The sequence below is a fragment of the Gilliamella sp. B14384G10 genome (assembly GCF_016101685.1).
Lineage (GTDB): Bacteria > Pseudomonadota > Gammaproteobacteria > Enterobacterales > Orbaceae > Gilliamella > Gilliamella apis_A.
In genome coordinates this window covers 600,073-715,415 of the sequence record NZ_JACFQA010000001.1, presented here as the reverse complement: position 1 = coordinate 715,415, position 115,343 = coordinate 600,073, and the positions used below count along the sequence as shown (strand labels likewise).

The window sequence follows — 115,343 nt, the reverse complement described above, 5'->3', positions numbered from 1 at the left end:
ATCGGATAAATGGGGAAGAAAAAGAGTCTATATACTTGGCGCTCTTCTGCAAGTAATTTTTATAGTTCCATTTTTCTTAATGGTCAATACACAAAATTATATATTAATTCAATTAGCAATGATAATTGTTTTACCTATAGGTCATGCTATGTGTTATGCACCACAAGCATCATTCTTCCCAGAATTATTTCCGACAGCAATTCGTTGTAGTGGTATAGCGTTGATATGGCAGGTTGGTTCATTAATTGGAAGTGGTATTTTAGGGCTTTGTGCAGTTAAGATTTTACAAATGTGTAGTGGACATTATTCTGGATTAGCCTTATATGTTGGTACATTAGGTATTTTATCTGTTATTGGTATTGCGTTATTGCCTGAAACAGCACCTAATAAAATTAAAAAAGAATATCAGCAATGGGTAGGAAAATAAAACTACAAAATAAATGATTATTGTTTAATTAATTATTAATTAGAGACTTTTATGAGATTATCAAATCAAACTTTATCACAACTACCTAAGGGGGTAGTTGTTCCAACTTATGATAGAAGCAAAATTAAAACCAAAATTGTTCATCTCGGTTTTGGCGCTTTTCATCGTGCTCATCAAGCTGTTTATACGGATATACTAGCTACACAGCATGATAGCGATTGGGGATACTGTGAAGTTAACTTGATTGGTGGTGAAGCTCAAATTCAAGATTTAAAACAACAAGATTGCTTATTTAGTGTTTGTGAAATGTCTTATGATAATTGGAATACCCGCGTTGTTGGTATTGCAAAAGAAGCATTACATGCAGATATTGATGGAATACAAAAAGTCTTAGCGGTGATGACTCGTCCTGAAATTGCGATTGTATCGATAACCGTAACTGAGAAAGGCTATTGCTATCTACCTTCGACAGCATCCATAGATACTAATAATCCATTAATTAGTCATGATATTTCTTATCCTTATGCACCCAAATCTGTTCCGGGCGTCATTGTTGAGGCATTACGTTTACGTAAAGAACAAGGATTAAAACCATTTACGGTGATGTCTTGTGATAATATGCCTGAAAATGGGCATGTTACACGTAATGTTGTTTTAGCATTGGCTAAACAGCGAGATCCTGATTTAGCCCAATGGATCAATGATAATGTTACATTTCCATCTACAATGGTTGACCGAATCGTACCAGCTGCAACGCCAGAAACTATGGTAAAAATAAACAAACAACTAGGTGGTATTGATGACCCTGCTGGTATTGCTGGTGAACCATTTAGGCAATGGGTTATTGAAGATAATTTTGTGGCAGGGCGCCCCCAATGGCAAAAAGCAGGTGCAGAATTAGTTAATGATGTATTGCCATATGAAGAAATGAAGTTACGCATGTTAAATGGTAGCCATTCTTTTTTTGCATATTTAGGCTATCTAGCCGGTTATTTACATATAGATGAATGTATGCAGGATAATAATTATGTTACAGCTGCTAGACATTTAATGCTAAATGAACAAGCAACAACGTTGCGAGTTAAAGATGTTGATCTTTCTGCTTATGCTGATTCATTACTTGATCGTTATCGAAATACCGGTTTAAAACATCGTACATGGCAAATTGCAATGGATGGAACATTGAAGCTACCTCAACGAATGCTTGATTCAATTCGTTATCATGTAGCTAATAATAATACTGCATTTGATTGTCTTGCTTTAGGTGTTGCTGCTTGGATGCGCTACGTTAGTGGGGTTGATGATGCGGGTAAATCTATTGAGGTAAGTGATCCTTCAATTATGCAAATAAACGAGCTTGTCGCAAATAGTGCCGATGATGAAAATAGAGTAAAAGCGTTATTGTCTTTAACTCATGTGTTTGGTAGTGACTTACCGCATAATCAACTTTTTGTCGATAAGGTAACAAATGCTTACCTAGCATTGCGAGATTTAGGTGCTAAACAGACAGTTAAAAATTTAACTGAACTTTTTAGTACTATAAATGCAACTAACAATAATTGATAATAACTAAGGTGTAATAGCTTATTTTAGTCATTACACCTTCTATAATCATATTTCTAGTTATTTAAAATATATAGTATTTTTTAAAAAAACTTTTCTTATATTTAAAAATCACCTACTATTTATTGTAATTTAATTTTATTACATAAAAATGGTATATGTTTAAACTTATTGAATTAAATATTTCTGAGCCGGTTAATCAGCAAGTTTATCGTGCATTAAGAAGAGCGATTATTACTTGTCAGGTGTTACCGGGAGTTTTACTTTCTGAAAAAGAGATTTCAAGTCAATTCAATGTATCACGTCAGCCAGTTCGTGAAGCATTTATCAAGTTAGCCGAAGCCGGGTTAGTTAAAATTTTGCCACAGCGAGGCACATTTGTAACTAAAATCTCCATTAAAAAAGTGATTGATGGGCAATTTATCCGTGAAGCCGTTGAGTGTGCAATTATTAAACGAGTAGCACAAGAAATTACCGAATCCGATCTGGTATTATTGGATAAAAATCTTGCCGAACAAATAGATGCCAATAAGCGAAAAGATATTCGTTCTTTTTTGGAAAAAGATGACGAATTTCACCAAATTATAATGAATGTTATCGATTGTCCAATGGCTTGGGAAACGGTCGAAAATATCAAAGCAATGATGGACAGAGTTCGCTATCTCACCTTAGAAGATATTTCTCCACCAGAAGACTTAGTAAAGCAACACAAAAAAATCGTTATGGCACTAAAAAAACATGATCCGGAAATGGCGGCATTGGCGCTGCATGAACATTTATCTACTATTCTACAAACCATAAATATAGTCTCACAACAACGTAATGATTGGTTTGTTGATTAGCTTAGGTAAATAATAAGGTTAAGTTAAGAAAAAATATTTATAATGAGATTAATTATTATAAATAATAATTGAGACTTTCTATTATGATACGACAAGTTAAAATTCGAGTGTGTGGTCATGTACAGGGTGTTGGTTTTCGCTTCTTTACTTATCAACAAGCTACCAAACTGGGTTTAGTTGGTTATGTTAAAAATTTAGATAATGGTGATGTAGAAATACTAATACAAGGGGATAGCATATCAATTGCTAAATTAATACAATGGCTTAAACAGGGCGGACCAGTTTCAGCCCGTATAACGGCGATAAATGTTACAGAATTAATTCCTGAAAACCAATTAAATGCTTTTAATATCAAATATTAATTTTATACCTAATAAGGTATTTTATAATAATAGCCTATTGTTAAACAAAGTTAACATTGAAAGGTTTATTATTTATAAACCATTATTTAATTAATTGTTTAACGTTTACGCAAATATCCGAAAACACGATAACCTTCTATTTTCCATAATCCATCTTTATAAATTAACGGAAAAGTCACCCGACTGCTTGCGTTAGGTCCTGGATTTTGCTGAACAATTTCGATTTCGTTGTCGCTAACTTTACTGATAATAGCAACATGGCCGTATTGAGACCAGCCTAAAACAATAATATCTTCTACTTTAGGTTTGGTGGTTGATCCATTATGGAACTGAAGTAGATTACGTCTGGTATTCATTTTGCCATCAGGAATAGAATCATCGAAAAAATCTTTTGCATGGCCATAACTATCCGGCATTTTATGATTGAAACGTTCATAATAGTAACGTTTAATAAATTCAACACATTGATATTTAAGACCTAAATTATAACCATCTTTAGCTACATTGCGACTACTGACATGATTTATATTGCCATTATAGTAAACTTTAACTCCATTGAATTCGTCGACAACTGTGCCAATTTTACTCTCATTAACATTTAAATCAGCATAAGCATAATGATAAAAACTAGCTAACTCCAGCATTAATAAAACAGTTAATAAATAGAGACTGTTTTTTAATCTAAATAACATATTGATTTCCTATTAATATTTTTAATCATTATTAATTGATTATAGCTAATTTTCAGACTTAAAAATTAAGCATAATAGCTCTATATTACTAAAAATTTTATATATTAAATGATATATTATAGTAAATAATTGATCAATCAATGAAGAGCATTATATTTTCTTTAAATTCAAATACATTAAAATATATTTATTGGTATATTTTGAGGTATTTATGGTATTAATATTAATGTATCTGAATTATTATCAGAATGTCATTTAACTTCTTGCAATGTCAGATATTAATTTAATAAAAAATAAAGTAAAATAAATTAATATTTAGATGATTTGTCATAATGATATGCCTGCGTTATTGATTAATCTTATTCAGGTAATTAACGTAAACTATGAATAAAAAAAATTTAATCTGTTTCTTGCTTCTTATTTTAATAGTTGGTGTTTATTATAGTTATCAAAATGATGATGACGTGTTGAGTACGCCATCAAATGCAAATCAGCCTGAAATGCCAATTTATCAAAGTGAAGATATGGTTACCAATGTCTATGATTTATCCGGTAATATAGTATATAAAATTGAATCGGGTAAAGTAGAGCATTTTGATAATAATGAAAATACTGATTTTGATTTACCTAAAGTTACACTTTATGATCAGGATCATACCGCAACATGGCATATTCAAGCAAAACGAGCGACTTTGACAAAAGATAAACTAATTTACCTTTATCAAGATGTAACATTAACTAATTTAATAGCCGATTCTCAATTACAGCAAGTATTAACTGATGATGCAGTGGTTGATTTAACAACGCAACTAGTCACCTCTAAAGATCCAGTAAAAATCAAGGGAACTGGCTTTTTCTCAACAGGTGTGGGATTGGTTGGTAATTTGCGCGAAAAAACAGCAAATATACTTGAAAATGTAAAAACTTTTTATAATAGTGAGGCTCAATAAAAAATGAGATCAAAAAAACAGACATTTTTTCCATTATTTTTTATGCTATGTGCATCATTTACTTGTTTTGCTGATGAGACTAACGTAGATACTTCATCCGCCTCAAAAGATCAAAAGATGTTTGTTGATAATAAGCCAATTACCGTTGATGCAGATAACCAACAAATTGATATTGATAAAAATATTATTACTTTTAGTGGTAATGTTCAGATTATTCAAGATGGTTTGACGATATGGGCAGATAAAGTGGTGATTACAGATATGCAAGATACAAGTAAACAAAAAATAACTGCATATGGTAAACCGGTAAAATATAAACAAATTCTTCCACAAAATAAAAAAATTGTGACCGGTCATTCACAACAGGTTATCTATAATGTTAAAGAAAATAATATAGTATTACAAGGTAATGCAGAGTTATTTCAACAAGATAACCATATCAGTAGCTCAATTATTACTTATGATGTGAAAAAACAGCAAATAGTTGCACAACCAGGTAAAAAAGGCCGAGTGAAAAGTACTATCATTCCAAGTCAAGTAAAAGAGATGAATAAATAAATGGCAATTTTAAAAGCGGAAAATCTTGCTAAAGTTTATAAAAAACGACGAGTTGTTGAAGATGTTAGTTTAACTGTAAACTCTGGTGAAATAGTTGGTTTACTTGGTCCTAACGGTGCTGGTAAAACAACTACTTTTTATATGGTGGTTGGTATTGTGACTTTAAATGCCGGAAAAATTTACCTTGATGATCATGATATCAGTATTTTGCCATTACATGAGAGAGCGCAAAAAGGAATAGGTTATTTGCCTCAAGAAGCGTCAATATTTAGAAAGCTTTCCGTTATTGATAATATTATGGCTATTTTAGAAACTCGCAATGATATTGATAAAAATGAAAAGATTAATCGCGCAGAAGAGTTACTTGAAGAGTTTCATATTACCCATATCCGAGACAATATTGGTCAATCATTATCCGGCGGAGAACGACGACGAGTTGAGATAGCTAGAGCATTAGCGGCAAATCCTAAATTCATTTTACTTGATGAACCATTTGCGGGTGTAGATCCCATTTCGGTAATTGATATTAAAAATATTATTAAACACCTACGTGATCGTGGTTTAGGCGTACTGATTACCGATCATAATGTTCGTGAAACACTTGATGTTTGTGAACGAGCCTATATAGTGAATAAGGGACATTTAATTGCTGAAGGTACACCAGATAGTATATTAAATAATGACTATGTTAAACGTGTTTATTTAGGACATGAATTTAGATTATAGATTATGATGAAACAAGGCTTACAACTGAAGGTTTCGCAACAGTTGTCAATGACGCCACAATTACAATTAGCTATTCGATTGTTGCAATTGTCGACTTTAGAATTACGTCAAGAAATTCAAACTGTACTCGAAAACAATCCATTATTAGAGATTGCCGATCAGTATGATGAAATTAATGTTGAACAAGATGAACTAAACGAAAATATTGATACTCGTGAAGCATTAGATAGCCAAGAAATCCCCGAGGATATTCCATTAGATGCCTCATTAGATGATATTTACACAGCTGGTACTCCCTCAGGAACTCACTCAGATTATCGTAATGATGAGTTACCAATCTATCAAGGTGAAACACATGAAACATTGCATGATTACTTAAAATGGCAATTAGATTTAACACCATTTAGTGACATTGATCGTGCAATTGCTGTTTCGATTATTGAAGCTATTGATGACAGAGGTTATCTAACCGTTTCAACTGAAGAAATTCTAGAGGAACAAGGCAATAGTCAAATTGAACTTGATGAGGTTGAGGCAGTTTTAAAGCGAATTTGGCATTTTGATCCAATCGGGGTTGGAGCGAGATCTTTACAAGAATGTTTGTCTATTCAAACTCAGCATTTAACTTCGCCTGTATTAGTTAAACAGATTATTGATAACTATTTAGATTTATTAGCAAATCATGATTATCGAACATTAAAAAAACGCTTAAATGCGACGGATGAACAGTTAAAAGAAGCCATTAATTTTATTCAGCATTTACAACCTTATCCTGGTGATTCGGTCAATACCTTACCTCCGGATTATGTTATTCCTGATCTTGTGGTAAAAAAGATGGATGGGAAATGGATAGCTGAATTAAACAGCGATACCGTTCCGACACTGCGCATTAATCAACAATATGCGGCAATGGAAAAAATTAGTAATGAAAGTGATAGCCAATACATTCGCGCACATTTGCAAGATGCAAATTGGTTTATTAAAAGTGTCGAAAATCGTAATGAGACACTATTAAAAGTGAGTCAATTTATTGTTGAGCACCAACAAGAATTTTTTGAAAATGGTGCTGAATATATGAAACCAATGATTTTGTCAGATGTTGCTATGGCGATTGATATGCATGAATCAACAATTTCACGCGTTACAACGCAAAAATATTTACAATGCCCTAATGGTATATTTGAGTTGAAATTCTTTTTCTCTAGCCATGTTAATACTGAATCTGGTGGTGAAGCATCATCGACAGCAATTCGGGCTTTAATTAAAAAATATATTTCTGAAGAAGATGCTAAAAAACCTTTAAGTGATAGTAAACTAGTTTCAATTTTAGAAAATCAAGGGATTATTATTGCCCGTCGAACGGTTGCTAAATATCGTGAATCTTTATCGATACCACCGTCAAATCAACGAAAACAGCTTTGATAATAATTGGCTGTTTTCGATTCTTTTACTATTAATTTTTAAATCACTTTTTGTGTTTCGATAGTCATCATATCAGAGGTAAAAGATCCATCTGATTGTAATTCGAAGTAAGATTTTGTATCTTGAGATGCACTTATTTGATAAGTTCTTATCGCATCCACTAAATTATTCGGTGTACGCATACGTTTTATCCAACTATCAAAAATCAAGGGTAAACGATGGCGTTGAATCTTATCAATAGTAAATCCAGCTTCGCTTAAAAATGTCAACCATTCGCCAGGCGTATAGTCGCGTACGTGGGATGTATCACGTAGTGCTTCAACTGTTTGTAACCAAATATCTAAAATAGGTTGACCAGGAGAAACGACATCCATAATAATTAATTTACCATTTGGTTTGGTGATCCGATGTAATTCACGCAAACTTTTACCCACATCCTGCCAATGATGGGCAGAATAACGGCTGACGACAATATCAAAATAGTTATCGTCAAATGGTTGATGTTCAGCATAACCTTGTACGGTGGTAATATTTTTTAAGTTACGTTCATTCGCAGTTTGTTCAACCACCGCTAACATTTGCTCCGATAGATCGTAAGCTGTTACGTGTTTAACCTGTTTTGCTGCAATAAAACTGACATGGCCTGCTCCACATCCCATATCTAAAAATTCAGCATTAGGATAATTAGTTAAAAAACTGGCTAGATATTCAAGATCAGCACCTTGAGCATGAACTTTACTGGTTAAGTAGGCGTTAGCTTGCTGGCCGAACTGTTGATTTACTTTATCATGATGGGTTGTCATTAATTATTCCTATACAAGGCGCTTGCGCGCCTAAATAAATTAATTTAAGAATGTAGGAATTTTATGCTCAAAAGAGCTGATAGCATCTTCATGTTGCAGGGTTAAGCCAATGTTGTCTAAACCATTTAATAAACAGTGGCGTTTGAAGGCATCAATTTTAAATGAATATTGTTTATCACCCGCGATCACGACTTCATTTATTAAGTCGATAGTGAATTCGATTCCATCATTGGCTTCAACCAATTTAAACAACTCATCTACTTCTTCTTCAGACAAGTTAACTAATAATAGTTGATTATTGAATGAGTTATTATAAAAGATATCAGCAAAGCTCGAGCCAATAATAGTTTTAAATCCATAGTCAGTTAATGCCCATGGTGCATGTTCTCGAGATGAGCCACAACCAAAGTTTTCACGAGCTAATAAAATACTCGCGCCTGCATATCGTGGTTTATTTAGTATAAATTCAGGATTAGGTTTTTTACCGGCATCATCTAAAAATCGCCATTCATGAAACGCATGTTGTCCAAATCCAGTACGAGTAACTTTTTGTAAAAATTGTTTAGGAATAATTGCATCGGTATCAACGTTCGCTGCATCTAAAGGAACGACTAATCCTGTATGTGTTGTAAATTTTGCCATGACAGCCTCCTTAAAATGGTTTGCGAATATCAGTAAAATGACCAGTAATGGCTGCTGCGGCTGCCATTGCAGGGCTGACTAGATGTGTTCTTGCATCACGGCCTTGTCGACCTTCAAAATTACGATTACTGGTAGATGCACAGCGATCACCTGGTGCTAATTTATCATCATTCATCGCTAAACACATTGAACATCCTGGTAAACGCCACTCAAATCCAGCATCGATAAAAATTTTATCTAATCCTTCCGCTTCAGCTTGTTCTCGTACTGGACCTGAACCTGGTACGACAAGGGCCTGAACTCCATCGGCAACTTTACGACCTTTGGCAACTTCAGCTGCAGCGCGAAGATCTTCAATACGGGAATTAGTACATGATCCAATAAATACTTTATTGATCTTAATATCAGACATTTTAGTTCCAGCGGTTAACCCCATATAGGCTAATGCACGTTCTGCTGAATGTTTTTCAATTGGATCAGAAAAATCTTGAGGATTTGGTACTTGAGAATCAATAGCGGTTACTTGACCAGGATTAGTTCCCCAAGTTACTTGTGGCGCAATATCTTTACCTTCCAAAGTAACAATGGTATCAAAGTGTGCACCTTCATCGGTTTTTAAGGTTTTCCAATAAGCGACAGCTTGCTCAAAGTCATCGCCTTTAGGAGAGAATTGTCGTCCTTTTAAATATTCAAAAGTGGTTTCATCTGGTGCAACTAATCCAGCTTTAGCCCCCATTTCAATTGCCATATTACATAATGTCATTCGGCCTTCCATTGATAAAGAAGTTATTGCTTCTCCACAAAACTCAACTACATGACCAGTACCACCAGCACTGGTTGTTTTACCAATGATCGCTAAGATAATATCTTTTGCAGTAATACCATCAGCTACTTTACCTTTGACTTCAATTTTCATTGTTTTAGCTCGACCTTGTTTCAACGTTTGAGTGGCTAAAACATGTTCAACTTCCGATGTCCCAATACCAAAAGCTAATGCGCCAAAAGCACCATGTGTTGCTGTATGAGAATCTCCGCAAACAATGGTCATACCAGGTAATGTCATCCCTTGTTCTGGACCAACAACATGCACAATACCGCGTAATGGACTTTGTAACCCATATAAAGATACACCAAATTCTTCTGCATTCTTGGCTAATTCAGTTAATTGGATTCGCGCCATTTCACTACAAGCACTTAAATCATTGCTTTTCGTTGAAGTATTGTGATCCATGGTAGCAAATGTTTTGTGCGGTTGACGAACTTTACGATTCATTGCTCGTAAGCCATCAAATGCTTGTGGAGAAGTAACTTCATGGACTAAATGGCGATCAATATACAAAATAGGCGTTTCATTAGGTGCTTCATAGACAACATGTGCATCGTATAATTTTTGATACAATGTTTTTGGTTTTGTAGACATTGCTGATATTCCTTTAATATTCTTACAAAAGGGTTAATAAGATATATTAACCCTTACTTTAAAAATTAAATTAAACGACAAATGGTATCGCCCATTTCATCGGTAGAAACATAACTACCACCACGAGCAAGATCAATAGTGCGAGTTCCTTGTTCTAAAGCTTTATTCACTGCATTTTCAATGGCTTTAGCAATATCATCACGTTTTAAACTATAACGGACTAATAGTGCTAATGATAAAATTTGTGCAGCAGGATTAGCAATATTTTTACCTGCAATATCTGGTGCACTACCACCGGCGGGTTCATATAAACCAAAGCCATCTTCATTTAAACTAGCAGAAGGTAACATTCCCATTGAGCCAGTAATCATGGCGCATTCATCTGATAGGATATCACCAAATAAGTTAGAACAAAGTAATACATCAAATTGTGCAGGATCTTTCACTAATTGCATAGTGGCATTATCAATATACATATGCTCTAATGTGACATCAGGGTATTGTTTAGCTACTTCACTGACAACTTCACGCCATAAAATGGAAGTTTGTAGAACATTTGCTTTATCTACAGACGTTACTTTTTTACGACGGATTTTGGCTGCTTCAAATCCCATACGGGCAATTCGTTCAATTTCAAAGCGGTGATAAACTTCAGTATCAAAAGCACGCTCTTGTGGACCTGTTCCTTCACGACCTTTTGGCAAACCGAAATAGATACCACCAGTTAACTCGCGCATACATAAAATATCAAAGCCACGCTTAGCAATATCTTCACGTAACGGACATAATTCTTCTAAACCTTGATATAAACTAGCAGGGCGCATATTGGCGAATAATTTAAAATGTTTGCGTAATGGTAATAGAGCACCGCGTTCAGGTTGTTGGTCTGGTGGTAAATTTGTCCATTTTGGACCGCCAACTGAACCAAATAAGATAGCATCAGCTTTTTCACATCCTTCTAATGTCTCTTTTGGTAGTGGGCAACCGTGAATATCAATTGCAGCACCTCCCACATCATATTCACTAGTTGTAATGGCTAGGTTATATTTTTGACGAATAACATCCAACACTTTATAGGCTTGTTTCATCACTTCTGGGCCTATACCGTCACCAGGTAATACTGCAATATGGTAATTTTGTGACATATCTATTCCTTAACAATCTAATTATATTTTAAGTATTTCGTTATTAAGTAACGAAACAATGTTTACTTTTTAGTCTTGCTGCAATTTCTGTTTTTGTTCTGCAACCTGATTTGCTCTATAAACATTATTTAACACATTAATTAATGCTAATGCTGATGAATGAACAATGTCGGTAGCAAGCCCAACTCCATGGAATTTACGTCCTTTATATTCGGCAACGATATCGACTTGACCCAAGGCATTTTCACCCTGTCCTTTAGATGCTAATTGGTATTTCACAATTGAAATAGGTTCGCCAGTAATACGATTTATCGCTTGATAAACAGCATCAACAGGGCCATTACCTGTTGCTGCATCTGAATATTTTTGATCGCCGATGATCAAACTAACTGAAGCTGTTGAAACGACAGTAGAGCCAGATTGTACATTAAAATAATCCAATACATAATGCTCTTCATCATCTTTTAGTTGATTAATGAAAATCAATGCTTCTAAATCATAATCAAAAACTTGGCCTTTTTTATCGGCAAGTTCTAAAAAAGCTTGGTAAACTTGATCTAAATTATAATCATTATCTTGATAACCTAATTCCGCTAAGCGATGTTTTACCGCTGCTCGGCCTGAGCGTGAGGTTAAATTTAGTTGAATTTGATTTAAGCCAATTGATTCAGGGGTCATTATTTCGTAGGTTTCACGATTTTTTAGCACACCATCTTGATGAATTCCTGATGAATGAGCAAAGGCATTACTACCGATTACCGCCTTATTCGAGGGTATTGGTGTGTTAGTAATTTGGCTGACGATTTGACTGGTACGATAGATCTCTTGATGATTAATATTTGTGTGAACGTTTAAGATATTTTGGCGGACTTTAATCGCCATAATAACCTCTTCTAAAGCAGTATTACCAGCTCGTTCACCTAAACCATTCATCGCCCCTTCAATCTGCCTAGCACCTTCTTGAATCGCGCTAATCGAGTTAGCCACCGACATGCCCAAGTCATCATGGCAATGAACAGAGATAATCGCTTTATCAATGTTCGGGACACGTTCAAATAAGGTATGAATAATGCCACCAAATTGATAAGGGACAGTATAACCGACAGTATCCGGTATATTGATCGTGGTTGCCCCTGCTTGAATTGCTGCTTCAACAATCCGACATAAGTTATCAATTGGGGTACGGCCTGCATCTTCACAAGAAAACTCCACATCATCTGTATAATTACGTGCACGTTTAACACAGTGCACTGCCTGTTCAACGACATCATCAAATGTCATTTTTAATTTGTCTTTAACATGTAACGTTGATGTTGCCATAAAAGTATGAATACGAAATTGATCGGCTACTTTTAAGGCTTCAGCTGCTACATCAATGTCTTTATCAATACAACGAGATAATGCACAAACACGGCTATTTTTAATGGTTTTAGCAATAGTTTGTACTGATTCAAAATCACCTGGAGATGAGATAGGAAAACCGACTTCCATGACATCTACCTGCATTCTTTCTAATGCTAAAGCTATTTGAAGTTTTTCTTTAACACTTAAACTTGCTTGTAACGCCTGTTCACCATCACGTAATGTTGTGTCAAAAATAATAATTTGATCGCTCATTGTTATTTCCTTTATATTTTAGCGCTATCCCGGTATTTCAAGTTAAGAAAACAAAAAAACCCGCACTTTAGCGCGGGTTCTTGTGAATTTGTTGAGTTAATTATTAAATTACTTTTACTCCACACACAAGCTATCCGCGCACACTAATGCGAGGAGGAGGCTGAGTAGGAGGTTAGTACATTTAATCATTAACTTCTCAATTATTGTGTTATGTATAAATATTGATACTATTTCTATCAAAAAAAAAACTTAATGTCAATAATAAATATTGATTAAATCAAATAGTAATCTGAAAGTAATATAGCTATATTGTTGAAAAGCTTTTAAGTAAAATGAATTACAAATATTAATCAGATATACAAATTACTCTTAAACCTTCGGTTTCTTTTGGCATCTTTTTAAGACTACCATCATTGAGATCAAATGCGTAAAAATGTGTATAGTAGGAGTCGTAATCTCTTGGTTCCTCCTTGCATTCATCATCATCATCCCAATCATCGTCGTCATCGTCATCGTCATCGTCATCGTCACCAGTGATACGTAATTTTGGTTTAACTTTATGACTTTTTCTAATTAAATTGTAGTAATCATCATAAACTCTACTCGATGTCCAGACCATATTTGACATCACATTACCTAAATCATCACTAGGGTAAACTTCATTAATTGTATTACCCCATTCACCTAAGAGAGTTTCGGTTGTACGGATATAATGATTTCTTTTATTATTTTCGTCAATTTCGGTATGATATAGAGCATTGGTTGCCTCATATCTTTCTACAGGATATAAAGCTGTTCCCCCTTTACACTGACAATATTGATTAGCATATTTCAAGCCTTTGACGGTATCAGTAGAGATTAAAAACCAATATTCTAAATCAAATCTATAAATAACCCTATTACCTACTTTTAATGAAAAACCCAGATCCCATAATTCATCAAGAATGGCATCGTCGGGTTTTTCACTAAAAGTTGGACCACTAAACTCAACCCTTAATATATTATTTTTACCGCTTAATTTTAATCCAACAGCCTGACTTTCTCGACTTTTTGTATAACTCACATCCTGCCATTTTGCACCTGATAACACAACATTAAAATATAATTTATCTGCAGCGGTAGTTGGAAAATTTCCCCAAGTGCGTTCTAAGTGTTTGACGGCCGGCTTAAACCCTTTTGTTGGCGACCAAACTGCTGTTAGGTCTTTATAAGTTGGCCATTCATTGAAATAATCATCATATTCTTGCTGTGTATAGGCATAGGGAGGATAACCTTTTTCTAATGAAGGTTGTAACCAACAAACGTGGGGCAAGCCACCACTTAATGATCTAACATAGTAAGTTTTGCTAGCACTAGGATAGTTTTTATTATTAGGTAAACCATAAGTGGTTGAAAGTTCTGAATCTGAGGTAGTTAAAGTTACAGCATAAAAGCCAACGCAATCATCTAATTTATCACTTAATTTAACAGCCTTATTGTCACTATCTTTAATCTCAATTTTGAACGTTCCTGTTGCTTTAAATCCATCATCACCATCATTATCTTCAAAATATTGTTTGTCAGTTAAAATTGTTTCGAGCTCTTCTTGTTCCTTTTTATAATCTGATACCAACGTGATAATTTTATCAAATGTGTCAATAGAACTAGGTAAGTCGATCAATTCATCAGGGGAAGAATTAAAATCAGGGCGATAATAGATTAAATTTGGATCTTCATTGGGTCCTTGTTCATTATTGGATGGTGCTATTTGCGTTTGGTTATCGTCTTTTTTTACCGCTATCCAGAGTAAATCGATGATATCGGAAGGAGATCTATCTTGATTTATTGTAATATATGGCGAAGTACCATTTATGGCAGAAGCAGTTACTTCATTTAATGCAAGAACTGGGATGCTATACAATAGACATAGTAAAACAACAAGTGTATATAATTTTATTGCTACAGCTTTACTCGTAAAAATAACGTATTTTCTATCCATGATAACGTCTTCTAATTAGCGCATTTTCCATTGCTTTGCTTTTAAACGAATATGCTTATTAAGCACTTATTTAATAATATTATTATTTTTTGTTAATGTAAATGATTTCATCGTTTATTCTGTTTAAATTATATTCTTAAAAAAACTAAAATGGCTCGTATTTTTTAGCAACGATGAATTGTTTAAGTAAACAATATTTCTATATAATAATATTCAATTATGATAACTAAGTTGCTACTAATTAAATTTGATTGGTGCTATATTCCTATGAGCAGTTATATCGTAATTTTGACTAAGATATCTGATTAATCAAATTTAAAATTCAGACTAACTATTATTTACTCACAATTAATAAGATGGGGTCAAAAGATGAACATTGTCGAAATTTCTCAAAAACGTTATACCACCAAACATTATGATAAAAGTAAAAAAATTCCTAAAGAAAAAATAGAACAATTACTTACTGTTTTAAGAAACAGTCCATCTTCAGTTAATTCACAACCTTGGCATTTTTATATTATTGATAATGATGCAGCAAAAAATAAAATTTTACCTGCTATAGCTGAATTTAATCAGCCACGAGTAACCGATTCCTCTCATACTATTTTATTTTGTATTAAATCACCCTTAGAAGATGCTCATTTAGTTAATTTGCTTAACCAAGAAGAGAAAGATGGCCGATTACCATCATCCGAACTTAAACAAACTCAGGATGAGTCAAGACGTTTCTTTGTCACTAAAAACAGTAAGACAATTGAGTCACAACAGAGTTGGGAAGGAAAACAAACTTATTTAGCATTAGGACAATTGCTTTTTGCCGCTGCTGCTATTGGTGTTGATTCTACCGCCGTTGAAGGCTTTGATTGTGAAAAAATGGATGAAATTTTAGACTTAAAACAAAAGGGGCTAAAGAGCCTAGTTATTGCAACATTAGGTTATCGTTCTGAAAATGATGGTAATGCCCATCGTCCAAAATCACGTTTACCAGAAGAACAAATTTTCACTTTTTTATAACAAAATACCGCTATAACTTATCCCACCAGATGAACAGTGGGGTAAGTTTACGAGTGTTATTTTAAATAAAAATTATTATATCGCATTAGGTTATCTTCAAGAACTTGTCGTTGTTGGGGTGTAAAATCAGCATTATAAAAGAGATAACCACTATTACAATTTATAATAAACAGATAACCTTTTTTTATCTTTCTTATTTTGTGTAATTGATCATACTTTATAACAGTAGTACTTAATTGGGTTTTAGCTGTCATTGTAAATCTATCTTCATAAAAAATGACCTTTGTACAAATAAAAATTTTATTACTTGTTTTACACCAATTTTCAGCTGAAAATTTCAAACCAGGTTTGATACTGAAGTAGATTGCAATTGAATATATAATTGTAATACAAACGAAAAATAATGCATGGCTAGAATCTTTTATTAAAAGATAGCATGGTAAAAACATTACAAGTATATAAATAGGGGCCATTATAGATTTTTTAAATAGTAAATAATAAAAACAATAATAGATTCTATTAATATCCATTTTATAGGTGTCTATCTCTGCTATTTGCGTTTCTAAATTTTTTCCTAAATAATCACATAAAAAATCATAAATGATTTCTAGTTCGTCGGATTTTAAAGATTGTTGACTAACAAAATAAAAATCTTGATTATTGATAAAAAATAAATAGCCATTTTCAGTTTTTTTAATGCAAAAAAAATCCTTATAATAGAAAGTATTAATTTCATTTTTATCTTTATTAAGAATGACTAATTTTTCATTATTAAATGACATAGTAAAGTGTCGCATATTATCTGGTGTTGAATCATTCAATTTTTGCGCGAAATCATGATCTAATACGCCATATTTTGCATAATAAGCATCTAACCAATACTGGGTATTAACATAATATTCAATAACTACAGTTTGTTTTTCCATTTTATTCCTTATAAATTATTTAGTATGCTTATACAGATTATTCAGTAAACAATCATAAATTAATTGAATATTGAATTATATGTTAGTTGATAGTTTTTCTACATTTATAACATAATTCATAAATAACCCTAGACCATACAGCTAGAATCATTACAATATAGGCCATCAATCACATAGCATTACTTTTTGCTAGTTTTAATTAATTAAACGGATAATGTTTTATGGCGCAATATGTCTATACCATGAACCGCGTGGGGAAGATTGTTCCTCCTAAACGCTATATTTTAAAAGATATTTCTTTAAGTTTTTTTCCGGGAGCTAAAATTGGTGTTCTTGGTTTAAATGGAGCAGGGAAGTCTACATTACTACGAATTATGGCTGGAGTAGATACCGAGATTGAAGGTGAAGCTCGTCCTCAACCAGGCATTAAAATCGGTTATTTACCTCAAGAACCTAAACTTGACCCTAAACAAACTGTACGTGAAGCAATTGAACAGGCTGTTGGTGATGCTAAAAACGCATTAGCTCGCTTAGATGAAGTCTATGCCGCTTATGCCGATCCTGATGCCGATTTTGATAAATTAGCGAAAGAACAAGCCGAGCTTGAAGCAATAATTCAATCGCAAGATGCCCACAATCTTGATAACCAATTAGAGCGTGCAGCTGATGCCTTACGCCTACCAGATTGGGATGCTAAGATTGAGAACTTATCCGGTGGAGAACGACGTCGTGTTGCAATTTGTCAATTATTACTTGAGAAACCTGACATGTTATTAATTGATGAACCAACCAACCATTTGGATGCTGAATCTGTTGCTTGGTTAGAACGCTTTTTACATGATTATGAAGGAACTGTAGTTGCAGTTACCCATGACCGTTATTTCTTAGACAATGTTGCCGGTTGGATTTTAGAGTTAGACCGTGGTGAAGGCATTCCATGGGAAGGTAACTACTCATCTTGGCTTGAACAAAAAGATCAGCGATTAGCTCAAGAAGCGGCAACGGAATCGGCTCGTCGTAAATCAATTGAAAAAGAATTGGAGTGGGTACGCCAAAATCCAAAAGGTCGTCAAGCAAAAAGTAAAGCACGTTTGGCACGTTTTGAAGAATTAAATAACAATGATTACCAAAAACGTAATGAAACTAATGAACTCTTTATCCCACCTGGGCAACGTTTAGGTGACAAAGTCATTGAAGTGGCTAATTTAACCAAATCATATGGCGATCGCGTATTAATTGATAATCTTTCTTTTAGCATTCCGAAAGGAGCCATTGTGGGTATTATTGGGCCTAATGGTGCTGGTAAATCGACGCTATTTAGAATGTTATCAGGTAAAGAACAACCGGACTCAGGTACGATCACTTTAGGTGAAACAGTACAACTTGCCTCAGTTGATCAGTTCCGTGACAGTATGGATGATAAAAAGACCGTTTGGGATGAAATTTCTAATGGCCAAGATATTATGCGTATTGGAAATTTTGAGATCCCAAGTCGTGCCTATGTTGGACGCTTTAATTTCAAAGGCGTTGATCAGCAAAAACGTGTTGGTGAGCTATCTGGTGGTGAACGAGGGCGTGTACATTTAGCTAAATTATTACAAGTTGGTGGTAATGTACTATTACTTGATGAACCGACCAATGATCTTGATGTCGAAACTTTACGCGCGCTTGAAAATGCGTTATTAGAGTTTCCAGGCTGTGCGTTAGTCATCTCACATGACCGCTGGTTCCTTGACCGTATTGCTACTCATATTTTAGATTATCAAGATGAAGGGCATGTTGAGTTCTTTGAAGGTAACTTTACTGAATATGAAGAGTGGAAAAAACGTACCTTAGGAGCAGAAGCGCTTGAACCTAAACGAGCTAAATATAAACGAATTAGCAAATAGTTTTTAAGCTCCATTCTATCTACCGCCGATGGTTATCGGCGGATTGTTTTATCATAACCATATAATCAACTTTTAAAGTAGTGATTTTGATGTTTTAACTAACTTAGCGAAGGTATCGGTTAATAATCTAGGAATGGCTGTAATACCACGAGTTTTTGCATCATCACAAACGGCAATGGCTAAATCTGGTTTAGAACTTTTGTGGATCGCTTTTTGAATAATTTTGGGTACCGACATATCAATATGGGCAACGGTATTATAAGCAGCTAACTTATATACGTGACTAAAACCATGTTTAAATAGAAAATTTTCAATGTCACGGGCTGGCAATACGGTGATATAATCATTTAAATTTTCGCCGGGTGCACATTGTGATTGTACCGTCTCAGCATATTTTTTTCCTGCCATATCACCATCAGTAATGACATACCAGCGGATCCCCATTTTATTAGCATAGTGAATTAATGGTTTTAAACCACATTGTGCAAATTCTAATAATTGGATCCCCTCTGAACTTAGATGATAGCCACTTTGTTCGGCAAGCTCTCTGAGTAGCCATACTTCAGTTTCGCCTTCAACCAGTAACCAGCAACGGGCAAATAGTGCAGTAGGGCGTCGATAAAGGACATGGAACAAAATGCGTCGACTATCGCCAACACTTAAGCCATGAGGAGCAATATACTTACTCACAATTTGATCAGGTTGGCGGATCAATCGGTAAATACTCTCTAATGGAAACAGAGAAACTAAATCGCTTGAGTTAGAGGTAATAATTTTTTGGGTAGGTAAATTTTTTAACAGTCGGAAGCCAACCGATAAAATAATTGGATGTAACTGACTTTCTGGTTCTTCTAAAACTAAAATTGGCACTGAACTATGAGAGAGAGGATTATCTCCTTTAGCATTAACAATCGAACCAAATATACCTAAAAGTGCAGTACGAAGATAATCATTATCTAAATCATCTAATACATTATTGATTCGTTCGAGTGAATTCCAATCTTCGGTTTTGGGATTACTTTTTTGTGCTAATTTTTTATAGTTAGATCGTTGTTGAGAATCAACAAAATAGTATTCTAATAATGAACGAGCAGCTTGTAAGCCACGATTAAGCTCATCTTGACTTAATTGTGCCGAGTGTGCTTTTAATTGATCAGATAGTTGTTCAATAAAGTATTGTGATAAAGGTTCATTTGTAACAGGTAAATCCTTAGCATTCACTGAATTTTTAAGCGGCATGACTGGATTTAAGTTAATCAGAATAGCGATTAATAATTTTGGATTATCTAGATTTAACCTTTCGCCATGTTCATTCAACAAATTATGTTCAGTGATAATATTATCATCATTTTTTTGGGCATTAATCTGGTAAGTAATTCGATATAGATTGTCTACTGGTGAGCGATAACTAACTGCTGTTAGAGGCTGATAAGCTTGTTCAGTTAATTGAGTTGCATAAGATTCACAATAAACAACATTTATTGAGATGTGATTACCATCATCCTTATCATAATAGAAATCTGAATTAACAAATTGATAAAATTTATTATCTAGGGTTAGCAATTTTAATGCACTGATTAAACTCGACTTACCCCATTGGTTTTCACCAATAAGTACACTAGATTTAGCATTAAGCTTTAATGAAAGTTGCTTAATCCCCCTAAACCCTTTGATATCAATTTGTTCAATAAACATGTCATTTCCTTATGATTAAAGATGATACTTTTCAGTTCTTCTCGCGATGCGCTCAGCTCTTCGCTTAGCACTATCAATTAATTTATGTTCATCGCGCAAAATGGTTTTAATTGGTTTATTAAAATAGTTTCTTAAAAAACGCCAAATATCACGTTGGTTAAGTCCAATATTGGTTGATGAAAAATAGAGCCCAATTAAATCTTTATCACGCCAACGGATTGGAACTTTTTTACGTGTTTGTGCACGATGAAGATCAATCACAGAAAGTTTTATTTGCTGATTCTTTTCAAACAAAGGTAAATCCAATAAAAAATGACATAAATAACAATCACGATGATTTACGCCAGCACCATGCATTTTAGCGGTCATATTTGCTAAATAAATAGTTAATGAGCGTTTTAAATGATAACCAGGTGGGTTGGTTAGCCATGGTTTAGTAAAATCTTCTAAACTAATAGTTGGATTAAGGTCTTTGGTAATAATGAATGAATGCCGAGTAAGCGGATTTAATCCTTTACGCCCAAAAGCTCGTCCATCCATAGTATTGACACCAACTTGTTCTAAACGATGAATTGCATCCCACTCTTGTTTAGCATCTAAAACCGGTAAACGTAGCGAAATGAGGTTTTTTACAATCTCTTTTACCGTTGTACCACGGTGAATTTTAATGAAATATGATTGATCTTCTAATTGAAAATTAAGAGTTTTACGTTGTTTGACTGCGCGGTAAACTTTACCTGAAATTAATTCCACTTCATTAAATGGATCTTTACCTTGCCATAATTGTTGAAAGGGGGTTTTAAGTTTAATCTCATTCATAATGACATCCTAAAATAATGTCTGCTGCTCGTAGGGCTAAATGATATAAATCTTCACTACTACTATAAGCAATGGCATTGTTATGCCAATTAAGCCATTGCCCTTTATCTCTAATTGATTGTTCTAACGCGTGATCTAAAATGTTTTGCTTATAAGGTTCTGATAATACAATACCGGCATTAGCTTGGCTAATGTGATAAGCATATCCGGAGATACCTGATACGATCACTGGAACCCCTGCCGCTAATGCTTCAATCAAAACCATACCGGCTGCTTCTTGCCTTGCAGGATGTAGTAATAAATCAGCTGAAAATAAGAAATCAGGGATATCATTGCGACCAGAGAAGAATCTCACCTGTTTAGCAATACCTAATTCATCTGCTAACTTTTGATATACCTCTGATTTATCTTGTCCAACCACCAAATAAGTAACTTTTTGTTTTAGTTCATTAGGTAAGGTTGCGATCGCTTTCAAAGAGCGATCAACGCCTTTACGTTTAAAATCAGAGCCAATTTGCACAATCACAAAACTATCTTGGTCAATTTGATTCGATTGTCGGAATTGTTCACGTTTTTGAGGGGCATCAACGTTATATTTACGATCTAAAGCAATGCCGGGTGGTAATAAAAAGAATCGTTCATCTTGAGTATGATAGTGGTTTTTAAAATCTTGAATTTGTTGTTTGGTTAACACCATAATCTTAGTTTGTGAGCTAGGGGAAAATACCGCCTGCTCAAAAGCTAAATAATGTTTGCAACGTTTCGACAATTTATAGAAAAAGCCTTTGTGTGCCGCTTTTTCAGCAAAACATGTATCGCCAGCAAAATAGACATCCAATCCAGGCATTTTGTTAAAGCCTACCACACAATCTACAGGATTGCTTTGTAAGTGAGCCTTTACCCAATGGTAATAAGCTTGATTACGGCTATGGTTAGATAATCCTTTTTTAGGAACGATGATGATATCAAAACCAGCTGGTTTAGCGCCTTGCCAATCCAATACATACACACGGATTTGATGACCTCGAGCTTGGCAAGCAGTAGCAATTTGCAAAAAATCGCGTTGCAAACCGCCAAAAGGGAAAAATTTATAAATACAAAAAGCTAGTTGCATGCAGATTATCTCAAATGATAAAACATCATTATATACTTGTTGTTAACAAAGGTACAAAAATACGCGCATGTTAATAATTATTTCAAACATATTTCTATGTAGCAATATACAATAAACCTATTGTTTGAACAGCAACGAAACGAAAAAACACTAGATTAAATAGCCGATTATTCCTAATATATAGTTATATTTTAAATTATTATTTTTGATTAGAAACAAAGCCAATTTAAGTGGCAATCAAATCTAGAAATAGCTTTGATTAGCATCTTTGCTATCTAATAGTAATCGATAAAAATTAAAGCTTTTATTTTGAACGGATGTTATTAGTAGTAGGTAGGTTAAAGTTAGCCATAATAGTAAAAGTAAATTGACTATAGTATTTTGCTGATTTTATTTTCAAAACGTATTCTGATGAATTTATAAGTTCAATATTTAACGAGTAAATATGTCGGCTAAAAAATTTGAGGAAAGGGGTTTTTGAAGCGGAAATTTATATAATTTAGTTAACAAATGTAATTGTTATCGCAATTATAAGGACTAAAAATAGGCTTTCCTCAAAATTTTTGCTGTTGATGGTATTTTATTGTTTGAAAGAGTAAATATCACCAATAGCACTACCTTGTGCACCAAACTGTCGTAAATTATGATCAACTGCATTCATTGATTGCCAATGGTTTTCACACCAATCAGGAGCCAGTAAGGTTGGTTTTCTGGCATTGGCTGAAATCCGATGATATAAAATATTGGCTGGTGTTTGTCGAATAATATCACCGGCAATATCAACATAATCTTCAAGAGATAACACATTGATCCGCCCAGCTCGCCATGCTTTGGCCATAATACTGCCTTCAACAATATGTAAAGGATGAATTTTTAAACCATCCACTCCACTGTCTAATACTTTGTTTAAAGTGATGAGATTGTCTGGTTTCTTCTCTTTGGGTAAACCAATAATAAGGTGAGTACACACTTTTATGCCTAATTGTCGTGCTTTTTGTACCGTTTGGTGATAATCCGCAAAGGTATGACCACGATTAATATGATGTAATGTATTGTCATGTGCGGTCTGTAATCCGAGTTCTAACCAAACTTCATAGCCGCTGGATTGGTAATGTGCCAGCAAATCAAGAGCTTCATCGGGAACGCAATCAGGACGAGTGCCGACGCAAAGCCCGACAATATCAGCACTATTCAGCGCTTCTTCATACATATTCTTAAGTATTTCAACTTCAGCATAGGTACTAGTATAAGCCTGAAAATAAGCAAGGTATCGTTTCGATTTTTTCATCTGTTGCGCTTGCGACATAAGCTGCTGTGAAATTGATTTCACCTGTATAGACTCATCAATGATTGACGCTACATTGCAAAAGGTACACCCACCTTGCCCAATGGTACCATCACGATTGGGACAGCTAAAACCACCGTGTAAAGTGAGCTTATAGATTTTTTCACCATAGCGACGTTGTAAATCGGAACCAAATGTATTAACGACTAAATGAAGTTGCATGCTATACCAAATAAAATTTTTGCTTATTCTACCAAGATATTCCAGATACTCAATTGCAATTGAGCTAGAGATAATGATTAATAAGATTATTATTCTCTAATAGATTGTTTGCATTATCAAACTAGATAATTTATCAATGATAATGGTTTTAAAAATTTTGAGGAAAGGGGTTTTTAGTAGGCTAAATGATATTGTGCTGTAAAGCATTTTAATTATTATTCTAACTATCTATAAATATTATTTATAACTTCAAAAAAAGATTGAAATTAAAGGTCGATTAAGTAAGGATAGTAACCCATGATGTTTTTTTGTGCTAATTAAATACAGTAACAAATCGTTACGTTGATGTAATTGCCTACAAGGAGCCAATATGTTTACTAAACAAATGACAATTGCCGATTATGATCAAGAGCTATGGGATGCCATTAAAGGCGAAGAACAACGCCAAGAAGATCACTTAGAACTTATTGCATCGGAAAACTATACAAGTCCAAGAGTGATGCAGGCACAAGGTACTCAACTAACCAATAAATATGCTGAAGGCTATCCTGGTAGGCGCTACTATGGCGGTTGTGAATATGTTGATATTGTTGAGCAGTTAGCTATTGATCGTGCTAAAGAACTATTTGGTGCTGATTATGCTAACGTTCAACCGCATTCTGGCTCACAAGCCAATTTTGCTGTTTATATGGCATTGTTAAAACCGGGTGATACGGTACTAGGCATGAACTTGTCACAAGGGGGGCATTTAACGCATGGTTCTCCGGTCAGTTTTTCAGGTAAGTTGTATAACGTGGTTGCTTATGGCGTCGACGAAACGGGACATATTGATTATGAGCAATTAGCGAAAATTGCTTTAGAGTCAAAACCAAAAATGATTATAGGTGGTTTTTCTGCTTATTCTGGTGTAGTTGATTGGCAGCGCATGCGTGAGATTGCTGATAGTGTAGGAGCCTTCTTATTTGTTGATATGGCTCATGTGGCTGGTTTGGTGGCGGCTGGTGTTTATCCAAATCCAGTGCCTTTTGCTCATGTTGTGACGACAACGACGCATAAAACACTAGGCGGACCACGTGGTGGACTTATTTTAGCCAAAGGTGGTAGTGAAGAACTTTACAAAAAATTGAATTCTGCTGTATTCCCAGGTGCACAAGGTGGTCCATTAATGCATGTGATAGCGGCAAAAGCAGTTGCTTTAAAAGAGGCGATGGAGCCAGCTTATAAAGAATATCAACAACAAGTTGTGAAAAATGCCCAAGCGATGGTTGATGTGATCATCAAACGTGGTTATAAAGTCGTATCTGGTGAAACAAAAAATCACTTATTTTTAATAGATTTAGTTGATAAAAATATCACCGGTAAAGAAGCTGATGCTGCTTTAGGTAGTGCTAATATTACCGTGAATAAAAATAGTGTGCCAAATGATCCGCAAAGTCCATTTGTAACATCTGGTGTGCGGATTGGTACACCTGCCGTGACTCGTCGTGGTTTCAACGAAGAAGAGTCTCGTGAATTAGCTAATTGGATTTGTGACGTATTAGATAACATTGATGACGAACAAGCTATTCAAGCGGTTAAACAAAAAGTGTTGGCGGTTTGCCGACGATTACCTGTTTATCAACATTAATCATAAAATATTCGCCGACGTTATGTCGGCGAAAAATTATTAAGCATAATTCAACACTTGTTATTGCTTTTCAGTAGTATTATTTTGTTGCTGACTTAACAATTGTTGTTGCTGTTTAAAATAATTGGCAATATCATTTTTAAACCAAAAAGCCGTACCGACGATTACTACACCTAATAAAATTGCTGACCAAAATAGTATTCGCGCTTTTTTATTACGTTTTTTTAAAGGGTCAGTTAAATTACGTCTTGCGTTGGTAGGTAATTCGGCTTTACTGGTCAGCAGACCACCAAGCAGTAAATTGATTTTAACTTGTCCATTTATCGCCCAACCAGAAGCTTCAAGTAATGGCCCAAGTGTTCTTCTTCTTAATTTTAACCAAGCCAATATTACTGATGGTCCAGATATAATCAAGAACAAGCCTAAAATCACTAATGGGAATTGCCACCATGTAAGTGAAAAGATAGCTTGAAAAATAGTCGCTAAAGCGGTACCAATGGCGCCAACAGCTAAACCAATAGCCGCAAAGATACCAACACTTTTACCAATATCAAATTTGCTTTCTGGATTTTGTACCGCTTGTGTACTGGTTTTCTCAATGTCAGCATCTTTATTGCTTGCCCATTTATTAATTTGTTCAGTAATTAAACGGCCAATACGTTGATAAGGTGCCCAAATAGCTTGTTGGATACTAATTGGTTTAGTAATCATCTTAACAACACTTGCATCCCAATCATTGCCTTCATTATCAATAAAAACGCCATTGCGGCCTTCCATTAATAAATCACCTTGTCCAGCGGTAATTGCCGCAGCAATTGTCTGTTTTGTACCATGCCTTGTACATTCACAATATAATAAACATAGTTCAGAATAATTAGCCATAGTCGAATGTTTAGCTATATTATCTACAGCAACACAGAGGGTAGCACAACGACCGTCAATATAAAGTTTACCTAATTGAAAAGCCGCATAGTGGTCAAGTGAAAAGAATTCAGCAAACGAAGCAAAATTAATCAATAAACGATAGAGATGTTTTTGAAATAACACTAGTTTTTCTAATATAAAAACATCTGAAGCTGAAATAGGTGTTTGGTTATCCTGTTCAACCATGCTTTCAAATTCGTTTAGTAAATTATCATCAACTAAATTAGCAATTTGATTGCCAGTAAGATCCTCAATGCTAGCGGTTGGTTTAGTTGTTACACTTAATTGTTGCATCTCAGGTTTAGAACTGATTAGTGTTGTGTAAGCATTAAGATCTGCCTGAATATCTTGCCATTCTTGTGCAGTTAGTTGTTTGGGATCGGCTAAGTGTGAAGCGATTAAATCTCTAAATCGAATGATTTTAGTTTTCCACAGTGGATTAAGGCCATTAACCAGATCTAATGTGTTATTGGTATCTATTTTAGATAGAGGTAGCTCAGATAAAGCTTCATCAGAAAGTAATCCGTTTTGGGATGGGACAATATATTTCTCGTCAACATTTAACGCCGTTTGTGCTTGAGGTGCATATTGTGCTAATTCAACACGCAAAAAGTAGTCATCAATTTTCGGCTTTAATTCTTGAACTAATTTCCATATTTCTGAGCGGTTTTCGCCAAAAGGTGTTTGGGTATTACTGATATCGTTTTGCCATTTTTGCCAACTTTTTAAGTTTTTAACAAAAGTTTGCGCAATCTCTAGATTAATTCCATCCTGACCACTCATATCTTTTTCCGCACCAGTTGTTTTTATTGCTGCTTGAATAAAATTTTGCAGCTCTGGCGATAATTCGGCTGAAGGAGGAAAAATTAAATCACCATTGTAGAGTTTGCTGGCATTAATTTTAAGTGATTGTTGCACATCATCTTGCGTTAAATAATCAGCTTGGTTTTTATTTAAGTTCGCTAAAATGCTATGGGCGGTAATTAATAATTTTTTACCTTGTTCGTTTGAATCATCAATTTGCGATAATGATAAAGTTTGTGATGATTGAACAATATTATCAAAAGAAACTATTTTATCTTTAAGCCAATTAATTGCCTCTAAAATATCGGGAATACGAATGCGACCATCGTTATCTGAATCTAATAATTGTAATGTTCTTTGATCAAAATCTAGCCCTGTGGTTGGGCAACTGAGTGCAACCCATAATTTAGGATCTAAATTGGGTAAATTGATAATGTCATCGGCATTTTTTAATACGATTTGATCTAATCCACCAACACGTTGAAATGTCCAAGTATGACTCATAATCACCTCCATACCGAAATATTATTAATATATTCAATTATTAATAATTATAACAGTATTCATTTTTTTAGAAGAGAATTGGAATGCTCACGTTTTAAGAGCTGTTAATTGTATCTTTGATAATTGATTTTGGTTGCCTACCGCAACTTTATGATAGAATACCGCCTTATTATTTAATATCCAAATAAAAACCACAAATATGTCATTAATTAATCTTACCAATGCCTATTTATCATTTAGTGATGCTCCACTTCTTGATCATATTGATATGTCGATAGAAACTAACGAGCGCGTCTGTCTTGTTGGTCGTAACGGTGCCGGTAAATCAACTTTGCTAAAAGTGCTGAATAAAGAAGTACCGCTCGATGAAGGACAAATTGTTTATGAAAACAACGTTATTGTCTCTCGATTGCAGCAAGATCCCCCTCGAGATATTCAAGGAAATGTTTTTGATTTTGTTGCGGAAGGTTTAAAAGAACAAGCGCAATTATTAAAAGATTACTATGCATTGTCACACTTAGTTGAAACTGATCCAAGTGAGGGTAATCTATCTAAATTAGCTAAAATGCAAGAACAGCTAGATCATCAAAATGGTTGGCAATTGGATAATCGTATTCGTAATGTCATTTCCTCATTATCGTTAGATGGTGAGGCATTATTGTCTTCGTTATCGGGTGGTTGGTTGCGTAAAGCGGCATTAGCAAAGGCACTAGTTTGCCAACCATCAGTATTATTATTGGATGAACCAACTAACCATTTAGATATCGATACCATTAGATGGCTGGAAGAGTTTTTAAAAAGCTTTAATGGCAGTATTGTTTTTATATCGCATGACCGATCCTTTATTCGGCAAATGGCGACTCGGATTATTGATTTAGACCGTGGTAAGGTTGCTTCTTGGGGCGGTGATTATGACAGTTATTTGCTAGGTAAAGAAGAAGCGCTGCGTGTTGAAGAGTTACAAAATGCCGAATTTGATAAGAAGTTAGCACAAGAAGAAGTCTGGATCCGTCAAGGTATTAAAGCTCGTCGAACTCGTAATGAGGGTAGAGTGAGAGCATTAAAAGCGATGAGACAAGAATATTCACAGCGTCGTCAAGTCATGGGCAATGCGAAAATGCAGATCGAGGAAGCACTGCGTTCAGGTAAAATTGTCTTTGAGCTAGATAATGTCAGTTATCAAATCGATGATAAAGTGTTAGTTAAGGACTTCACGGTACAAGTGTTACGTGGTGATAAAATTGCTCTAATAGGCCCCAATGGTATTGGTAAAACCACATTATTAAAACTGATGCTAGGTAGTTTAGCACCGACCTCAGGAAGTGTTCATTGCGGAACCAAACTTGAAGTGGCTTATTTTGATCAGTATCGATTAGAGCTTGATCCAGAAAAAACCGTTATGGATAACCTTGCAGAAGGTAAGCAAGAGGTGATGGTAAATGGTCGCTCAAGACATGTGCTTGGCTATTTACAAGATTTCCTATTTCCACCAAAACGAGCTCGAACACCGGTTAGAGCACTCTCGGGTGGTGAACGAAATCGTTTACTATTAGCAAAATTATTTTTAAAACCAAGTAATTTATTGGTGCTTGATGAACCAACTAATGACCTTGATATTGAAACTTTAGAGCTATTAGAAGAACTTGTGAATGATTATCAAGGAACAGTTTTATTAGTTAGCCATGATAGACAATTTGTCGATAACGTGGTTACTCAGTGTTGGTTTTTTGAAGAACAAGGACGAATTGGTATTTATGCTGGTGGTTATACAGATGCATTACAGCAACAACAGCAAGCTAAACCAGTGAGTGCTCAAGTCACCAGTAGTAAGAGCAATGAATCAGCTAAAAGTGACACCAACAAAACCAATAGCTCAGACCTAACGCCAGAGCAAGCGACTAAAAAGAAGGTTAAATTAAGCTATAACGAACAACGAGAACTCGCCCAGTTACCTAATAAAATCGAGGAATTAGAAACAGCTATTGCGGATCTTCAAGCACAAATTGGTCATAGTGACTTTTTCAATCAACCTCATGAAGTAACGAGCCCAATATTGCAATCTTTAGCCGATAAAGAAGCCGAGCTTGAAGTGGTATTTGAACGTTGGGAACAGTTAGAAGCATTAACTCAATAAGCGCTCAATGTGAGCGCTTATTCATGACTACCAAGTTTTTCTTGATAAAAAGTAAAAAAGTATTAAGGCAATAATCACAAAAATAGCGCCAACAAAGCCAATATAATGGGTGGATAAGTAAACTAGCACTTGGCTACCGACAAAGGCGCCACCACCTATACCGATATTATAAATACCCGAATAAACCGAGGTCGCAATATCGGCAGCATCAGGTGCAGCATCAATAACTTTACTCTGCATCACCATACCAATAATAGTAATCGCAAGCCCCCAAACCATACCTTGTAGTATTGCGGTTATGAGACTAAAAGAACAAACATAAAGCGATAATAAACAGATAATTAATAATATCACCGGCATGACTAAGATGGCGGTTGGGTGCGGTTCAGCATATTTAGCAAAAATTAAACTACCTATCATGCCTGAAAAACCGACTGCTAATAATAAGCTCACGACAATTTGTTCGCTAAAGCCACCAACATTAAGCATAAATGGGGTTATATAAGTATAAGCGGTAAAATGGCCGGTAATAATAATAGCAGTTAACAAATAAATGTTTAGTAATACAGGTCGTTTAAGTACTTTAGGAATGGCTTTTAGTGAAATTGTGTTCATACTAGGAACAGCTGGTAATAAACAAAGTAATGAAGCCATTACACAAAATGCGATAAACCCGATACATAAAAATGTGACTCGCCAGCCAACTAATTGGCCGATCATTGTTCCAATAGGAATCCCTAATACTGTTGCCATTGAGGTGCCAACTACAATAAAGCCCATCGCTTTAGCTTTTTTACCATTGGGTGCTAATCGAACCGCTAAAGGCGTGGTAATTGCCCAAAATACAGCATGGGCGCAAGCAATGCCGATTCTAGCAACCATTAAACTATAAAAACTCCAAGCAAAGCCAGCCAAGATGTGACTACCAATAAATAAACAAAATAGAAATATAAGTAGTTTACGGCGTTCCATTTTTGCGGTTAATACCGTTAAAGGTAAAGATAATAACGATACAGCCCAAGCATAAATAGTTAATAATAGCCCGGCATGCGCAACATCCATCGAAAAACTTTCAGCAATATTCGGCAGTAATCCAACTGGTACAAACTCTGTGGTATTGAATATAAACGTAGCAAGGGCAAGGCAGAGAATCGACGACCAGATTCGAGACCGTTTATTAGCATTATTCATGATTAATGTTATAGAAGGGATTGAGATTCAATAAGCTGATTATAGCTGAATATTAATGACTATTAAACAACGATGGCAAATAAATCATCAGATTAAATTAGTTATTTTTTTGTTTAATCAGTGAACTAATTTGCGACATTAAAACCTATAAAGGTATGTAATATCGCCACCTACAATGAATCGTTCGATTAAATATCAAGAATCAACTTTTGAACACAGTTTGTCTACTAATCTATAATGATATTTTTATGACTTTTGCTTGGTACGGTCATTTACGGTTTTTGCATAATCAAGTTTGGATTGTCGCCGTATTTATCAGTTGGGGTTTTGCACTGTTTGAATATTTACTACAAGTCCCTGCAAATCGGATTGGCTTTCAAGTCGCCAGTGCCGGGCAATTAAAGATACTTCAAGAAGTGATTAGTTTGTCTGTATTTATTCCCTTTTCAGTTTACATTCTAAAAGAATCATTTAAAACCGATTATATTTGGGCGGGTTTATGTTTGCTCGGAGCAGTATTTTTTATGTTCAAGGATAAAATTATCTCTTAATAGCGATATTCATAGTCGGGATATTATACAATATGTTTATCCATCGCTATAAATTATTCGGTTATCAAAAATCTTAAGCAATAAATAGTAATGTGTTTTTCTTCATAAAAAGATTTTGCTAACTAATGTTTACTGTTTTATTATTAAACAGTGCTCTATTTATAATAATTATTACTAATCCCATTATATATAAAACTTGTTGTTTCTTTATTTGTTCTATTAAGTTGCGTTGTCATCACTAATTAAAATAGTACTTAGGAGATATCTATGCGTAAAAATTTTTTATATTTATTAGTAGTATCTATTTTATTTTGTTTTAGTGTCCATGCCATTGACGTTAAAGATGTAACCACGAATTCGAATGATTTTTATCTTACCCAAGAACAAGCACCAGATAGTTTACATTTATTACCGCCACCACCAGCATTTAATAGCATTGATTTTTTAAGAGATAAAGCAATGTATGATTGGGGAAAATCCATGCGAAATACTGAGCGAGGTAAACAAGCTTATCTTGATGCTGATTCGAGTAAAAATAATGTTACTAAACAGTTTTCAGCCGCTTTTGGATATGATATTTCAATTGATACCTCGCCTGAGATTTATAAACTTATTACCACAATGAAAGAAGATGCTGGTGATCTTGCTACTCGATCGGCTAAACAGTATTACAACCGCATTAGACCATTCTCATTCTTTAATGAAACCACTTGTCGACCAGAAGACGAAAAAACATTATCGACTAATGGCTCATATCCTTCCGGACATACCACAATGGGATTTGCTATAGCCTTAGTTTTAGCTGAAATACATCCAGAACGGCAAAATGAAATTTTAAAACGAGGTTACGAAGTTGGTGAAAGCCGAGTTATTTGTGGTTATCATTGGCAAAGTGACGTTGATGCTGCAAGAGTCATGGCGGCGGCAGTAGTTGCACAATTACATACTAATTCGGCATTTATTGAGCAACTAGCTAAAGCAAAAGCTGAACTAAATCAATTTCTATAACTATAGGGTGTTAATAGACAACTAAATGATTTATTTATATTGGTTGTTATCCTTTAACAACCAATATAAATTTCTGTTATAACGCCTTAAATGATATATCTGGCAAAATTGTTTCTCCTTGCCAATACAGTTGACTAGCAACTTGTGCGGCAATATTACAATATAGTTGTGTAAATTCACTATCAGGATGGCTGACTACCGTTGGTTGTCCAGAATCGAGATCTTGGCGTAATAAACGATGAAGCGGCATTTGACCAAGTAATTTTGTTTGGTATTTTTCAGCTAATCGCTTAGCACCATCCTCACCAAAAATCGCTTCATGGTGACCACAATTTTCACAGATGTGATAACTCATATTTTCAATAATACCAATGGTTGGAATATTCACTTTATTAAACATCGTGATGCCTTTTTGCGCATCAATTAATGCAATATCTTGTGGTGTGGTAACAATAACTGCTGCTGTAACAGGAATGTTTTGTGCCAATGTTAATTGGATATCACCAGTACCTGGTGGCATATCAATAACCAAATAATCAAGTTCAGGCCAGAGTGTATCTTGTAAAATTTGCAAAAGCGCTTTACTTGCCATTGGTCCTCGCCAAACCATCGCACCATCGGCATCAACTAAATAGCCAATAGAATTACTAGCAAGGCCATAAGCCATAATCGCTGACATATGTTTATTGTCAGGCGTTAATGGTTGTTCTTTTTCAGTGCCAAGCATTGTTGGGATTGACGGGCCGTAAATATCAGCATCTAAAATACCTACTTTAGCCCCTTGTTTTTGTAACGCTAAAGCTAAATTAACTGCAGTTGAGGATTTACCAACTCCCCCTTTACCGGAACTTATCGCAATAATATTTTTGATATTCTTAATAGCATGATGACTATTGGCTCGCTTCAATGTGGCAATATTATAGTTAATATTCCAATTCACATTTTCAACATCATCTAATTCAAATAATAATGGCGTAACTGTTGTTTTCAGATCTTCAAAACCAGTTTGCCAAGCAAAAGGCATGGTCAAGCTAATCATTAGTTCTTGATTAACCCGTTCACATTGGGAAATAGCCCCAAGTTCAATCAAATTTTTCTGTAAAGTAGGGTGACGAAAATTCTCAAGAATTTTTTTTGCTTCCATGTTAATAAACCTTGTATCTAGCTCGTTGGTATATATTTAGTTATTTTACTTCAATTTGTTATAGATATTATCAATAACTTTAATGGACAATAAATTACAAAATTATCTTTTTTACATTCCAATAAAAATACAACCAGTTCAAAATTGATTGGTTTTATAAAGAAATTTAGGCAAATTATGGCATAAATCTAGCGATAATCACACGATTGTTGTACTATTTCTGCCATTATGAAATTAAAGGTAATAATTTAACATGACAACTCAACGCAAAATATTGGTGACTTGTGCGCTTCCATACGCAAACGGTTCAATTCACTTAGGTCATATGCTTGAACATATTCAAGCTGATGTATGGGTTCGCTACCAGCGCATGCGTGGTAATGAAATCTATTTTATTTGTGCCGATGATGCGCATGGAACGCCGATTATGCTAAAAGCTCAGCAATTAGGCATTACTCCTGAGCAGATGATCGCGGAAGTAAAAGTCGAACACCAACGTGATTTTGCCGGATTTAACATTAGTTTTGATAATTATCATTCAACCCATAGCCCTGAAAATCGTGAAATATCAGAACAAATATATAAACGTTTAAAAGAGAATGGTTATATTAAAACGAAGGTTATTTCACAACTGTTCGACCCTGAAAAACAGATGTTTTTACCTGATCGTTTTGTAAAAGGTACATGTCCTCGTTGTAAAGCCGCAGACCAATATGGTGACAATTGTGAGGTTTGTAGTGCTACTTATAATCCTACTGATTTAATTGATCCTAAATCGGTTGTTTCTGGTGCGACGCCAATTTTGAAACAATCTGAGCATTTCTTCTTTGATTTACCTGAGTTTGCCACAATGTTACAAACTTGGATACGTTCAGGAACTTTACAAGAACAAGTTGCTAATAAAATGCAAGAATGGTTTGAAGCTGGTTTACAACCTTGGGATATCAGTCGTGATGCACCATATTTTGGTTTTGAAATTCCTGATGCGCCAGGTAAATATTTTTATGTTTGGTTAGATGCGCCAATTGGCTATATGGGCTCTTTCCTTAACTATTGTAATAAAAATAATAAAGCGATTTTTGATGAATTCTGGAATAAAGATTCAACGACAGAGCTTTATCATTTTATTGGTAAAGATATTGTTTATTTCCATAGTTTGTTTTGGCCAGCAATGTTAGATGGTAGTGAACATCGCAAACCATCAAATATTTTTGTACACGGTTATGTAACCGTTGATGGCGCTAAAATGTCAAAATCACGTGGTACTTTTATTCAAGCAAGTACCTATCTAAAACATTTGGATCCAGATTGTTTACGTTACTATTATGCCGCTAAATTGTCGCCACATATTGATGATATTGATCTTAATCTTGAAGATTTTGTTCAACGAGTTAATAGTGATTTGGTAAATAAAGTAGTTAACATCGCATCTCGATCGGCTGGATTTATTAGTAAAAGATTCGACGGCAAATTATCTGATAATATTGCTGCACCAGAACTTTACGCCTTATTTGTGGAAAAATCGCAAGTTATTGCTGATGCTTTTGAAAAACGAGAATCAGGTAAAGCGGTACGTGAAATTATGGCTTTAGCTGACGAAGCTAACCGCTACATTGATGAAAAAGCACCGTGGGTGGTTGCTAAGCAACAGGATCAAGATCAGCAATTACAAGATATTTGTTCTATGGGGATCCATTTATTCCGTATTTTAATGACCTATTTAAAACCTATCGTACCTTCATTAGCTGAACGTAGTGAAGCATTTTTAAATAGTCAATTACAATGGCATACAATTGATAAAGCCTTAACCGGTCATAAAATTAACAGTTTTAAAGCGTTATTCAACCGAATTGATATGGATAAAATTACTACCATGATTGAAGAAACTAAACAGCAAGCGGCAGCAACTACACCAGCAAAAGAAAAGGTAGCCGAACCAATTGCGGAAACTATAAATTTTGACGATTTTGCTAAAGTAGATATGCGCGTTGCCTTAATCAAAAACGCCAGTTTTGTGGAAGGCTCAGATAAATTATTGCAATTAACGCTAGATATTGGCGATGAAACCCGAAACGTCTTTTCCGGAATCAAACAATACTACCCAGATCCGCAAGTATTAATCGGCCGTTTAACCATTATGATTGCTAACTTGGCACCTCGTAAAATGCGTTTTGGTGTTTCAGAGGGTATGGTGCTTTGTGCTAGTGGTAAAGATGACAATGAAGGTGTTTATCTATTATCACCAGATAGTGGTGCTAAACCGGGGATGCGAATCTCGTAAAGATATGTAATCAATTCTTTAATCTGTATCTTAACAAGCTATTAGGCTTGTTAAGATGCTTAAATAAAATAATATTACAAGTATAAGTTTGTTCTGTTACTCAATTGATTGTTTGTTAAAACAATAATTTGCAACCATTTTAGTTTTGCCTTCAAAGCGAATAAAATCCCATTTAATTGCTATAGTTAATCAGAATCCCGATAATATTCAAGAACCAATAACCAACTAGTCACTATAGTTTTCATCATATATCGTTAAAATATTTCAGAATTTAAATAAAAAATTTTGAGGAACGGGTTTTTTTAAGTCAAAATCTAGCCAATGAATTGCTAAAGTGGTTATAGAATTTGTTAGTGCCAATAATAAAAGTTTATTTTTATAAATCAGTTTGGTGTAATTATTTTAGCAACATCAGCAACATGCTGACAACAGAGAGATGTTAGCATGACAAACAGGAAAGTTTGGCCAGGTTATTGGTTTATCAGGAACAAAGCACAGAAGGTGGAAGGCAGTTACATTGTGACCATTTGCGTAGTCGCCGCGGGAGTTGGTAAAGAGAGTTGCTCAAATGTGCTTTACTCGGACGTAATCACCATACAGAACTTGCCACAAAACAGTAAAACGTCCGAAACTCAACGAACAAAAAAATAGATTTTAAGACGTAATATTGCATTAAACTTTACAAAAGTTAACAATTAAACGGTTAAAATAGGTTGCATGGTTTTTTTCAATCACTATACTTTTATAAAATATTTATATGAATGGATGAGTTTTTATGCAAAAGGATTTAAAATTTCAAATAAATCATTAGGTTAATAACGGCTTCGGGTATGTATTATAATTTACAACACCAAACCTGTCCAATCTCTAAATTAACGTTAGTAAAGTTAAGCTCGCATCGTCTAGTACTTCACTATAGTTTATTTTTCCAGCAACTTCGGCAAAATTTTTCAAAATTTATTGGTTTAGCTTTTTTATCTCGGCAAGTTTTTTTTGTGTTAACTATGGTTGTTTTATTACCTATCTCTTTTTCTAATCACGCATTAACCTCTGAAACTGCTAATATCATACATGGCTCAGCCCCATATTTAACGTTTGATGGAGGGCGTACACGAATGACTGATACTGACGGTCTGCTTGGAATATTTTTATCTAATGGCGAACAATATACACCATCGGATACTAATTCCAGTATAACAAAACCAATTGAATTGCCTATTGCGGGTCAAACTTTTGCGGATATTGGTATGTTAGTGCCAACAAATACTAATTCTATTGCATTAAGTTCACTTATTGGTACGCCTTATAATTATTGGGGTGATGATGATGATGATGGTCAGGGGATTAATGATATAACCGCGACAGGTAGTTTAAGCTTAACCATTGTTGATAAATATAATCAGGCCGTCGCCCGTAATGAAGTGCTGACTATTTGTAAGTCGCCGTATAAATTAACCTTATCTAATACTAGTGGTACATTAAAAACACGTTATGGTATACCTAATGAAAGTCGTTTTAGTGCCAGTAATGCCACTTATTATATTAATCCTAAGGCAACACCAGTGATTTGTTTTGTCAAGCCTAACTTGGTTAATGGTTCTTCATATTACACTGGTCCTGCTAACATTTGGAACCCTAATAAAGGATTTCTTACTCAGTCAGTTACGCCATCGTCTTATGGTTTAAACTTTCCGACTACTGGCGCTCATAATTTGTTTTTTGATTTGGATATTGCAGGTAATAATCAGGCCTTATATTGGAAGGCGGTTTCTCCTAATGGTGATATTAAGGCTAAGATGACCAAATCAACAAAAAATAGCGTTCGTGTCACCCTAACTGGTCCTGCCGTTACAGACTCTTCGCAACAGCGTTCAGATAATCCACGTCGTATCAAAAGGCCATCTTTGCCTCAGACTTTCGAGTTAGTTGGTCGTGATAGAAAAGGTAAAGCGGTCGTCAAGTATGGTTTTGTATTAAAGCAGTGGTTTGTCAATCGTGGTAAGGTTTATTACACTTATTCGAGTACATCGTCGTGGTGTACAAAAATTGGTGATTATCGGTTGCCTAAGGTTAAGGATTTAACTAATACGGTTTGTCAGGATTCAAATTCTTGGGGGTGTCAAGATGCTGTCGGTGTTAAATCATCATCACCTAATAATATATACCAGCGTCATATTGAAGCAGGGTTCTTCTCGGAATGGGGGAGCATGTACACTTACACAGGTGCTGGCTTTGGTAGTAATTCTTATTGGACGAGTGATGCAAATAGTAATAACCCGTTTGTCGTTTTTCTCGCACACGGGTTATGTGTATCACTTTAGTTCGAGCTACTACGGGCATTGCCTTTGCTAGGCAATTATTTTTTAATGTCCTAACGCTATTTTTCATATCTTCAACTCAACAGCTCAATGACTAAGGACTAAAAAATAAGGATAGGAGCAATGGTGCTGACAACAGAGAGATTAGTATGGCAAACAGGGATGTTTGACAAGGCTGTTGTTTGTCAGGAACAAATCACAGTCAGTGCGTTAACAGCGAACGAAGGCGGAAGGTAGTTACATTGTGACCATTTGCTTAGTCGCCGCGAGAATTGATAAAGAGAGTTCGCTCAAATGCTCTTTACTCGGACGTAATCACCATATAAAACCAACCACTAAACAACAAAACGTCCGAAACTAAAATAACAAAAAATTGAGGAACGGGGTTTTTGAAACCCCAAAATCCTTTATATAAATAACTTTAATTGTTATTAATTATTTATTTCTGATTTTCTGCTGGATTACCCGAATAAGGTAATATATTATTTTTTAAACTGAATGAGAAATCCTTCGTGCTGATCTCGCCAATGATTTTGTCGCTATCATAAAGGGCTAATAAAAACTCAGCCATTTGATCAGCAGAATGATATTTAGCAAAACTTTTATCATAATCATATTTATCAACATTATTGGCTTTTTTGCCAAATTCCGTTTGTGTTGCGGCCGGAGCAAGTACTTTTGCTCTTAATTGAGCTTTAGCTTGTATTAGTTCGTGGGCAAGCCCTTCAGTGAAGGCATTAACATAAAATTTCGTGGCACAATAGGTAACAGCATTTGGCACAATGGTATAGCCGCCTCGAGATGATATATTAATCAACTGAGTATTTGCTTGATCTTTATATTTACGTACATAAAGAGTTGATAGAATGGTTAATGCTTCAATATTTAAATGCAGCATTGATTCAATCTTTGTTAAATCTTGATCGTTTACACTACCATAATGACCAAAACCGGCATTATTAACCCAAGTTTCGATAAAATAATTATCTAATTCATTAAATAAATTATAATTAGACTGAATATTGGTTAAATCACAAACTTTTATAACAACTTCAATTTTTGGATTTATCTCTGCTATTTGTTGCTGTAATGATTCTAAATTTTCTTTTCTTCGAGCAATTATGATCAGATTTTTGTTTCTTTTGGCAAATGCGATTGCTGTTGCATAACCTATTCCTGAACTAGCGCCAGTGATAAGAGTATATTTTTTATTTTCCATTTTTAATCCTTTTGTTACTTAGATTGGTAGCTATATTTTAATGAGTTGACATCACTAGATAATTAGCTGACATAAAAATAGTTATGCAAATTTAATCAGCAAAACTTTGTTTAATGATGATTATATGCTCACTAAATTTCCGTATTTAATTGAAGATCTATATTATATTCATTGATAAAATGACAATAAATAATATAAAAATTGATTTATTAACAACTGAGGGTTACTAATATGGATTTAGTTAAATGTATGGAAGCATTTGTTATAACAGTAAAAACAGGCTCTTTTGCTGCAACGTCAATTTCATTAAATACCTCCCCACAAATGATTGCTAAATATATTCTTTTTTTAGAAAATTATTTGGGTCTGAAATTGCTTAATCGAACGACAAGATCGCAACATTTAACTGAATTTGGCAAACAGTATTATGAACGATGTTTGTTTATTCTAGGTGAAATCAAAAGCACAAAATCATTAGCCCAACAATTTAGCCAAGAGCCTAAAGGAAGGTTAAGGATTAGTGCCCCGATTAGTTATGGTCAATTTAATTTGATACCAGTAATAAGTCGCTTTATGAAATGTTATCCGAAAGTGAATATTGATATGCAATTAAGCGATCGTTATGTTGACTTAGTTAAAGATGATTTTGATGTGGTGTTTCGAATTGGCTCGTTAAATGATTCAAGTTTAATTGCTCGTAAACTAAGTGACTTACAGCTGATTTTTGCTGCTTCACCAAGCTATTTAGCTCAGAATGGCATACCATCAATACCTGATGATTTGAAGAAACATCAATGCTTAATTTATCAATATGTCACTCCGACCAAAAAAGATAATTTTTGGCCATTTACTATCAATGGTAAGTTAACTAATATCGCTATTTCTGGCGCATTTCAAAGTAATAATACCACTGCATTGGCTACAGCGGCTATTGAGGGATTAGGTATCACGATGTTACCTGAGTCGGTACTAAATGAGTCTATAAAACAAAGTAAGTTGATTCCTATTTTGCAAGATTTTTTACCTCCGCCCAGAGAAGCTCATCTTTTATATACAGCAGATAAGCAAAGGTTACCTAAACTTAATATTTTTATTGAGTTTATGGTTAATGCTCTGTCTTGATAAATATTGCGATACACTTATTAATTGAATTAAATTAGATAAATTAATCACCCAAAATAGAAAAAGCGATCTTATGATCGCTTTTTTATGTCTAATTTAACTTTATAGTTGATTATTTTATTGTTGCAATTGTACTAACTTCTTTACCTAACATGTTGTTTAAGTAAACTAAATCATTTGCAGTTAAAGTACCAACAGAATATTTCAGCTGTAATAAACTCGTTAAATAGTTGTATTTAGCATCAGATAGATTTCGTTTTGAGCTATAAAGTTGTGTGGTGGCATTAAGTACATCAACAATAGTACGCGTACCCACTTGATAACCAGAAGATGTAGCTTCTAATGAACTTTGTGCAGAAACAACCGCTTGTTGATATGCTCTAATCGCACTAATAGATGATGAAATATTGTTATAAGATGAACGAACTTGGTTAATCACACTACGATTAGTACTTTCAAGTTTTTCACTAAAACTGACAAAATTATGCTGTGCTTGTTGAACTTGTGAAACGGTCGCACCACCAGAGAAAAGCGGTAAACTTACGCTTACACCAACTCTATTCTCTCCAGAATATTTTTTACCAGCGGTATGTCGTTGATAATTTGCATTACCATAACTATCAGATTTATTTAAGTTAGTTGATGCATCAAGACTTGCTGTAGGCATAAAACCTGATTGTGCCATTTTTATTTGATCACGAGCAATCTCTTGATTTAACTTCATAGTTAATAAGTTAAGATTGGCTGTTTCAGATTGTTTTAGCAATGTATTAATTTGTGTTGGCGCTTGAGTTTTAAAGGTTTTGGTATCAACACTTGCTAGCTTAGAGTAAAAGCGACCACTAACTTGACGCAATGCTTCAATAGCGTTATTTAAGTCATTTAATGCATTAACTTGTTGTGCTACCGTTAAATCGTAATTTGCTTGTGCATTTTGTACATCTGTAATGGCAACTAAACCAACTTTATGTTGTTGGCGAGTTTGCTCTAATTGACGACCAATTGCTTTTTTCTGTGCATCGATAAAGCTTAATGCATCAAGACATTTAAGTACATTAAAGTAAGCTACAGAAGTGTTTAAAATTAATGTTTGTCCTTGATATTGATAAGAAATATCCGCAATAGTTGCTTGTTTTTTCGTGATATCTAGAGCTTTCCAATTAGAAAAATTAAAGATACTTTGCGATACGGCGACTTGATATAAGCTACCACTTTTAGTTTTAATACCGCTGTTGTCTCGACGCCCATGCGCTACCCCATAAGAAGCACTTAGACCCACTTGCGGGAGTAAACTTGCACGAGAACCTGAAATTGCTGAATAAGCTTTATCTTTTTCAGCCAATGAACTGCGTAAATCTGGATTGGTTTCTTTTGCTTGTTCATAAACTTGAACTAAGTTTTCAGCAAACACAGTTTGACTTAATGCTAAGCCAATTAAAAAGGTTAAAGTTTTTTTCATCAATCTTTCTCTTTAAAAGCAATAAAATAGAATAATATTTTTCAATTGCGTAATTTTAACAGATAATTAGCATATAGAAAGTGCCCATATTGGTTATTCGCACTTTTTATTAAAATTTAGCTTAAAATCGAGAACTTAATATGAAATATAAATCTACCCCAGTAATTTTTAACAAAAAAGATGTGTTTAATTTAACTAAACGAATTTTATATAAAGGTTATTTCTCGTTGTTTGAATATCGTTTTCAATATCGTAAGTTTGATGGTTCTGTAAGCGAAATGGTTTCGCGTGAAATTCTAGAACGCGGTCATGCTGTGGTGCTTTTAGCTTATGATGATAAACGAGATGAAGTTGTCCTTATAGAACAAATTCGTATCGCAGCTATTGATACTCAAACTAGCCCATGGATATTAGAATTAATTGCCGGCATGATGGATCATGATAATGAGTCGACTGAAGAAGTAGCAAGACGAGAAGCGATGGAAGAGGCAGGTATTGTTATTGGACAATGTAAGCCGATCATTAGTTATTTAGCTTCACCAGGCGGCTTAACTGAGCAGTTGCATATTTTGGTTGGTCAAGTTGATTCTTCGACCGCAAAAGGTGTACATGGTTTGGCCGAAGAAAACGAAGATATTAAGGTTCATGTAGTAAGTCGTGAACAAGCGTATAAATGGGTTGAAGAAGGAGTAATTAATAATGCCGCTTCAATTATTGCACTACAGTGGTTACAACTTAATCATCTAACACTAAAGAATGAGTGGAAATAAGCAGTTTTTTGTTAAACTAAGCAATTATTACTTTCCTAAAAATAGAATTTATTTTACAATTTAGTATAACATCATGATTTAAAATAAAAATTGTGATGTTGATCACAATATCAATTCTATTACTGGCATGATTTCATATAATAAATGATAGAGGTAGATTTTGGAGTCACTTTTGAAGCTTCAAATACGTAATAAGCATTATGCAAAAATACTGCATATTACTGATACACATCTGTTTGCTGATGATAATGGCGCACTACTAGGTGTTAAGTCAAATGCCAGTTTTTTATCAGTTATTTCTGAAATTGAGCGCAGCAATAAGAAGTTTGATTTGATTGTTGCAACGGGTGATTTTGTCCAAGATGGTGCTAAAAAATCATATGCACGCTTTGCTGAGCAAATTCAAAAATTTGCTACACCATGTGTTTGGTTAGCCGGTAATCATGATAACTATAGTTATATGCAAGAGGTATTTTCGAATTATCAACTTGCTGAAAATAAAAGTATATTACTCGGCGATAACTGGTTAATTGTGTTATTAAATAGTCAAGTTGTAGGGCGGGCTTATGGAATGTTGCCTGAATCTGAATTGCAGTTTTTACAAAATACCTTAACTGCACATGCCGATAAAAATGCACTAGTATTTTTGCATCATCATCCGATCTCCTCGGGTTGTGATTGGTTGGATGAGCATATTTTAAAAAATAGTTACAAACTAGAAGAAATCATCAAGCATAATCCTATTATAAAAGGAGTAGGTTGGGGACATATTCATCAACAACAAGATCATATTTGGCATAATTGTCATGCATTTTCGACGCCTTCTACATGTTTTCAATTTAAACCTAATTGTTATGATTTTCAGTTATCTAATGAAGATGCACCTGGGTGGCGAGAAATTGTTCTTAATCAAGATGGGGTGATTGAATCTAAAGTTTTTCGTATCGCGGATAATCAATTTCTACCTGATATATCACAAAAAGGCTATTAAGGGCTCTTTTGCCTGTTAATTATCTAAAATTACCTAGAGTAAAGGGGCAAAAAAGTAGAATAATCTTTCAATCACACGTTGCCAGATTGGTCGTTTATTCCATTTTTGGATATTAATTTCTTCTGACTGTGATAAATATTGTTTTAGTAGCTGTGATAGTGATTTGGCAAATTGAGCGTCATCAATTACAGTAGTGATTTCAAAATTTAACCATAAACTGCGCATATCTAAATTAACGGTTCCAACTAGGCTAAGTTGATTATCAACTAGAACACTTTTTGTATGTAATAAATTATCATTAAATTGATAAAGTTTAACGCCACTATTTAATAATTCTGAAAAGAAAGCGCGACTAGCCCATTTAACCATTAATGAGTCGTTCTTTTTCGGCGTAATGATAATAACTTCAACTCCACGTTGGGCGGCAGTGCAGATTGCATGTAAAATATCATCACTAGGTACTAAATAAGGTGTAGTAAAAATAATTTTTTCTTGAGCAGAATAAATTGCTGTCAATAACACTTGATGGATCATGTTTTCGGTATAACCAGGACCAGAAGGAATAAGCTGCATAATATGTTTCTTTTCTTCTGGTGGTTCAGCAAAATCCGTAATTTGCGGTAGAGCTAAATGTTTCCCTGTTTCAAGTTCCCAATCACTCGCGTATATAGCCCCCATTAAGGTGGTAACCGGTCCATTCATTCTAATCATGATATCAACCCATTCTCCAACATGCTTGTTTTGTTTAAAGAATCTAGGGTCAACAATATTCATACTTCCGGTATAGGATATATAATTATCTATAATGGCTACCTTACGGTGTTGACGCAAATCAAGTCGTCTAAACATAAATCTTAATAGATTAACTTGTAATGCCTCTATAATGATAATACCTGCATCACGCATTCTTTGACAGGCTTTCGATCTAATAAAATGTCTACTTCCTGCTGAATCAATCATTAATCGACAGGTAACGCCTCTTTGTGTAGCTTGTATTAGTGCTTGTTCAACATCATCCGCTTTACCGCCTTCATTCCAGATATAAAATACCATTTCTATATTGGAGTTTGCATTATTGATATCTTCAATAAGACGATTGAAAATGGTGTCGGTATCACTTAATAATTCAATATGATTGCCTTTTATACCGTCAAGTCCTGTTTGATGTTTACAAAGTTGAAAAATAGGCTTACTAACTTGACTGACTTTAGAGGTAAAAATATCAGGAAAAGCGCATAATTGCTTAATAAATTTGGTGATCGTTGGGCGCATTTTTTGCGCACGCTTAGCTCGCTGTTGCCCTAAGTGGGTCTCGCCTAATGCGAAGTAGAGAATAATGCCAATAATAGGTAATATATAAATGACCAACATCCATGCAATCACGTAAGTAGTTGGTCTTCTTTTGAAGACAATACGTAGCGTGGTCGACACAATAAGCAACCAGTAAACGAGAAAAATTAATGTACTTATTAATGCATGGAATGATGTAAATTGCATATTTATCAACTATAAGTTAAGTTTAATTTGCTAATAGGATCTTTGGTACAATCATAATTTTGAAATATTTCTGGCAAAGGTTTTGGATTATTGTGTTTATCTACAGAAACATAGGTAAAAGTAGCATCAGTGATACGAAAACGCTGTGTAGCAATTTCTGAATCGGTTACTTTTTTAATCCAAACTTCAATCTCGATGGTAATCGAGGTAGTGCCAGTTTTTATACAATGAGCATAACAGCATACTACATCGCCAACCATTGCCGGTTTGTGAAAAGTAATACTACTTGCATTAACTGTCACTACTCTTCTTTTGGCAATTTCTTTAGCTAAAATACCTCCAGCTAAGTCCATTTGCGACATGATCCATCCGCCAAAAATATGGCCATGTGGATTAGTGTCTGCCGGCATAGCTAAGGTTCGTAATACTAATTGTCCCTTAGGGATGTTGTCATTTTGTGTCATGTTGATAATACTCCTACCTATATAATTTTATCCGTTGTCAGTGGCCTTACTCATATTTCGGTAAATATAAATACCCGAGATCAAAGACATTATTAAAGATACAGCCGGTAAAATAAATACTTTAAAAATCCAGAAGAAGTCATCTGTTGCATAATATGTTGCAATTAAACTGAAAGTTCCACAGGCAATAAAAAATACAATCCATATTAGATTCAACTTATTCCAGACTGTTATATCAAGCTGTATCTCTTTACCTAACATTTTTTGTATAAGATTTTTCTTGAAAATAAACTGACTAACAGATAAAGCAGTAGCAAATAAAAAGTTAATAATGGTTACTTTCCATTTGATAATATTAGGTTCGCGAGTTAACAATGTCACGCCACCAAAAATCATTACCATCAGATAAGATATCAGCTCAACTTTGTCAATTTTTTTATACATAACAAGAATAATTAAAAAGGATATTGTTGAGGCAATCATTAATGCTTGGACGCCGACAAAAATATCGTAAATTGTTAAAAATATAAAAAATACGATAAGTGGGATAAAATTTAAAAGCTGCTTCATGTGATTATTAACCTGACAGATAAAAGTATGTATTATTCTCAATAAGTAAAAAAGCCTATAAAATAGGCTTATTTTTTAGTATGAAGTTCGGGATGAGCTTTACAGTTACCAGCTTTACAATGTCCGTAAAGATATAAGCTATGAAAAGTGAGGGTAACGCCATATTGTTCTGCAATTTCTTTTTGACGTTGATTAATTGTTTCATCTCGAAATTCAAACACTTCGCCACAATCTAAACAAATTAAATGATCGTGGTGTTTTTGTGAAGCAAGTTCGAAAACAGCTCTGCCACCTTCAAAATTGTGTCGAGTCACAATTCCGGCATCGTCAAATTGATTCAATACTCGATAAACCGTTGCAAGGCCAATTTCTTCACCCATATCAAGTAGTTTTTTATAAAGATCTTCTACAGTAATGTGTTGGCATGAAGGGTCTCGTAATAATTCTAAAATTTTTAATCGTGGTAAGGTAACCTTTAAGCCGGCACTTTTCAGTGCTGCATTATTATCTTTATCATGATTCGTCATATTACATTCCAGTTGAGTTGTTTAATAAAACATATTATAAAAATATGTACGGAAAATAAAATAAATCACTTTGATAGATCAAATATTCATTTCGGTTTTTACTTGTTTCACCCAATTATTAATGCGTTCTTCGGTTAATTCTGGTTGACGATCTTCATCAATGGCTAAACCAACAAAATGATTATCATCAACTAAACTTTTCGATGCTTCAAAGCTGTATCCTTCTGTTGACCAATGACCAACAATTTTTGCTCCTTTAGGTTCGATAATATCGCGAATCGTTCCCATCGCATCACAAAAATATTCAGCGTAATCTTCTTGATCGCCACAGCCAAAAATTGCTACAGTTTTACCATTAAAATCAATTTGTTCCAAATTAGGGAAAAAATCGTCCCAATCAGCTTGAGATTCGCCATAATACCAAGTTGGGATACCAAAAAATAAGCAGTCATATTTTTCGATATGTTCTTTTGTAGTTTTTGCAATATCGAAAAGATCTGCTTTATCTGTACCTAAAATATGTTGGATTTGTTTAGCTACATTCTCTGTATTACCGGTGTCACTACCAAAAAAGATTCCAACTTGTGTCATATTTTTACCTTTACTGTTTTTACAATATCAATATATTTTTGAGTATATCATTGTCGGTAGTTATCAGCAATAATTCTCAATTACTATAAACATAAGTAATTATTTACTACACAATCTTTACATCTTGAATTAAAATTAGCCACTATTTTTGGCAATCAAAGCTTTGGGATTTATTTATGAACTTGCATGAGTATCAATCAAAACACCTATTTAAACAGTATAATTTGCCAGTGCCCGAAGGTTATGTATGTAACTCTATTGATGAAATACAAGAAACCTTGGCTGAACTTTCCTCGCAAACAACGACCAGCGTTTGGGTTGCAAAATGTCAAGTACATGCTGGGGGACGAGGTAAATCTGGTGGGGTCATTTGTACTAAGGATTTTAATGAAATAAAGCTTTTTGCTGAAAAATGGCTAGGCCAGTATTTAGTCACTTATCAAACAACATCTAAAGGTCAACCCGTTAATCAGATTTTAATTGAGAAGGCCTCCAATATAGCTAAAGAGCTTTATTTGGGTGCAGTAATTGATCGTAGTAGCAAACGCATTGTGGTGATGGCATCGACCGAAGGTGGCGTTGATATTGAAAAAGTTGCTGAAACTTCGCCGCATTTAATTCACAAGATATCGCTTGACCCATTAACAGGACCATGCGGTTATCAAGGTCGTGAACTCGCATTCAAGCTCGGTCTTAGCGGTAAACTAGTCAATCAATTTGCCAAATTATTTGTCAATTTTGCTAATCTTTTTATCAATAATGATGTTTCATTAGCTGAGGTAAATCCTTTAGTTATTACTGATTCACAAGAATTAATTTGTTTAGATGCTAAAGTTGTGTTAGATGATAATGCTATGTTCAGACATCCTGAATTAGCAATATTAAGAGATACTACCCAAGAAGATGAACGTGAATCAATTGCAGCTAAACAAGGTATTAGCTATGTTTCACTGGAAGGTAATATCGGTTGTATGGTTAATGGTGCCGGCCTGGCGATGGCAACAATGGATATGATCAAACTTTATGGTGGTGAGCCAGCGAACTTTTTAGATGTAGGCGGCGGCACAACGAAAGAGCGCGTAGCGGAAGCGTTCAAATTAATTTTATCAGATAAAAATGTCAAAGCTATTTTAGTCAATATTTTTGGTGGTATTGTTCGTTGTGATCTTATTGCTAATGGCATTATTGATGCAATTAAAGAGATAGGTTTGACCGTGCCTGTTGTTGTTCGTCTTGAAGGTAATAATGCTGAGCTAGCAAGAGAGATTTTGGCTAAAAGCGAATTGAATGTTATCACAGCAAAAGGTTTAGTCGATGCAGCCCAACAAATTGTTGCTGTTGCACAATAATAGGATGGGTGGAGAATAATTATTATGTCAATTTTGATTAATCAAGAAACAAAAGTGATTTGTCAGGGATTCACAGGCAGTCAAGGTACTTTCCATTGTGAGCAAGCAATTGCTTATGGAACAAAAATCGTTGGTGGCGTAACGCCAGGTAAAGGCGGTACCATGCATTTAGGCTTACCTGTGTTTAATACGGTTAAAGAAGCTGTTGCCGCAACAGGTGCAACAGCAACGGTGATTTATGTCCCTGCTGCATTTGGAAAAGATTCGATTTTAGAAGCAATTGATGCAGGTATCAAACTAATAGTATGTATTACAGAAGGTATTCCTACTTTAGATATGCTTATCGTGAAACAAAAATTAGTCGAAAATGATGTTGTTATGATAGGGCCTAACTGTCCTGGAATTATTGTTCCTGATGAGTGTAAAATCGGTATTATGCCTGGACATATTCATTTGGCAGGAAAAGTAGGTATTGTTTCTCGTTCAGGGACTTTGACTTATGAAGCGGTAAAACAGACTACCGATATCGGATTAGGCCAATCAGTTTGTGTTGGAATTGGCGGTGATGCTATCCCAGGTAGTGATTTTATCTCCATTCTAAAATTACTTCAGCAAGATCCTAAGACAGAGGCTATTGTTATGATAGGTGAAATTGGCGGTAGTGCTGAAGAAGAAGCCGCTAATTATATCAAACAAAATGTCACTAAGCCTGTTATCGCTTATATTGCTGGTGTTTCGGCACCTGCAGGTAAACGTATGGGCCATGCGGGAGCAATCATTTCAGGAAATAAAGGGACGGCTGCCGATAAAACTAAAGCATTACAAGCCGCAGGAATCATTGTCGTAAATAGTTTGGCGGAAATCGGTGAAACGGTAAAAAAACTTCTTTAGTTTCATTTTTTTGACATTCATCAAGTTTTATTTTTACAATAATATTGTAAAATACAATAAATAACGACAGAAAATTTGTGGGTATTTAAGGATAAAAGGGAGCACGTTATGTTTGATATTGTAGAATTATCAAGACTTCAGTTTGCACTCACCGCAATGTATCATTTTATTTTTGTTCCATTAACGCTAGGTATGGCGTTTATGCTTGCAATTATGGAAACAGTATATGTGGTTAGTGGCAAGCAAGTTTGGAAAGATATGACTAAATTCTGGGGTAAACTATTCGGTATTAATTTTGCCGTTGGTGTTGCTACCGGTTTAACCATGGAGTTCCAATTTGGAACTAACTGGTCTTATTACTCGCATTATGTTGGTGATATATTTGGTGCACCGCTTGCGATTGAAGGATTAATGGCATTTTTCTTAGAATCAACGATGGTTGGTTTATTCTTTTTTGGCTGGGATAGATTAAGTCGTGGTAAACATTTAATGGTTACCTGGTGTGTGGCTTTTGGTTCTAATTTCTCAGCACTTTGGATTTTAGTTGCCAATGGTTGGATGCAATTTCCAATCGGTTCAGACTTTAACCCAATCACCTCTCGTATGGAAATGGCCAGTTTCTTTGAATTAATTACTAATACTGTCGCACAATACAAGTTTGTTCACACTGTTGCGGCTGGGTATTTAACCGGTGCAATCTTTGTTTTAAGTATTAGTTCATATTATCTATTGAAAAAACGAGATTTGCCTTTTGCAAAACGTTCTTTTGCTGTAGCAGCTGTGTTTGGTTTTATTATGTCAATTGTTGTTGCAATCATGGGGGATGAGGCAGGTCATGAGTTGACAACTGTACAACCAGCAAAACTTGCGGCAATTGAAGGTGAATGGGAAACTCAACCTGCACCAGCATCATTTAATGTTATCGCATTCCCGTCACAAGAGAAGAAAGAAAATTTATTTGCCCTTGAAATTCCTTATATAATGGGAATCATGACAACTCGTTCATTCGATACCCAAGTTACTGGTTTAAGAGATATCTTAACTAATAATGAAACTCGAATTCGTAATGGTATTCTCGCTTATACGAATTTGGAAAAAATTCAGAAAGGTGATCAGGATCCTACTGTCTTAAAAGCCTTTGAAGATAATAAAGTTGATTTAGGTTATGGTTATTTAGTTAAACGTTATACTGATCGTGATAATTTAACCATTCCGGAAGCGACTGAACAACATATTAAAGCTGCGACCGAAGATTCAATCCCTACCGTATGGCCACTTTTCTGGGCATTTAGAGGTATGGTTGGTTTGGGCTTATTAATGATTTTAGGTACCGGACTTGCTGTATGGACAACCTATAAAGGTCGAATTGGTGAAAAACGTTGGTTATATCGTTTACTTCTATTATCTTTACCATTCCCTTGGTTAGCATGTGAATGTGGTTGGTTTGTTGCTGAATATGGTCGTCAACCATGGGCAATTCAAGATATTTTACCAACAGGTGTCGCTAATTCCTCGCTAACAGCAGGTGAGGTATTATTTACTATGGTGCTAATTTGTGGACTTTATACTCTGTTCTTGGTTGCTGAACTGTTCTTGATGTTTAAGTTTGCACGATTAGGGCCTAGTTCATTAGGTACTGGTAGCTACCATTATGAAAAAACACAATCAATATCGGAATAAGGCATAGGGAGTATATACAATGATTGATTACGAAATTGTACGCGTCATCTGGTGGGTGTTGATTAGTGTTGTTTTAATCGCTTTCGTTATCACTGATGGCTTCGATATGGGGGTAGGAATTTTATTACCTTTTATTGGCAAAACCGATACTGAACGCCGAATCATGATAAATGCAATCGCACCACACTGGGATGGAAACCAAGTTTGGTTAATCACCGGTGGTGCAGGTATTTTTGCAGCATGGCCTACGGCTTATGCGGTATCTTTTTCAGGTTTTTATATTGCGATGGTTTTAGTGCTCTGTTCGCTATTCTTTAGACCAATTGGTTTTGATTACCGTAGTAAACTGGAAAATTCTAAATGGCGTAATATGTGGGACATAGCAATCTTTTTCGGTAGTTTTGTGCCAGCACTTGTTTTCGGCGTCGCATTTGGAAATTTATTAGAAGGTGTACCATTTAGATTTGATATTAGTAAACGTGCTTTTTATGATGGTTCATTCTTTGAATTATTGAATCCATTTGCAATATTAGCTGGTATTGTGAGTTTGATGTTAATCGTTGCTCATGGCGGTGCTTGGTTGCAAATGAAAACTTCAGGCGAACTTTACTTAAGAGCAAGAAAAGCAACGCAAATAGCAAGTTTGGTTATGCTAATTGCCTTTGTATTGGCTGGTGTTTGGGTTGCATTCGGTATTCATGGCTATGAAATTACAAGTGCTATAGATCATAATGGAGTATCAAATCCATTAGCTAAAACTGTATCAACAGATTCTTCATGGTTAAATAATTACATGAATTATCCTATTTTATGGGCGGTTCCAGCATTAGGCGTATTATTACCATTATTAACTATTTTCTTTTCTAGTGTGAATAAAAATGGATTAGTGTTTTTATCTTCTTCACTAACTATTGCTTGTGTATTACTTACCTATGGAATTGCAACATTCCCATTCATTATGCCATCAAGCATTATGCCAAACGCTAGTTTGACTATTTGGGATGCAACTTCTAGTCAATTAACACTTAATATTATGTTTGGTGTTGTGGTAATCTTTTTACCAATTGTTCTTTTCTACACTATCTGGTCTTACATTAAAATGTTTGGGCGTTTAGATAAAAACCATATAGAAAATAATAAACATTCACTTTATTAAGGATTAATTATGTATTACGTTTTATGGTTCATTGGAATAATTGCAGCTTGTATGTTAGCTGTTGTTACTGGACTTTTGGTTGAAAATTCTAGTAATGAAAAAGAAACTAACAATAAATAATATAATAAAATAAAAAATATAAAGGTGGCAAATTGTCACCTTTTTACTTATAAGTCTGAACGATATATAAATAATTCACAAATGATAATTGTTTTCATTTAACTATTTTTATATCATAGTGCAGCGAATTTCATATTCAGATATAATATGGTTAATTTTTTAGCCTAAATTAAATCGAATAATATGAAACAATTCAATTGGAATGCAAGAGTCTATTATGAAGACACAGATGCTGGTGGGGTAGTTTATCATGCTCGGTATCTTGCTTTTTTTGAGCGAGCTAGAACAGAAATGCTTAGGCAACTGGATATTAGTCAACAAAAGTTGCTGCAAGAAGGTATTGCTTTTGTTGTTAAAAAGATGGATATTAGCTACGACTTTCCAGCACGTTTAGATGATATGTTATCTATCAGCACTAAGATTGAACAAATTCGTAAGGCGTCTATTATTTTTAAACAGACAATTTTAAACCAGAATAAGCAAATTATCAGCAGTGCTGATGTGGTGATTGCTTGTGTCAATATGACTAAAATGAAGCCTTGTGCGCTTCCAAAGTCATTATTTTTGGAGTTAATTTAAGTGAATATTATTGATCTATTTTTACAGGCAGGATTTTTAGTACAAGGCGTTATGCTATTGTTACTCATGTTTTCTGTTATGTCTTGGGCTTTTATTTTTCAACGTAGTAGCGTTTTAAGCAAGGCTAAAAAACAAGTTGAGCAATTTGACAATAGTTTTTGGGCTGCTGATGACTTAAATGTGCTCTTTGATAAAGCAAAATTCAATAAAGAAGAGATCTGTGGTACAGAACATATTTTCTATTCGGGATTTAAAGAGTTTTCTCGTTTATATCAAATTAATCCAAATATGCCAGAAGCAGCGTTAGATGGCGCATCTCGTTCAATGCGTTTAGCGATGAATCGTGAATTAGATAATTTAGAATTGCATATACCTTTTTTAGGTACTGTAGGGTCAATTAGCCCATATATTGGTTTATTTGGTACTGTTTGGGGAATTATGCATGCTTTTATTTCACTTGGCGAGGTCAAGCAAGCAACATTGCAAATGGTTGCTCCCGGTATTGCTGAAGCGTTAATTGCGACCGCTATTGGTTTATTTGCCGCGATTCCTGCTGTTTTAGCTTATAACCGATTATCATTGCGTGTAAGTCGAATGGAACAAAGTTATTTGAATTTTATTGATGAGTTTTCATCAATTTTACAACGTCAAGCAGTAGCTGTTAGGAAATAATTATGAGCAGACGTTCACGTTATTCAACCAAATCAGAGATCAATATTGTACCTTTGTTAGATGTATTATTAGTATTGGTGTTGATTTTTATGGCTACAGCCCCAATAATAAGCCAAAGTGTTGAAGTTGATCTTCCAGAAGCAACAGAATCAAAAACTGTTTCGCCTTCTGATAATAAACCTATAATTATCGAAGTATCTGGGGTAGGGGTGTATGCAATTATTATAGATCAGAATCGACAATCGAATATTCCTCAAGAGCAAATTGTTGCGGAAGTTAAGCAGCAAATGTCGCTTAATGATAAAGCTGTTTTTTTAGTTGGTGGTGCGAAACAAGTTCCTTATGAAGAGATTATAAAGGCTTTAAATTTGCTTCAATCAGCAGGTGTCAAATCTGTTGGTTTGATGACTCAACCAATTTAACTTAATAATTATTAAATATAAAAATGTCAGCAATGTCTAGTAAGTTAAACTCAAAATTAAGTTTACCGGTTATCATTTCCATTCTTTTACATGGCATATTAATTATTGCCTTGGGATATAAGTTTGTAAGTGATACTGGTGAAAACTATGGTACTATCAATGGTAATTCGATTGATGCTATCATGATTGATCCATCGGTTATGACCGAACAATATCAAAGACAATTGCAGACTAAAACTAATCAACAAAAAGCAGATCAAAAGAGTCAAGAACTTTTAGATAAACAAATAAAAGAACTCACTGAAAAAGCGGAAGCAGAAAAAGCCGCAGTAGAAAAGGCAGCAGCAGAAAAGGCTGCCGCTGAAAAAGCAGCAACTGAAAAAGCCGCTGCAGAAAAGGCAGCAGCAGAAAAGGCTGCCGCTGAGAAAGCTGCCGCTGAAAAGGCTGCCGCTGAAAAAGCCGCTGCAGAAAAGGCAGCAGCAGAAAAGGCTGCCGCTGAAAAAGCCGCTGCAGAAAAGGCAGCAGCAGAGAAAGCCGCCGCTGAAAAGGCAGCAGCAGAAAAAGTCGCTGCTGAAAAAGCAGCTGCAGAAAAAGTCGCTGCTGAGAAAGCTGCCGCTGAAAAGGCAGCAGCAGAAAAAGCTGCCGCTGAAAAAGTAGCAGCAGAAAAAGCTGCCGCTGAAAAAGTAGCAGCAGAAAAAGTCGCTGCTGAAAAGGCAGCAGCTGAAAAAGCTGCCGCTGAAAAAAAAGCTAAACAGAAGGCTGAGCAAGCTAAAAAAGATAAAGCTCTCAATGATCTTTTAGGTGGGCTTACCTCAGGAACACCAAGTTCTGGAGGAGCAGCTAGTCGTAAAGGTGTATCCGATGGTGAGCTAGATAAATATAAATCGTTAGTACAAAATGCAATAAGTAATAAATTTATTAACCCACCAAATGTTTATCGTGGCAAAACTTGTGAATTACAAATTCAGATAGCACCTGATGGACTATTGCTTAATGTCACTTCAAAAGGTGGTGATGCTGATCTATGTAGAGAAGCGCTTGCTGCAACTAAATTAGCGGTTATACCAAAACCAGCAAGTAGTTTTTATAGTGAAGTAAAAACCATGAATATCGAATTTCAACCAAAGTAAATAATTTGATAGTTATCTGATTTTTAAAATTTATTTATGTTATGTCATTTATTGATGAATAAATATTCCGCATCTTGATAATCTGATATTGAAAATTTACTAATCACCCCAATATATTCTCTATTCATTTCCGAATTAAGTTTTTATGTAAAAGAAGGAGCAGAATATGACAACAATTGTCAGTGTTCGTCGTGAAGGTCAAGTCGTTATTGGTGGCGATGGACAAGTTACATTAGGTGAGCGCATTATTATGAAAGGTAATGCTCGTAAAGTTCGCCGATTGTACAACAACAAAGTGATTGCAGGATTTGCTGGAGGTACTGCTGATGCTTTTACGCTATTTGAATTATTTGAGAGAAAGCTAGAAATGCATCAAGGTCATTTAACTAAGGCTGCTGTAGAGCTAGCTAAAGATTGGCGGACAGATAGAATGCTTCGTAAATTAGAAGCACTACTTGCCGTTGCAGATGAAAGCGCATCGTTGATTATCACCGGTACTGGAGATGTAATTCAACCAGAAGATGATTTGATAGCGATTGGATCTGGTGGACCTTATGCTCAAGCAGCTGCAAGAGCCTTATTAGATAATACCTCATTATCTGCACATGATATTGTGCAAAAATCTCTATCAATAGCGGGTGATATTTGTGTTTACACAAATAACTTCCAAACTATTGAAGAGCTTAATTACTAATTAATCTGATTTAAGAGAAATACTACTATGTCTGAAATGACTCCTCGCGAAATTGTAAGCGAACTAAACCAACATATTATTGGACAAGATAAAGCAAAACGTTCTGTTGCCATTGCTTTACGTAATCGCTGGCGTCGTATGCAACTTGATGAAGCATTACGTCATGAAGTTACGCCAAAAAATATTCTTATGATCGGTCCTACAGGGGTAGGTAAAACTGAAATTGCTAGGCGATTAGCTAAATTAGCTCATGCACCTTTTATTAAAGTAGAGGCTACCAAATTTACTGAAGTTGGTTATGTCGGTAAAGAAGTTGACTCGATTATTCGAGATCTTACTGACTCTGCTGTGAAAATGATTCGCCAAGAAGCTATCGAAAAAAATCGTAATCGAGCTGAAGAACTAGCTGAAGAGCGTATTTTAGATGTGCTTGTTCCTCCAGCTAAAGATGGCTGGGGGCAAGTTGAAAATAATAATGATTCAACAGCTAGACAAGCATTTAGAAAAAAATTACGTGAAGGTGCACTTGACGATAAAGAAATTGAAATTGAAGTAGCTGGCGTCAATATTGGTGTTGAAATTATGGCTCCTCCAGGTATGGAAGAGATGACTAATCAACTACAGTCTATGTTCCAAAATTTAGGTGGTCAAAAAACTAAAGCGCGTAAAATGAAGATCAAAGATGCCTTCAAACAGCTAATAGAAGAAGAGGCCGCGAAGTTGGTTAATCCTGATGATCTTAAACACGAAGCCATTGAAGCTGTTGAGCAAAATGGAATTGTATTTATCGATGAGATCGATAAAGTATGTAAACGAGGTAATTCATCTGGACCGGATGTTTCTCGCGAAGGTGTGCAACGCGATTTACTACCACTTGTTGAAGGTTGTACCGTTTCAACTAAACATGGTTCAGTAAAAACTGATCATATTTTGTTTATTGCATCGGGCGCGTTCCAAACTGCTAATCCGTCAGATTTAATTCCTGAGTTGCAAGGACGTTTACCAATTCGAGTTGAATTACAAGCGTTAACAAGCGAAGATTTTGAACGAATTCTAACTGAACCAAATGCATCATTGACAGTCCAATATAAAGCATTAATGGCAACTGAAGGCGTTAATATTGACTTTACACCGGATGGCATTCGTAAAATTGCTGAATCTGCTTGGCAAGTTAATGAACAAAATGAAAATATTGGTGCTCGTCGTTTGCATACAGTGCTTGAACGTTTAATGGAAGATGTCTCTTTCGAGGCCAGTGAATTGGGTGGTCAAACTATCACAATTGATGCTAAATATGTTAGTGATCATCTAGATAAGCTTGTTGCAGATGAAGATTTGAGCAAGTTCATTTTATAATAAAAGATGTTGTTAAATTAAAAGGTGAGTTAGATAACTCACCTTTTTTATCTTTATTATTTAGTTAATGAGAAATTTATTTCTTTAGTAATCCGCCTAATATATCGACTGCTTTAGACTTTAATTTGTCTTTGTCTTTATCCTTGCCATTGCGATTTTCTAATTTATCACGTAGTTTATCTAAACGCTGTTGTAATTTATCACTAAACACATCGGACAGTATTTGAGCTATATCTAACTGATAGCGTAAATTAGAAAACTGACCATATATACGTAGTGGTATAGTCACTTTCTGTAATTTGGCAATGGTGTCGCTTTTACTATTCCAACCACCAAGCAACTTGATATTTAAATTAACATCCAAATCATGATTAAGCATTCCCACTTTGCCTGAACCACTTATTATATCTAAGGTTTCTGAATTGGCATTGAGCGAATTAAGTTCTATATTACCTTGATTTAAATAAGCATTGGTGTTGATTTTATGAAACTCAGTATATTTCTTTTGATTACCCGATTTGTCATTGCCGTTGCCATATTTTGCAGCTGCACTTTCGATAATATTTTGAATATTAATGTTATTCAATTTAGCATTGGTAATGACGATATTCGCATTACCTTTGAGACTTTCTAATAATTTATTTGTTGTTAAGCTATTGGTTTCTAATATCCCTGAAGCATTAAATATACCATCTAGATCATACGCCATATCCATTTGGGTAAAAAAAGAATTTAAATTAATATTGTTAATTTTGGTATTAAGTTTAATCTGTGGTGTTTTCTGTTTGCCGTTAGCAGTGCCAGTTGCGGTTATATGTCCATTAGCAAAATCAAAATTTAAATCTTTAAATGTCGCTATTCCATCCTGATTATCAACGTTTAGTTTAACATTGTTCATGATGATTTTATTTGCTTTAATTTCCTTGATATTTATCGTTGTTTTGCCATCAAATGCATTAAGAATACTTAATTGATTATTATCTTTGGCAACACTAGAAACAACAGGTGAAGTTTGTTGTACGGGAATGTCTTTGTTTGATTTTGCATTTTGTTGTAAAAAAGGCGTTAAATCTAATTTTTCTGAACTCAATTGTAAATCGACGTATGGTTTATTATCAAAAAGAGTATTGATTTTACTGGTAAAATTATTGTCGTTAACGGAAAAAACTAATTTTTGGCTATTTAATTGCTTAGGGCTTTGTTGATAATTAAATACACCAGTTGCACTTCCTTTGAGTGCTTTGTTTGAACTCGCAATGCCGTTATAGCTGTAATCTAACTTTTTAAGGTCGATAATGGCTTTTTCTGGGAATTGAGTTAAATCGACATTGGCATTAACCGAATAAAATAGATCTTGCTGATTTTTATCAATATTTCCTTTTAATTCGATTGAAAGATTCTTATCGTTATTTTGTTCTAATAACAAATTGATATTTCTGAAATTTATCAAATCATTATTATATTGTAATGCCACCGTACTATCGGCTATTTCAAATTTATTTAAGCTGAATTTCCAATTAGATACATTCTTTTTATTTTCAGATATATCTGTGTTTGGTTGCGATGGAGGAGTTAGAGTTTGGGTATATTTTTTAGCATTATCACCTTTACTTTCGTCAGTAATATTGATTAATGCTGATTTGATAAATACATTTTTAATCGCTAAATTTTTTGAAAAAAGAGGTAGAAGTTCAACATCAAGTCGCATATTGTCAGCAGTTAATAGCGGTTTTGTTGCACCGGTATCAGATAATTTAACTGCATCAGTTAAGATGCTGACCTGAGGCCAGATATGCCAGCGTAAATCACCTTCGATAGTTAATTCATAACCGGTTTTATCTTTTACTGTTTGAGATATATATCCGCGAAAATGATTTGGATCAACAAACACAATAAGGGAAACAATGCTGATAACAATAACCAAAATTAAGATAAATAGAATAACCAGTATTTTTTTTATCATATGAATGTTCCTATATTAAGGTTATGGATGTTATTAATCTTTATCAATACGACTGGCAACAGCGCCATGTTGGTCTTTATATTTAGCATCTTGTCTTCGATTATATGGTCGTGCGGCTGGGCCACTAAGGGTTTCAAAACTTAGTGCACCAATCGTCATGCCTGGTCTGAGTGCTACTGGGATTTTTCCAGAATTGTAAAATTCTAAAACGATCTGGCCATGCCAGCCTGGATCAATGCGATGGGCAGTAACGTGAACCATAAGTCCTAGACGCGCTAACGATGAACGCCCATCTAACCAACCAACTAAATCATCAGGGATGGTTACTGATTCAAGCGTTACGGCTAAAGCTAACTCGCCAGGATGTAAATAGAAAGCATCACCTTCAGATAGTATCATCTCTTCGCTCATGACACGCTCTAAAACAGCAGAAACTTCTTCTTTTGGACCACTTAAATCAATATAGGGGGTAGTATGTTCTTTAAAAGTGCGAAATTGATTACCAAGTCGAACGTCAACAGTTGCACCATTAATACAACTTAGTTCTGGTTGTGGCGTGATTTTTAATTTACCACTATCTAAATATGCTTCAATATCACGGTCACATAATCTCATAAGTTATCCTTAATTCTGCTTTTTAACGTATTCTAGCAGGTTCTTTTGTTGACGTCGATGTTGGTAAATTAAGGTTTGATAACCCAAGCTCGGCCAAAATGATTATAGTAACCAGCTTGTTTACCAGCTTTATCACCAATGCCTAAATAAAGATCAAAATGATGGCCTTTAATTGCACCACCAACATCAAGTGCCACCATCAATCGTACTTCTCGTCTACCACGATACTGACCATCATTATCGAGAAGTGGTACATCCACTAATACGACAGAACCTGTTGGTACTAATAATTTATCTGATGCCACTGAAGCATTAGCAATTAAAGGTACTGCGGCAGATCCTTTTACTTCAGCATTATATTGTGGTTTAAAAAAGACAAATGATCGATTTTGAATCAATAGCGTTTTAAGTTGTTTTTCACTTTTATTTTTAGCCCAATTTTTAATTGCTTGAATGGACATATCTTCCTTGGCTATTTCTCCCTGCTCAACTAATAAACGCCCGATACTTGAGTAACCGTGACCATTTTTACCACCATAACAGAAGAAAACTAATGGTGTGCCATCTTCAAAATCAATATAGGCACTTCCTTGTACTTCCATTATAAAGTTATCCATTAATGAATTACTGTAAGCAATTTCGAGCCCTTTACCGGTTAATGCTCCATTATAGATTTGTTCACGACTTGGTAAGCGACCTTTGGACTTAGCTGGCATTCTATAAATTGGATATTTAAATTCACCGGTTGGTTGGTGTCTAGCTTTGATTACCGGAGTATAATAACCAGTTAAATGAACATTGCCATATCCATCTTTACCTGCCATTTCATAGCTTTTTAGCCCTACTTTATGGAATTCTGCTGAACCTAGCGAGCGATTAATCCAAGCGTCAACAGCTTTATAAATATGTTCATTTCTCTGATACAGCGAAGGTGATGTTGTTCTTAATTTTTCAACTTGAATAGTATAATCAGAAATATTGACTGGAACGGCTAATTGGGGATGGCTGATATTGAAATCATTGGCTAGTTTTCCATCTCTAAATTGCTTACTTTTTGCATTTGAATCACTTTGACAGCCAGTCAATAATGATAGAATTAATAAAATAGATAATATGAAAATATTAGATTTACAGTTGTTTTCTTTCATTTTGAATAATTTATTGTAGTTAGTTATATGATATAGTTGGTTATGCTACACAATTATATTATAAGAGACTATCAATAATTATTAGAATGTCATAAAAAGTTTTGATAACGATTCAGCTTGCGATTTGAGGCTATTAACTTTATAGTCATCTATTCCACATAAAAATAGAAAATTGTAAAAACGATAGGTAATCAATAAGATGAACACTACGTCTTCAAATCAAGATCTTAAGCGAAATCTCTCCAGCCGACACATTCAATTAATAGCAATTAGTGGTGCAATTGGTACGGGTTTATTTATGGGCTCAGGAAAGACGATTAGTCTTGCTGGACCATCTATTATTTTTGTCTACATGATTATTGGGTTTGTTTTATTTTTTGTTATGCGAGCAATGGGCGAAATTTTATTGTCCAATTTGAATTATAAATCTTTCAGTGATTTTGCTAACGATTTATTAGGTCCGTGGGCAGGTTTTTTTACTGGTTGGACCTATTGGTTTTGTTGGGTTATTACTGGAATTGCTGATGTTGTGGCTATCGCAGGATATGCACAGCATTGGTTTCCTGAGCTACAAGCGTGGATCCCGATGCTACTTACTGTCATCGTTCTATTAACCTTGAATTTGTTGACGGTAAAAATGTTTGGTGAAACTGAGTTTTGGTTTTCGATGATTAAAATTGTCGCTATTTTAGCTTTAATTGCTATTGGACTTGTTTTAGTTGTTACCGCCTATCATTCGGAACAAACTAATACTACTGCTGCATTTTCTAATCTTTGGCAATATGGTGGTTTCTTCCCTCATGGTACTATGGGTTTTTTTGCAGGTTTCCAAATTGCAATTTTTGCTTTTGTCGGGATTGAGTTAGTTGGAACGACGGCAGCTGAAACCCTCGATCCGAATAAAAATTTACCTCGAGCGATCAATTCCGTGCCAGCCCGTATTATTTTCTTCTATGTCTTTGCGTTGATTATCATTATGAGCGTAACGCCTTGGCAGTTTATTTCACCAAATAAAAGTCCATTTGTTGAGTTGTTTACATTAATTGGCTTACCTGCTGCAGCCAGTGTTATTAACTTTGTGGTACTTACTTCAGCTGCCTCTTCTGCTAATAGTGGTATTTATTCAACCAGTCGAATGTTATTTGGCCTTGCTAAAAAGCAGGATGCACCTGAACCATTTGGTAAATTATCAAGACGTTCTGTTCCTGCTAATGGCTTGCTATTTTCATGTACTTGCTTGTTTGGTGGGGTAGTACTGATTTATTTAGTACCTAATGTTATGGAAGCATTTACCATTGTAACGACTATTTCTGCAATATTATTTATGTTTATTTGGTCGATGATTTTAATTTCTTATATTGCCTATCGTCGTAAAAAAGCTAAATTACATCTAGAATCACAATTTAAGATGCCGGGTGGCGTTTTAATGTGTTTTATTTGCCTTGCTTTTTTTGCTTTTGTGATTGTGTTATTAACTTTTGAAACAGATACTTGCCAAGCACTTATGGCAACACCTATTTGGTTTGTTATTTTAGGTATTAGTTACTATATTCGATCATTAAAACGGGTATAACTTTTAATTCTTAGTCGGCAGGTTGCCTGCCGATTATCTCCTCATATCTTATTTTTTTGTTTGGTTAGGCCAAATAACACTCGCAATAATACCTAACAATAATATACCTAATACCACATAAAGACTGGTGGTTGGGCTAATACTAATTCCATAACCAAATAGATGTTCAGTTGCATTTAAAGCAAGTTTTGCGGCAATAAAAAATAATAGGCAAATTACTGCTTTACCTAAATGAACAAGATATTGTTGCATTGCCTCTAAAACAAAATACATGGTTCGTAAGCCTAAAATAGCGAATATCATTGCACTATATACAATTAATGGCTCTTGGCTAACCGCAATTACTGCAGGGACCGAATCAAATGCAAACATAACATCACTTAACTCAATCACAACGATACATAAGAAGAGTGGTGTTGCATATAATGCACTTTTGGGCATTTTGCTGGTCAGTTCACTATTCTCTGGTTTGGCTAGTTCGATGTTGAGTTGTTTTTGTGTTAATAAGAAATGGTGCCCGACTATTTTAGGGTAGGAAGGAAAAATACGTTTAGCAATACGATAAGCAAAATGTTCTGAATAATCTTTTATCTCATCATCATTGCCTTGGTTTTTTAGCATCATCAATCCAGTTAAGGCAACCACGACAGAGAAAACCAGCTCCATCCAAGGCCCTAAGGATAATAGACCAGTACCAATAATGACAAAAACAGCTCGGAAGATGATTGCACCAATTACTCCCCAATAAAGTAACCGATGTCGATAATTGTTGGGGATAGCAAACCAAGAAAACAGTGCCATAATAACAAATAAATTATCAACAGAGAGTGCTTTTTCAAGTACATAACCAGTAATAAACAGGCTAGCTATTTCACTACCGTGATGTATATACAGATACAGCGCAAATCCTAACGCCACGAAAATCCAAAATAAAGACCACATAACTGCACTAGTTAAGCTAATGGGCTTATCATTATGATGAGCGTATAAATCAATTATAATCGCAGCTAAAGCCAAAACGATAAACATCAGCACGGTTTCAATGGGAAAGCCTAATGAATGTTGAATCATAGCTATGTTACCTATATTAAGTTATTTTTTTGAAATAAATAGAAAAATATTATGAGTATTGATATTTGGAACATATTTTTAAAAGTGATTGAGTATATATTGATAGGCCAAGCAAAAAAAGATATATTTATCATCTTTACTTAACTATCATTATTCAATACTCATGTGAGCATACGTTCATGACTAATATAAAGGTATCTTTTTTCTTCATTGTTACTTTTTTTTCATGTTTATTACCAGCACAGTCAGTGGAACCATATATCTCATCCTTACCTAAAGGAAGTGATTTATCCATTTTAGTGCAAACTGTTGAGGGAAAACCTAAAACTTTAGCAAAATACAAAAGTGATCAATTTAAACAACCTGCTAGTACGCAAAAAGTAATAACGGCATTAGCTGCACAACTTGAACTTGGTGACAATTTTCGGTTTATTACTGGTATGTATACCAATGGTTCTCTAAATAATAAACAGCTTAGTGGTGATCTTATTATCAAGTTGAGTGGGGATCCAACTTTTAATCGTGCTAGGTTAAAGAATATGATTACCGCTTTACGTCAAAAAGGCGTAGAAAAGATCTCAGGTAATGTTATTTTAGATACTTCTATTTTTGCTAGTCATGATAAAGCAGAAGGTTGGTCATGGAATAATTTAACTGCTTGTTATAATGCCCCTGCATCGGCAGCAACAATTGATGATAACTGCTTTGTTGCAACCATTACTCCAGGTAAAACTGGTTCCAAAGCTTCGATATCAGTATCACCTAATATACCGGTTATGGTTACAGGTGATGTCAGAACAATTGCTGCCAATAGCAAAGATTTAAATGATAGATATTGTGAACTTGATGTTAGTGCTGATAAAAATCGTTACCATTTATCTGGTTGTATCGCGTCGAATGCTGATAAAACACCATTAAAGTTTGCGGTAATTGATCCAACCGAATATTTTTCAACAATTTTAAAAAATGAACTAAAACAACAAAAGATTACTTTTAATGGTCGAGTTGTTGAAAGAAAACAAAAAGCAGCAGGTGGGTTAACATTACTGACTTCAAGCCAATCAGCGCCACTTTCAGAGTTATTAACCGTCATGCTCAAAAAATCAAATAATTTATATGCTGATACTATTTTTAGAACCTTAGGTGCGCATTATTATAATGTGTCTGGAACTTGGCGTAATGGTGGTGATGCGGTAAAACAAATTTTACGTAAAAAAGCCGGAATTGATTTAGAAAATTTAGTTATTGCCGATGGTTCTGGTTTATCACGTCTAAACTTGGTTAGTGCGAATAAATTAATGGAGATTTTGCAATATATTTCTGTACATAATAATCAATTAGCTTTTATTGAAAAATTACCGATTGCTGGCGTAGATGGAACGTTACAAAATCGTAAAAGTTTTAATCAAGCTCCATTTAAAGAAGCGATTATGGCTAAAACGGGTTATATTCAAGGTAGCTATAATTTAGCTGGGTTTATTCAAAAATCAGATGGTCGTTATATTGCCTTTGTTCAGTTATTATCCGGCTATCGAGCTGATAGTCAAGGTGAGCCAAAAAATGGTGCAATTATGCGATTTGAATCTGAATTTTATAAAAACTTTATTAATTAATATATAGAATTAGTATAAGGGCGATGTTTAATCGCCCTTATATTTTTAGTTAGAAATTATCCGCTAGGAAGCCACCACTTTGATGTTTCCAAAGTTGTGCATAAAGACCATTTTTACTGAGTAATTCTTGATGTGTTCCTTGTTCAATGATTTTACCTTGATCTAAAACGATTAATCGATCCATTGCTGCGATCGTTGATAAGCGATGGGCAATAGCAATAACCGTTTTACCTTCCATTAAGGTATATAAACTTTCTTGGATGGCTTGTTCAATTTCAGAATCCAGTGCACTTGTAGCTTCATCTAATAACAATATTGGCGCATTTTTTAAAATAACACGAGCAATAGCAATCCGTTGACGTTGTCCGCCAGATAATTTAATTCCTCGTTCACCAACAAAAGCATCATAGCCAGTTCTACCATTAGCATCAACTAAACCTTCAATAAAACTGTCTGCATGGGCTTTTTGGGCAGCGATTATCATCTCTTGTTCAGTAGCATGATTATTTCCGTATAGTAAATTGTCTCTTACTGAACGATGTAACAGCGACGTATCTTGGGTTACCATACCAATTTGAGCGCGTAAACTCTCTTGATTTACTTTAGTGATATTCTGACCATCAATGGTGATCTCACCATGTTGTAAATCATAAAATCGCAACAATAAATTGATTAATGTTGATTTGCCAGCTCCAGATCTGCCAACTAAACCAATTTTTTCCCCAGGTTTGATGGTTAAATTTAAATTCTCAATAATTGCATTATTTAGTTTTTCATCGTAACTGAAATCTATCTGTTTAAATTCAATTTTACCTTCAGTTACTTTAAGTGTAGGTGCATTTGGTTGATCAACAACCGTTTTCGCTGCAGAAAATGTATTAATACCATCTTTAACTACGCCAATGTTTTCAAATAGTGAAGCCATTTCCCACATAATCCAATGTGAAAATCCATTTAATCTTAGCGCTACTGCGGTTGTGGTTGCAATTGCACCGACACCAACGAAATCATTGCTCCATAACCATAATGATAAGCCGGTAGTGCCCAGGACTAGGAAAATAGACAATAAATGATTAACAATTTCAAAGCTACTGACTAAACGCATTTGCTTATTAACTGTAACCATAAATTCATCCATCGATTCTTGTGCATATTTTGCCTCATTACCTGCATGAGAAAACAGTTTTACCGTCATGATATTTGTGTAAGCATCTGTTACACGGCCAGTCATGGTTGAACGCGCATCTGCTTGCATACTTGCTACTTTACTTAATCGTGGAATGAAGTAATACATAGCAATGCCATAAAAAAAACACCAGACTATAAATGGAACTAATAACCAAAGATCTAATTGACCTATGATTGTTGCCATGGTGATAAATGAAATTAGAACATAAATAAAGATATCAGCGACTAAAAAGCAAGTATCTCTTACAGCAAGAGCGGTTTGCATGACTTTTGCTGATATTCTACCGGCGAATTCATCTTGAAAAAAACGCATGCTTTGATTTAGTACTAATCTGTGCAAATTCCAACGTAAACGCATTGGAAAATTTCCAGCTAAGCATTGATGCTTAATGATGGTTTGTAAGGCAATAATAATCGTGCTAGCTAATATAATGATGGCAAATACGATTAAAGTTGTTTTTTCTTGTTGCCAAAATTGATTTGGTGATACAGCAGCAAGCCAATCAACAACTTTACCAAGTGCTGCATATAAAAATGCCTCAAATGCACCAGCTAGCGCACTCAATATTATTAATAGTAATAAGAAACAGCGAGTTCCTTTAGTGGATTGCCAAATAAAGCTAAAAAAATCTTTAGCCATTGGTTGTGGTTCATCTTTGGGATAAGGTGATACCAATTTTTCAAAAAATCGATACATAGTTGACCTAATTAGTTAAAAGGTTATTCACTGATAATTTATCAATGATATAAAAAGTGAGGTTTGTGTTGCTAAATACTTATTGCTGTAGTTGCAAACATAAATCTGAAATTAGTAAATTAAAATCACTTGAATATATACCTATTAAACTGATGTTATGTGTTATGAAAAACGTAACGTTTTGAGGAAAGGGGGTTTTTATACTTTCCTCATGTAATAAATTATATCTTGAAAAATTTTAGATTACTAATAATTGTCTTAAAAGACATCTTTGATAACTTGCACTACTCGGCCGACAATGTTGTATTTTTCAAAATGAGCTTTAGGTACTTCAATTGTTGGGTATTGATCATTATTACAGATTAATATCCAATTACCGAGAGTTAAGCGTATTTTTCTTAATAATGTAAAATTTTCATATTCTAATAAATAAATAGCACCATCAATAATTTCGTTTACATCGGTATTAATAATTAAGCCGTTATTATTTTCGATATCAGGCGCCATCAAATCACCTTTAGCCCAGTAAAGAATTAATTTTTTAATATCTAAACCGCGATGAGATGCCCAACCTTCAATTACAGGATAATTCATCACAGGAGGAGTTTCGCGAACATAACGTTGGTTTTGTGCTTCTTCTTTAGTTGGTAACTGTTTTTTATAAACGGGAATACGATAGATATTTTCATTATAGACTTCATCATCATCTTTAGGATTTAAAATTTCTAGCTTATAACCTGTTGCTAACCAGTTAAATGATACGTTACATTTCTCGGCAATCACTTCTAAACGGGTCAATGATGGATAAGTTTTTCCTGACAAATAATCACGAATTACTGTTTCTGACATATCACATTTTTTTGCAAAAGCGGATACAGATAGACCTTGCATTGAAGTATGGAGTCTGTCTTTAAAAGTTTTGACATTTTTATTTTTAATCATATTTATTTTTGTCTCGTTTTTATTTATTCATCCGATTTATGATTATATTGTATTTTTTATGAGTTTTATATAAGTGATTAAATGAATATTCTTAACATTATAGTTTTTAAATATGAATATTCTTTAAAGTTCGTTTTATATTTTGTTATTTTATTGAATTTTCATATAAAAACAAACGTTTTTTGTTTTTTTTAATAAATTTAATTCGTTGTTTTTTTGTTGTGTTTCTTTGTTTTTCCGCGAGGTTGTTTTTCGATTTATGGGCTAAAAATGGCTTTTTTTAGTGAGTAAGTATTGAATAAATATGCTTAAATTACATTTATGTCATTTTTTGTTTGTTTTGTTAATATTTTATTAACGCTATTTATTATTCGTGTAAATTTGATTATTTTTGCTAAAATCCAAATAAAAACGTTGACTAAGGCGAAAAAAAATGGATAATAAGCAGCGTAAGGATTTTTCATTGTTTTCTTTCCTTATATTCCTTATATTTCATGTTGGCCTGCATAATTTTTATGCAGGTCTTTTTTTTATTTAAAATTAACTTGTCATGAAATCCCAGTTTAAAAAGAGTATAATTAATTCCATTATTTAAAATCTATTTGCTGAGTAACAGAGTCCAAATAGATATATCTTTAAAAGAGGTTTTAATTATGTCATTTAGCATCCCACATCTTTTGGTCTTTCTAGCTGTAGTTGTGTTAATTTTTGGAACCAAAAAATTACGCAATTTAGGTTCTGATCTTGGCTCAGCATTAAAAGGTTTCAAAAAAGCAATGAATGATGATGAAGTTGAAACCAAAAATGATAATAAGCTTGATAAGCAATAACAAAATATTGATATGAAAACGCAATTCGATGTCGCCATTGTTGGTGGTGGGTTAGTTGGTTTGGCTACAGCCTGTGCATTAAGCAGATACGATTTAACGGTAGCCATTATTGATACTAAAGTTGATGAATGGCAAGATTTTAATGTTGATGACATAGGTATAAGAGCATCGGCAATAAATGGTGCTAGTCAGCGATATTTTTCTCAAATTGGTATTTGGCATGATCTTTGTGCTAGCAATCGAGTTCATTCTTTTAGTGAAATTGGTGTTTGGGAAAAGAATGGTTTAGCTCATCTTTCGGCTTATGCTGAAGATTATGGTTATGAAAATCTTGGCTATATTATAGAAAATAATCTCATCGCTTACCATTTGTATCAACTTGCTCTAGCAACAGATAATATTACTATTTTCAATCAGGTAGCTATAGATAATAATTATACAAATGATTATGCCTTTTTGACCTTAGCAGATAATACGACTTTACAAGCTAAATTAATTATTGGTGCTGATGGTGCTCATTCTTGGTTACGTAGACATGAAAAAATATCAGTATTTGAGCGTAATTATCTTCACCACGCAGTGATTACTACTGTTGAAACACAATACCCTCATCAAGCATGCGCCAGACAGATTTTTTACCCGAATGGTATTGTTGCATTTTTACCGCTTTGGCAAGCTAATAAAAGCTGTTTGGTATGGTCAACTAAACCTGCACAAACAGAAATTTTAACTTCGCTGACAGAATCTGATTTTTGCCACGAATTGTTCAAATTAGCAGGTGATAAAGTAGGGCAATGTCAGTTGGTTAATCCACGAATGGTCTTTCCATTAAAAGCTCGTTTTGCCAAACAATTTATTAAACACCGATTAGCCTTAATTGGTGATGCAGCTCATACTATTCATCCATTAGCAGGACAAGGCGTTAATTTAGGTTTTCAAGATTCTGCATTGTTGGTGGCTACTATTAAAAAGCTTATTGATGAGCAAAAAGATATTGGTTTAGTGGAAAACTTAAAATCATTCCAGTTTACTCGTCGTAAAGATGCATTAGTGATGCTAACAGCTATGCGAACGATCCAAGATATGTTTAATGGCGATAATGCCTTTAAAAAGATGGTTAGAACGGTTGGTATGAATGCTATTGACAACTTTTCACCAATAAAGAAACAGTTGATCAAATACGCCATGCAAATTTAATTTATTACTCATCCTGTATTTGTGAACACAGGATGAGTAGCTATTATTTGAAAGATATTTGATAAGACGTTGGTATAAATGGTGACGATGGAATTCGTAACGGCCAATAAGGATCTTTTAATAAACCTCGACCAATTCCAACTAAATCAGCATCCCCAGTGCTTAGCACATAATCGGCAACATAAGGATCTTCAAGCATACCAACAGTGATAATCGGTAAATCGGTTACCTGTCTAATTGATCGGGCTAGATAAACTTGGTAACCAGCATGAAAATCAGGTGTGTTTTCTGGATCTAGTTTTCCATCTCCACCACCACTAACATCTAAAATATCGGCACCAGCTTGAGCTAATCGTTTGGCAATTTGGCAGCCATAATCAATATCATAACCGTTAGTACCGTATTCTTTAGCCGAAAAGCGCACAATTAATGGCATATCTTTTGGCATAACTGATTTTGCAGCTTTAATAACTTGTTCAGCGAATAATAATTTATCTTGACCATATTCATCGGTTCTTAAATTCGTTTTTGGCGAACAGAATTGATGAATCAAATAACCATGAGCACCATGTAATTCAATGGCATCAAAACCTGCTTCCACTGCTCGTTTCGTTGATTGTTTAAATTTTTCGATGATATCGATAATTTCATCTTTGGTTAATTCTCTTGGCATTTGGTATTGCCATTCCGGATTAGCTTCGACATTGCCATCATAGCGAGTTGCAGAACATGAAACTACATCAGACTCACCTAAAGCTTTTCGACCAGCATGGGCAATTTGAATAGCAATTTTACCATTTTGTGCATGAACAGCATCGACAATACCTTTCAGTTGATCGCGTTGTTTATCATTCCATAATCCCAAACAGTTAGGTGTAATTCGCCCATTAGGCGCTACATTGGTCATTTCTAAAATAATTAAGCCGACACCACCAATCGCCCGAGAAACGTAATGAACAAAGTGCCAATCATTAGCTAACCCATCTTTTGCTTGATATTGACACATTGGTGGCATAACGATGCGATTTTTGAGTGATAAATTTTTTACTTTAAATGGCGTATTAAGATAAGATATTTTTGCCATAAGTAACTCCTGTTTTAATAATGGTTCAAATACTAACTAGTTATATTAACAGATAAATAATATATGGTGTTTAATATCTGAAACTTAAAGAGGATAATGGTTAAAAACCCCGTTCCTCAAAATTTTTAGTTTAATTAAGCCTTATGTTTAGGATGGTGAACGGTTCTAAGATAATAGACCCAACAGAGTATACCTAAGAGTCCTAAAACGGTTCCGGAAATAATTATTGCTATCCAACCATAATTGCTATACAAGTAAGTAGAAGCTATAGAGCCTAACATACCACCGATAAAATAACTGACCATGTAACCAGTATTCATACGGCTACGAACTTCTGGACGAATTTGATAAATAGCATTCATATTGGATACATGGGTAACTTGCACAGCAAAATCTAATAAGATTACACCAAAAATTAAGGCCACGAGAGAATACTTGGCAATAGAAAGCGGTAGCCAAGCAGCAAGTAATAATGTCAAACCAATGGAAGTGGCTAACCAGCCTTTTCCTTGATCTGATAATTTGCCTACGATGGGGGAACCTAATGCGCCTGCTGCACCAGCCAAACCGAACAAACCAATAATAAAGTCAGAATAATGATAAGGAGCATCACTTAATAAGAAGGCCAGCGGTGTCCATAATAATGAAAATAAAGCAAAGGAAATAATCGCTAACAATGACCTGATGCGTAAAACAGCTTCTTGTTTGTACAATGAACCAATTGACAATAACAGTTGGAAATAGTTAATGTCGATGTTGTTTTTATAAGTTGGTAATGATAACCAAAGTAATAAAGTGACTAAGGTCATAATTGACGAGGCAATCCAATAAACATAATGCCAATCGGCTATTGATGAAACAAAACCCGCAAATGTTCTACCTAGTAGAATACCAAGTAACATACCGCTCATTAGTGTGCCGACAATTTTACCTCGATGTTCAGGACGTGATAGCGTTGCAGCAAAAGGAATGAGTACTTGGGCAACGGTCGAAAATAGGCCTGTCATTGCAGTACCTAATATCAACATCCATAAATGCTTTGATATCGCACTAATTATTAGTCCACAGATTGATAATATCATTAATGTAAGTATTAGCTGTTTACGTTCAATTTTATCTCCGAGTGGGGTGATAAATAGTAAACCAACAGCATAACTAAATTGAGCTGCCATAATGATTAAACCTGCATGTTTAACTGCAATATGTAAATCATCAGTTATTGAATGTAATAGCGGTTGTGCATAATAATTACTGGCAACTGTAATGCCAATGGCAAAAGCCATCAAAAAAACTAACCACGCAGATAGCCCTTGGGATTGTTTGCTACTCATAGTAAAAAGATAAGAAAATAAATAATGACTAATTATATATCAAAAGTTTATTAGATACTGTTAAATAGTGGTGTTTAAGCTAATTGATTCAATAAATTATAAACAGGCGTAGCTAAGCCAATTTTGGTATTCTCCGAGTTAAGTTTATACCAATAACCATTTGAATCCTCCAAACACTTAGTGTTATTTTTCATCTCACAGTAAATTGGGATAATATCTAAGTGAAAATGGCTAAACGTATGACGAAAGGCTATTAACTGTTTAGGTTTGCTGGATTCAATACCATGCTTTTCCAGCCAGTCAGTTAATGCTTGCTCGCTTGAGAATTGTGGTAAACAATATAAACCCCCCCAAATCCCAGCCGGAGGTCTTTTTTCTAGCCAAATAGCTTTATTATGTTCAAGCATTAGAAAATAGGCCATTTTTTCAGGTATAGCTTTTTTAGGTTTTTTGGTTGGATATTGTTGCCAACTGTCACTCTGATAAGCAAGGCATGAATAGTTTAATGGGCACAAATTGCATTTTGGTTTCGAACGTGTACAGACCATTGCGCCAATATCCATCATTGCTTGATTAAATTTTGCAACGTTATGTTTAGGTGTCACTTGTTCACTTAATTGCCAAAGTTGATTCTCAACAATTTTATTCCCTGGCCAACCTTCTATTGCAAAAGATCGGGTTAAAACTCGCTTAACATTGCCATCAAGTATCGGGTAATGTTGATTTTGTGATAGAGATAAAATGGCACCAGCGGTTGAACGCCCAACTCCCGGCAAGGCAATCACATCTTCAAATTTAGTTGGAAATTTGCCATCAAAATTTTCAGCGATAACCTGTGCTGCTTTATGTAAATTGCGTGCCCTAGCATAATAGCCCAGTCCGGTCCAAAGATGTAATATATCGTCAATTGGCGCTTTAGCTAAATCAGTAATTTTAGGGAATTGTGCAATAAAACGCTTAAAGTATGGAATAACCGTTGCTACTTGTGTCTGCTGTAACATGACTTCGGATAACCAAACATGATAGGGGCTTTTTTCAATTTGCCATGGTAGTGATTTTCTACCGTACTGTTCATACCAATCAAGTACAGCATTTGCAAAATTTTTTGTCATGCTAGTCATTACATAATAGCGGTAATTGAATCACTAGGATAACAGCCAAGTACTTTGGTATATAAAGTGATTGCAGCTAATTCTTTAAGCGCGACTTGCATTTCATAATCATGAACATTACCTTGTAGATCAATATAAAACATCTCTTCCCATGGTGTACCATGGATAGGTCGTGATTCAAGTTTTGTCATAACAATATTATGATTACGTAAAACGAATAGGGCATCAACTAGAGCACCTGCTTGTTGGCCAGTTTTCATTAAGATCGTGGTTTTAGCTGGAATTTGTTCGGAAACTTCGATTGGATCGCGCGCTAAAACAATAAAACGGGTAATATTCTCTTTTTGATTAGCAAAATTGTGCTCAAGAACCTGTAAACCGTATAATTCCCCCCCGTCTTTGTTACCCATAGCAGCAATATTAGGTTGATTTAATTTAGCAACAGTTTCCATTGCTGATGAAGTGCTATCACAATAAACGATTTTCCAATGTGGATAATTTTCTAGGAAATTACTGCATTGTTGGAAAGGTTGCGGGTGGCTATAAATGGTATCTATTTGCTCAAGTTTAGCACTAGGAATGGCTAAAACGCAGTGATCAATCGGTAATGATAGTTCACCAATAATATGTAAATTGGTTTTTTGTAACAAATCATAAACTTCATTGATAGAGCCGGAACTAGAATTCTCTATTGGCAAAATTCCATAATCAACAACTTTTGATTCGATCTTTTCAAACACATCTTTAAACGTACTGCAGCTTGATTCAGTTAACTGATCAAAGTGGGTACTCGCATAACGGCGGGCTGCTGAATGTGAATATGATCCTTTGGGTCCTAAAAAGGCAATATTTGCTGAGGAAATAGCCCCTTGATTCAATTTTTCTTGTAAAAGTTTCTGTTGTAATAGCACTGAATCTTCAATAATAATTTGATACAGGCGCTTAATTAAAATATCATCAAGATTGTATTGTTTACCTTGTTCGATTAATGCCTTAATGAGTGAGCGTTCACGAGCTAAATCACGCAAAGGTATGTTAGCCGCTATTTTTGTTTGAATAACTTCGGTTGAAACTTGACGTCTTTCAGCAAGGATTTCAATTAATTTTTGATCGAGTCGGTTAATTTTGTCGCGTAAAGGCAATAAAGGATTGGTAGTCATATTCATTAATATAATAAAAAATAGATGGGCAATATTATAGCAAGCTAAAAAATAAAGGCACTATTAAAGTGCCTTTTTATTACTTTTGAATTATTAATTAATATTCTTCTTCAACTACTGCATTTTTTATACTGTCAAATGCACGGCGAGATTCGCCTTTATGTTGGATTTTATTCAGTTGTTTTTCAAGTTTAGCAACTAAGTCATTAATTGCAGCATACATATCTGAGTGTTTAGCGGAAGCAACTAGTGGCGAACCTTTGGTTGCAATTGTCGCATCAACAATAAATCCATCAGGTTCTTTAGATAAAATAAAGTGAGGGTTAATTAACAGTGCTCTCCATTTATCTAATTTCGAAAACTTATCTTCTAGATAGCTACGAATTGCAGGGGTAATATCCATTTGTTTACTGGTAATACTTAAAGTCATAATTGACCTCCACTATGTTTACTTACAAATTGAGCTAATATAATTATTCTATTGATTACATTGACAAATTTTTTGCAATTCGTCAATAGGTTATTTCAATTTGATTAAACTTTTTGTGAACTTTGTCTAAAATAATGAATCTCTAGTTACGATTAACCTTTGTGAAACTGCTTTTAAACTATTTTTTATTATATACTGTAGTTTATTTGTGTTAATTTGAAGTATAAGTTGTGTTATTTAATGAGGAATATGTGAACTATTTAAATAATGTTAAGATTGTTTTAGTTGAAACTTCCCATACGGGTAATATGGGTTCTGCAGCTCGTGCAATGAAAACCATGGGATTAACTAATCTCTGTTTGGTTAATCCGATAATAAAGCCAGACTCTCAGTCTATTTCTCTGGCAGCTGGAGCCAGTGATATTATCAAACAGGCACAAGTATTTTCCTCTTTAGAAGAAGCTGTTGCCGATTGTTCTTTAGTTATTGGTACTAGTGCTCGGCCACGAAGCCTACAATGGCCAAATTTAACACCAAAAGAGTGCGGGGATAAAATAATTGCCGAAGCTTCTCATCATGCTCAAGTGGCTTTAGTTTTTGGTCGGGAACGAGTTGGGTTAACTAACGATGAATTACAAAAATGCCACTTCCATGTCGGTATACCTGCTAATCCTTACTATAGCTCTTTAAATTTAGCAATGTCAGTACAAGTTCTTTGTTACGAAATCAGGATGTCGATGTTGTCTGCTCAAGACTCATTATCACAATTAGTTGATCAGAATGTAAATGACATACAATATCCTAAAGATCAAGATATTGAACGATTTTATCAGCATTTAGAGCAAACCTTATTACAAACAGGTTTTATTAATCCTAATCATCCGGGACAAATTATGGGGCGTTTACGAAGATTATTTACTCGTGCCCGTATTGAACAACAAGAACTGAATATATTAAGGGGAATTTTAACCTCAATAGATAAAAAATAGTTAATCTATCCCCTAGTAATTTTTTATTAAATCTAGGGGATTTTAGGTTTATTGCATTAACTTTTTTTACGCCAAGTTGTGCCGTTAGCACCGTCTTCTAAAATAATATTCATTTGATTGAGTTTATCTCGTGCCTCATCAGCTAAAGCCCAATTTTTACTAGCACGAGCATCATTACGTTGTTTAATTAATGCTTCAATGAGTTGTGTTTCACTATCATCCTGATTACTACCTTGTAAAAATTTAACTGGATCTTGTTCAAGTAAACCAAGTACAGAAGATAAATAGCGTAATTCAGCAGCAAGTTCATTGGCTAGTTGCATATCATTTTCTGCTTTAGCTTTATTTATCTCTCGAGCTAAGTCAAATAAGGTTGAATATGCTTCTGGAGTATTGAAATCATCATTCATTGCCTGACAAAATTGTCGATAATAATCACTATCAGGTGTGTTATGTGGATAATTAGTATCAGTATCTCGTAAAGCAGTATAAAGTCTTTCTAAAGCAGTTCTAGCTTGCTTTAAATTTTCCTCACTATAATTAAGCTGGCTACGATAATGACCTGATAATAAAAAATAACGTACGGTCTCTGCATCATAATGCTCTAATACATCACGAATGGTGAAAAAATTATTAAGTGATTTAGACATCTTTTCTTGGTCAATCATCACCATACCTGAGTGCATCCAGTAATTTACATATTGACCATTATGGGCACAGGTTGATTGGGCGATTTCATTTTCATGATGTGGGAACATCAAGTCAGATCCGCCACCATGGATATCAAAATGATTGCCTAACTGATGACTATTCATAGCCGAGCATTCAATATGCCAACCTGGTCGGCCTTTACCCCATGGAGAATCCCAACTCGGTTCGTTAGGTTTTGACATTTTCCAAAGCACAAAATCCATTGGATTGCGTTTTACATCAACGACATCAACGCGAGCGCCTGCTTGTAACTGTTCTAAATTTTGACGTGATAAAATGCCGTAGTTAGGATCACTATCGACAGAAAACATGACATCACCATTATCAGCGATATAAGCATGCTCTTTTTTGATTAACTCTTCTACAAGCTCGATAATTTGCGACATATGACGAGTTGCACGAGGCTCTACATCAGGTCGTTTTATATTCAGTGCGTCAAAATCGGCATACATCTCTTTTAACATGCGATCTGTTAATTCATCACAGGTTTCGCCATTTTCAAGCGCACGTTTAATGATTTTGTCATCGACATCGGTAATATTACGCACATAAGTCAGATCGTAACCTAAAAAACGTAAATAGCGAGTAACAACATCAAATGCAACAAAAGTACGACCATGGCCAATGTGGCAAAGATCATAAATGGTAACGCCACAGACATATAGTCCAACTTTATTAGCTGTAATAGGTTGAAATATCTCTTTTTCTCGAGTTAGTGTATTAAAGATTTTTAACATTATAAATTACTGCTCATGTCAGATTGTGATTAATCGTTAATATAACAAAAATCAGAGTATGGCGGAATGACTTTTGCTAATCTTAAAGATTAAAAACAGTACAAATAGTGATTGTATTAAAATTGTTTATGGTTTAATCAGTGCAGATTAAAATTGTTAGAAGAGGATTTGATTGAATTTGATATAAAATGACGAGTAAATGTCCTCGTCATTTTATTAAATAATTTTATTTTATTAACCGATAAATATAAATCAATAAAATAGCGCCAAGAACCGAAATAAATAAACTTGGGAAGTTAAAACCAGTTACACTACCCCAACCGAAGAATGTACTAATGTAACCACCAACTAATGCACCTGCCACACCAAGTAGAATGGTTTTAAGCACACCAACTTGTCCTAATGGCATAAAAAACTTAGCAATCCATCCAGCAATTAATCCTAGAATAATCCAGCTTAAAATACCCATGATAGTTTCCTTCGTCTAATTAAGTTAAAAGTTACTTTTTGTATAGCTTAAAACATATTGAAGATGAAAATAATCGTTGTGAAAGATATAACTAATTAATAAAACGTAATATTTACAGCTTTAAAAAAATTGTTATCAAAGAATGAAGAAAAATGATTAATACTAAGAACTGTGTGTAGCGATAAATGTATGTCACAGCATTACCTACAATAGCCTTCCATACAAATATTGAGTGTAGTTTACAATTATTTTTTCAAATATTCTAGAAATTTTTAGTACTGCTTAATGAAGATTTATATCATCATTTACTAGGAGCGATAATATAATCGCTCCCGTTAAGTCATTATTCAAAAATAGTTTTATGTAAAACTTTGATCACATCTTCTGCATCATTACTTCTTGCTAGTAAGCAAAGATTATGCGTACTAGCACCATAACAACATAGTCGAATAATAAAATCATCTAAAGCACCGAAAACTTCTTTTGCTATACCTTTAGTTGAGGTCAGATTATTACCAATTATAGCTATCAGCGCTAAATCCTCTTCAACTTCGACATGGCAAACCGTTGATAACTCATCAAATAACGCTTTAGTTAATAAGCTGTTGCCATTGGTATTTGTGCCTGTGGTATCAATGGTTAATGCAATGCTGACTTCAGAGGTTGTCACTAAATCGACCGAGATATTGTGTTTAGCCAATATAGTAAATACATTCGCTAAAAAGCCTTGTGCATGTAGCATATTTAAACTGGTTAAGGTCAATAATGTCTGTTGACGACGAAGTGCTAATGCTCTGAACGAAGGTAATGAAGATTTAATACTATGAGTATTATAGACAATAGTTCCTCCGTCTTGTGGTGCTTTGCTTGATCCAACAAATACCGGAATATTGCTACGCACCGCTGGTACTAGTGTTGCTGGGTGTAAAACTTTAGCGCCAAAAGTAGCCATTTCAGCGGCTTCGGCAAACGATATTTCATCAATACGTTTTGCAGCAGAGGTAATCCGAGGATCAGTGGTATAAATACCAGCAACATCGGTCCAGATATCAATTTGGGTAGCATTTAATGCTTCGCCAAGTAAAGCCGCTGTATAATCGCTTCCGCCTCGGCCTAAGGTTGTGGTTTTACCTGAACTTTCACTGCCAATAAATCCTTGAGTAACGACGATAGTTGCTGGATTGAGGGATTTTAAATGTGCACAACAGAGTTGTTTGATTTCATCAATTTTCGGTACTGCTTTACCAAATTTATCATCGGTGCGCATTACTTTACGGACATCAAACCAAATGGCATTTTTTTGTTGATGTTTTAGTATCTCAACAAACAGTTTTGATGACATTATTTCACCATGGCTAACTAATTCATCGGTTAATGCCGGTGAGGTTGCTAAACTTGCGGCTTCAGATAATGAAGCAATATTGGCAATAATTTGGTCGATTTCAGTACGTAAAGCTTGATTTTCAGGTAGATTTTCTAAGATATTATATTGAATTGATTGAATTTTGGCGATGTGTTTTGCTCTGACATTAGCATCACGACCCTCAGCTAATGCTACCAATAAATTGGTTATACCTGCTGAGGCAGATAATACGACAACTTTGACATTAGGATTAGCTAGAACAATATTGGCACTGTTGACCATTGCTGGATAATCTGCAACGCTAGTACCACCGAATTTAGCAATTATAAATGATGTTTCCATGGATTCCTCATATTAAAAATTCTTATTTTTAACAGAGATAGAGCGGGCATGCCTTACTACCGTTTAAAAAAACACATACCGTGAAGCGCTCCACCTGTTAGGGTGACAACCCAAGGGATTCAGCCCTTGTAGCCGATTCAATTGCTTTCTGGAATAACAATCGAACCTCGGCATTACACCCCCTTAATCATCTTTTTACGGCTCCAGTTCCTAAAATGATCTACCTGAGTAATGCGCCTCTTCTTTTTTTTGTAATATTGGTTACAAAATCAGTGTCATATAGGATTAACGATTTAACCAAGTGTGTCAATAGCTTAAATATTAAAAAAAATTATTGGTCTGGCTTAAAATAAATTCTTTTTTATAAGCTTCGCTCAAATAATTCAATAATAGTTTGATACAGTTTCTTAACCGAACAATCTTTAGTTGGAGTGCTAAAAATCGTATCATCACCTGCAATTGAGCCTAAGATCCCTTCTGATTTACCAATTGAATCTAAAAGTCTAGCAATTAGTTGAGCTGCGCCAGGACTAGTACGGATAACGACCATTGAACTATTGTAATCAATATCCAATACTAAATTCTTCAGTGGACTACTAGTGGTTGGTACGCTCATTTCGGCTGGTAAGCAGTAGACCATTTCAGATTTTGCATTGCGAGTTCTTACTGCGCCAAATTTGGTTAACATTCTGGATACTTTGGACTGATTTATATTATCAAACCCTTGTTCCTGTAAGGCCTGTACGATACCTATCTGAGAACTAAACTTTTCTTGTAATAACATTTCTTTAAAAGTTTTAGTGAGATCATTTTGTTTCATACTGTTCCTTTAAATTAAATTTATGACCTATTACGCCAGTAGTGTTTATTAATCATATTAACTCGTTATCTAAAATTACCTAATTATCATCTTAAATAACGTCATTATTGGCCATTAAGGTAATGTTGCTATTATCATACCAGCGCTGTTAAAAGATTAATTTACATAATTATGCATGATATTTGCATAAAATTAAAGATTAGATTTGCTAGCATTTTTAGGTCGAAAAGCTTGAACAACATGATTATGAGTTTCGATATAAGGGCCATCTAATAAATCAATACAATATGGAACACTTGCAAAAATACCTGTAACAATAGTATTTCCTTGTTCATCTTTCACGCCTTCAAGGGTTTCTTTAATTGATTTAGGCCTGCCTGGTAAGTTTAAAATTAAACATTGCTTTCTAATGACACCCACTTGTCTGGATAAAATTGCCGTAGGAACAAAATGCAAACTAATTTGCCGCATTTGTTCGCCAAAACCTGGTATTAATCGGTCAGCAATTGCTAAGGTTGCATCTGGAGTAACATCTCTAATTGCTGGCCCTGTACCGCCAGTAGTTAATATTAGATGGCATTGCAACTTATCTACCAATTCGCATAAAATCTCTTCAATGATTAGTTGTTCATCAGGAATAATACGTTGTTCGGTAATAAATGGTGTTTTTAAGGCTGTCTGTAACCATGATAACAGCGCTGGAATACCTTCATCTTGATAAACACCTTGTGATGCTCTATCCGATACTGAAACCAAACCAATTTTGATCATAACCTGCAATCCTTAATCTTATATTCATCTAATCATTATATTGTTAGCATTAAAAATTGAATTAATCTTAAAATCATAACAATATTGTCGAACGGTCAAACATGATATCATATTATATAAATAACAAATTATAGAATTAGGATTCATTTTATGTCATCAACGCCCGCACTAGAGCTCATAGCGCTCAAGAAAAAATATAAAAATGGTGTAGAAGCATTAAAAGGAATTAATTTAACCGTGCAAGCAGGGGATTTTTATGCTTTGCTCGGTCCTAATGGGGCAGGTAAATCAACCACCATTGGTATAATTAGTTCTTTAGTTACCAAAACCTCTGGGCAGGTTAAAATCTTTGGATATGATTTAGACAGTGATGTTGTTAATGCAAAAAGGCAATTAGGTCTGGTGCCGCAGGAGTTCAACTTTAATCAATTTGAAGAAGTTTTACAAATTGTTACCAACCAAGGTGGTTACTATGGCTTGCCACGCAAATTAGCTTTACAACGAGCAGAAAAATATCTACGTATTTTGGATTTGTGGGATAAACGTCATAGTCGAGCCTGTATGTTATCTGGCGGAATGAAAAGACGGCTGATGATAGCTAGAGCACTTATCCATGAACCAAAATTACTCATTCTTGATGAACCAACCGCAGGGGTTGATATTGAAGTACGCCGTTCTATGTGGGATTTTCTACGAGAAATTAATCGTCAAGGTATTACCATTATATTAACGACTCACTATTTGGAAGAAGCTGAAATGCTATGTCGCCACATAGGTATTATTCAGCGTGGTGAATTAGTTGCTAATTCATCAATGCGTGATTTGTTAGCTAAAAGTCAGTCTGAAACCATTGTTATTGATTATGTTCCTACCGCTACATCTATTGCGCTAAATGGTTATACTTTTACGGATGTTGAGTCAGGAATGTTAGAGGTTAAAGTAGATAAACAACATGGATTAAATCAACTATTTGAACAACTCAATCAACAAGATATTAAAGTGATTAGTGTTCGTAATAAAGCCAATCGATTAGAAGAATTATTTGTAGATTTATTACATAACGATACAAAAGCTAAAGGAGCTATTGATGAATAATTTATATTGGATTGCCTTAAAAAGTATTTGGCGTAAAGAAGTTACCCGATTTTTAAGGATTTGGATCCAAACATTGATTCCTCCAGTTATTACTATGTCACTTTATTTTGTTATCTTTGGTAATTTGATTGGTTCTCGAGTTGGAGACATGGGTGGTTTTAGCTATATGGCATTTATTGTCCCCGGTTTAATTATGATGTCGGTAATTACAAACTCTTATACTAACGTTTGTTCTTCATTTTTTAGTGCTAAATTTCAACGTAATATAGAGGAGCTATTAGTTGCACCAGTGCCTACTCATATTATTATTTTGGGATATGTCGGTGGCGGTGTCATGCGTGGCTTATTAACAGGCGTTTTAGTTACTATTGTGTCGCTATTGTTTGTAAGATACCAAGTTTATTCATGGCCTTTTGTCATTTTCACCTTATTACTAACCTCAATTTTGTTTTCATTAGCAGGGTTATTAAATGCAGTATTTGCCAAGACATTTGATGATATTAGCATTATTCCGACCTTTGTACTGACTCCGTTAACTTATTTGGGGGGCGTTTTTTATTCAATCACCATGTTACCCACTTTTTGGCAATGGGTTTCTAAACTTAATCCAATTGTTTATATGATTAATGGTTTTCGTTATGGCTTTTTAGGTGTTAGTGATGTGTCATTGATAATTACTTTTTCAATGTTATTACTGTTTGTCAGTATATTATATCTGTTAGCGTGGAAGTTTATTGAAAGTGGCAGAGGGCTTAGAAGTTAATTAAATCAGAATAGCGAATCAAAATAAACCGCCGACCAATGTCGGCGGAAAAGTATTATTTAGCACCGGCAACCGCTTCTTTAGCCATTTCAGTGATTTTAGCAAAATCACCTTTAGCTATTGCATCGGTAGGGATAAACCAAGTTCCACCAACACATAGTACATTATCAAGAGCTAGATAATCGCGATAGTTTTTCGGATTTACACCGCCAGTTGGGCAAAACTTCATATAACCACAAGGACCAGCAAAAGCTTTTAACGCCGCAACACCGCCATTGATTTCTGCTGGGAAGAATTTTAATGCAGTCAAACCATATTCTTGAGCGGTTAATAATTCTGAAATTGTTGCTATTCCAGGAATAACAGGAACTGTCCCTTCAACTGCTGCTTTTAAAATTGAATCTGTAATCCCTGGTGTAATAATAAATTCAACACCAGCTTCAGTTACTTGTTTAAGTTGTTCAACAGTGGTTACTGTTCCTGCACCAACTACAGCTTCAGGCACTTCCTTGATGATTTTTTTAATGGCATCAAGTGCACATTCAGTTCTTAATGTAACCTCTAGAACTTTAACTCCTCCAGCAATTAATGCTTTTGCTAATGGAACAGCATCTTCTAAACGTTCAATAACAATAACCGGTACAACAGGGCCTAATGTTAAGATTTCCTCAGCGGTTTTTTTCCAACTCTTCATATGTGTTACCTATACTTTATTTACTTCTATACAGCAATAAGCCCTCAACGTAGTGAGGGCTTATTTTTACTCATAAATACCTAATTTCTTTTCTAAATAATGAATGTTTGTGCCACCTTTCATGAAGCCTTCATCATTCATAATTTCTATATGAAGTTCGATATTGGTTTTTATTCCATCGATAACCAGTTCTGCTAATGCATTTTTCATGCGGGCAATAGCAACTTCTCGAGTCTCTCCATAAGCGATTAACTTACCAATCATTGAATCATAATAAGGTGGTACCGCATAACCAGCATAAATATGAGATTCCCAACGAATACCAAACCCACCAGGTGCATGGAAGCGAGTGATTTTACCTGGAGATGGCATAAACGTTTTTGGATCTTCAGCATTTATTCGACATTCAATGGCATGACCTTTAATTTCAATATCGCTTTGCTTGATAGATAAAGGTTGCCCAGCAGCAATAAGAATCTGCTCACGAATTAGATCAACGCCTGTCACCATTTCAGTAACTGGATGTTCTACTTGAATACGGGTATTCATTTCAATGAAATAGAATTCACCGTTTTCAAATAAAAATTCAAAAGTACCTGCACCACGATAACCAATTTCAATACATGCATTTACACAACGTTCGCCGATAAATTTACGCATTTCTGGTGTGATGCCAACAGCCGGTGCTTCTTCAACGACTTTTTGATGGCGTCGTTGCATTGAACAGTCACGTTCGCCTAAGTAAACGGCATGACCTTGACCATCAGATAGCACTTGAATTTCAATATGACGTGGGTTTTCAAGGAATTTTTCCATATAAACCATGTCATTATTAAACGCTGTTTTCGCTTCAAGTTTAGTCATTTTGATTGATTGTTCGAGGTCTTTTTCTTCTCGAACAATACGCATTCCGCGGCCACCGCCACCGCCAGATGCTTTAATAATCACTGGATAACCAATTTTTTTCGCAATCTGTTTATTGGTGTCCATATTGCTACCAAGTGGACCATCAGAACCAGGAACACAAGGTACACCAGCTTTTTTCATTGCTTCAATTGCAGATACTTTATCGCCCATTAAGCGGATAGTATCTGGTTTTGGACCAATAAATATAAAGCCAGAACGTTCGACTTGTTCAGCAAAGTCTGCATTTTCAGATAAAAAACCATATCCTGGATGAATAGCTGCTGCGCCTGTTACTTCGGCGGCAGAAATTAAGGCTGGGATATTAAGATAACTTTTGGCAGAAGCTGCTGGACCAATGCAAACCGTTTCGTCTGCAAGTAAAACATGTTTTAAATCTTTATCTGCCGAAGAGTGAACAGCGACAGTTTTAATTCCAAGTTCTTTACATGCTCGTAAGATGCGAAGAGCAATCTCTCCGCGGTTAGCAATAAGAATTTTATCAAGCATATTCAATCTCTTAATCGTCTAAGTTAATTAATAATTTCAGATTATTCAATAATGAATAGCGGTTGATCGAATTCAACTGGTTGACCATTTTCAACTAAAATAGCTTTAATAGTCCCTGCTTTTTCTGATTCAATTTGGTTCATCATTTTCATCGCTTCAACAATGCAAAGCACATCACCAACATTTACTGATTGGCCGACTTCAACAAATGCTTTCGATTCCGGACTAGGGGTACGATAAAATGTACCAACCATTGGTGATTTTATTGTTGTACCATTAATTGTATTGGTATCTGCGATGACTTCTGCTTCAACCGTTGGGGCAACCACAACTGGAGTTGGTTGAGGAATTTGAATATTTTGCACTGGCGCAGAATAGTTTGCGGCAGGCATAGCTCGACTAATCCGAACTGATTCTTCACCTTCAGAAATTTCAAGTTCAGAAATACCTGACTCTTCTACTAATTCAATTAACTTTTTAATTTTGCGTATATCCATGAATTACACCGTGTTTATTTGAAATAAATAAAAATTATTTTAATGTATACTTAATACTTTAAAAGCTACCTTTTAATACGATACTAAGTTTGTAACTCAACATTAACGCGGAAGGATACACTGTAAATCGTAATTTGTCATTATATATCTCCTTTACAAACACTTGTTATACTATTTTCTAGGTATTATTTTAGAATTGCGATACAATAGTAACCCTTAATTATAATTGAGGCTGGCTGTGGTTTTTATCTGCTAAATAATCTCTTATTTATCGGATAAAATTTAGAAATATATATTCTGTAGATGCCTTAGTTTGCTTCTAAATACTCAAATATATACAAACAAGATTAATTCTAGGAAGAGTTTTTATTATGTTCAAAAAAGTTCGCGGCTTGTTTTCAAATGATTTATCGATTGATTTAGGTACAGCCAATACGCTTATTTATGTTAAAGGGCAAGGCATTGTACTTAACGAACCTTCAGTTGTTGCCATTCGTCAAGATCGCTCTGGAACACCTAAAAGTGTTGCTGCAGTTGGCCATGCTGCGAAACAGATGCTAGGACGAACACCTGGTAATATTGCAGCGATTAGACCAATGAAAGATGGTGTAATTGCAGACTTTTCCGTAACTGAGAAAATGTTACAGTACTTTATCCGACAAGTTCATAGTCATAGTTTTTTAAGACCAAGTCCGCGTGTACTAGTTTGTGTACCTGTAGGTGCTACTCAAGTTGAACGCAGGGCTATTCGTGAATCAGCATTAGGTGCTGGCGCACGTGAAGTTTATTTAATTGAAGAACCAATGGCTGCGGCTATTGGCGCTGATTTACCTGTTTCAGCACCGACTGGCTCAATGGTGGTTGATATCGGTGGTGGTACAACTGAAGTCGCCGTTATTTCGTTAAATGGTGTGGTTTATTCTGCGTCGGCACGTATTGGTGGTGACCGCTTTGATGAAGCAATTATCAATTATGTTCGTCGTAATTATGGTGCATTAATTGGTGAAGCAACTGCTGAGAAAATTAAGCACTTTATCGGTAGTGCTTATCCTGGTGATGAAGTACTTGAAATTGAGGTGCGTGGTCGTAATTTAGCTGAAGGTGTACCACGTAGCTTTACCTTAAATTCAAATGAAATATTAGAAGCATTGCAAGAGCCATTAAGTGGCATTGTCAGCGCGGTTAAAGTAGCACTTGAGCAATGTCCGCCAGAACTTGCTTCAGATATTTCTGAACATGGTATGGTATTAACTGGTGGTGGTGCATTATTACGTAATATTGATAAATTGTTATCCGCTGAAACTGGTATCCATGTTGTTGTCGCTGAAGATCCACTAACTTGTGTAGCGCGTGGTGGTGGTAAAGCACTTGATATGGTTGATATGCATGGTGGTGATCTCTTTAGTGAAGAATAACATTAAATAATTACTAATAAGTAACCAACTATTTCATTTTAACCGCCGACATTGTCGGCGGAGTCATATATTAGAATAGTTAGCTAATTAAGTATATAACAGGTAAATACTGAACAATGAAATTACTTTTTTCTAAGCGTTCGCCTCTGAGTGTACAATTATTTATTGCGCTAACACTCGCTCTGGTGCTAATCGTATTAGATATTAATTATCGTCCTTTTAAAGAGGTTCGTTATTATTTAGATACCCTAATTTCACCATTTTATAATGTTTCAAATGCGCCAAAATCATCATTTGACTCCCTTTATGAAATGTCAAAAACACAAGAAGCATTAATTAATGAAAATACCAAATTGCAAGAAACGTTAATGCAACAGAAAAGTGATCTACTATTACTTGAACATTTAAAACATGAAAACGATCGCCTTAGAGGATTATTAGGCTCACCGTTAAGGCATGATGAACATAAAATGGCTGCTCAAGTTTTACTGGCTGATACTGATCCTTATATTTATCAAGTTGTGATCAATAAGGGGAAAAATAATGGTGTTTATGTTGGCCAACCAGTTGTAGATGAGAAAGGAATTGTTGGACAAATTTATCAAACAGCCCAATCAACCAGCCGTGCGATATTAGTCTGTGATTATCAACATGCAATCCCTGTACAAGTACTAAGAAACGATATTTCTATGGTGGCAGTTGGTAATGGATGTAGTAATGATTTAACCCTTGATTTTTTACCTAACAATGTTGATATCAAAGTTGGTGATGTTTTAGTTACTTCGGGACTTGATGGTCGCTTCCCTGAAGGTTATCCAGTGGCAGTGGTAAGCTCAGTGAAACTTGATATTAGTGATTCAACTCCAATTATTTCTGCTACACCTACTGCGGATTTAAAACGTTTACGCTATTTATTATTACTATGGGGCGAGCAAGGAGTAAAACATGAGGGGGAATAATCGATTTAGTATTTTGATTATCTGGTTAACACTGTTGATTGGTTTATGTGTGCAGATTATTCCATGGTCAGCTGATTATAATATGCTTAAACCGCATTTATTAATGTTAATTATGGCTTATTGGTTAATAGCACTTCCTCATCGCATTGGAATGGGCATGGCTTTTATACTAGGCATAGTCTTGGATCTATTTTCCGGATCTATTCTCGGTATTCATGCGTTTATTTTTTCCTGTATGGCTTACTTGCTACTATTTAAATTTCAATTAATTCGTAATTTAGCGCTCTGGCAGCAAGCAATTGTCATCTTTGCTGTATCACTTTGTTACAATTTTTTAGTATTTATGTTTCAGGTTACTATTTATCACACCATAACGATTTCGCCTTTAATTTTAGTATCTAGTTGTGTTGATGGGCTACTATGGATAGTGATTTATCTATTCTTACGAATAATAAGACGGAACTTTGCTATCAATTAAAAAGGAATCATTATGTCTGTTGAATTATTAATGAATGTGACACCTTCAGAGACTCGTGTTGCTTATATTGAAGACGGTATTTTACAAGAGATCCATGTTGATCGTGAATCGCGCCGCGGAATTGTTGGCAATATTTATAAAGGAAAAGTGATTCGTATCTTACCGGGTATGCAGGCCGCTTTTGTGGATATTGGGCTTGAAAAAGCTGCTTTTTTGCATGCTTCAGATATTATGCCACATACTGAATGTGTCTCCGATAGCGATCAAGAGCAATTTCAAGTTAAAGATATTTCTGAACTGGTTCGCCAAGGTCAAGATTTAATGGTGCAAGTGGTTAAAGATCCTTTAGGAACTAAAGGTGCAAGGTTGACTACTGACATAACTTTACCTTCACGGTATTTAGTTTTAATGCCAGGACCAAATTCGACTCATGTTGCTACATCGCAACGAATTGAATCTGAAGAAGAGCGAGAACGGCTGAAAAAAATCGTTGAACAGTATGTCTCTGATGAAGGCGGTTTTATTGTTAGAACCGCGGCAGAAGGGGCAAACGCCCATGAGCTTGAACAAGATGCTAATTTTTTAAAACGGCTATGGACAAAAATTCAAGAAAGAATGGCTCGTCCGGTTAGTAAAAATTTAGTATATGGAGAGCTAGCTTTATCGCAACGAGTATTACGAGATTTCGTTGGTGATCCAATCGAACGTATATTAGTTGACTCGAAATTAACTTATGACTTGTTACTTGAATTTACTCAGGAATTTATGCCTGAAGTAACTAGTAAACTAACCCATTATCGTGGCAATATTCCAATTTTCGATCTTTATGATATTGAAAATGAAATTCAAAGAGCACTAGATAGAAAAGTTAAATTAAAATCTGGTGGTTATTTGATTATCGACCAAACCGAAGCCATGACTACCATTGATATCAATACCGGTGCATTTGTCGGTCATCGTAATTTAGAAGAAACCATTTTCAATACCAATATCGAAGCAACGATTGCAATTGCTCGCCAATTAAGATTACGTAATTTAGGTGGCATTATTATTATCGATTTTATCGATATGCAAGAAGATATTCACCGTGAGCGGGTATTACAATCATTACAAGATTTTTTAGCTAAAGATCGAGCACGAACATCCGTTAATACTTTCTCTGGTTTAGGGTTAGTTGAAATGACACGTAAGCGTACGCGTGAAAGTATTGGCCATATTCTTTGTGAAGAATGTCCCTCTTGTAAAGGTCGTGGTATTGTTAAATCTGTCGAGACAGTATGTAATGAAATATTGCGTGAGATTGTCCGTGTTTATAAAGCTCATCGCTCGGAGTACTTCTTAGTTTATGCATCAGCCGCAGTAGCTAATGCATTAACCAATGATGAGTCTCACGCTTTAGCCGAAGTTGAAGTCTTTGTGGGTAAACGAGTTGAAGTAAAAGTTGAACCACTTTATATACAAGAACAGTATGATGTTGTACTTATGTAATTAGTTTAATTCTATTAACCATAAAACTAAGTAAAATCTATTGATAAGTGATAGTCAGAAACAAATTTTTTTATTTTTATAATCAGTAAATTAAGGAATTTATGAAAGTAACTCAAGTGAGTGAAAGGGTACTCCACCCAAATAACTTAAATCAACAAAATATAGCGAATTTACTTGATATGTTAAGTTCAAGAAAAATTGATTTTGGTGATTTATATTTTCTATCCGGTTATTATGAAAGTTGGTCACTTGAAGATAGTATAATCAAAAATGCTTCTTTCCATCGTGATCAAGGTGTAGGTGTGCGAGCAATTATTGGTGAAAAAACAGGTTTTGCTTATACCGATCAATTATCATTAGCTCGCTTAGAACAAAGTGTATTGGCTGCTAATTCAATTACTAAACAGCAAACGCCTATAGCAGTTACACCATTTAAAACTGTGGAAAATATTACGCTCTATCCTTCGATAAATCCAATAAACAGTTTTGCTCAAGAACAAAAGATTGCCATATTACAGCAAGTGGATAAATTAGCTCGATCGCTCGATTCAAGAGTAATCGAAGTATCGGCAAGCTTAATTGGTAGTTATGAAGATATCTTAATTGCGGCTACTGATGGTACTTTATGTGCGGATGTTCGTCCATTAGTTCGCTTATCGGTATCAGTTCTTGTAGAACAAGATGGTAAACGTGAACGAGGTAGCAGTGGTGGCGGTGGCAGATTTGGTTATGACTATTTTTTAACGACTAACGTTAAAACAGGTGAAAGCCATATTGATAGTTATACTCGCGAAGCGGTGCGCCAAGCTTTAGTATTGCTTTCAGCTAAGCCTGCACCGGCAGGCACTATGCCAGTGGTGTTAGGCGCAGGTTGGCCCGGCGTATTACTACATGAGGCAGTAGGTCATGGATTAGAAGGTGACTTTAATCGTAAAAATAGTTCGGTATTTTCCGATAAAATTGGTCAACAAGTTACCTCAGAACTTTGTACGATAGTTGATGATGGTACCATCGCTAATCGTCGAGGTTCGCTTTCTATTGATGATGAAGGTACACCTAGCCAAAAAACGGTATTAATTGAAAATGGCATTTTAAAAGGTTATATGTTTGATAAGCTTAATGCAAAATTAATGAATTGTCTTTCGACTGGTAATGGTCGTCGTGAAGGTTACGCATACTTACCAATGCCTAGAATGACAAATACCTATATGCTTGCAGGGACATCGAGCTTTGATGATATTATTCAAAGTGTTGATTATGGTTTATACGCACCTAACTTTGCTGGTGGGCAAGTTGATATAACTTCGGGTAAATTTGTTTTTTCAACTTCAGAAGCTTATTTAATTGAAAAAGGTAAAATTACTACGCCGGTTAAAGGTGCAACACTCATTGGATCAGGTATTGAAACTATGCAACAGATTTCAATGGTAGGGAATGATTTAGAATTAGATTCAGGTGTTGGCGTTTGTGGTAAAGCAGGGCAAAGTGTACCGGTTGGTGTTGGACAACCGACTTTAAAAGTGAATAATTTAACAGTAGGTGGTACTATTAACCACTAACAATAATACATTAATGAGAAATTAAGCTAAATGGATACAATCATTACACTCTATCAAGCATTTGTTCATATGGATCTTGCAACACTCTCAAATCCAGATGTGTTATGGATATTATATGGCATGCTTTTTGTTATCATTTTATTAGAAAATGGTGTATTACCGGCAGCCTTTTTACCGGGAGACAGTTTACTGTTTCTAACCGGTGTATTGATTAGTCTTGATGTTTTTCATTTTGGTCTAATAAACTTAATTCTAATTGCGGGCGCCGCATTTGGTACATGGCTTGGTTATGCGCAGGGGCGCTGGCTTGGCAATACTAAAATTGTGCAAAATTGGATGGCACATTTGCCCGAAAAATATCATCGTAAATCAGAAGTTTTATTTCATAAATACGGATTACAAGCCTTATTTATCGGACGATTTATTGCATTTGTGCGTACTTTATTACCGATGATGGCGGGATTATCGGGTTTACATAGTCGCAAGTTTCATATCTATAACTGGATTAGTGCGACATTATGGATTTTCTTAATTGTTACATTAGGTTATCTATTCGGCTTATCGCCGGTTTTCAAAACCTATGAAAAGCAAATCATGTCGTTGCTTATGTTAATTCCGGTAATTTTATTGCTATTAGGTTTACTTTTTACAATTTGGCTAGCATTTAAACGTTGGTTGAATAATAAAAAGCAAGTGAAACAAGATACAACAGAAAAGTAAAAGAGCGAAATTAACCGATAAGCCGGGTTCTGTCGTGGACAATCATTCCTCTAGGCTAATACTCACGCATTAGCTCAAGCAGTCTACCCGGATTCAACGCGGGCCGCGCCAATGAATCCCTATTTGACCTTGCTCCGAGTGGAGTTTACCGTGCCACAACTGTTACCAGTTGCGCGGTGCGCTCTTACCGCACCCTTTCACCCTTACCTGATCTTATTACTAAGCCATCGGCGGTATACTCTCTGTTGCACTAGTCGTGAATTTTAGCTCTCGCCAAAACCCCCCAGGCGTTACCTGGCACTCTGCCCTATGGAGCCCGGACTTTCCTCCCCTCTGTTTGTCTCCCTTTTGCAAAGGACTACAACAAAGCAGCGATTGTCTGGTTAATTTCGGCAAAGAGTATAACCTAATCGTTATTTTTGTCCAGAACAGAATAAGTATTATGGCTGCAATCTGTGCAAAAGTATTAATTTAAGCATAATTAAATTAGTGTTTGCTGAATAAGCCGTGTAGTCAGAGAAAATAAAGCAAAAAGCACATCAATGTGATGTGCCTTACTTAATACGTAATGAGAATTACCATTTTTTCTGTTTATTATTTTGATCATAGTTAAACCAAGTCACCACACCTTGGTTAACAATAACTTCTAATGTACCTTCAAGAATATTGTAATTGGTTTCACCTAATAAAACGTGACTAGTTGAACTTTTTTTCAGATATTTATAAGTCCATTTAGTTTCATTACTATTGATAACTGTTTTAGCTGTTGGTTCACCAAATATATGTAAAAGTTGTGCTTCAGTAGTTGATCCTTCCACTATTTTATTCACCTTTTCGTGATTAAGAGGAGTACCTTGTTCATAATAATTTTTTTGTGAACATGCTGCTAATGCCAATATTGAAAAAAGAACGATCAAGATTTTACTAAGGTTTTTCATGGGTTATTGCCTATTAATTATGATTTTTAACAAAAGATAGCTAATCATAACATAGCTTTACAGTTGTAGAAAATGAAGAAATCAAAGATTTCAACAATAGTAATTAACAGCAATTATTAACATAAAAAGATAAAATGAATATATGGAAACATATAATGTTTCTTGATGTTTCCAATTATTTTTTAAATGGATAAGATATTTATATCTATTTATTGTTTTATGCGGTATCGTCTCGTTTTTTTCTTAATACTCGTTTAATTGGTTGTTTTGTCATGGAATTAATATAACGACTAGGCCAAATTTGCGAAGGTTTCAAATTAAGTGCTTTGGCTATAATCGTTTCTCCTTTGGTCCATGGTCTCACCAATGCATTGCTTAATGTTGATGAACTTAAACCTGATTTGCGAGATAGTTCTGCTAGAGTTGTGCCTTTCTTTTTTAATGCTGCAATTATATCTGCTTTGTGCCAGTCGTTAGATTTTATTTCCATTTTTTCTTCCTTCTTAGTTTATAACATTAAATATCTATGTTATGCTTTCATGTTATCAAAACCAGTAAGTTTATAATTTAACTTTTAACATCATTAATAAGTTGTTTCTTATTATTGTAACAAAGTTTCTTTAATTTCTATAACTTTTTTCTTGTTTCTTAAAAGTAGGGTAATTAAAATGAAAGAATGGTTTTCTCCCAAAGAATTGTTAAGCATTGCTGGAATGCCTTCAACAACACAAGGGATTAACCGTAAAGCAAGAGCTGAAAAGTGGACTTCTCGAAAACGATCTGGTGTTCGTGGTAAAGCACTTGAATATCATATAAGTAGTTTATCGATAGATGTGAAAAAAGCTTTATGTCTTGAAGAAGAAAGTGCGACTTATGTGGTTTCGCCGATTGATCCACTACAACTTTGGATAACCGCATTTGAGCAGTTATCTACTGAAGAACGAACAATTGTCAGTTCATGGCTAATGCGTAATGGTATTAAAGATTTCATTACCTTTATTAATAAACATAAAAAAGATAATTAGTGTTATTGTATAAGCTGATATATACTTTAACGTCAGAAAATTTTAGTTGCTACTATGGAATAACCAATGGAAAATCAGTTTCAATTAACGAATAGTAAAGAGATTATTATTTATTTAGCTCAACAGTTTCCGAATTGTTTTACAATTGAAGGGGAAGCCAAACCTTTAAAAATTGGCATCTTTCAAGATATTCTTTCTCGTCTTGAAAATAGTGAAGTACTAAGTAAAACGAAACTCCGTGTTGCATTAAGAGGTTACACAATGGGGTGGCGTTATCTATATAGTATAAAAGAAGGCACACATCGAGTTGATTTAGATGGTAACCCAACTGAAGTTATCACCAAAGAACAAGAGGAACATGCTCAACAGCAATTGAAAGAAAGCAAAGAACAAGCTAAAGAACGAGCAAAACAAAAACGTAAAGCGGCCCCAAAACCGGCTAGAAAGCCACGAGCTTTGAAATTAGGTGATTTTGTCAAAGTTAATGTTGGTAATAAACCAATAAAAGGACAAATCATCACAATTGAAAAGGAACATATCAAAGTTAAAGTAGGCGCTGGAATGGAATTAATGGTCAAACCTGAGCATATTATTAACAGATAGAGAATTTATATGAATAAGCTACTGAAAAGTTTTGTTAAATTCGGTCTCATTTTATGCATAATTAGTACTGCCGCTCAGGCTAAAACGTCGGCAACAGAACAAATTCCTGTTTTAAAGCAAGACGAAGTACATCAAGTGGTTGCCAAACGCGTGACCAATTTTTTTACGCAATCACATTACCGTGACTTTTCGTTAGATGGTGCTTTTTCTGCTAAAATTTTCGATCGTTATTTCAAATTGTTAGATGGTAATAAGACCATCTTTCTTCAAGATGATGTAAATAAATTTCGTAATCGTCAAGAACAATTGGGGCAAGAACTCATGGATGGCGATTTAAAAACTGCATACGATATTTACAATCTTTTCTTGCAAAAACGTTATAATCGTTACCAATATGCGCTTGAGGTTTTACAGCGTCCGATGGACTTTAATACTAAAGACCAAATAAATTTCAAACGTGAAGATATGGCGTGGCCAACCTCTGAAAAAGAGCTTGATGAATATTGGGATAAACGAGTTAAATATGATGAGTTAAATTTATCTTTAACTGGTAAAAATGAAGGCCAAATTCGTGAAGTTCTAACCAAACGTTATCAACGAGTATTAAAAACCATTGTCCAATCCAATAATGAAGATTGTTTCCAAGTATTTATGAATGCCTTTGCGCGAGAAATTGATCCTCATACTAGTTATTTAGCGCCACGTAAAAAACGTGATTTTGATTCAGAGATGAGTCTTTCTTTTGAAGGTATTGGGGCAACGCTTAGTCAACAAGATGATTATACTGTGATTATGTCTTTTGTGACTGGAGGCCCAGCCGAGAAAAGTAAATTATTATCAGTCGGCGACAGGATTATTGGTGTAGGACAAAGTAATTCTGCTATTGAAGATGTCATCGGTTGGCGTTTAGACGATATCGTTGACAAAATACGTGGACCTAAGAATACCGTAGTTAAATTAGAAATTTTACCCGTTGGTAATAACAGTAAACCGAAAGTGATTGAAATCACTCGTGATAAAATTCATTTTGAAGACCGTGAAGCTAAATTAAAAACTATCGATAATAGCCGTGGAAAAATCGGTGTGATTGAAATACCGAGTTTTTATATTGGTTTAACCAAAAAAGTTGAATCTTTAATTATAGAAGCCAATAGCGCAAAATTACAAGGTTTGGTTATCGATTTACGTGATAACGGCGGTGGTTCATTAGCTGAAGTAATTGAATTAACAGGATTATTTATCGATAGTGGTCCAGTTGTACAAGTACGTGATAATTTACAGAAGATCACCACTTACAATGATAAAAATAAAGGCATTGAATATGCTGGCCCAATTGTTGTCATGATTAATCGTTATAGTGCATCAGCATCAGAAATTTTTTCAGCAGCGATGCAAGATTATGGTCGAGCTATTATTGTTGGTGAAACTACCTATGGTAAAGGTACAGTACAAACTTCTCGTAATATTTCATACCCAGTAGATGCCAGATTGCATCCTAAATGGCCAGAACTTGGTGGTGCGCAATACACGGTACAAAAATTTTACCGTATTAATGGTGGTAGTACTCAATTAAAAGGTGTCGTACCTGATATCGAGATGACGAAAAGTCAGTATGTTGATGAAACTGGAGAACGCTTCTTAGATAATGCTATGCCGTGGGATAAAATTCCATCCGCTGATTATCTCACTGTTGCTAATATTAAACCATTGCTAGCTAACTTAAAATCTCAGCATCAAGCTCGTATTGCTAATAATCCTGAATTTAATTATATTGAAGAGGATATTAAGCGATTTAATGATAAAAAAGATAATGAATATTTGGTTTCTTTGAATAAAAATGAGCGAGAAACAGAACAAAAAGCTAACGATGATCGTGATTTAAAAAGGATGAATGAACGTTTAAATCGTGCTGGGTTAGCACAAATTACCAAATTAAAAGATTTGCCTAAAGATTATAAACAACCAGATGCATTTTTAGATGAGGCGGTCGAAATCCTACTTGATTTAATACCAAATTATCCTAGCATTGAAGCTAGTAAAATTAGAGGTGGATTTCTTTCTTTAGATAAACCAATTGAATAGTTATAAACAAAAAGTAAGGAATAAGTATTATGAGTATCAATTTAAAATATGCTTTAATCGCAACGGTTCTTGTTTTAGCTGTTTTTGCTGTATTCGGAACCATCGTTTGCATGAATTAACACTTGATTAATTGTTTGCAGATAATTATAGTATGCACCCTGCTTTCAAAAAGCAGGGCTAAATTAAGGTGAGGTGTCCGAGTGGTTGAAGGAGCACGCCTGGAAAGTGTGTATACGGCAACGTATCAAGGGTTCGAATCCCTTCCTCACCGCCATAAATATTTATTTAGTCATCGAAGGAAAGAGCCATTAGGTTCTTTAGCATTGCCAAAAAAATCTTTTAATATGGTCTTGGCATTTACCTCAGCTTTAATGACCTGACGTGACGATTAATCTCTTCCTCTCCACGATCTTTCGGAGTTACTATGGAAAACTTACGCACTGTTCAGGATTATATACGCTGGACCACTTCGCAACTTAGTCAATCGGATATCTTTTTAGGCCATGGCACCGATAACCCTATCGATGAAGCTAAACAACTTATCTTAGCTACGCTAGGCTTATCACTATTTATTCCTCCAGAATTTTATGCTGCAAATCTGACTAATGATGAAAAACAACAACTAAATGAGATCATCAACAAACGTATTAATGATCGCTTACCAACACCTTACCTAACTAATCAAGCGTGGTTCTGTGGTCATAGTTTTTACGTTGATGAACGGGTCTTAATTCCACGTTCTCCTATTGGTGAACTGATTAATAATCAGTTTAAAGATATAATCAGTAGTGAACCAAAAAATATTTTAGATCTCTGTACTGGTAGTGGGTGTATTGGTATTGCTTGTGCTTATGCATTTCCTGATGCTCAAGTTGATATTACCGATATTTCATTAGAAGCATTAGATGTCGCTCAAACTAATATTGAATTGCATGATATGCAATATCAAGTTACACCAATTTTGTCCGATCTATTTAATCAATTAGATAATAAAAAATATCACCTAATTGTGACTAATCCTCCTTACGTTGATGATGAAGATATGAGTGATCTTCCTGACGAGTTTTTATATGAGCCAAAATTAGCACTCGAAGCAGGATTTGATGGATTAGACTTAGCAAAAAGAATTTTACACGATGCTTGTGACTATCTAACACCTGATGGTGTATTAGTCTGTGAAGTTGGTAATAGTTGGGTATCTTTACAAGAACAATATCCAGATGTACCCTTTAACTGGATCAGTTTTGAGCATGGTGGGTTTGGCGTATTTGCAATCACGCAGGCTGACTTGAAGACTTATCAGCACTATTTTAAATAAATTAACTATAAAATAAAAAATTGGAATAAGAACTATGGCTGGAAATACAATCGGTAAATTATTTAAAGTCACAACCTTTGGTGAATCACATGGTACTGCATTAGGTTGCATTGTTGATGGCGTGCCACCAGGAATGAATTTAAGCGAATCCGATATGCAACACGATCTTGATCGCCGCCGTCCTGGTTCATCTCGTTACACTACGCAACGTCGAGAGGCTGATCAAGTAAAAATCCTATCCGGGGTATTTGAAGGTGTGACTACAGGTACAAGTATTGGATTATTAATTGAAAACACCGATCAACGTTCACAAGATTACAGCAAAATAAAAGATATTTTTAGACCGAGCCATGCCGATTATACCTACCAAAAAAAATATGGTATTCGGGATTACCGTGGTGGGGGTCGGTCATCGGCACGTGAAACAGCCATGCGTGTTGCGGCAGGTGCTATTGCCAAAAAATATTTACATGAAAAGTTAGGTATTACCATTCGTGGTTATTTAGCTCAAATGGGTGATATCCAGTGTCAATTAAATGATTGGCAACAGGTCGATCAAAATCCTTTTTTCTGCCCAGATGAAAGTAAACTAGAAGCACTTGATCAACTATTAAGGCAGCTTAAAAAAGATGGCGATTCAGTTGGCGCTAAAGTCTGCATTGTGGCAGAAAATGTTCCGGTCGGTTTAGGAGAGCCCGTCTTTGATAAATTAGATGCTGATCTTGCCCATGCATTAATGAGCATTAATGCAGTAAAAGGGGTTGAAATTGGTGATGGTTTTGCTGCGGTTAATAAACGTGGTAGTGAAAATCGTGACGAAATAACCCCGCAAGGATTTTTATCAAATCATGCTGGTGGTATTTTGGGGGGAATTAGCTCGGGACAAACTATCATTAGCAGCATAGCATTAAAACCAACTCCAAGTATTGAGATTGCTGGACAATCAATTAATATTAATGGAGAAAGTGTTGAAGTTTCAACCCATGGTAGACATGATCCTTGTGTCGGTATTCGAGCAGTGCCTATTGCTGAAGCAATGGTCGCGATCGTATTAATGGATCATTATCTTCGCTATCGGGCCCAATGTAGTGATGTAAAATAATCATGAGTTATGAATTACTGGTTTTACTTTTTTTAATTGCGACGTTAGCAGGCTTTATTGATTCAATTGCTGGTGGCGGTGGACTATTAACAGTACCAGCACTACTTGCTGTAGGATTACCACCAGCTAGTGCATTAGCCACTAATAAATTACAAAGTTGTGGCGGTTCGTTTTCTGCTAGTTTCTATTTTATTCGCCAGCGTATGGTTGATTTAAAACAGCAAAAATGGGCGATTGCTTGTGCATTCATTGGTTCCGCTCTTGGCACATTATCAGTCATGCATATACAAGCGGATTTCTTAAAATTATTGTTACCAATATTAACCATTAGTGTAGGACTTTATTTTCTACTATCACCAACAATCGGAGATAGTGATCGTAATAGTCGGCTTTCGTTTTTACAGTTTGCTTTGATTCCTGCGTTGATTATTGGCTTTTATGATGGTTTTTTTGGGCCCGGTGCAGGATCATTCTATGCACTCGCATATATTACTCTGGCTGGATTCAATTTAACTAAAGCAACCGCTCATACCAAAGTACTCAATTTTACCTCTAATTTAGCAGGATTAATCTTCTTTATTGCTGGAGGTGAAGTGGTATGGTCAATTGGTTTAGTTATGTTAGTTGGCCAATTTATCGGCGCAAGATTAGGTGCAAAAATGGTTATTGCTAAAGGACGAAAATTAATAAGACCAATGTTAATTACCGTTTCTACCATTATGAGTGTCAAATTAATCTATGAAAACTTCTTTTAATCATTGCTAATAAAATTTAGAACCAGTTTTAGTACAATCAATAAGCTAACAACCAAGAATACATTAGCCAATTAAAAACCCCGTTCCTCAAAATTTTGAGGAACGGGTTTTTTGCATTTCCCAAAGTCTATATTTTAAATCAATAATAAACCCTTTTTTTTACATCAAAATTAATCTGATAAAAATCAGATAGTTGAAATTAACCGCAAAAAAAGGGTTTTTAATATCAAAATTGTCATTTACCTTTATTTGAACAATGATTATATTATATTGGTTTCTAGTTCAACGCCGTATAGGTGGTTTAGAAACGCCCGGGCACCACGTTCCTGATAGAGCGAGCCGTTCAACGCCGTATAGGTGGTTTAGAAATTTTCGGAAAAGGGTTTATATCCGAAATGCGTGTTCAACGCCGTATAGGTGGTTTAGAAATGAAATGGTTATAGATGCAAGAAACAAAGCGGGTTCAACGCCGTATAGGTGGTTTAGAAACCGACGAGTTCGCAAATCTATTTTTATGTCAGGTTCAACGCCGTATAGGTGGTTTAGAAATTGAGTACAACCGCTTAACAGCAGCAGGCAAAGTTCAACGCCGTATAGGTGGTTTAGAAATCACGCAATCGAATATCCATGGGTTTTGATAGGTTCAACGCCGTATAGGTGGTTTAGAAATTAATTAAAATATTAATAATATCTTCTGTAGTGTTCAACGCCGTATAGGTGGTTTAGAAATGCTATTACTGGACAATTTAAGCTGTTTGTGTTGTTCAACGCCGTATAGGTGGTTTAGAAAGCAAGAAAAAGAAGATTTGAATAATCGCCTAGGTTCAACGCCGTATAGGTGGTTTAGAAAATGATGTGCCTGCTGATACTTCAGGGATTGCGGTTCAACGCCGTATAGGTGGTTTAGAAACGTATGAAATTCTGACCGCTATTTTTTGCCGCGTTCAACGCCGTATAGGTGGTTTAGAAAATATAATTTTTACGTAATTTTGTAATATCGCCGTTCAACGCCGTATAGGTGGTTTAGAAAATATTGTTGATAATTATTTATTAATGCATCGAGTTCAACGCCGTATAGGTGGCTTAGTGGTATTGCTAAATAAGCTAAAAAACTGAACTCATATGTTCAGTTTTTTTGTATACTAACTTTTTGTATTCACTCGATAAGAGAAAATATAGGCTATAACAGCAATAATGCCAAATATAAGAGATAGAAAAAACATTGTCTGATAGGCGCAATTTACTGAAATTATTTGATCTAGAGTTAGGTTGATTAATATTCCTGATAATACGCTTCCAAATGCACCTCCAATTTGCTGTATCACACGAGTGATAGCACTTGTATCCTTAATCTGATTTTTTTCACAAAACTCAAATGGAGAAGAGAGAACAGCAATCGTAGCAACACCTAATCCGGAGCCTCGAACAGTAAAACCGATGATTTCAGAGGCGTTTCCACCTACTTGAATTATTAATATACTTATTGCTGATATTATTAGACCTATACCAATAATTAGAAATGAATTTATCTCACTTAAAGATTTATAAATAAATTTTCTCGCCAACCAAGCTCCTACACCTTGTAAGGCAAGTAGCAGACCAATATAAGTAATGGATATATTATTATTTATTGCTTGTATTAAAGGAAAAAAAATCATGAAACCGAAAAAGATAAGTGATGTCAGAAATCCCATAATTATTGCCAGAGAGTATTGATAGCAATTAAATGCACTTAAATCGATTAGTTTATTGTCTGACTTATTATTAGTAATAAATGAAACCATCATCAAACCAATTGCGAAAACCAGCATAATAATATTAGAAGTACCAAAAAAATGTTCTGTCGTGATATTTTTAATTGAGATGAAAAATAGGATTAAAGCAATTAAAAATGTCATAAATACATAAATATTCATATTATATTTAGATGTTTTAGTCTCTGGTATTGTTGTCCTACCAAAGAAAAAAGCTAAAAGCGCCAAAGGTATGTTGATAAAAAAAGCAATTCTCCAATTTAATTGTTCCGATAGGATTGCGCCAAAAATTGGTCCTAGTGCTGGGGCAAAGACTGACGGAATAGCAATCAATGCCATAACCGGCTTTAGCCTTTGCTTAGCAAAATGAGTCGCTATTATCGATTGAGTGATAGGTATTAATATTCCTGCACCAAAACCTTGTAGGCATCTGAACAAGATTAAAGAAACCAGATTATATGAAAATCCAACTAATATAGAACTAATAAGAAAAACAAAAATTGAGCCGATCCATGCTTTCTTAAGCCCAAAATTTTCATGCATATAAGGTGATAGTAATATACCAGCTGCGCAAGCAAGCATATATATGGTAACCGCCCACTGTATATAAGCATAAGAGGCATTAATGTCATTCGAAATTGCGGGTAAAATAACATTAACAATACTGCTATCTAATAATGGTAATATACTAGATAGCGTCATCGCAAATACTAACTTTCTTTCTGAAATGGTCAGGTCTAGCGATTGTTTCATATTAAATCCTTTCCATATTATATTTAGTTGCGCCTTGTGTATATATTCCATTGAATGTTGATGATGTAATTTCTTTATAATTTTTATGTTTTTCTTTCATGTATCTGTTTCCTTATTCAAACCAGACTATTAAGCAATTAATAAATTTGAAAATTACCAATTAATTTGTCTAAAAAACGATTATTTTGTTGATTTACAACTTATCTATTTATTGCTAACGTGTTACCTTTAACTTAATTGAGAAGACTTTAGGATAGCCAGTAGAATAGCGTTTTACTAGCCAATTTAAGCCACAAAATATCCCATTGGGGCCATATAAATGAATACTCCACTCATTTCTCCACAGTTTGCTTCTTCTGATAGCGAACCGATGATCATATCAACAGCCAGCCACTCTTCACAAAGAGTGACACAACGTCATGGTCATTCGAGAGGACAGTTACTCGGCTCATTACAGGGATTAATTTCAATTGAAGCAGAAAGTAGTCAATGGGTAGTGCCTGCAACTCATGCTGTCTGGATCCCCCCGAATGTACAACATAGTCTTCTTGGAACGCATGGACCATTCGAAGGATGGAGCCTCTATATACAAAAAAATGCATGCATTAAACTACCTATCAAACCATGCATTTTAGAATTATCTGACTTATTGCGCGAAGCAATTAACCGAACCATGTCATGGCATAATTCAGAACTGCAACCAGAACAGAAGCGATTAATTGCCGTGATACTTGACGAGATTAGAACAATCCCGCAAGTTGAGCTAGCACTGCCAATGCCTAAAGATATGCGTCTGTTAAAAATCGCTTTAGCTTTGTCTGATAATCCTAGTGATGATAGAAATATTGACGAATGGGGCGTTTGGGCTGGTATTTCCCGACGTTCATTAACACGTCGATTTACCAATGAAACCGGATTTAATTTTACCGAATGGCGTCAGAAACTGCGCATGTTAAAAGCGTTAGAATTGCTTGCAGTTGGAAAACCAATTACAGAAATATCTTTATATTTAGGTTATGACAATATAAGTGGGTTTATTGCTATTTTCCGGCGAAATTTTGGGGTAACACCAGGTAATTATCAAAGAGCCATGCGAAACCGTCTCTCATGGCGAAACTTTACTTATACTTCTATTCAAAATGATAATCATATTAATGATAAATTAATCAAATAAATTTTTTCTAAGTCTCGTAATGTAATTAGCAATAAAAGTCGGTTTTAGTAAATAGATCAATTTTTAGAGCAATATAATTTTTTTAATAGAAATAAAAAACTTGTACTTGATAAGTTAATCCCAAAATACCTTCAGATTTAAAAAATCATCTAAGCTATTCAATAATAATTAGCAAAAACCTCAATTAAACAGTTTATTATATGATTTAAGTATTAACTTAAAAAGAAAATAACTTACTATGAGATTCATGCCGTATAGGCGGTAAAATCATTTATTAAATCTCTTAGATAATTATTTAAAAGACTCGTTTTATAAATAAAACAATGTTAATTTATTGCTATCTAGAACTTGAGTTTATTTACTTATTATCATGGATTTAATTCATTCGTCTGATCTTAAAACGATTTTACATTCTAAGCGTGCAAATATCTATTATTTGGAGCATTGTCGAGTTTTAGTCAATGGCGGTCGAGTTGAATATGTGACTGATCAAGGGCAGCAGTCATTATATTGGAACATTCCAATAGCTAATACTAGCTGTATTTTACTTGGTACCGGCACTTCATTAACTCAAGCTGCTGTGCGTGAGCTTTCTCGTGCAGGAGTCATGATTGGTTTTTGTGGCGGTGGTGGAACGCCTCTATTTTCCTCGACAGAATCGGAATTTGCCTGCCAATTTTTTTCACCGCAAAGTGAATATCGTGCAACCGAATATCTGCAAAGTTGGTGTCAATTCTGGTTTGACGATAATCTCCGCCTACAAGCTGCGAAAACTCTTCAACAACAGCGACTCAAAATCATTCAGCAATGTTGGCCGAAATTTGATTGGCAAATTGACGATAAGCAACTCATTACACTATTAAATGATGCTGAAAAACAATTTCAAGATGCGGCAACGAGTCAAGCATTGTTAGCTGCTGAAGGGCGCATCAGCAAACGCCTTTATGGCATGGCAAATCAACTTACTTTACAAGATGATAATTTTAAACGGGAGCAAGGTTCACGAGGCAAGCATTATGATCCTGCTAACCAATTTCTAGATCATGGTAATTATTTAGCTTATGGATTAGGTGCAACAGCTTGTTGGGTATTAGGCTTACCACATGGTCTGGCTATACTACATGGCAAAACCAGACGTGGGGGGCTAGTATTTGATGCTGCTGATATTATTAAAGATGGCATAGTGTTACCACAAGCTTTTATATCAGCTAAACAAGGTGATAGCGAAAAAGAGTTCCGACAAGCATGTATTTCTCAATTTGCTCAGTTAGGTGCACTGGATATGATTATTGATACATTGAAGCAGATAGCAGATAGAACATGAATATTTTACTGGTTAGCCAATGCAAGAAAAATGCATTAACTCAGACTCGTCGTATTATCGATCAGTTTGCTGAACGTTGTGGTGAACGAACTTGGCAAACGCCGATGACTGCCGATGGTTTACAGACACTGTATAAATTATTACGTAAAACAGCACGAAAAAATACTGCCGTTGCTTGTTACTGGACGCATGGAAAAAATCTAACCGATCTACTCTGGATTGTTGGTGATAAAAGCCAATTTAATCAACAAGGCCGAGTGCCAACTAATCGTACTAAGCGCAATATATTACGCAATGATAGTGAAAATAGTTGGCAATATGCCACATCTATCCAACTTATCGCAACCATTGCTGCGCTATTGCATGATTTGGGCAAAGCGACAGTCGGTTTTCAAGATAAATTACGTAAAAGTCGACTGGCAGGTGATCCGTTTCGTCATGAGTGGATTTCATTACAGTTATTTTTATTGATGATTTGTGATTGTACCACTAATCAAGAGGTTTTAATCCGTTTAGCTAATTTTACTGATTATCAACAAATTACACCTGATTGGTATAAAGAACTATCAAAGACAGAAAAAAACGATCTCTCTCATTTGCCATTATTGGCCCAATGGATTGGCTGGTTAATTGTGTCACACCATCGCATGCCTTTTTTAATGCCAGTTAGATATAAAGATTGTCAAAGTAAACAAAAAGATGATTTCGATATTTCGGGTCTCACAATAAAAAGCTTTTTTAAAACATTCAAAGCAGTTGAACAATGGGTTAGAAATTGTAATATTGAAGACAGTGCCGATTTTTGGCAACTTAAAAGTGATATAACCTTAAGCCAATCTTGGCTTAAAAAATTAAGTCGCTATGCAAATAAGGCAATTAATCACCCACCTTTAATGCAACTAACCAATGTTGATTCATTATTATTACATCTATCACGATTAAGTCTTATGGTTGCTGACCATAACTATTCCAGCATATCAATCAATGACGAAGAAGCCCAAAAGGTTGAAGATATTCTTATCGCCAATACCAATAAAAGCCAGCAAGCCAATCAACGATTGGATGATCATCTATTAGGTGTTGCTAATCTTACCGCTCGTTTTGCTCGCTTGTTACCTAAAATGAACGCTGAATTACCAGCCATTAATCAGCATAAACCATTTACGCAACGCACTACGATTAAACGCTTTCAATGGCAAAACCATGCTTTTGATTTGGCTAAAAGTTATCAACAGTTAAGTGATGATAATGGTTTTTTTGGCGTCAATATGGCATCGACTGGCTGTGGTAAAACCTTAGCTAATGGTCGAATTATGTATGCATTATCAAATCCACAGCGTGGAGTACGATTTACGATTGCTTTAGGATTACGAGTATTAACTTTACAAACAGGTAAAGCGTTACGAGAAAGATTGCATTTAACTGATGAGCATTTGGCTATTTTGGTTGGGGGGCGAGCAACAAAGACCCTATTTGAGTTAGAAAATCAGCCGCAAATTACTAAAAATGAAAATGAGATAAATCCCGAAACGCTTGGTTGTGAATCGATAGAATCATTAGTCGATGAATATATTGATGTGATAGAGAGTGGTATTGCTGACTGTGAACTAGGTACCATTATTGAAAATAGTAAGGCTCGTCAATTGATCTATGCGCCGATTGTGACATGTACCGTTGATCATTTAATGCAAGCTAGCGAATGTCTCCGAGGTGGCAAATATATCGCCCCTACCTTAAGGTTGCTTACAGCGGATTTAATTTTAGATGAACCGGATGATTTTGATCAGCGAGATTTACCAGCTTTAGCAAGGTTAGTTTATTTAGCCGGGCTTTATGGCAGTAAAGTGTTACTCTCATCAGCCACCTTAACACCAGACCTTATTGGTGGTTTATTTGATGCTTATCAAGCCGGTCGAAAAATTTGGAATCAGAATACAGGAAGATCTAATCAGGGGATTATTTGTGGATGGTTTGATGAATATCAGCAGTCAGTCGAACAAATAGCTGATACGGTTAATTTTAAACATCATCATACGCAGTTTATCGAAACAAGAATAGCGAAGTTGCAACAAGGGGCAATTCGCCGTCGAGGGCAAATTTTAGAATTATTAAATTACCCATTCAATAAAAAAGAAAATTTAGATGCAGGCTATGCTCTATTGGCACAACAGTTATTAGATCAAGCTTATCATTTTCATTTACAGCATCATCAACAAGATCCGCAAACCAACAAAAAAATTAGTGTCGGTTTAATGCGTTTTGCGCACATTGATGATGTGATGTCGCTCACTAAGCAAATCTACCAGCAAACTGAGTTACCGGCAAATGTTCAATTTCATCTGGTGGTTTATCATGCCAGACAACTACTACTATTGCGCAGTCAATTAGAAGAAAAACTGGATAGAATTTTAAACCGTGGTGATGCTAATAAATTATTTCAACAACCTGAAATCCGTGCAGCAATAAAAGACAGTGATAAACAACATCATATTTTTATCGTCATCGGTACACCGGTTACTGAAGTTGGACGTGACCATGATTATGATTGGGCAATTGTTGAGCCATCTTCAATGCGTTCAATTATTCAGTTAGTAGGGCGAGTTTGGCGGCATAGACCGGAAAAAATAGCCAAAAGTGCCAATGTGGCGATTCTAGGCAGTAATTTAGAAGCGATGAAAAACGGCAACAATTTAGGTGTTAATAGCGCTTGCTTTACTAAACCGGGGTTTGAACAAGAACCATTGTTTTTATTAAAAACCCATAAGACTGAACAACTGATAACAGCAGAACAATTAGCGAATATTAATGCGGTTCCTCGTATTATGACTGATTCGCAAGCAGGCTTAACACTAGCAGAATTAGAACATAAGGTTATGGCAAATTTGTTTCCAATCAATGCGCGCAAAAGTAATTATGTTACCAGTTATTGGCAAACTGATTTGGCACATCACCATTGTGTTCATCTACAGTTAATTTCGCCTTTTAGGTTGCAAGAGCAACCACAAGAGGAGTATATCTGCCAACTTGATGACAACGGTGAATACCAATTTAGTTATGCCGAAATCGCTTGGCAAAAACCAAACCAACAGTGTGAGGATACACAAAATTACAATTTTAAATATGATAATTGGCAATTTACCAATCCACTGATACAGCCATGGCTTACCAATACCGTTGAGCAAGCGATTACTCAAATAGCAGAATATTTTCCAGATAAAAATCATTATCGGCTAGCTAATGAATTTTGTACTATTAATTTAAATAGCGAAACACGCTGGTGCTTTCATCCCTATTTTGGTTTTTATAAAGATAGAAGCTAAAAGAAAAGGTTATTTATTATTTTTTAGAAAAATTTTATATTTAAAAAAGGTGTTTCCTCAACTATTTTTATAGAAAATAATCAGCTGAGTAGTGCATGCTAGTAATGTTTGAGTAATTACTCTATACTTAACTGCACTGCCGTATAGGTAGTTTAGAAATATGAAATTAGGTCTAATATTTCGCTTAATCATTACCGCCGAATAGGCGGTTTTTCTTATTAGTTTGCAATAAATTATTATCAAATAATTACATTACCCCTATGATATTAGATCTAAAAATATTGACTTTTACTGATTGATGTATAGAATGACAAACATGTAATGAAAATTACATGTTATTATTTCTATAAAATTAGATGTAATATAAAAGAAAACCCCAAATGTTCGAGATTTGGGGTTGTTTAAAATTTATCCAAAATATAATGGGAGGACAAAATTTTGTTTAAGGATAAAACGTTGACAATGCAATGTCAAATTTCAATTGACCAATTTGTATTAAATAAATTACAAAAATTTGTAATTGATAAACAAGCTGCAAATGATGAAGTTATTCTAAGTTTAGCATCAAATTCTAATTATTATTCAGTAAAAGATATTATGAAAATACTTAATATCTCAACTAGAAAAGAAGTTGAATTATTGATTAAAAACTTAGCGCTCAATCAATCAAAATATAGACATTTAAACACTAATAATCAATGGCTATATAATAATGAAGCACTTAATATATTAAAGTTATATTTAATTTATAAAGTAGCATAAAAATAAAAGGCTTATACTTAATTGTATAGGCCTTTTTGTTTAGTATATTGAAAATATAAGGAGGGCCAATGAATAATATTTCTTGGCAAGATATAAGAAAGGTTATTGTCGACTTTCTTCAGCAACGGCTTGCTAATAACAGCAGTTATAAAAGTGAACTGACCAAATTAGAAAAAGCTAAACAAGCGGGCGATCAAAAGGCTGTTAATGAATCTCAACAGAAGATGTCAGAACTGAGTAAAAGATTTGATTTTGAAAATTGGATGGAAGATGCGGTAACGCGTAGATTGTTTTGGATATCCATTTGTCACCACTCTTCTAAGGCCATTCATTCTTCAAGTTTAGGTGATAATGTTAACAATTTTACAATTACCAAACCAAATGAACAGCAATATGTATCTTCATCAACACCAACACATTTAGTAGCTGATAGTTCAGGAAATGCTGCCGGTTTAGATATATTTTCTTTATTGAATCAATGTATTAATGGAGATAAAACATTATTAGAATTAATTATTGACGATCATCCAGCTGTACTAAAAGCGCTATCTGATGATGAGCAGAAAGCAGCAATCTATTTAGCCAATTTTAAAAAAGTTATTTTTAATGATTTTGAAAAACCGAAAGCTGACGAACTTAATAAGCAACTTTATTGGCCGAATAGTGAAGAGAGTTATTTGTCACAACAAGAAGATAATTATCGTTTGCTTGTTCCTCTGCATCCCACATCTTTGTGTAATGTCGTCTATCAAAAAGTACAAACCCGCTTTTCCGAAGAAAATAAAAAAGCTCGTGAACAACGGCGCTTGAAGGGAGCCGAACATCAACCTTATTTTACTTTTCATGAGCTTGCGGTGGTTAAACTTGGAGGGAGTAATCCACAAGGGGTAAGTCAATTAACTAGTAATCAAGGCGGTCGTAATTTTTTATTACCTTCAATGCCACCTAAATTCGAGCGCTCTCGATTTCCGTCAATCAGCTTAAATAAAAAAAATGTATTTGACCATTCCTTACAGTATTTCTGTCGATTTGGTTTTCGCTTACTGTTCGATATGGTTGCTGCACCCAAAAATGTAGTTGAAGAGCGGGATAACCGAAAAGATGCCTTTGCGGTTATTTTAACTTTATTGCTTAAATTTGCTCGGAATATACAAACTTCCATGCCGGCAGGTTGGAGTCGTGATTATTCGTTGCCAATGTCACAAAAACTTTGGCTTGATCATAATCGGGCTGAACTTGAAGATGAAGAAAACTTTAAACATCAGTATGAGCAAGGTGATTGGTTAGGGGAGTTAGAGCTTGATTTTGCTTCCTGGATTCAAAAAGCCTTAAAAAAGAAATTCAAAAATATTGAAACACAATTTTCTGATGTTGAATATCGAGAATGGTGTCGTGAATTTCACGCGGCAGTAAAAGCAAGTCAACGTAGGAAGGAGGGGATCTTCTAATGGCATCTTTAAAATACTATCTTCTGTTTGACCATGTCAAAATTCATAATGCCAATGCTATCTCCAGTCCATTAACTTATGGTTTTCCGGCTATCTCGGGCTTTTTAGGGGCGGTTCATGCTTTAAATCGAAAAATTGAGTCGGATGATCCTATCTATCTGGATGGTGTATTAATCGCTTGTCATGATTGTGATGTACAAGTTTATCGACCTAATAATTATGCGGATTATACTTTTCGACTCACTCGCAATCCGTTAGCTAAAAATGGTGATACCCGCTCGATTATCGAAGAAGGTCGGGTTCATCTAGATGTGTCTTTAATTGTTGAGGTGAAAATTGAGGATCGTGAAACCCTCGATGATGTTAATGATCAAGAAAAATTTATTAACCAGATAAGACAAAAGCTCTATCAGCAACGTATTGCTGGTGGTCAAGTTATTGAGATTGAATCAGTAGGATTATATTCAGCTTCAGAATCTCTTGATGATTTAACTCAAGCTTTATTACCTGCTTTTGTCTTAGTTGAAGCGCAGCAAGATTTACAGGAAATCACCGCCGAGCTACAACAAAAAGATCCGAATGCCACTGAGCTTGATGCGTTAGTTGAAACTGCCATGTTGCATCATCATCCGCAAGAAAAAGATCAGTGGCAAACCACATCGGTCAAGCAGGGACGAGGTTGGTTAGTGCCAATACCCCTTGGTTATCAAGCTATTTCACCACTGTTTGAAGCAGGAAAGGTTGAACATGCCCGTAGTAATCAACATCCAACGCAATTTGTCGAATGTATTTATGGATTAGGTAAGTGGGTATTTCCACTAAGGTTACAAGACAATTTATCACAAGCATTTTGGCGTTATAAATGCAGCGAACTGCAATCGAATGACGCAGATATATATATTATTAATCAAGATTAATTAAACAAGTTTAGCATTGAAAAAAGGAATGAATTATGAGTAAAGATAAAATCACCACCGCATCAGTATTAGCCTTTGAACGTAGTTTTGATATTTCTGATGCCATTTTTGCCCAGCAAAATAGCCATGATGACCAAAAATTAACACCAGTTTTATTATCTGAAAAATCTGTTCGCGGTACCATTTCGAATCGTCTTAAAAATGCTTTAGCAAATGATCCGGCTAAATTAGATGCGGAAATTCAAAAAGCTAATTTACAAACAGTCGATGTTGCAGCGCTTGATGCCGATAAAGATACCTTAGTGGTTAAATGGAGCTGTAAAGTACTACCTTTCTTAGGTTCGCCATCAGTCTGTAATGATATTGATTACCAAGAAGAGTTAACCAAAACGACTCAAAGCTATATTAAGGCTGAAGGGATGCAAGCACTAGCTAAACGTTATGCTATCAATATATTAAATGGCCGTTGGTTATGGCGTAATCGTATGGCTGCTGAACAAATCAGTATTAGCATTACTCGTAAAAAAGATGACAAAATAGCAACGATTGAAGTGAGTGATGTTAAGCAATATCAATTAAATTCATTTGATTATGATGACAAATCAGTAAATGACCTCGCTGCTTTGATTGAGGCAGGATTATTAGGCAAAGAGTTTGTTATTTTCGATATTCAAGCCAAATTAAAAATGGGATTAGGGCAAGAGGTCTATCCATCACAAGAATTGATTTTGGATACTGGTAAAGAAAAAAGTAAAGTCTTGTATGAAAAAAACGGTCAAGCAGCAATGCACTCGCAAAAAATCAGCAATGCCATTCGAACTATTGACACCTGGTATGCAGAAAACGCCGAGTTTCCGATTGCCATTGAACCTTATGGTGCAGTTACCACTATGGGACATGCTTTTAGACAACCTAAACAAAAACAGGATTTTTATACCTTATTTGATAATTGGGTACTCAAAGGTGAAAAACCAACGCTTGAACAACAACATTATGTTATTGCAGTTCTGATTCGTGGTGGTGTATTTGGTGCTAGTGGTAAGGAGTAATATTATGCTTACTCACTATTTTGAACTACGGGCAATTCCACAACTGGAGATAACTGAAACTGAAGTGATTAATCAAGTTATGCAATCACTGCATCAGGTGTTAGTTAATCATCAAGGCAATATTGCGGTTAGCTTTCCTTGTTATAATGTCCACAGAACATTAGGTGGGATTATCCGGTTATTTGGCGATGAAGCGCAGTTACAACAATTTAAAACGGCCTTACAGCAGCAGGCCGTAGTTAGTGATTACACGTTAGCTTTGCCAATAGCATCTGTACCGACAAGTGTTAAAGGTTACCTACGCTTAATTCGTATCAATCCTAAAGGACAAAGTGCTTTAAGACGAGCCGAAAAACGTTTAACCGCACAAGGTAAATGGTCAGCCGAGGTAAAAAACAAAATGGTTGAAAAATGGGGCAGCCTTCATTTGAACTATCCACACCTTCATTTTGCTAGCAAAAGCACTGGGCAACATTTTATTATGTGGCTGAAACAACAAAAATGTGCAACGGCTGTTGAAGGAACATTTAATAGTTACGGACTCAGCAAAACAGCAACTGTTCCTGATTTTTAACTAAATAATAAGGGCATTATTATAATGCCCTTAGCTGCCAATAATTAACAATATTAACGGTACAAATTTTGAGGAGCGTACTTTTTAAAGCTAAAAAATTTGAGGAAAGGGGTTTTTAAAACCTAAATACCATGCAGTGTTAACCCTTTTTTTTAACTAAAAATAAAATTTTTAAAAATCAATTAATTGAAAAGCCACCAAAAAAAAGGGTTTTTGCAAAGTAAAATAGTCTTTGCCTTTTGCACAACAATGTTTATAGTATTTGGGGTTCTACTTCAAGGCTGCATAAGCCGTTTAGAAACATCGTGGATTGCAGTTTGGGTTGGTCAAAATCTTCAAGGCTGCATAAGCCGTTTAGAAATGTGATAGGCGACTGCTCTTTCAGTTGGTGATCTTCAAGGCTGCATAAGCCGTTTAGAAAATTGCTTGCTGAGCTTGTTGTAATGCATTTTGCTTCAAGGCTGCATAAGCCGTTTAGAAAACTAAAAAAACGTGTGCCCTTATTTTCATAACCTTCAAGGCTGCATAAGCCGTTTAGAAAGGACAATAGTAAATATGATTTAAACCTAACTCCTTCAAGGCTGCATAAGCCGTTTAGAAACAACTTATCAAACGCCCAAAGTTCAAGGCTGTAAAAGTGGAAAATTTTGAGGAGCGGGGTTTTTAAGACTAAAATCCATCCGATAAATCACTAAAATTAGTTATAACATCAGCTAGGGTCAATAATAAAAGTTTATTTTTATCAATTAGTTTAGTGCTTCTCATTTAGCGACATCAGCAATGTGCTGACAACTGAGTGAGATTAGCATGACAAACAGGGATGTTTGACAAGGCTGTTGTTTGTCAGAAACAAATCACAGCCGGTGCGTTAAGAGCGAACGAAGGCGGAAGGCAGTCACATCGTGACCACTTGCGTGGTCGCCGCGGGAGTTGGTAAAGAGGGTTCGCGTAAACCCTCTTTACTCGGACGTAATTGTCGTATAGAACTAGCTACCAAACAACAAAACGTCCGAAACTCACCGCATAAAAAAATTTGAGGAGTGGGGTTTTTAAAGCCTAAAATCCATCCGATAAATCACTAAAACCAGCTATAACATTAGCTAGTTCGAATAATAATAGTTTATTGCTTGCAAAGTAAGTTTGGTGAATTTTATCTAGCGACATGAGCAATGTGTTGATAACTGAGTGAGGTTAGCATGGCAAAAGGGAAGTTTGACAAGGCTGTTTTTTTGTTAGGAACAAATAACCGCTGGTGCTTTAAAACGAACGAAGGCGGAAGGCAGTCACATCGTGACCACTTGCGTGGTCGCCGCGGGAGTTGGTAAAGAGGGTTCGCGTAAACCCTCTTTGCT

102 protein-coding genes, 1 tRNA gene, 1 other RNA gene, 2 CRISPR repeat arrays and 1 riboswitch (1 of these 107 running past the window's edge) are annotated in these 115,343 nt (G+C 35.0%); of the genes, 59 read left to right on the top strand and 45 right to left on the bottom strand.

The window, feature by feature from the left end; translation table 11 throughout:
• The 4 genes from H3T54_RS03215 to yccX all read left to right on the top strand — a co-directional run.
• Positions 1 to 427 carry the final stretch of an MFS transporter gene (locus H3T54_RS03215; protein WP_110447220.1) on the top strand. Its footprint begins 908 nt before the window's first position, so the window shows 427 of its 1,335 coding nt (coding positions 909–1,335); its start codon lies off the left edge, out of view; the stop codon is at positions 425 to 427.
• A gap of 51 nt (positions 428 to 478) precedes the next feature.
• Positions 479 to 1,990 carry a mannitol dehydrogenase family protein gene (locus tag H3T54_RS03210; RefSeq protein WP_198220890.1) on the top strand — a complete coding sequence of 504 codons (1,512 nt, stop codon included), beginning with the start codon at positions 479 to 481 and terminating at the stop codon, positions 1,988 to 1,990.
• Positions 1,991 to 2,148: 158 nt separating this feature from the next.
• The gene (locus H3T54_RS03205; protein WP_110447222.1) at positions 2,149 to 2,832 is read left to right on the top strand and encodes a GntR family transcriptional regulator; all 684 of its coding nucleotides are present in this window, start codon (positions 2,149 to 2,151) and stop codon (positions 2,830 to 2,832) included.
• Between the two features lie 83 nt (positions 2,833 to 2,915).
• Positions 2,916 to 3,194, top strand: coding sequence for an acylphosphatase (gene yccX, locus H3T54_RS03200; RefSeq protein WP_198220888.1), 279 nt, complete (start codon positions 2,916 to 2,918; stop codon positions 3,192 to 3,194).
• Between the two features lie 98 nt (positions 3,195 to 3,292).
• On the opposite strand, the gene H3T54_RS03195 is transcribed toward yccX, so the two are convergent.
• Entirely contained in the window at positions 3,293 to 3,886 is a 594-nt protein-coding gene (locus tag H3T54_RS03195) for a CHAP domain-containing protein (protein WP_198220886.1), read from the bottom strand.
• A 383-nt stretch (positions 3,887 to 4,269) separates the two neighbouring features.
• Here H3T54_RS03195 and lptC point away from each other — a divergent pair, with 383 nt between their 5' ends.
• From lptC to H3T54_RS03175, 4 genes are read left to right on the top strand one after another with little or no spacing between them, the layout of a single operon-like run.
• Positions 4,270 to 4,836, top strand: coding sequence for an LPS export ABC transporter periplasmic protein LptC (lptC, locus tag H3T54_RS03190; protein WP_198200787.1), 567 nt, complete (start codon positions 4,270 to 4,272; stop codon positions 4,834 to 4,836).
• Between the two features lie 3 nt (positions 4,837 to 4,839).
• Positions 4,840 to 5,394, top strand: a complete 555-nt coding sequence (gene lptA / locus H3T54_RS03185) for a lipopolysaccharide transport periplasmic protein LptA (protein WP_198220884.1) — start codon at positions 4,840 to 4,842, stop codon at positions 5,392 to 5,394.
• Positions 5,395 to 6,120: an LPS export ABC transporter ATP-binding protein gene (gene lptB, locus H3T54_RS03180; protein WP_110447227.1), complete on the top strand. Its 726-nt coding sequence runs from the start codon at positions 5,395 to 5,397 to the stop codon at positions 6,118 to 6,120. It begins immediately after the preceding gene.
• Positions 6,121 to 6,126: 6 nt separating this feature from the next.
• On the top strand, positions 6,127 to 7,542 hold the full coding sequence (locus H3T54_RS03175) for an RNA polymerase factor sigma-54 (RefSeq protein WP_198221137.1): 1,416 nt from the start codon (positions 6,127 to 6,129) through the stop codon (positions 7,540 to 7,542).
• A 38-nt stretch (positions 7,543 to 7,580) separates the two neighbouring features.
• Here the strand turns inward: H3T54_RS03175 and H3T54_RS03170 are convergent, their stop codons facing one another.
• From H3T54_RS03170 to H3T54_RS03145, 6 genes are all read right to left on the bottom strand, one after another.
• Entirely contained in the window at positions 7,581 to 8,345 is a 765-nt protein-coding gene (locus H3T54_RS03170) for a class I SAM-dependent methyltransferase (RefSeq protein WP_198200778.1), read from the bottom strand.
• A gap of 39 nt (positions 8,346 to 8,384) precedes the next feature.
• Positions 8,385 to 8,987: a 3-isopropylmalate dehydratase small subunit gene (gene leuD / locus H3T54_RS03165; protein ID WP_198220882.1), complete on the bottom strand. Its 603-nt coding sequence runs from the start codon at positions 8,985 to 8,987 to the stop codon at positions 8,385 to 8,387.
• Between the two features lie 10 nt (positions 8,988 to 8,997).
• Complete coding sequence (gene leuC, locus H3T54_RS03160) at positions 8,998 to 10,407, bottom strand: 3-isopropylmalate dehydratase large subunit (RefSeq protein ID WP_086363823.1); 1,410 nt, start codon at positions 10,405 to 10,407, stop codon at positions 8,998 to 9,000.
• A 65-nt stretch (positions 10,408 to 10,472) separates the two neighbouring features.
• Positions 10,473 to 11,552, bottom strand: a complete 1,080-nt coding sequence (gene leuB, locus H3T54_RS03155; RefSeq protein ID WP_086363822.1) for a 3-isopropylmalate dehydrogenase — start codon at positions 11,550 to 11,552, stop codon at positions 10,473 to 10,475.
• Between the two features lie 69 nt (positions 11,553 to 11,621).
• Entirely contained in the window at positions 11,622 to 13,169 is a 1,548-nt protein-coding gene (gene leuA, locus H3T54_RS03150; protein WP_198200776.1) for a 2-isopropylmalate synthase, read from the bottom strand.
• Between the two features lie 346 nt (positions 13,170 to 13,515).
• On the bottom strand, positions 13,516 to 15,147 hold the full coding sequence (locus H3T54_RS03145; RefSeq protein ID WP_198220880.1) for a hypothetical protein: 1,632 nt from the start codon (positions 15,145 to 15,147) through the stop codon (positions 13,516 to 13,518).
• A 369-nt stretch (positions 15,148 to 15,516) separates the two neighbouring features.
• On the opposite strand from H3T54_RS03145, the gene nfsB reads away from it, so the two are divergent.
• Positions 15,517 to 16,161 carry an oxygen-insensitive NAD(P)H nitroreductase gene (gene nfsB, locus H3T54_RS03140; protein ID WP_198220878.1) on the top strand — a complete coding sequence of 215 codons (645 nt, stop codon included), beginning with the start codon at positions 15,517 to 15,519 and terminating at the stop codon, positions 16,159 to 16,161.
• Positions 16,162 to 16,217: 56 nt separating this feature from the next.
• Here the strand turns inward: nfsB and H3T54_RS03135 are convergent, their stop codons facing one another.
• Positions 16,218 to 17,087 (bottom strand): YcxB family protein, encoded by an 870-nt coding sequence (locus tag H3T54_RS03135; protein WP_198220877.1) that lies wholly within the window; start codon positions 17,085 to 17,087, stop codon positions 16,218 to 16,220.
• A 221-nt stretch (positions 17,088 to 17,308) separates the two neighbouring features.
• On the opposite strand from H3T54_RS03135, the gene ettA reads away from it, so the two are divergent.
• Positions 17,309 to 18,976, top strand: a complete 1,668-nt coding sequence (ettA, locus tag H3T54_RS03130; RefSeq protein ID WP_198220875.1) for an energy-dependent translational throttle protein EttA — start codon at positions 17,309 to 17,311, stop codon at positions 18,974 to 18,976.
• Positions 18,977 to 19,048: 72 nt separating this feature from the next.
• On the opposite strand, the gene H3T54_RS03125 is transcribed toward ettA, so the two are convergent.
• The 4 genes from H3T54_RS03125 to H3T54_RS03110 form a co-directional block, all read right to left on the bottom strand.
• Entirely contained in the window at positions 19,049 to 20,671 is a 1,623-nt protein-coding gene (locus H3T54_RS03125) for a DUF2813 domain-containing protein (protein ID WP_198220873.1), read from the bottom strand.
• A gap of 15 nt (positions 20,672 to 20,686) precedes the next feature.
• Positions 20,687 to 21,490, bottom strand: a complete 804-nt coding sequence (gene rfaP, locus H3T54_RS03120) for a lipopolysaccharide core heptose(I) kinase RfaP (protein WP_198220871.1) — start codon at positions 21,488 to 21,490, stop codon at positions 20,687 to 20,689.
• On the bottom strand, positions 21,483 to 22,604 hold the full coding sequence (locus H3T54_RS03115; protein ID WP_198220869.1) for a glycosyltransferase family 4 protein: 1,122 nt from the start codon (positions 22,602 to 22,604) through the stop codon (positions 21,483 to 21,485). The genes rfaP and H3T54_RS03115 overlap by 8 nt, the downstream gene beginning before the upstream one ends.
• Positions 22,605 to 23,184: 580 nt before the next feature.
• The gene (locus H3T54_RS03110) at positions 23,185 to 24,111 is read right to left on the bottom strand and encodes a TIGR01212 family radical SAM protein (protein WP_198220867.1); all 927 of its coding nucleotides are present in this window, start codon (positions 24,109 to 24,111) and stop codon (positions 23,185 to 23,187) included.
• A gap of 370 nt (positions 24,112 to 24,481) precedes the next feature.
• On the opposite strand from H3T54_RS03110, the gene glyA reads away from it, so the two are divergent.
• Positions 24,482 to 25,738 (top strand): serine hydroxymethyltransferase, encoded by a 1,257-nt coding sequence (gene glyA / locus H3T54_RS03105; RefSeq protein ID WP_198220865.1) that lies wholly within the window; start codon positions 24,482 to 24,484, stop codon positions 25,736 to 25,738.
• Between the two features lie 60 nt (positions 25,739 to 25,798).
• On the opposite strand, the gene H3T54_RS03100 is transcribed toward glyA, so the two are convergent.
• Positions 25,799 to 27,970: a MerC domain-containing protein gene (locus tag H3T54_RS03100; RefSeq protein ID WP_198220863.1), complete on the bottom strand. Its 2,172-nt coding sequence runs from the start codon at positions 27,968 to 27,970 to the stop codon at positions 25,799 to 25,801.
• A 199-nt stretch (positions 27,971 to 28,169) separates the two neighbouring features.
• Between H3T54_RS03100 and H3T54_RS03095 the strand changes: the two genes are divergently transcribed.
• Positions 28,170 to 30,104 (top strand): ABC transporter ATP-binding protein, encoded by a 1,935-nt coding sequence (locus H3T54_RS03095; protein ID WP_086353883.1) that lies wholly within the window; start codon positions 28,170 to 28,172, stop codon positions 30,102 to 30,104.
• Positions 30,105 to 30,131: 27 nt separating this feature from the next.
• On the opposite strand, the gene H3T54_RS03090 is transcribed toward H3T54_RS03095, so the two are convergent.
• Positions 30,132 to 31,298 (bottom strand): sugar transporter, encoded by a 1,167-nt coding sequence (locus H3T54_RS03090; RefSeq protein WP_370527342.1) that lies wholly within the window; start codon positions 31,296 to 31,298, stop codon positions 30,132 to 30,134.
• Between the two features lie 191 nt (positions 31,299 to 31,489).
• On the opposite strand from H3T54_RS03090, the gene H3T54_RS03085 reads away from it, so the two are divergent.
• Complete coding sequence (locus tag H3T54_RS03085; RefSeq protein ID WP_370527341.1) at positions 31,490 to 31,846, top strand: DMT family protein; 357 nt, start codon at positions 31,490 to 31,492, stop codon at positions 31,844 to 31,846.
• A gap of 267 nt (positions 31,847 to 32,113) precedes the next feature.
• A complete protein-coding gene (locus H3T54_RS03080) occupies positions 32,114 to 32,854 on the top strand; it encodes a phosphatase PAP2 family protein (RefSeq protein WP_198220859.1) in 741 nt (246 codons plus the stop codon).
• A gap of 76 nt (positions 32,855 to 32,930) precedes the next feature.
• Here the strand turns inward: H3T54_RS03080 and apbC are convergent, their stop codons facing one another.
• A complete protein-coding gene (gene apbC, locus H3T54_RS03075; RefSeq protein ID WP_198220857.1) occupies positions 32,931 to 33,998 on the bottom strand; it encodes an iron-sulfur cluster carrier protein ApbC in 1,068 nt (355 codons plus the stop codon).
• Between the two features lie 253 nt (positions 33,999 to 34,251).
• Here apbC and metG point away from each other — a divergent pair, with 253 nt between their 5' ends.
• A complete protein-coding gene (gene metG / locus H3T54_RS03070; protein WP_198220855.1) occupies positions 34,252 to 36,279 on the top strand; it encodes a methionine--tRNA ligase in 2,028 nt (675 codons plus the stop codon).
• An 830-nt stretch (positions 36,280 to 37,109) separates the two neighbouring features.
• On the top strand, positions 37,110 to 38,600 hold the full coding sequence (locus H3T54_RS03065) for a hypothetical protein (RefSeq protein WP_198220853.1): 1,491 nt from the start codon (positions 37,110 to 37,112) through the stop codon (positions 38,598 to 38,600).
• 436 nt (positions 38,601 to 39,036) lie between these two features.
• On the opposite strand, the gene H3T54_RS03060 is transcribed toward H3T54_RS03065, so the two are convergent.
• The gene (locus H3T54_RS03060; RefSeq protein ID WP_198220851.1) at positions 39,037 to 39,816 is read right to left on the bottom strand and encodes an SDR family oxidoreductase; all 780 of its coding nucleotides are present in this window, start codon (positions 39,814 to 39,816) and stop codon (positions 39,037 to 39,039) included.
• A gap of 231 nt (positions 39,817 to 40,047) precedes the next feature.
• On the opposite strand from H3T54_RS03060, the gene H3T54_RS03055 reads away from it, so the two are divergent.
• Positions 40,048 to 40,938: a LysR substrate-binding domain-containing protein gene (locus tag H3T54_RS03055; protein ID WP_198200749.1), complete on the top strand. Its 891-nt coding sequence runs from the start codon at positions 40,048 to 40,050 to the stop codon at positions 40,936 to 40,938.
• Between the two features lie 112 nt (positions 40,939 to 41,050).
• Here H3T54_RS03055 and tolC read toward each other — a convergent pair whose 3' ends face one another.
• A complete protein-coding gene (tolC, locus tag H3T54_RS03050) occupies positions 41,051 to 42,397 on the bottom strand; it encodes an outer membrane channel protein TolC (protein ID WP_198200747.1) in 1,347 nt (448 codons plus the stop codon).
• 140 nt (positions 42,398 to 42,537) lie between these two features.
• Here tolC and nudF point away from each other — a divergent pair, with 140 nt between their 5' ends.
• The gene (gene nudF, locus H3T54_RS03045; RefSeq protein WP_198220849.1) at positions 42,538 to 43,167 is read left to right on the top strand and encodes an ADP-ribose diphosphatase; all 630 of its coding nucleotides are present in this window, start codon (positions 42,538 to 42,540) and stop codon (positions 43,165 to 43,167) included.
• A 172-nt stretch (positions 43,168 to 43,339) separates the two neighbouring features.
• Positions 43,340 to 44,158 (top strand): 3',5'-cyclic-AMP phosphodiesterase, encoded by an 819-nt coding sequence (gene cpdA / locus H3T54_RS03040; protein WP_198220847.1) that lies wholly within the window; start codon positions 43,340 to 43,342, stop codon positions 44,156 to 44,158.
• A 33-nt stretch (positions 44,159 to 44,191) separates the two neighbouring features.
• On the opposite strand, the gene cls is transcribed toward cpdA, so the two are convergent.
• The 5 genes from cls to fldA form a co-directional block, all read right to left on the bottom strand.
• Entirely contained in the window at positions 44,192 to 45,655 is a 1,464-nt protein-coding gene (gene cls, locus H3T54_RS03035; protein ID WP_198200743.1) for a cardiolipin synthase, read from the bottom strand.
• 5 nt (positions 45,656 to 45,660) lie between these two features.
• Positions 45,661 to 46,119 (bottom strand): acyl-CoA thioester hydrolase YciA, encoded by a 459-nt coding sequence (gene yciA / locus H3T54_RS03030; protein ID WP_198200741.1) that lies wholly within the window; start codon positions 46,117 to 46,119, stop codon positions 45,661 to 45,663.
• Between the two features lie 27 nt (positions 46,120 to 46,146).
• Positions 46,147 to 46,689 (bottom strand): inner membrane-spanning protein YciB, encoded by a 543-nt coding sequence (locus tag H3T54_RS03025; protein ID WP_110447254.1) that lies wholly within the window; start codon positions 46,687 to 46,689, stop codon positions 46,147 to 46,149.
• A 68-nt stretch (positions 46,690 to 46,757) separates the two neighbouring features.
• Positions 46,758 to 47,216 (bottom strand): ferric iron uptake transcriptional regulator, encoded by a 459-nt coding sequence (gene fur, locus H3T54_RS03020; protein WP_086364310.1) that lies wholly within the window; start codon positions 47,214 to 47,216, stop codon positions 46,758 to 46,760.
• A 78-nt stretch (positions 47,217 to 47,294) separates the two neighbouring features.
• Positions 47,295 to 47,807 carry a flavodoxin FldA gene (fldA, locus tag H3T54_RS03015; protein WP_198200739.1) on the bottom strand — a complete coding sequence of 171 codons (513 nt, stop codon included), beginning with the start codon at positions 47,805 to 47,807 and terminating at the stop codon, positions 47,295 to 47,297.
• Positions 47,808 to 47,983: 176 nt separating this feature from the next.
• Here fldA and sucC point away from each other — a divergent pair, with 176 nt between their 5' ends.
• The 11 genes from sucC (at position 47,984) to hslU (ending at position 57,856) form a co-directional block, all read left to right on the top strand.
• Positions 47,984 to 49,156, top strand: a complete 1,173-nt coding sequence (gene sucC / locus H3T54_RS03010) for an ADP-forming succinate--CoA ligase subunit beta (protein ID WP_198200737.1) — start codon at positions 47,984 to 47,986, stop codon at positions 49,154 to 49,156.
• 24 nt (positions 49,157 to 49,180) lie between these two features.
• Complete coding sequence (gene sucD / locus H3T54_RS03005; protein ID WP_198220845.1) at positions 49,181 to 50,047, top strand: succinate--CoA ligase subunit alpha; 867 nt, start codon at positions 49,181 to 49,183, stop codon at positions 50,045 to 50,047.
• A gap of 108 nt (positions 50,048 to 50,155) precedes the next feature.
• Entirely contained in the window at positions 50,156 to 51,727 is a 1,572-nt protein-coding gene (locus H3T54_RS03000; RefSeq protein WP_110447258.1) for a cytochrome ubiquinol oxidase subunit I, read from the top strand.
• Positions 51,728 to 51,746: 19 nt separating this feature from the next.
• Positions 51,747 to 52,883, top strand: coding sequence for a cytochrome d ubiquinol oxidase subunit II (gene cydB, locus H3T54_RS02995; RefSeq protein WP_198200733.1), 1,137 nt, complete (start codon positions 51,747 to 51,749; stop codon positions 52,881 to 52,883).
• 9 nt (positions 52,884 to 52,892) lie between these two features.
• Positions 52,893 to 53,003, top strand: a complete 111-nt coding sequence (locus H3T54_RS12040) for a cytochrome bd oxidase small subunit, CydX/CbdX family (protein ID WP_110447260.1) — start codon at positions 52,893 to 52,895, stop codon at positions 53,001 to 53,003.
• Positions 53,004 to 53,186: 183 nt separating this feature from the next.
• Positions 53,187 to 53,582, top strand: coding sequence for a tol-pal system-associated acyl-CoA thioesterase (gene ybgC / locus H3T54_RS02985; RefSeq protein ID WP_198200729.1), 396 nt, complete (start codon positions 53,187 to 53,189; stop codon positions 53,580 to 53,582).
• A gap of 51 nt (positions 53,583 to 53,633) precedes the next feature.
• Positions 53,634 to 54,254 carry a protein TolQ gene (gene tolQ, locus H3T54_RS02980; protein ID WP_232350151.1) on the top strand — a complete coding sequence of 207 codons (621 nt, stop codon included), beginning with the start codon at positions 53,634 to 53,636 and terminating at the stop codon, positions 54,252 to 54,254.
• A 2-nt stretch (positions 54,255 to 54,256) separates the two neighbouring features.
• Positions 54,257 to 54,676, top strand: a complete 420-nt coding sequence (gene tolR, locus H3T54_RS02975; RefSeq protein ID WP_086364301.1) for a colicin uptake protein TolR — start codon at positions 54,257 to 54,259, stop codon at positions 54,674 to 54,676.
• A gap of 32 nt (positions 54,677 to 54,708) precedes the next feature.
• Positions 54,709 to 55,806 (top strand): cell envelope integrity protein TolA, encoded by a 1,098-nt coding sequence (gene tolA, locus H3T54_RS02970; RefSeq protein WP_232351488.1) that lies wholly within the window; start codon positions 54,709 to 54,711, stop codon positions 55,804 to 55,806.
• A 166-nt stretch (positions 55,807 to 55,972) separates the two neighbouring features.
• Positions 55,973 to 56,500, top strand: a complete 528-nt coding sequence (gene hslV, locus H3T54_RS02965) for an ATP-dependent protease subunit HslV (protein WP_025316169.1) — start codon at positions 55,973 to 55,975, stop codon at positions 56,498 to 56,500.
• 27 nt (positions 56,501 to 56,527) lie between these two features.
• A complete protein-coding gene (hslU, locus tag H3T54_RS02960) occupies positions 56,528 to 57,856 on the top strand; it encodes an HslU--HslV peptidase ATPase subunit (RefSeq protein ID WP_110447264.1) in 1,329 nt (442 codons plus the stop codon).
• 76 nt (positions 57,857 to 57,932) lie between these two features.
• On the opposite strand, the gene asmA is transcribed toward hslU, so the two are convergent.
• The 3 genes from asmA to mltA all read right to left on the bottom strand — a co-directional run bounded on the left by asmA (position 57,933) and on the right by mltA (position 61,582).
• Positions 57,933 to 59,819, bottom strand: a complete 1,887-nt coding sequence (asmA, locus tag H3T54_RS02955; RefSeq protein ID WP_198220840.1) for an outer membrane assembly protein AsmA — start codon at positions 59,817 to 59,819, stop codon at positions 57,933 to 57,935.
• A gap of 33 nt (positions 59,820 to 59,852) precedes the next feature.
• Complete coding sequence (gene dcd / locus H3T54_RS02950; protein ID WP_065650757.1) at positions 59,853 to 60,434, bottom strand: dCTP deaminase; 582 nt, start codon at positions 60,432 to 60,434, stop codon at positions 59,853 to 59,855.
• Between the two features lie 68 nt (positions 60,435 to 60,502).
• On the bottom strand, positions 60,503 to 61,582 hold the full coding sequence (mltA, locus tag H3T54_RS02945; RefSeq protein ID WP_198200720.1) for a murein transglycosylase A: 1,080 nt from the start codon (positions 61,580 to 61,582) through the stop codon (positions 60,503 to 60,505).
• Positions 61,583 to 61,781: 199 nt separating this feature from the next.
• Between mltA and cycA the strand changes: the two genes are divergently transcribed.
• A complete protein-coding gene (gene cycA, locus H3T54_RS02940) occupies positions 61,782 to 63,155 on the top strand; it encodes a D-serine/D-alanine/glycine transporter (RefSeq protein ID WP_198220838.1) in 1,374 nt (457 codons plus the stop codon).
• Between the two features lie 48 nt (positions 63,156 to 63,203).
• Here the strand turns inward: cycA and H3T54_RS02935 are convergent, their stop codons facing one another.
• Positions 63,204 to 64,226, bottom strand: a complete 1,023-nt coding sequence (locus tag H3T54_RS02935; RefSeq protein ID WP_198200706.1) for a TerC/Alx family metal homeostasis membrane protein — start codon at positions 64,224 to 64,226, stop codon at positions 63,204 to 63,206.
• Positions 64,227 to 64,405: 179 nt separating this feature from the next.
• On the opposite strand from H3T54_RS02935, the gene dacB reads away from it, so the two are divergent.
• The gene (dacB, locus tag H3T54_RS02930; protein WP_198220836.1) at positions 64,406 to 65,839 is read left to right on the top strand and encodes a serine-type D-Ala-D-Ala carboxypeptidase; all 1,434 of its coding nucleotides are present in this window, start codon (positions 64,406 to 64,408) and stop codon (positions 65,837 to 65,839) included.
• Between the two features lie 49 nt (positions 65,840 to 65,888).
• Here dacB and H3T54_RS02925 read toward each other — a convergent pair whose 3' ends face one another.
• Both H3T54_RS02925 and H3T54_RS02920 read right to left on the bottom strand, forming a co-directional pair.
• Positions 65,889 to 67,724: an ABC transporter ATP-binding protein gene (locus H3T54_RS02925; protein WP_198220833.1), complete on the bottom strand. Its 1,836-nt coding sequence runs from the start codon at positions 67,722 to 67,724 to the stop codon at positions 65,889 to 65,891.
• Between the two features lie 258 nt (positions 67,725 to 67,982).
• On the bottom strand, positions 67,983 to 68,666 hold the full coding sequence (locus H3T54_RS02920; protein WP_110447271.1) for a LexA family transcriptional regulator: 684 nt from the start codon (positions 68,664 to 68,666) through the stop codon (positions 67,983 to 67,985).
• Between the two features lie 653 nt (positions 68,667 to 69,319).
• On the opposite strand from H3T54_RS02920, the gene tatA reads away from it, so the two are divergent.
• Positions 69,320 to 69,496, top strand: coding sequence for a Sec-independent protein translocase subunit TatA (gene tatA, locus H3T54_RS02915; protein WP_081300038.1), 177 nt, complete (start codon positions 69,320 to 69,322; stop codon positions 69,494 to 69,496).
• Positions 69,497 to 69,508: 12 nt separating this feature from the next.
• Positions 69,509 to 70,693 carry an FAD-dependent monooxygenase gene (locus H3T54_RS02910; protein ID WP_198220831.1) on the top strand — a complete coding sequence of 395 codons (1,185 nt, stop codon included), beginning with the start codon at positions 69,509 to 69,511 and terminating at the stop codon, positions 70,691 to 70,693.
• A 43-nt stretch (positions 70,694 to 70,736) separates the two neighbouring features.
• On the opposite strand, the gene H3T54_RS02905 is transcribed toward H3T54_RS02910, so the two are convergent.
• The 5 genes from H3T54_RS02905 to raiA all read right to left on the bottom strand — a co-directional run bounded on the left by H3T54_RS02905 (position 70,737) and on the right by raiA (position 75,810).
• Positions 70,737 to 71,777: an NADH:flavin oxidoreductase/NADH oxidase gene (locus H3T54_RS02905; RefSeq protein ID WP_198220830.1), complete on the bottom strand. Its 1,041-nt coding sequence runs from the start codon at positions 71,775 to 71,777 to the stop codon at positions 70,737 to 70,739.
• Positions 71,778 to 71,911: 134 nt separating this feature from the next.
• Positions 71,912 to 73,108, bottom strand: a complete 1,197-nt coding sequence (locus tag H3T54_RS02900) for an MFS transporter (protein WP_198220828.1) — start codon at positions 73,106 to 73,108, stop codon at positions 71,912 to 71,914.
• Positions 73,109 to 73,182: 74 nt separating this feature from the next.
• Positions 73,183 to 74,220 carry an A/G-specific adenine glycosylase gene (gene mutY, locus H3T54_RS02895; RefSeq protein ID WP_198220826.1) on the bottom strand — a complete coding sequence of 346 codons (1,038 nt, stop codon included), beginning with the start codon at positions 74,218 to 74,220 and terminating at the stop codon, positions 73,183 to 73,185.
• Positions 74,221 to 74,228: 8 nt separating this feature from the next.
• Entirely contained in the window at positions 74,229 to 75,380 is a 1,152-nt protein-coding gene (gene pheA, locus H3T54_RS02890; protein ID WP_198220824.1) for a bifunctional chorismate mutase/prephenate dehydratase, read from the bottom strand.
• A 97-nt stretch (positions 75,381 to 75,477) separates the two neighbouring features.
• Positions 75,478 to 75,810, bottom strand: a complete 333-nt coding sequence (gene raiA, locus H3T54_RS02885) for a ribosome-associated translation inhibitor RaiA (RefSeq protein WP_198200685.1) — start codon at positions 75,808 to 75,810, stop codon at positions 75,478 to 75,480.
• Between the two features lie 308 nt (positions 75,811 to 76,118).
• On the opposite strand from raiA, the gene trmJ reads away from it, so the two are divergent.
• Positions 76,119 to 76,799: a tRNA (cytosine(32)/uridine(32)-2'-O)-methyltransferase TrmJ gene (trmJ, locus tag H3T54_RS02880; protein WP_232351520.1), complete on the top strand. Its 681-nt coding sequence runs from the start codon at positions 76,119 to 76,121 to the stop codon at positions 76,797 to 76,799.
• Positions 76,800 to 76,855: 56 nt separating this feature from the next.
• Here trmJ and cysS read toward each other — a convergent pair whose 3' ends face one another.
• The 5 genes from cysS to mog all read right to left on the bottom strand — a co-directional run bounded on the left by cysS (position 76,856) and on the right by mog (position 82,012).
• Positions 76,856 to 78,247 (bottom strand): cysteine--tRNA ligase, encoded by a 1,392-nt coding sequence (gene cysS / locus H3T54_RS02875; RefSeq protein ID WP_198220819.1) that lies wholly within the window; start codon positions 78,245 to 78,247, stop codon positions 76,856 to 76,858.
• A gap of 226 nt (positions 78,248 to 78,473) precedes the next feature.
• On the bottom strand, positions 78,474 to 78,716 hold the full coding sequence (locus H3T54_RS02870; protein ID WP_065578554.1) for a GlsB/YeaQ/YmgE family stress response membrane protein: 243 nt from the start codon (positions 78,714 to 78,716) through the stop codon (positions 78,474 to 78,476).
• A gap of 343 nt (positions 78,717 to 79,059) precedes the next feature.
• Entirely contained in the window at positions 79,060 to 80,421 is a 1,362-nt protein-coding gene (lysC, locus tag H3T54_RS02865) for a lysine-sensitive aspartokinase 3 (RefSeq protein WP_198200683.1), read from the bottom strand.
• A gap of 75 nt (positions 80,422 to 80,496) precedes the next feature.
• A riboswitch (Lysine riboswitch) is annotated at positions 80,497 to 80,671 on the bottom strand.
• Positions 80,672 to 80,782: 111 nt separating this feature from the next.
• The gene (gene argR, locus H3T54_RS02860; RefSeq protein WP_034905059.1) at positions 80,783 to 81,241 is read right to left on the bottom strand and encodes a transcriptional regulator ArgR; all 459 of its coding nucleotides are present in this window, start codon (positions 81,239 to 81,241) and stop codon (positions 80,783 to 80,785) included.
• A gap of 192 nt (positions 81,242 to 81,433) precedes the next feature.
• The gene (gene mog, locus H3T54_RS02855) at positions 81,434 to 82,012 is read right to left on the bottom strand and encodes a molybdopterin adenylyltransferase (RefSeq protein WP_198220817.1); all 579 of its coding nucleotides are present in this window, start codon (positions 82,010 to 82,012) and stop codon (positions 81,434 to 81,436) included.
• 150 nt (positions 82,013 to 82,162) lie between these two features.
• Between mog and H3T54_RS02850 the strand changes: the two genes are divergently transcribed.
• Both H3T54_RS02850 and H3T54_RS02845 read left to right on the top strand, forming a co-directional pair.
• Entirely contained in the window at positions 82,163 to 83,107 is a 945-nt protein-coding gene (locus H3T54_RS02850) for an ABC transporter ATP-binding protein (RefSeq protein WP_198220815.1), read from the top strand.
• Positions 83,100 to 83,870, top strand: a complete 771-nt coding sequence (locus H3T54_RS02845; protein WP_086363041.1) for an ABC transporter permease — start codon at positions 83,100 to 83,102, stop codon at positions 83,868 to 83,870. The genes H3T54_RS02850 and H3T54_RS02845 overlap by 8 nt, the downstream gene beginning before the upstream one ends.
• A gap of 55 nt (positions 83,871 to 83,925) precedes the next feature.
• On the opposite strand, the gene H3T54_RS02840 is transcribed toward H3T54_RS02845, so the two are convergent.
• The 3 genes from H3T54_RS02840 to accB form a co-directional block, all read right to left on the bottom strand.
• Positions 83,926 to 84,564: a bifunctional 4-hydroxy-2-oxoglutarate aldolase/2-dehydro-3-deoxy-phosphogluconate aldolase gene (locus H3T54_RS02840; RefSeq protein WP_110447283.1), complete on the bottom strand. Its 639-nt coding sequence runs from the start codon at positions 84,562 to 84,564 to the stop codon at positions 83,926 to 83,928.
• Between the two features lie 66 nt (positions 84,565 to 84,630).
• Positions 84,631 to 85,977 (bottom strand): acetyl-CoA carboxylase biotin carboxylase subunit, encoded by a 1,347-nt coding sequence (gene accC, locus H3T54_RS02835; protein WP_110447284.1) that lies wholly within the window; start codon positions 85,975 to 85,977, stop codon positions 84,631 to 84,633.
• Between the two features lie 41 nt (positions 85,978 to 86,018).
• A complete protein-coding gene (accB, locus tag H3T54_RS02830; RefSeq protein WP_110447285.1) occupies positions 86,019 to 86,474 on the bottom strand; it encodes an acetyl-CoA carboxylase biotin carboxyl carrier protein in 456 nt (151 codons plus the stop codon).
• Positions 86,475 to 86,845: 371 nt separating this feature from the next.
• On the opposite strand from accB, the gene H3T54_RS02825 reads away from it, so the two are divergent.
• The 6 genes from H3T54_RS02825 to H3T54_RS02800 all read left to right on the top strand — a co-directional run bounded on the left by H3T54_RS02825 (position 86,846) and on the right by H3T54_RS02800 (position 93,093).
• The gene (locus H3T54_RS02825; protein ID WP_065562215.1) at positions 86,846 to 87,889 is read left to right on the top strand and encodes a rod shape-determining protein; all 1,044 of its coding nucleotides are present in this window, start codon (positions 86,846 to 86,848) and stop codon (positions 87,887 to 87,889) included.
• 116 nt (positions 87,890 to 88,005) lie between these two features.
• Positions 88,006 to 88,848 (top strand): rod shape-determining protein MreC, encoded by an 843-nt coding sequence (mreC, locus tag H3T54_RS02820; protein ID WP_198220813.1) that lies wholly within the window; start codon positions 88,006 to 88,008, stop codon positions 88,846 to 88,848.
• Positions 88,835 to 89,326, top strand: coding sequence for a rod shape-determining protein MreD (gene mreD / locus H3T54_RS02815; protein WP_198220811.1), 492 nt, complete (start codon positions 88,835 to 88,837; stop codon positions 89,324 to 89,326). The genes mreC and mreD overlap by 14 nt, the downstream gene beginning before the upstream one ends.
• A gap of 12 nt (positions 89,327 to 89,338) precedes the next feature.
• The gene (gene rng, locus H3T54_RS02810) at positions 89,339 to 90,814 is read left to right on the top strand and encodes a ribonuclease G (RefSeq protein ID WP_110447288.1); all 1,476 of its coding nucleotides are present in this window, start codon (positions 89,339 to 89,341) and stop codon (positions 90,812 to 90,814) included.
• 101 nt (positions 90,815 to 90,915) lie between these two features.
• Positions 90,916 to 92,373, top strand: a complete 1,458-nt coding sequence (gene tldD, locus H3T54_RS02805; RefSeq protein WP_198220809.1) for a metalloprotease TldD — start codon at positions 90,916 to 90,918, stop codon at positions 92,371 to 92,373.
• A gap of 30 nt (positions 92,374 to 92,403) precedes the next feature.
• The gene (locus H3T54_RS02800) at positions 92,404 to 93,093 is read left to right on the top strand and encodes a DedA family protein (protein WP_110447290.1); all 690 of its coding nucleotides are present in this window, start codon (positions 92,404 to 92,406) and stop codon (positions 93,091 to 93,093) included.
• Between the two features lie 2 nt (positions 93,094 to 93,095).
• Here the strand turns inward: H3T54_RS02800 and rnpB are convergent.
• From rnpB to H3T54_RS02785, 3 genes are all read right to left on the bottom strand, one after another.
• Positions 93,096 to 93,484, bottom strand: an RNA gene (rnpB, locus tag H3T54_RS02795) — RNase P RNA component class A.
• A gap of 184 nt (positions 93,485 to 93,668) precedes the next feature.
• On the bottom strand, positions 93,669 to 94,031 hold the full coding sequence (gene bamE / locus H3T54_RS02790; RefSeq protein WP_110447291.1) for an outer membrane protein assembly factor BamE: 363 nt from the start codon (positions 94,029 to 94,031) through the stop codon (positions 93,669 to 93,671).
• 217 nt (positions 94,032 to 94,248) lie between these two features.
• The gene (locus H3T54_RS02785) at positions 94,249 to 94,521 is read right to left on the bottom strand and encodes a helix-turn-helix transcriptional regulator (RefSeq protein ID WP_110447292.1); all 273 of its coding nucleotides are present in this window, start codon (positions 94,519 to 94,521) and stop codon (positions 94,249 to 94,251) included.
• A gap of 178 nt (positions 94,522 to 94,699) precedes the next feature.
• Between H3T54_RS02785 and H3T54_RS02780 the strand changes: the two genes are divergently transcribed.
• The 8 genes from H3T54_RS02780 to H3T54_RS02745 all read left to right on the top strand — a co-directional run bounded on the left by H3T54_RS02780 (position 94,700) and on the right by H3T54_RS02745 (position 100,916).
• Positions 94,700 to 95,056 (top strand): DNA-binding protein, encoded by a 357-nt coding sequence (locus H3T54_RS02780; RefSeq protein WP_110447293.1) that lies wholly within the window; start codon positions 94,700 to 94,702, stop codon positions 95,054 to 95,056.
• Positions 95,057 to 95,122: 66 nt separating this feature from the next.
• The gene (gene proQ, locus H3T54_RS02775) at positions 95,123 to 95,659 is read left to right on the top strand and encodes an RNA chaperone ProQ (protein ID WP_110447294.1); all 537 of its coding nucleotides are present in this window, start codon (positions 95,123 to 95,125) and stop codon (positions 95,657 to 95,659) included.
• Positions 95,660 to 95,668: 9 nt separating this feature from the next.
• A complete protein-coding gene (gene prc, locus H3T54_RS02770) occupies positions 95,669 to 97,741 on the top strand; it encodes a carboxy terminal-processing peptidase (protein ID WP_198220807.1) in 2,073 nt (690 codons plus the stop codon).
• A 29-nt stretch (positions 97,742 to 97,770) separates the two neighbouring features.
• Positions 97,771 to 97,860, top strand: a complete 90-nt coding sequence (locus tag H3T54_RS02765; RefSeq protein ID WP_110447296.1) for a YnhF family membrane protein — start codon at positions 97,771 to 97,773, stop codon at positions 97,858 to 97,860.
• Between the two features lie 67 nt (positions 97,861 to 97,927).
• Positions 97,928 to 98,015, top strand: a tRNA-Ser gene (locus H3T54_RS02760).
• A 150-nt stretch (positions 98,016 to 98,165) separates the two neighbouring features.
• Positions 98,166 to 99,059 carry a 50S ribosomal protein L3 N(5)-glutamine methyltransferase gene (gene prmB, locus H3T54_RS02755; protein WP_198220805.1) on the top strand — a complete coding sequence of 298 codons (894 nt, stop codon included), beginning with the start codon at positions 98,166 to 98,168 and terminating at the stop codon, positions 99,057 to 99,059.
• Positions 99,060 to 99,093: 34 nt separating this feature from the next.
• Positions 99,094 to 100,161, top strand: a complete 1,068-nt coding sequence (gene aroC, locus H3T54_RS02750) for a chorismate synthase (protein WP_198220803.1) — start codon at positions 99,094 to 99,096, stop codon at positions 100,159 to 100,161.
• Positions 100,162 to 100,163: 2 nt separating this feature from the next.
• Positions 100,164 to 100,916, top strand: a complete 753-nt coding sequence (locus H3T54_RS02745) for a TSUP family transporter (protein WP_086363024.1) — start codon at positions 100,164 to 100,166, stop codon at positions 100,914 to 100,916.
• 280 nt (positions 100,917 to 101,196) lie between these two features.
• Positions 101,197 to 102,006: direct repeats of the CRISPR family, unit length 28 nt; unit sequence GTTCAACGCCGTATAGGTGGTTTAGAAA.
• 52 nt (positions 102,007 to 102,058) lie between these two features.
• On the opposite strand, the gene H3T54_RS02740 is transcribed toward H3T54_RS02745, so the two are convergent.
• The gene (locus tag H3T54_RS02740; RefSeq protein WP_198220801.1) at positions 102,059 to 103,423 is read right to left on the bottom strand and encodes an MFS transporter; all 1,365 of its coding nucleotides are present in this window, start codon (positions 103,421 to 103,423) and stop codon (positions 102,059 to 102,061) included.
• 319 nt (positions 103,424 to 103,742) lie between these two features.
• On the opposite strand from H3T54_RS02740, the gene H3T54_RS02735 reads away from it, so the two are divergent.
• The 8 genes from H3T54_RS02735 to cas6f all read left to right on the top strand — a co-directional run bounded on the left by H3T54_RS02735 (position 103,743) and on the right by cas6f (position 113,991).
• Positions 103,743 to 104,597, top strand: coding sequence for a helix-turn-helix domain-containing protein (locus H3T54_RS02735; protein WP_198220799.1), 855 nt, complete (start codon positions 103,743 to 103,745; stop codon positions 104,595 to 104,597).
• A gap of 370 nt (positions 104,598 to 104,967) precedes the next feature.
• Entirely contained in the window at positions 104,968 to 105,921 is a 954-nt protein-coding gene (gene cas1f / locus H3T54_RS02730; RefSeq protein WP_198220797.1) for a type I-F CRISPR-associated endonuclease Cas1f, read from the top strand.
• Complete coding sequence (gene cas3f / locus H3T54_RS02725; protein ID WP_198220795.1) at positions 105,918 to 109,241, top strand: type I-F CRISPR-associated helicase Cas3f; 3,324 nt, start codon at positions 105,918 to 105,920, stop codon at positions 109,239 to 109,241. Before cas1f ends, cas3f begins: the two co-directional genes overlap by 4 nt.
• 438 nt (positions 109,242 to 109,679) lie before the next feature.
• The gene (locus H3T54_RS02720) at positions 109,680 to 110,003 is read left to right on the top strand and encodes a hypothetical protein (protein WP_198220793.1); all 324 of its coding nucleotides are present in this window, start codon (positions 109,680 to 109,682) and stop codon (positions 110,001 to 110,003) included.
• 68 nt (positions 110,004 to 110,071) lie between these two features.
• Positions 110,072 to 111,451 (top strand): type I-F CRISPR-associated protein Csy1, encoded by a 1,380-nt coding sequence (gene csy1, locus H3T54_RS02715; protein WP_198220791.1) that lies wholly within the window; start codon positions 110,072 to 110,074, stop codon positions 111,449 to 111,451.
• Positions 111,451 to 112,368 (top strand): type I-F CRISPR-associated protein Csy2, encoded by a 918-nt coding sequence (gene csy2, locus H3T54_RS02710; RefSeq protein WP_198220789.1) that lies wholly within the window; start codon positions 111,451 to 111,453, stop codon positions 112,366 to 112,368. The genes csy1 and csy2 overlap by 1 nt, the downstream gene beginning before the upstream one ends.
• Positions 112,369 to 112,403: 35 nt before the next feature.
• A complete protein-coding gene (gene csy3 / locus H3T54_RS02705; protein WP_198220787.1) occupies positions 112,404 to 113,417 on the top strand; it encodes a type I-F CRISPR-associated protein Csy3 in 1,014 nt (337 codons plus the stop codon).
• A 4-nt stretch (positions 113,418 to 113,421) separates the two neighbouring features.
• The gene (gene cas6f, locus H3T54_RS02700) at positions 113,422 to 113,991 is read left to right on the top strand and encodes a type I-F CRISPR-associated endoribonuclease Cas6/Csy4 (RefSeq protein WP_110447307.1); all 570 of its coding nucleotides are present in this window, start codon (positions 113,422 to 113,424) and stop codon (positions 113,989 to 113,991) included.
• Between the two features lie 273 nt (positions 113,992 to 114,264).
• A CRISPR array of direct repeats spans positions 114,265 to 114,640; the repeat unit is 28 nt; unit sequence CTTCAAGGCTGCATAAGCCGTTTAGAAA.
• Positions 114,641 to 115,343 lie beyond the last annotated feature (703 nt).

Coding starts and splice junctions, on each gene's coding strand:
- H3T54_RS12040 (WP_110447260.1), top strand. CDS start 52,893: ATGTATTACGTTTTATGGTTCATTGGAATAATTGCAGCTTGTATGTTA.
- sucD (WP_198220845.1), top strand. CDS start 49,181: ATGTCAATTTTGATTAATCAAGAAACAAAAGTGATTTGTCAGGGATTC.
- H3T54_RS02740 (WP_198220801.1), bottom strand. CDS start 103,423: ATGAAACAATCGCTAGACCTGACCATTTCAGAAAGAAAGTTAGTATTT.
- H3T54_RS02845 (WP_086363041.1), top strand. CDS start 83,100: ATGAATAATTTATATTGGATTGCCTTAAAAAGTATTTGGCGTAAAGAA.
- H3T54_RS02825 (WP_065562215.1), top strand. CDS start 86,846: ATGTTCAAAAAAGTTCGCGGCTTGTTTTCAAATGATTTATCGATTGAT.
- tolR (WP_086364301.1), top strand. CDS start 54,257: ATGAGCAGACGTTCACGTTATTCAACCAAATCAGAGATCAATATTGTA.
- accB (WP_110447285.1), bottom strand. CDS start 86,474: ATGGATATACGCAAAATTAAAAAGTTAATTGAATTAGTAGAAGAGTCA.
- nfsB (WP_198220878.1), top strand. CDS start 15,517: ATGAACATTGTCGAAATTTCTCAAAAACGTTATACCACCAAACATTAT.
- H3T54_RS03125 (WP_198220873.1), bottom strand. CDS start 20,671: ATGTTTATTGAACAAATTGATATCAAAGGGTTTAGGGGGATTAAGCAA.
- cas1f (WP_198220797.1), top strand. CDS start 104,968: ATGGATTTAATTCATTCGTCTGATCTTAAAACGATTTTACATTCTAAG.
- apbC (WP_198220857.1), bottom strand. CDS start 33,998: ATGGAAGCAAAAAAAATTCTTGAGAATTTTCGTCACCCTACTTTACAG.
- H3T54_RS03135 (WP_198220877.1), bottom strand. CDS start 17,087: ATGGAAAAACAAACTGTAGTTATTGAATATTATGTTAATACCCAGTAT.
- H3T54_RS03025 (WP_110447254.1), bottom strand. CDS start 46,689: ATGAAGCAGCTTTTAAATTTTATCCCACTTATCGTATTTTTTATATTT.
- mreC (WP_198220813.1), top strand. CDS start 88,006: ATGAAATTACTTTTTTCTAAGCGTTCGCCTCTGAGTGTACAATTATTT.
- H3T54_RS03000 (WP_110447258.1), top strand. CDS start 50,156: ATGTTTGATATTGTAGAATTATCAAGACTTCAGTTTGCACTCACCGCA.
- tolC (WP_198200747.1), bottom strand. CDS start 42,397: ATGAAAAAAACTTTAACCTTTTTAATTGGCTTAGCATTAAGTCAAACT.
- hslU (WP_110447264.1), top strand. CDS start 56,528: ATGTCTGAAATGACTCCTCGCGAAATTGTAAGCGAACTAAACCAACAT.
- H3T54_RS02785 (WP_110447292.1), bottom strand. CDS start 94,521: ATGGAAATAAAATCTAACGACTGGCACAAAGCAGATATAATTGCAGCA.
- accC (WP_110447284.1), bottom strand. CDS start 85,977: ATGCTTGATAAAATTCTTATTGCTAACCGCGGAGAGATTGCTCTTCGC.
- dcd (WP_065650757.1), bottom strand. CDS start 60,434: ATGAGATTATGTGACCGTGATATTGAAGCATATTTAGATAGTGGTAAA.
- lptC (WP_198200787.1), top strand. CDS start 4,270: ATGAATAAAAAAAATTTAATCTGTTTCTTGCTTCTTATTTTAATAGTT.
- csy2 (WP_198220789.1), top strand. CDS start 111,451: ATGGCATCTTTAAAATACTATCTTCTGTTTGACCATGTCAAAATTCAT.
- argR (WP_034905059.1), bottom strand. CDS start 81,241: ATGAAACAAAATGATCTCACTAAAACTTTTAAAGAAATGTTATTACAA.
- ybgC (WP_198200729.1), top strand. CDS start 53,187: ATGAAACAATTCAATTGGAATGCAAGAGTCTATTATGAAGACACAGAT.
- trmJ (WP_232351520.1), top strand. CDS start 76,119: ATGGGTTCTGCAGCTCGTGCAATGAAAACCATGGGATTAACTAATCTC.
- H3T54_RS02905 (WP_198220830.1), bottom strand. CDS start 71,777: ATGGCAAAAATATCTTATCTTAATACGCCATTTAAAGTAAAAAATTTA.
- raiA (WP_198200685.1), bottom strand. CDS start 75,810: ATGACTTTAAGTATTACCAGTAAACAAATGGATATTACCCCTGCAATT.
- H3T54_RS02935 (WP_198200706.1), bottom strand. CDS start 64,226: ATGATTCAACATTCATTAGGCTTTCCCATTGAAACCGTGCTGATGTTT.
- H3T54_RS03080 (WP_198220859.1), top strand. CDS start 32,114: ATGCGTAAAAATTTTTTATATTTATTAGTAGTATCTATTTTATTTTGT.
- lptA (WP_198220884.1), top strand. CDS start 4,840: ATGAGATCAAAAAAACAGACATTTTTTCCATTATTTTTTATGCTATGT.
- prmB (WP_198220805.1), top strand. CDS start 98,166: ATGGAAAACTTACGCACTGTTCAGGATTATATACGCTGGACCACTTCG.
- H3T54_RS02920 (WP_110447271.1), bottom strand. CDS start 68,666: ATGATTAAAAATAAAAATGTCAAAACTTTTAAAGACAGACTCCATACT.
- csy3 (WP_198220787.1), top strand. CDS start 112,404: ATGAGTAAAGATAAAATCACCACCGCATCAGTATTAGCCTTTGAACGT.
- pheA (WP_198220824.1), bottom strand. CDS start 75,380: ATGACTACCAATCCTTTATTGCCTTTACGCGACAAAATTAACCGACTC.
- H3T54_RS02925 (WP_198220833.1), bottom strand. CDS start 67,724: ATGTATCGATTTTTTGAAAAATTGGTATCACCTTATCCCAAAGATGAA.
- hslV (WP_025316169.1), top strand. CDS start 55,973: ATGACAACAATTGTCAGTGTTCGTCGTGAAGGTCAAGTCGTTATTGGT.
- H3T54_RS02780 (WP_110447293.1), top strand. CDS start 94,700: ATGAAAGAATGGTTTTCTCCCAAAGAATTGTTAAGCATTGCTGGAATG.
- nudF (WP_198220849.1), top strand. CDS start 42,538: ATGAAATATAAATCTACCCCAGTAATTTTTAACAAAAAAGATGTGTTT.
- tatA (WP_081300038.1), top strand. CDS start 69,320: ATGTCATTTAGCATCCCACATCTTTTGGTCTTTCTAGCTGTAGTTGTG.
- cas3f (WP_198220795.1), top strand. CDS start 105,918: ATGAATATTTTACTGGTTAGCCAATGCAAGAAAAATGCATTAACTCAG.
- H3T54_RS02800 (WP_110447290.1), top strand. CDS start 92,404: ATGGATACAATCATTACACTCTATCAAGCATTTGTTCATATGGATCTT.
- proQ (WP_110447294.1), top strand. CDS start 95,123: ATGGAAAATCAGTTTCAATTAACGAATAGTAAAGAGATTATTATTTAT.
- H3T54_RS03100 (WP_198220863.1), bottom strand. CDS start 27,970: ATGAGTCATACTTGGACATTTCAACGTGTTGGTGGATTAGATCAAATC.
- H3T54_RS03095 (WP_086353883.1), top strand. CDS start 28,170: ATGTCATTAATTAATCTTACCAATGCCTATTTATCATTTAGTGATGCT.
- csy1 (WP_198220791.1), top strand. CDS start 110,072: ATGAATAATATTTCTTGGCAAGATATAAGAAAGGTTATTGTCGACTTT.
- cysS (WP_198220819.1), bottom strand. CDS start 78,247: ATGTTAAAAATCTTTAATACACTAACTCGAGAAAAAGAGATATTTCAA.
- yccX (WP_198220888.1), top strand. CDS start 2,916: ATGATACGACAAGTTAAAATTCGAGTGTGTGGTCATGTACAGGGTGTT.
- H3T54_RS03210 (WP_198220890.1), top strand. CDS start 479: ATGAGATTATCAAATCAAACTTTATCACAACTACCTAAGGGGGTAGTT.
- mltA (WP_198200720.1), bottom strand. CDS start 61,582: ATGAAAGAAAACAACTGTAAATCTAATATTTTCATATTATCTATTTTA.
- H3T54_RS03170 (WP_198200778.1), bottom strand. CDS start 8,345: ATGACAACCCATCATGATAAAGTAAATCAACAGTTCGGCCAGCAAGCT.
- H3T54_RS02900 (WP_198220828.1), bottom strand. CDS start 73,108: ATGAGTAGCAAACAATCCCAAGGGCTATCTGCGTGGTTAGTTTTTTTG.
- H3T54_RS03110 (WP_198220867.1), bottom strand. CDS start 24,111: ATGCAACTTCATTTAGTCGTTAATACATTTGGTTCCGATTTACAACGT.
- leuA (WP_198200776.1), bottom strand. CDS start 13,169: ATGAGCGATCAAATTATTATTTTTGACACAACATTACGTGATGGTGAA.
- glyA (WP_198220865.1), top strand. CDS start 24,482: ATGTTTACTAAACAAATGACAATTGCCGATTATGATCAAGAGCTATGG.
- H3T54_RS02765 (WP_110447296.1), top strand. CDS start 97,771: ATGAGTATCAATTTAAAATATGCTTTAATCGCAACGGTTCTTGTTTTA.
- cls (WP_198200743.1), bottom strand. CDS start 45,655: ATGCAATTTACATCATTCCATGCATTAATAAGTACATTAATTTTTCTC.
- leuC (WP_086363823.1), bottom strand. CDS start 10,407: ATGTCTACAAAACCAAAAACATTGTATCAAAAATTATACGATGCACAT.
- sucC (WP_198200737.1), top strand. CDS start 47,984: ATGAACTTGCATGAGTATCAATCAAAACACCTATTTAAACAGTATAAT.
- fur (WP_086364310.1), bottom strand. CDS start 47,216: ATGACGAATCATGATAAAGATAATAATGCAGCACTGAAAAGTGCCGGC.
- fldA (WP_198200739.1), bottom strand. CDS start 47,807: ATGACACAAGTTGGAATCTTTTTTGGTAGTGACACCGGTAATACAGAG.
- H3T54_RS03205 (WP_110447222.1), top strand. CDS start 2,149: ATGTTTAAACTTATTGAATTAAATATTTCTGAGCCGGTTAATCAGCAA.
- prc (WP_198220807.1), top strand. CDS start 95,669: ATGAATAAGCTACTGAAAAGTTTTGTTAAATTCGGTCTCATTTTATGC.
- aroC (WP_198220803.1), top strand. CDS start 99,094: ATGGCTGGAAATACAATCGGTAAATTATTTAAAGTCACAACCTTTGGT.
- H3T54_RS02745 (WP_086363024.1), top strand. CDS start 100,164: ATGAGTTATGAATTACTGGTTTTACTTTTTTTAATTGCGACGTTAGCA.
- H3T54_RS03055 (WP_198200749.1), top strand. CDS start 40,048: ATGGATTTAGTTAAATGTATGGAAGCATTTGTTATAACAGTAAAAACA.
- bamE (WP_110447291.1), bottom strand. CDS start 94,031: ATGAAAAACCTTAGTAAAATCTTGATCGTTCTTTTTTCAATATTGGCA.
- H3T54_RS02735 (WP_198220799.1), top strand. CDS start 103,743: ATGAATACTCCACTCATTTCTCCACAGTTTGCTTCTTCTGATAGCGAA.
- mog (WP_198220817.1), bottom strand. CDS start 82,012: ATGATCAAAATTGGTTTGGTTTCAGTATCGGATAGAGCATCACAAGGT.
- H3T54_RS02910 (WP_198220831.1), top strand. CDS start 69,509: ATGAAAACGCAATTCGATGTCGCCATTGTTGGTGGTGGGTTAGTTGGT.
- tolA (WP_232351488.1), top strand. CDS start 54,709: ATGTCTAGTAAGTTAAACTCAAAATTAAGTTTACCGGTTATCATTTCC.
- mreD (WP_198220811.1), top strand. CDS start 88,835: ATGAGGGGGAATAATCGATTTAGTATTTTGATTATCTGGTTAACACTG.
- tolQ (WP_232350151.1), top strand. CDS start 53,634: ATGCTATTGTTACTCATGTTTTCTGTTATGTCTTGGGCTTTTATTTTT.
- rng (WP_110447288.1), top strand. CDS start 89,339: ATGTCTGTTGAATTATTAATGAATGTGACACCTTCAGAGACTCGTGTT.
- rfaP (WP_198220871.1), bottom strand. CDS start 21,490: ATGAATGAGATTAAACTTAAAACCCCCTTTCAACAATTATGGCAAGGT.
- mutY (WP_198220826.1), bottom strand. CDS start 74,220: ATGACAAAAAATTTTGCAAATGCTGTACTTGATTGGTATGAACAGTAC.
- H3T54_RS03060 (WP_198220851.1), bottom strand. CDS start 39,816: ATGGAAAATAAAAAATATACTCTTATCACTGGCGCTAGTTCAGGAATA.
- H3T54_RS03175 (WP_198221137.1), top strand. CDS start 6,127: ATGAAACAAGGCTTACAACTGAAGGTTTCGCAACAGTTGTCAATGACG.
- lptB (WP_110447227.1), top strand. CDS start 5,395: ATGGCAATTTTAAAAGCGGAAAATCTTGCTAAAGTTTATAAAAAACGA.
- leuD (WP_198220882.1), bottom strand. CDS start 8,987: ATGGCAAAATTTACAACACATACAGGATTAGTCGTTCCTTTAGATGCA.
- H3T54_RS03065 (WP_198220853.1), top strand. CDS start 37,110: ATGTATTATAATTTACAACACCAAACCTGTCCAATCTCTAAATTAACG.
- tldD (WP_198220809.1), top strand. CDS start 90,916: ATGAAAGTAACTCAAGTGAGTGAAAGGGTACTCCACCCAAATAACTTA.
- H3T54_RS02840 (WP_110447283.1), bottom strand. CDS start 84,564: ATGAAGAGTTGGAAAAAAACCGCTGAGGAAATCTTAACATTAGGCCCT.
- H3T54_RS03115 (WP_198220869.1), bottom strand. CDS start 22,604: ATGCAACTAGCTTTTTGTATTTATAAATTTTTCCCTTTTGGCGGTTTG.
- asmA (WP_198220840.1), bottom strand. CDS start 59,819: ATGATAAAAAAAATACTGGTTATTCTATTTATCTTAATTTTGGTTATT.
- H3T54_RS02850 (WP_198220815.1), top strand. CDS start 82,163: ATGTCATCAACGCCCGCACTAGAGCTCATAGCGCTCAAGAAAAAATAT.
- yciA (WP_198200741.1), bottom strand. CDS start 46,119: ATGACACAAAATGACAACATCCCTAAGGGACAATTAGTATTACGAACC.
- H3T54_RS03145 (WP_198220880.1), bottom strand. CDS start 15,147: ATGGATAGAAAATACGTTATTTTTACGAGTAAAGCTGTAGCAATAAAA.
- metG (WP_198220855.1), top strand. CDS start 34,252: ATGACAACTCAACGCAAAATATTGGTGACTTGTGCGCTTCCATACGCA.
- lysC (WP_198200683.1), bottom strand. CDS start 80,421: ATGGAAACATCATTTATAATTGCTAAATTCGGTGGTACTAGCGTTGCA.
- ettA (WP_198220875.1), top strand. CDS start 17,309: ATGGCGCAATATGTCTATACCATGAACCGCGTGGGGAAGATTGTTCCT.
- leuB (WP_086363822.1), bottom strand. CDS start 11,552: ATGTCACAAAATTACCATATTGCAGTATTACCTGGTGACGGTATAGGC.
- H3T54_RS03195 (WP_198220886.1), bottom strand. CDS start 3,886: ATGTTATTTAGATTAAAAAACAGTCTCTATTTATTAACTGTTTTATTA.
- dacB (WP_198220836.1), top strand. CDS start 64,406: ATGACTAATATAAAGGTATCTTTTTTCTTCATTGTTACTTTTTTTTCA.
- cydB (WP_198200733.1), top strand. CDS start 51,747: ATGATTGATTACGAAATTGTACGCGTCATCTGGTGGGTGTTGATTAGT.
- cas6f (WP_110447307.1), top strand. CDS start 113,422: ATGCTTACTCACTATTTTGAACTACGGGCAATTCCACAACTGGAGATA.
- cycA (WP_198220838.1), top strand. CDS start 61,782: ATGAACACTACGTCTTCAAATCAAGATCTTAAGCGAAATCTCTCCAGC.
- H3T54_RS02870 (WP_065578554.1), bottom strand. CDS start 78,716: ATGGGTATTTTAAGCTGGATTATTCTAGGATTAATTGCTGGATGGATT.